Here is an 83,930-nt window from a genome sequence, read left to right on the forward strand (position 1 = left end):
GTCCAGCACCTGGCCGAACAGGTCGGTGGCTTGCTCGCGGTTCAGCGCGCGCGCGCCCTGCTTGCCGCGGCCGATGACCTTGATGTACTGACTGATGCCCATGGCGCCATTTTCCGCGAAGCTTGATGACTTCAGCTTATAAGCCGAATGAAGTCGTCAGGCCATCTGCTTGAGTGGCATGACGATACGCACCATGCGCTTGAGTTCGGGCACGCACGAGCCGCAGTTGGTGCCGCACTTCAACGCCGTTTGCAGCGTGGCCAGGCGTTGCTCCTCGTTTCCGCGCGAGGTGGCCAGTTGCTCCTGGATCGCCGCATCGGTCACATTGAAGCAAGTGCACACCTGCTTGCCGCGCGACTGGATCGCCACCGGTGCCTTGGCACTGGGCACCAGCAGCAGGCGGCCATAGGCCTGGGCCGGCAACTCGTCTTGCAGCAAGGTCTTGATCCAGGCTTCGGCGCTGGTGTCTCCGGCCAGCACAAAGCCATCGAGGTGCGCGGCGTCGCCGACCCGAATCAGGCGCATCGCCCGGTGCTGGCCTTTTTTCTTGTCGGCATAGCGCAGCGCGTCGCTGCCGGCCACGCCCAGCAGGGTTTCGATGCGCTGCACCAACGCGTCGGGCGGCGGCTCATACGCCGCGGCCCGCAGCAGCACGCCGGTGCGCGCGCTGCCTTTTGCGCCGGCAAGCGGCGTATTGCTGGAAAACGGTACACAGCTGGCGAACGGAAACAGCGCCATGATCTCGCGCAGTTCCTCGCGCACTGCCAGGGCTTCATCTTCGGCCAGCCAGGCCACGCCCAGCAGCGACCAGGGTAGCTCGGCCTTGAGAATCTTCACCGCCGCATGCTTGAGTTCCGGTTGCTTGGAGCTGGGGCAATAGGCCGAGGTGGTGATCGCGTTCACACCGGCCAGGCGTTCGCCGGTGCTGGAGCAACCGCTTAGATATTCGCTGCCCCAGTGCATGGCCATGAACGCCTGGCTCACGCCGACTTCGTTGCTGGCTTCCACCGGCACCACGATGGAGCCGCGCTTGCTCGTGACATGCACCAGGTCGCCCTGCTTGAGCAGGCGCCGCGCCATGTCCTGCGGGTTCATCTGGATCGAAGGTTCCGCCGCATGGCCAAACAGGCGCCCCACGGTGCCGGTGCGGCTCATGCCGTGCCATTGGTCGCGCAGGCGGCCGGTGGTCAGCGAGAACGGATAGCGCGATTCGCGCGGCTCGGACACGGGCTTGTACACGGTGTTGGCAAAGCGCGCCTTGCCGTCTGGCGTGGGGAACACGCCGTCTTCATACAGGCGTGCCTTGCCTACGGTCTGGCCCGAGGGCAGGGGCCATTGCAGGGGGCTGGCTTCCAGCAGGGCATAGCTCATGCCAGTGATGTCGAGGTCGCGGCCGCGGGTCGATTCGCGATGCTCGTTCCAAACCGTCTCCACCGCTGCGGCTTCGTCGCTCAGCGAATAGGGGAACAGCGTCGGCAGGCCCGGCCGCAGCACGGCTTCAAGCCGCTGCGCGAATTCCGTTGCGATCGCCCAGTCGTGGCGTGTGCCGGCGGGCTTGGGCACAGCCGGGCGCACGCGGCTGATGCGGCGTTCGCTGTTGGTGACGGTGCCGGTCTTCTCGCCCCAGGTGGTGGCGGGCAATAGCAAGTCGGCATAGGCGCAACTTGAGGTAGTGGCAAACGCCTCCTGCACCACCACGAATTCCGCACGCTCCAGCGCCCGGCGCACCGTGGTCTGATCGGGCATGGACTGGGCCGGGTTGGTGCAGGCTATCCACAGCGCCTTGATCTCGCCGTCGGCCGCTGCCTGGAACATTTCCACGGCCGTCTTGCCGGGCTTCTCCGGCACCGAGGGCACACCCCAGAGGGCAGCCACTTCGGCACGGTGCTGCGGGTTGGCCATGTCGCGGTGCGCGGACAGCAGGTTGGCCAGGCCGCCCACTTCGCGCCCGCCCATGGCATTGGGCTGGCCGGTGAGGGAGAACGGGCCGGCGCCCGGCTTGCCGATCTGGCCGCTGGCCAGGTGCAGGTTGATCAATGCCGCGTTCTTCGCGGTGCCGCTGGTGGACTGGTTCAGGCCCTGGCAGTACAGGCTCAGCGTGGCTTGCGAGGTGGCGAACATCTTCGCCGCCGCGAACAGGTCTTCTTTCCTGATGCCGCAGATCTGGGCCACGAGGTCCGGCGTGCAGTCGCGCACCGTCGCCTTGAGCTCGTCAAAACCCGTCGTATGGGCGTTGATGTAGTCGTGGCGCACCCAGCCTTCCCAGAGCATGATGTGCAGCATGCCGTTGAACAGCATCACGTCGGTGCCGGGCTGGACGGCCAAGTACAGGTCGGCGATCTCGGCCGTGTCAGTGCGGCGCGGATCGCAAAAGATGATCTTGAGCTGCGGGTTCGAAGCCTTCGCATCCTCGATCCGCCGGAACAGGATGGGGTGCGCATAGGCCGTGTTGCTGCCCACGATGAAGATGCACTGCGCATGCTTCACGTCGTCATAGCAGGCCGGCGGCGCGTCGGCGCCCAGCGTGAGCTTGTAGCCGGCCACCGCGCTGCTCATGCACAGGCGCGAGTTGGTGTCGACGTTGTTGGTGCCGATCAGGCCCTTGGCCAGCTTGTTGAAGACGTAGTAGTCCTCGGTGAGCAGCTGGCCGGAAATGTAGAAGCCCACGGCGTCCGGGCCGTGGCGCTGGATGATGCCGGCGAACTTGTCCGAAGCACTGCCCAGCGCATCGTCCCACGAGATGCGCGTAGGTTTTTCGGTGCGCTGCGCACGCCGCATCGGATGCAGCAGCCGCGTTTGCAGCGTCACCGGCGCCGAGGCCGTGAGATGCAGGGTCGAGCCCTTGGTGCACAGCCGGCCGAAATTGGCCGGATGGTCCGGGTCGCCGCGCACGCCGGTGATCTGGTCGCCTTCGGACGCGATGACCACGCCACAGCCAACGCCGCAGTAGGGGCAGGTGGATTTGGTTTCAGCCATGGTGTGCGCGGATTTCCCTTGCGGTCATGCGCTGGCCAGCTCCTTGCCGGCCGGACCCGCGACAGGCCGCGGCGCGTCGAGCGCCAGCGTGTCGAGTTCGCCCTGGTCCAGATGCACCTGGCCATCCGCCACCTGCACGCTGAACTTCTGCGTGCAGCCCTCGTCGGGCGACTTGGCGCAACCGTCGGCCAGGCCGATGGTCCAGTTGTGCAGCGGGCAGGCCACGCTGGTGCCGAACACGATGCCCTGGCTCAGCGGCCCGCCCTTGTGCGGGCAGCGGTCGAGCAGGGCGAACACCTGGTTCTCGTCGTTGCGGAACACGGCCACGTCCATGCCATTGGGGCGCGCCACGCGGCGCGAACCGAGCACCGGGATGTCGTCCACGCGGCAGATCACTTTCCATTCACTCATTTGTCGTCTCCTCGGGTCAGGCCGTTTCCAGCTTTGCGAACTGCCGCGTATCCACCGATGCCTTGTCGAATTCGAACCACGGATCGGGCTCGCCGTCCAGGCTGAACTGCAGGCGCTCCCACAATGCCTTGCGGCCTTCGTGGTCGTCCAGAATTTTCTTCTTCACATAGTCCAGGCCCACGCGATTCACGTAGTGGCAGGTGCGCTCCAGGTACCAGCCTTCCTCGCGGTAGATCTGCAGGAAGGCGCCGCTGTACTCCAGCACCTCGGCGGCGGTCTTGAGCTTGCAGAAGAAGTGCGCGACCTCGGTCTTGATGCCGCCGTTGCCGGCCACATAGATTTCCCAGCCCGAGTCCACACCGATCACGCCCACGTCCTTGATGCCGGCCTCGGCGCAGTTGCGCGGGCAGCCCGAGACGGCGAGCTTGACCTTGTGCGGCGCGTACATGCGCCACAGCGCGCGTTCCAGGTCCTTGCCCATCTGCGTGCTGTCTTGCGTGCCGAAGCGGCACCACTCGCTGCCGACACAGGTCTTCACCGTGCGCAGCGCCTTGGCGTAGGCGTGGCCCGATGGCATGCCGATGTCCTTCCAGACGTCCTGCAGGTCTTCCTTCTTCACGCCCAGCAGGTCGATGCGCTGGCCGCCGGTGACCTTGACCGTCGGGATCTTGTACTTGTCCACCGCGTCGGCAATGCGGCGCAACTCGTCGGCCGTGGTCTCGCCGCCCCACATGCGCGGGATGACGCTGTAGGTCCCGTCCTTCTGGATATTGGCGTGGCTGCGCTCGTTGATATAGCGGCTTTGCGGATCGTCCTTGGCCTCCTTGGGCCAGGTGCTGATCAGGTAGTAGTTGATCGCCGGGCGGCAGCTGGAGCAGCCGTTGGGCGTGCGCCAGCCCATCGTTCTGTAGACGCCATCGATGGTCAGCAGCTTCGAGCCATCGGGCAGCGGCTTGCGGATGGCCTCCCGTACCTCACTGTGGCTGGCATCGGTGCAGCCGCACATGGCCTTCTTCTTCGGCGCGGCGGAGTAGTCGCCGCCGGCGGTGAACATCAGCAGCTGCTCGACCAGGCCGGTGCAGGAGCCGCAGGACGCGCTGGCCTTGGTCTGCTTGCGGACCTCGTCCAGGGTGAACAGGCCCTTGTCCTTGATGGCCTTGCAGATGGTGCCCTTGTTGACGCCGTTGCAGCCGCAGACCTCGTCGGAATCGGCCATCGCCGCGGCCCGGTTGTGGCCTTCGTGGCCGACATCGCCGATGTTCGATTCGCCGAACATCAGCTTGTCGCGGATGTCGCTGACCGTGCGGCCTTCACGCAGCAGCTTGAAGTACCAGCTGCCGTCCACCGTGTCGCCATAGAGGCAGGCGCCGATCAGCTGGTCGTTCTTGATCACCAGCTTCTTGTAGACGCCGCCGAAGGGGTCGCTCATCACGATCTCTTCGCAATCGGCGCCGCCCATGAAGTCGCCGGCGGAGAACAGGTCGATGCCGGTGACCTTGAGCTTGGTCGAGGTCTGGCTGCCGGTGTAGCGGCCGATGCCGAACTGCGCCAGGTGCGTGGCGCAGACCTTGCCCTGCTCGAACAGCGGCGCCACCAGGCCGTAGGCGATGCCCCGGTGTGCGGCGCATTCGCCAACGGCGTAAATACGCGGGTCGGTGGTGGTCTGCAGCGTGTCGTTGACGACGATACCGCGGTTGCAGTGCAAGCCCATGGTCTCGGCCAGCGTGGTGTTCGGGCGGATGCCGGCGGCCATCACCACCAGGTCGGCCGGGATCTCGGTGCCGTCCTTGAATTGCACGGCCATCACGCGGCCGGCCTTGCCCTCTTCCTTGTCGCCGATCAGCGCCTGGGTCTGCGCGCCGATCATGAACTTCAGGCCGCGGTCTTCCAGCGATCTCTGCAGCAGCCTGGCCGCCACATCATCGAGCTGGCGCTCCATCAGCCAGGGCATGATGTGCACCACGGTGACCTGCATGCCGCGCAGCATCAGCCCGTTGGCGGCTTCCAGGCCCAGCAGGCCGCCGCCGATGACCACCGCATGCTTGAAGCTCTTGGCGGTCTCGATCATCGTGTTGGTGTCGGCGATGTCGCGGTAGGCGATCACGCCGCCCAGGTCCTTGCCCGGCACCGGCAGGATGAAGGGGTTGGAGCCGGTGGCCATCAGCAGGCGGTCGTACTCGGCGCTGGTGCCGTCTTCGGCGATCACCAGGCGCTTGGTGCGATCGACCTTGACCACCTTCTTGCCCAGGTGCAAGGTGATGTTGTTTTCGGCGTACCAGGACACCGGGTTCAGGATGATCTCGTCGATCGTCTGCTCGCCGGCGAGTACCGGGCTCAACAGGATGCGGTTGTAGTTCGGGTGCGGTTCGGCACCGAAGACGGTGATGTCGTACAGCTCGGGCGCGATCTTCAGCAGCTCTTCGATCGTGCGCACGCCGGCCATGCCGTTGCCCACCATCACGAGTTTCATTTTCTTCATCGTCAGATCTCCGTCGAACCTGGGTCAGGACTAGCAATCGCGGTGCCAACGCGCGCACAGGTGCGCCCAGGGCCCAGAATCGCGGCCCTATGAGCTTTCATGTCGATATCGGCCGCTGCAGCGAGCGCGGCCAACGGGAATTCAACGAAGACTTCACGGCGGCCCTGCAGGCGCCGGCGCACGAAGCCGGGCGCGGGCTGATCGCCGCGGTGGCCGACGGTGTGTCTGCCGGCGGCCACGGCCGCGCCGCGGCGCAGACCGCGGTGATCTCGTTGGTGAATGACTTCCATGCCGTGCCGGCGACCTGGGAGACCACCGTGGCGCTGGATCGCCTCATCGGCGCGCACAACGCCTGGCTGGCTGATCACAACAAGAGGCGAAGCGACGATGCCTCGGGCCTGACCACACTGACCGCGCTGGCGCTGCAGGGCCAGACCTGGACCGTGGCGCATGTCGGCGACACGCGGGCCTGGCTGTTGCGCGATGGTGAACTGCTGTGCCTGACGCAGGACCATGCGCTGGACCATCCGGACCTGCGCAGCCAGTTGACGCGTGCACTGGGTCTGGAAGACACCGTGCGGGTGGATTTCCACCAGGGCGCGCTGCAGATCGGCGACGTGCTGCTGCTCAGCAGCGATGGCGTGCACGGCGCGCTGAAGCCCGCCGCATTGAGCAAGCTGCTCGGCGCCACCGGCCCGGCGCAGGGCGTGAGCGAGGCCATCGTGCAGGCCGCGCTGGCCGCCGGCAGCCGTGACAACGTCACCGCCCTGGTGATCCAGGTGCAGGGCCTGGCCAGCCAGCGGCTGGACGACGCACTGCTGCAGGGCCGGCAGCTGCCGGCCGCGCCGCGCTGGAAGGTGGGCGACGGCATCGATGGCTACACCATCACCGCGCTGGTGGCCGACACCGGCGTGCACCGGCTGTACCAGGCGCGCGAGAACGCGACGCGCGAACTGGTGGCCATCAAGACCCTGCATGAAAGCCGTGCCGGCGACGCCGAAGAGCGCGGCATGCTGGCGCACGAGGCCTGGTTGGGCCAGACCGTCACCGAACGCCAGGCCCAAGGCTTCGTGCGCGTGCGGCCGCAGCGGGCGCCGACGGCCTTTTACGTGGTGTTCGACTGGCACAGTGGCGCCACCCTCGAGCAGCAGCTGGCCGACGACAAGCGCTTCGTCGTGGACGAGGTGGTGCAGGGCGCCATCGCGATGGCGCGGGCCCTCGGCCGGCTGCATCGCCAGCGAGTGATCCACCGCGACGTCAAGCCTGCCAACCTGCACCTCGCCGACGACGGCCAGTGGCGCCTGCTGGACCTGGGGGTGGCCGTTTCGGGCAATGAGCCCGGCTCGGTGCGCAGCCTGCATGCCGGCACGCCCAGCTTCATGAACCCGGAACAATGGGAAGAGGGCGGCCAGGCCGATGCGATGAGCGACCTCTACGCGCTGGGCGTCACGCTGTACCGCTGGCTGACCGGTCGGCTGCCGTACGGCGAGATCGAGCCCTACCAGACCGCGCGCTACCGCCGAGATCCGGTGCCGCCCTCGCGCATCCGGCCCGAGGTGCCGATCTGGCTCGATCATGTCGTGCTGAAGGCCGTGGCGCGCGACCGCCGCCAGCGCTTCGAGACGGCCGAGGAACTGCTGCTGGCGCTGGAACGCGGCGCCTCGCGCCCGCTGGCTGCGCCGCCCGCCACGCCGCTGGTCAACCGTGACCCGGCTGCGATGTGGAAGATCGCACTGGCCCTGTCGGTGGGGCTGAATGTGCTGCTCATCGTGTGGCTGTTGTTCTTGCCACGCTGACAGCGCTGAGCAGGCACGCAGTCTCACGCCACTCGCCCTTTTCGCAGCGACGATGGCGCAGGGGCGGCGGGTGCCGGTGTCGTGCGGGCGCGCCCGCCACGCTCGGCCCAGGTCCGCGTCCAGCGGATCTGCATGAACATCATCACGCCCAGCATCACCAACGACAGCACGGCGAACAGAACGAAGCCCCACGCGTAAGTGCCGAGGTATTGCTTGGACAGGCCCATGGCGTTCGGCACCAGGCCACCGCCCAGCGCACCGATCTCACCGATCATCGAGCCGGCCACCGCGGTGGTCGTCGGCCAGCGCAGCGGCACCAGTTGGAACAGCGCGCCGTTGCCGGCGCCCAGCGCGCCAAAGCACAGCATCAGCAGCAGCGTGGTGCCGACCAGCGAGCCGCTGGAAAACGCCACCGCCACCAGGCACACGGCCACCATCACCAGCACCAGGGTCAGCGTGTTCACGCCGCCCCAGCGGTCGGAGATCCAGCCACCGGCCACGCGCAGCGCCGCGCCCATGAAGGCGGCCAGCATCGTCAACTGCCCGGCCTGCACCTTGCTCACGCCGAACTGGTCGTAGTAGTACGAGGGCAGGAAGGTCGTCAGCCCGATGAAGCCGCCGAAGGTGATGCCGTAGATCAGGCTGAAGGCCCAGCCGTCCTTCTCGAACAGGCAGGCGATGTGCGAGCGGAAGCTGGCGTGGCTGTCGACATCGGGCGGCTCCTGCGCGAAGACGATCATTACCACCATCGGGATCAGGATCGCCACCGCGGCCACCGCATACACCGCCTGCCAGCCCAGCCACATCGCCAGCGGCGGCGCCACCAGCACCGACACGGCGGTGCCGACATTGCCGGCGCCCACCAGGCCCATGGCCAGCCCCTTGTGCTGCGGCGGGAATGAGCCCGAACCCAGGCTCAGCGCCACGCCGAAACTGGCGCCCGCGATGCCGAGCAGCACGCCCATCTTCAGCAGGTCATTGAAGCTGTTGACGAAGAAGAAGCCGAACAGCATGGCCACCGCGATCATCGCCATCTCGACCAGCGTGGCGTTCTTGCGGCCGATGTACTGCGCCAGCACGCCCAGCGGAAAGCGCATCAGCGCGCCGGCGATGATCGGCACCGACAGCATCAGGCCCTTCTGCGCCGGACTGAGCTGGTAGGTCTCGCCGATGAACGGCGCCATCGCGCCGTTGAGCACCCAGATGCAGCACGAAAAGCCGAAGTACAGGAATGCCGCAAACAGCGTGGGGGCATGACCGGCGCGCAGGAAGCTCTTGAATGACGACATGGTGGGTGTCTAGGGGAGGCCAGGGGCCGAACGTCGAAGGGAATGCCAGCAGCGCTGGGGGCGAAGAGCCAGTGGGCGCAAGGGCCCGGGCAGGGGATCGCGGCACAGCCGGCGGGAAGGCTGCGGTCGGTGAGGAACCGACCCGAGCGCGTCGTTACGCCCGGCGATTGCTGCTACGCAACAAGCGTGCCGACCAAGCGACCCGGCGCCGGTGATCCTGGCCTATGCTTGCCGATCGACGCCTGCCGTGACCGTGTCTGCCCTCTGATGCCGCTGTTGATTGCCGCCCCTGAAGAAGCCCTCGCCGAGGCCCTGGCACAGCGCCTGCGCGACGATGGGTGGCGCGTGGCGGGTGCCGTTGCGTGTCGCAACTTGGTGCGCGAAGCCGTGCGGCTTGCACCTGAACTGGTCGTCGTACAAGCTGATGTGATCGATGTCACGCTCGTCGACGGCCTGATGCTGATGCAGGCCGGGTTTGCCGCGCCGGTGATGTTGTTCTGCGAGTCGATGGCCATCGAGCTGACCGAAGCGGCCCTGGCCGCCGGCGTGTTGCACTGTGCGCCGGCGCCTTGCACGGCTGCGCAGCTGGCGCTGGCCAGCCCGCTGGTGCGGGCGCAGTTCAAGGTCCGGCAGACCCAGCAGCGGGAACTGGCGGGCGCTCTGGCGCGACTGGAAGAACGCAAGTGGGTCGACCGCGCCAAGGGCATGCTGATGAGCGCGCAGCAGCTCAGCGAGCCCGATGCCTTTGCGCTGCTGCGAACGGCGTCGATGCAGGCCAATCTGCGTGTCGGCGAAGTCTCGCGGGCGCTGATCGAGGCCGCCGAAGCAGCCGATGCGGTGAACCGTGCCGGACAGCTGCGCATGCTCTCGCAGCGCATCGTCAAGGCCCTGGCGCTGACGCAAGCCGGGGTCGACCGGGCCTTGGCCGACACCCTGCTGCGTGATTCGGCCAGCCGCGCGCAGGCCAACATCGACCAGCTCGCGGCGCTGGCGCTTCACGACAGCCTGCAACCGCTGCGCGCCGCGACGCTGGTTTCGTGGCAAGCCCTGCGAGCGCAGCTGCCCGACGCCGCCGCGAGCATCGACCTGGCCGGCATTGATGCCGCTGCACAGCAGTTGCTAGACGACGCGCAGCGCCTGACCGACGGCCTGCAGGCCGCCAGCGGCCGCCGCAACCTGCAGGTGGTGAACCTCAGCGGCCGCCAGCGCATGCTGTGCCAGCGCCTGGCCAAGCAGGCGCTGCTGGCCGGCTTGCTGCCCGAGGCCGCAGCGCAGGCGCAGGCCTTGTCGGCAGGGGCCTCGGTGGCGGAGTTCGATGCCGCGCTGCTGCAACTGGAGCAGGCGCCGCTGACCAGCGACGAGATCCGCGCCACGCTGGCAGTGGCCCGTGGCCAGTGGCAACGCATGCTGGGCGGGATGCGCGACGCCAAGCAGCGCGACAGCCGCCTGGTGCTGGCCCGGGAGAGCGAGGCCCTGTTGCAAAGCTTCGAACGGCTGACCTCGCTGTACGAACACAGTGTGCAGCTGCTGCTGAGCTGACCCGGAAGCGGCGACCCGGCTAGGTATGATCGAACCTAGGGAGAACTGGCAATCGTTGGCTTGATCTGCAGAGCAAGCGCTGCCCAGAATGCGACGGACCTCCTGGCCTGCTGTTCCGGCCTTCAGGCCCACCAGCCCCACCACTCCACTTGCTTGTGCATGCCCAGCCGATGAATCTGTTGTCTCAGCCCGCCGAGGGCGCTGGTGGTGTGCTGGCCGATGCTGTGGCCGGGTCGGTGGTGTCCCATGCGCTGGGGCAAGCCCTGCTGGCCCTGGCGGCGCAGCAGGGCTGGATGGTCAGCGCCAAGGACGCCGCCGATGGTCGCTACCTGTATGTGAATGCGTCGATGGCCGACTTCCTGGGTCGCCCGGCCGAACAGGTGCTGGGCCACCACGATGCGGAGTTGATCGATGCCGCATTGGCCAGCTTGCTGCGCACGGCGGACCAGACGGCCCTGGCGCAAGGCAGTGCGCTGGCCAGCGATCACAAATTCGATTGGCAGGGCGAACGCCGCGAGTGGTCGGTGCTGCGCTCGGTCAGCCAGGCCGCGGGTCGTCGTGTGCTCTGCAGCGTGTGGCAGGACTTGTCCACGCAGCGCCAGCGTGAGGTACAGCTGAAGGCCGCGATCGAGCAGCTGGAGCAGCAGCAGAAGGCGAACGTGGCGCTGCGCCGCGAGTTCGGCGACCAGGGCTTGCGCGATCAGGCCACGGGGCTGTCGACCCGTGCGCATTTTGATGACCAGATGCGCCGCGAGGTCGACCTGTCCACCCGTGAACACCGCGAATTCGCGCTGGTCTACATGGAACTCGACCCGCTGACCGACAAGGCCCGCGCCTTCGGCGAGCGGGCGATGGAGCGCATCCATGAATCGATGGGCCGGCTGCTGCGCGGCAATACGCGGGCGATGGATGCGTCCTGCCGCATCGATGATCGGCGCTTCGCGGTGCTGCTGTCCGGCGTGGGCCTGGCCACCGCGCATTCACGCATGGAAGGCCTGCGTCGCCAGTGCGCAACGCAGATCATCGCGCTCGACGGCCAGGAAGTGGGCTTCACCGTGTCGATGGGTGTCGCCAGCTATCCGCACACCGCCCATTCGCAGGAAGACGTGATCGCCGCATGTGAAGCCGCGCTGACCGCAGCGCGGCGCCGGGGTGGCAACTCGGTGGCGCTGGCCAGCATCCGGTTCGGCTGAGGCTGGACAGCCGACTGTGCCTGCCGCCCGGCAGCAGGAGCCGCCGACGAGTTGCGCATCGGTGAACCGGCTCATCCGGCGCGATTCACGCGCCGAGCAGTTCGCACACGGCACGCCATTCGTCAGGCGTCACCGGCGTGATCGACAGCCGGTTGCCCGCCTGCAGCACACGCATGCCGGCCAGTGGCGGCAGCGTGCGCATCTCGCGCAACGACAGCAGCCGCGTCTTGCGGCGCAGCTTCACGTCCACGTGCAGCCAGCGCGGCGCATCGGGTTTGGACTTGGCATCGAAGTAGGGGCTGGTCGGGTCGAACTGCGTTGCGTCGGTGTAGGCGGCGCTGGCCACTTCGGCGAGTCCGGCAACGCCCGGCTCGGCACAGGACGAGTGGTAGAACAGCACGCCATCGCCCACGCGCATGCCATCGCGCATGAAGTTGCGCGCCTGGTAGTTGCGCACGCCGATCCAGGGCACCGTCTTCTTCGGCGCGGCGGCCAGATCGTCGATCGAGCACTCTTCAGGCTCGCTCTTCATCAGCCAGTAGCTGGTCATCGAGAGGGGGCAGCAGTTGCGGGATGAAAAGCCGAGGAGCAGGGCAGGAAGAAGGGTGTCCGGAGCGCACCGTGGGCCGCATTCCTGAACCTAAAGGTCAGATTCAGGTGGGCGAGGTCAGCGAGGCTTTGGGTTCATCTGACGCGAGACGATCACGCCAGCCTGGCGATGTTCCAAGCCCTGGCTCATTGAGCATCGGTTCAAGGAAATATAAAACCCACGCGAACACTCCGGACGGGGCCATTTTAAGCACGGCTTGCCGGCCTTGCGGCGATCATTTCTTCACAGCAGCAGACCGTCGTCGCCGAGTGCGGCATCGATGCGGCGGATCAGTGCATCGACATCCGCCGCCGGCGCGTCGAACGCGCCGCGCGTGCTGCCATTCGGTGCCGGGACCGGCGCCGGCAACTGCATCAACTCGGCCCGTTGGTAGGCCAGGTTCAAGGCCGCGAGAACGGCCATGCGTTCGCGGGCCTTGACCTTGCCGGCGTCGCGGATGGCGCTCATCTCGCGGTCGACGATGTTCACCGCTTCGAGCAGCAAGGCTTCGCCGCCGGGTGGGCAGGCCAGCACATAGCTCTGGCCGAGGATGGTGGCTTCGATCTGCTTCATGCCTTGCGCTCACCCGGTTCGCCGGCAATCACCTGCTCGGCCGGGATGCGTTCGATCAGCGCGTCGATGCGCGTGCGCGCAGCCAGCAGGCGCGAGCGCAGGCTGTCGCGCTCGTGGCTCACGGTGGCCAGCTGTTGCTCGAGCAATGCATTGGTGCGCTTCAACTCCTCGTGCCGCAGCACGAGGCGTTCGACGCGCTCGGCAAGTTCATCGAATCTGGACATGGGCCGCCCGCCGCCTTCTGAGGAGGCTGCGATTGTAGGCTTCGGACCCCTGCGCAGCGCCGTGGCCGCAGGGGGCAGTGTTGCGTGCTGTGCTCGCCGGCACTGGTAGCATCGGGCCCGTTGGTGCTCTGGCTGCGACTCGCTGCAGCCAGGTTAAACGGGAAGCAGGAGAGCCGTCATCCCCCGGATGCGGACCAACCTGCGCTGCCCCCGCAACGGTAAGCGGACGAGACGCCCTTGTCTCCGCCCCCTGTGTCTTTGAGCCACTGGCTGCCACGGCAACCGGGAAGGCCACGGGGGTAGTTTCCGCCAGCCCGGATACCGGCCAACAGGGGGCTTTGCCCGCGGCCATGCCGCGAGCGAAGCCGCAGTGCCGATGCCCGCGCGGGGAAGCGTGGGCAGGCGTTCCTCGTTGTTTGCCTCACCTCCATGCCTCATCACTCCCTGGCGCACCGCGCCGCCCCACTCGTGGCCGCACTCGGCGCAATCTTTGCCGGCCCTTCGCTGGCCGACGAAGCGCAGACGGTGGTCGTCACCGCCGGCCGCACGTCGCAAGCGCTCACCAATACCTTGCCGCACACCACGGTACTGAACCGTACCGACATCGAACTTTCGCAGGCCGTCGACCTGGCCGCACTGCTGGCCACCGAGGCCGGCGTGCAGTTGTCGAGCAACGGGCCGCGTGGCACCGCCACCTCGCTGTTCCTGCGCGGCGCGCAAGCGCGGCAGGTGCTGGTACTGGTAGACGGCGTGCCCTTGTCGCGCCAGGACGCCACCGGCCAGATCGGCATCGAACACCTGATGCTGGACCAGGTCGACCGCATCGAGATCGTGCGTGGCAATGCCTCGGCGCTGTATGGCGCGGGTGCGATCGGTGGCGTGATCCAGGTCTTCACGCGCAGCGCGTCGGCGACGCCGCAGGCCAGCGTGCGTATCGAGGGCGGCTCGCGCGGCCTGGTGCACGGCTCGGCGCAGGCCACGCAGCGCTGGGGTGCGACGCACGCCAGCTTCGGCGTTTCCGGCGAGCGGGACCGCGGTTATTCGGCGCTCGATGCGCAGCAGCTGCCCGCCGTGAACGCCGACCGCGACGGCTACCGCAACACCAGTGCTGCGCTGAACCTGGGGCATGCGCTGAGCGCCGAGCACAGCCTGGCCGCCGGCTGGGTGCACAGCGACGGCAAGCTCGATTACGACAGCCGGTTCTCCGCGCCCACCGACACGCAGCGCAGCCGCACGCGCAAGGATCTGGCGCACCTGAGCAGCGAGAACAGCCTCACCGCCGCTTGGTCCAGCCGCGTGCGCCTGTCGAGCCAGCGGGAGGACACCTTCGACGACACCAGCGGTGACTTCGGCTACCACGCGGCTTACCGCACGACGGTCGATTCGCTGAACTGGGACAACAGCGTCAAGGTTTCGCCGACGCTGCTGGTCAACGGCGGTCTGGACTACCAGCGCCAGCGCATCACGGCGGATGACGGCTTCGGCGGCGGCTACCAGCATGCGCGCTCGCTGCGGGCGGTGTTTGGCGGTGCACGCGCCAGCATTGGCGCGCACGATCTGGCGCTGAACCTGCGCCACGACGATGTCGACCAGATCGGTTCGCGCAGCAGCGGCAGCCTGGCCTGGGGCTGGCAGTTCGCCCCGGCCTGGAAGGCCACGGCCCAGGTCGCCAATGCCTTCGGCGTGGCGCCGCTGGGCTACCTGTACGCGCCGTACTTCGGCAACCCTGAACTGAAGCCCGAACTCAGCCGCACGGCGGAGCTGGGCCTGCAATGGGCGACGGCGAACCAGCGCCTGCGCGCCACGCTGTTCCGCACCCGCGTCATCGACGAGATCGAATACGACAACGCGACCTTCGCGTTCGCGAACGTCGCCCGCACGCGCAACCAGGGGCTGGAGCTGTCGTACAACGGCCGCATTGGCAACACAGACCTGCGCGGCAGCCTGACCTCGCAACGTGCGATCGACGACGTGACGGGCGCGCGCCGCCTGCGCCGCAGCGATGTGCTGGGTTCGCTGGCCGTCTCGCATGACCTGGGGCAGGGCTGGCGTGTCGGCCTGGCGCTGCGCCATGCCGGTGATCGGCCGGACAGCGGCGGCGTCACGCTGCCGGCCTACACGGTGGGCGATGTCACCGCGCAATGGGACATGTCGCGCGACCTGCAATGGTTCGCGCGCATCGAGAATGTTGCCGATGTGCACTACCAGACGGCGCAGTACTACAACCAGCCGGCGCGTGGCGTCTTCGCCGGCCTGCGTTGGCGCCTGCCGCTCTGACTGAACGCGTGGTGACATGGGCCTGACCGGCGCGCGACTGGCTGCCTTGTCGGCGGGCCTGCTGGGCCTGCTGGCGGCGGCGCTGCTGGCCGGGCTGGCGCTGGGCAGCGCGGGCTTCGATCGTGAGCTGATCGTGCAGCTGCGTGCGCCGCGTGTCGGCGCCGCGGCCGGCGTGGGCGCGCTGCTGGCGCTGTCGGGCCTGGCCATGCAGGTGCTGCTGCGCAATCCGCTGGCCGACCCCTATGTGCTGGGCACTTCGGGCGGTGCGTCGGTGGGGGCCTTGCTAACCCTGATGATGGGCGGCAGCCTGTGGCTGGGGGCCGGCCTGGGCGCGCTGGCTGCCGGCGTGGCCCTGCTGGCGCTGACACGCAGTGCGCTGGCCGCCGGCGAGGACGCCTCGCCGCGTCTGGTGCTCACCGGCGCGATGCTGGCGTCGCTGTGCGGCGCCATCGCGACGCTGCTGCTGGCGATCACGCCGGACCAGCGGCTGCGCGGTGCGATCTTCTGGCTGATCGGCGACTTGTCGGGCGCGCAGGGCGGCGCGGCCTGTGGTGCCGCGGCGCTGCTGTTCGTGATCGGCCTGAGCTGGCGCGACACGGCGATCGATCGCCTGCTGCTCGGCAGCGAGGTGGCGGCGCTGCTCGGCGAGCCGGTGCGCCGGCTGCGGCTGGCGCTGCTGGTCAGCGCGTCGCTGGCCGCCGGCATGGCGGTGGCCAGCGCCGGCGCGATCGGCTTTGTCGGTCTGGTCGTGCCGCAGGCGCTGCGCCTGCTGGGCGTGCAGCGCACTCGCGACCTGGCCTGGATGAGTGCAGTCGGCGGCGCGGCACTGTTGACGCTGGCCGATCTGGTGGCCCGCACGGTGGTGGCGCCGCTGGAATTGCCGGTGGGCGCGGTGATGTCGCTGGTGGGCGCGCCGCTGTTCATTGCGGTGCTGATGCGGGGGCCGCGATGAGTGCCGCCGCCCCCTTGCTCGAGGCAAGGGCGCTGAGCCTGCATGCCGCCGGGCGTTGCCTCGTCAGAGCACTCGATTGGCAGGTGCAGCCCGGTGAGCGTTGGTGCGTGATCGGGCGCAACGCTGCTGGCAAGAGCACGCTGCTGCGTGCGCTGGCCGGCTTGGGCGTGCCGGAACGGCAGGGCGAGGTGCACTGGCTGGGCCGCCCGCAGACCGCGTGGGCGGCGGCCGATGCGGCCTGGGCCCGGGCTTATGCGCCGCAGCACCTGGTGGATCGGTTTCCGCTCAGCGTGCAGCGCCTGCTGGCGCTGTCCACCGTGCGGCCGGGCCGCCTGACGATGGAGCAGGCACTGGTGCAGCTGGATGTGGCCCACCTGGCGCAGCGCGGCGTGATGCAGCTCTCGGGCGGCGAACGCCAGCGCATCGCGTTGGCGCAATGTGCATTGCAGGGCGCGCCGCTGATGCTGATGGACGAGCCCGTCTCGTTCCAGGACCCCGCGCACCAGGCGCGCATTGCGCAGTGGTTCTCAGGCCTCGTCAGCGCCGACGGCAGCGCCGCACTGGTGGCCAGCGCGCATGACGTGAACTGGATCCTGCGCGCCGCCACCCATGTGCTGGCGCTGCACGGCGACGGCGGCTGGTCGGCCGGCGGCTGCGCGCAGATGATCAGCGCGCCGGTGCTCGAGCGGGTCTACGGCTGTGCCTGGCGCGAAGCCGGCGGGGTGTGGGTGGCCGTGTAGGTGGCCGTGTCATTCGAATACTAGGGGCGGGCCCGGTCGATCGCTTCGCACAGCGCCTGCGCACCGTCGACGAAGCGCGGCGTCATGCGTGCCAGCAGATGGCCGTCGAGGGCGATCACCTGCCGGCGGCGCACCGCCTCGACGCGGCTGAAGCGCATCCAGGTTTCCAGGCGCGCCGGTTCGTCGCGCGCGACACCGGTGATCACCACCTGCGGGTTCGCGGCCACGGCGGCTTCCCAGCTGATCGTCGGCGTCAGCGTCGGCTGCTGCGCGAAGACGTTGACGCCGCCGCAGGCGCTGATCGCCTGGTCGATCAGGTGCGCCCGGTTCACCGTCATCAGCGGCTCGTGCCACAACTGGTAGAACACCCGCACCGGCGGGCGTTGGGCGTAGCGGGCGCGCAAGGCCTGCCAGCGTGCCTCGGTGTCCTTGGCGGCGGCTTCGGCGACCGCCTCGGTGCCGAACAGCCGGCCCAGCCGGCGCAGCGTTTCAGTCAGGCCCTCCAGCGTGCCGATCTCGCTGTCGTAGGTCGGCAGGCCCAGGGCCTGCAGGCGCTGCTGCTGGCGCGGGTTGACGCCGCTGGACCACATCAGGATCAGCTCGGGCTTCAGCGTCGCGATGACCTCCAGGTTCACCGCAAACGCATCGCCGACGATCGGCAGTTGCGTGACCGGCGGCGGATGGTCGCTGTAGCGCATCACGCCGACCAGGCGCTCGCCGGCGCCCACCGCAAACACCAGTTCGGCCAGGTGCGGTGCCAGCGTGACCACGCGGCGCGCCGGGGCCGGCAGTGTCAACACCTGGCCCAGGTCGTCACGCACGCTGACCGGCGCGGCCGGTGTGGTGCCTGCCGAGCAGGCGGCGAGCAGCAGCGACAGCCAACGCACGAGCTTCATGGCTTGAGCTGCTTTCCGGTGTCGCACCACGGCCGCACGGCGCAGATGCCGCACTTGGGCGAGCGCGCGACACAAACATAGCGCCCATGCAGGATCAACCAATGGTGGGCTTCGATGCGGTAGCGCTCCGGCACCCGTTTCTCCAGTTGCAGCTCGACATGCAGCGGTGTCTTGCCCGGCGCCAGGCCGCTGCGGTTGCTGACGCGGAAGATGTGCGTGTCAACCGCCATCGTCGGTTCACCGAAGGCCACGTTCAGGACCACGTTCGCGGTCTTGCGGCCGACGCCGGGCAGGGCTTCCAGCGCGGCACGGCTGCGCGGCACCTGGCCACCATGCCGGTCGATCAGCATCTGGCAGGTCTGCAGCAGGTGCTTGGCCTTGTTGCGGTACAGCCCGATCGTGCGGATGTGCTCGCACAAGCGCTCATGGCCCAGCGCCAGCAGCGCCTGCGGCGTGTTGGCCACCGGGAACAGCCGGCGCGTGGCCTTGTTGACGCCCACATCGGTGGCCTGCGCCGACAGCAGCACAGCCGCCAGCAGCTCGAACACGCTGGTGTATTCCAGCTCGCTGGCCGGTTGCGGGTTCGCCGCGGCCAGCGTGGCGAAGAAGGATTCGATGTCTGCAGCGTTCATGAGTCTTCACCTGCCGGCTTGCGTGCCCGGGCCAGCGCGGCCTCGATCACCGCGCGCTTGGCGCTGATGGCATCGGGATCGCTCAGCCGGGTCTGGTTCTCCAGATCGGCCAATTTGGCCCTGGCCTTGGCGGCCAGGCGTTCGTCGTTCTCGCGCTTGTCGCGCTCCAGGCGCAGCTGGTGAAAGGCATAACGTTCACGCGACGCGTCCGCCTGTGCGGGCGACCAGGCTGCCCAGCCGCTGCGTTCGGTGTTGACAGGCTGCATCGCGATGCAGTCGACCGGACACACTGGTACGCACAGCTCGCAACCGGTGCACAGCGCGTCGATCACGGTGTGCATCAGCTTCGGCGCGCCGATGATGCAATCCACCGGGCAGGCCTTGATGCACAGCGTGCAGCCGATGCACCAGGCTTCGTCGATCACCGCGAGTGTCAGTGGGCCCTCGAGGCCATGGCTTTCATCCAGCGGCAGCACCGGCCGGCCGGTGATCTCCGCGAGCCGCACGATGCCTTCGGTGCCGCCGGGCGGGCATTGGTTGATGCCGGCTTCACCGGCCGCGATGGCTTCGGCGTAGTGTCGGCAATCCGGGTAGCCGCAGCGTGTGCACTGGGTCTGCGGCAGCGCCGCGTCGATGCGCGCGGCGAGCAGGATAACGGGAGATTCGGCGGTGGCAGTCACCGCCGGGATTATCCGCGCCGGATCAGGCCCTGCGGGCCGTGCGCTTGCGCGCCGCGGGTTGGGGCGCGCCGAGGTCGATGCGTTCTTCTTCGGCGTTGAAGCGCTGGATGAAGGCCTTGATCTCCGGGTACACCTTTTCGCGCCAGCGGCGGCCCGAGAAGATGCCGTAGTGGCCCGCGCCGACCACGTCGTAGTGGAACTGGCGGTCCTTGGGAATGCCGGTGCACAGCTCATGCGCGGCCTTGGTCTGGCCGGCGCCGGAAATGTCGTCCAGTTCACCTTCCACCGTCATCATCGCGCTGGTGGTGATGTCCTGCGGCTGCACGATGGTGCCGTCGACATCCCAGGTGCCGTTGACCAGCGCGAAGTCCTGGAACACCGTCTTGATGGTGTCCAGGTAGTACTCGGCCGGCATGTCCAGCACGGCGTTGTACTCGTCGTAGAACTGGCGGTGCGATTCGGCGCTGTCGTCATCGCCGCGCACCAGATCGAGGAAGTAGTCGTAGTGCGAGCTGACGTGGCGGTCCGGGTTCATCGCGACGAAGCCGGTGTGCTGCAGGAAGCCCGGGTACACGCGACGGCCGGCGCCGGGGAAGTTCGGCGGCACGCGGTAGATCACGTTGTTCTCGAACCACTCGAAGCTCTTGTTCATCGCCAGGTTGTTCACCGCGGTGGGCGAACGGCGGGCGTCGATCGGGCCACCCATCATCGTCAGCGTGCGCGGCGTGAATTCGCCATGCGTGGCCATCAGCGACACGGCGGCCAGCACCGGCACGGTCGGCTGGCACACCGAGATCACGTTGACCTCGGGGCCGATGTAGCGGATGAATTCCTGGATGTAGGCGATGTAGTCGTGCAGGTGGAAGCTGCCTTCTTCGATCGGCACGGTGCGGGCGTCGGTCCAGTCGGTGATCAGCACCTTGTGGTCGGCCAGCAGCATCTTCACCGTGTCGCGCAGCAGCGTGCTGTGGTGGCCTGACAGCGGTGCCACGACCAGCACGGTCGGCTGGTTCTTCATCGTCTCCAGCACCGGCGCGTTGTCGGTGAAGCGCTTGAAGCGCAGCAGCCGGCAGAAGGGCTTGTTGATCGGCACCTGCTCCTGCACCGCCACCTCGACACCGTCGACCAGCGCGCCGCGGATGTCGAACTCGGGCTTTTCGTAGTCCTTGGCCAGCCGGTGCATCAGGTCCAGGCCTGCCGACACGCGCTGCGCCATCGGCGTGTGCGTGAACGGCGACAAGGGGTGGTTGTACAGCTTGGACGTCGCGCTGGCGAACTCGGAAAACGGCGCCATCAGCGCACGTTGGGTTTCATAAAGCTGGTACAGCATTTCAGGACCACTCCGTTGAGACTGCCATGACGACGACGCAATTATGCTGCAGTGCAGCAATCGTGTATGGTAACGCTTGCATCGTCGCCGTGCACGGGTTCCGATGATCGAGTAATAACACGTACTTTTGAACTGATTTCACCGACACGTCGTCGTTTCGACGTCAAGCGCGTGGGTGAGTTCACGAAAAAAAGCCCGGCGAACCGGGCTTGCATCAACTTGTCAGTGGCTTCAAATCACCGTGGCGATCGAGGCCACCACATGGTCGATGTTGCGGGTGTTCAGCGCTGCCACGCAGATGCGGCCGGAATCGACGCCGTAAACGCCGAACTCGCTGCGCAGCCGTTGCATCTGGGCCTGCGTCAGGCCCGAGTAGCTGAACATGCCGCACTGGCGCGTGATGAAGCTGAAATCCTGCTGGACGCCGGCAGCCACCAGCTTGTCGGCCAGCAGCGTGCGCATCTGCTTGATGCGCAGGCGCATGCCGGCCAGTTCCTCTTCCCACATCTTGCGCAGCGTCGGCGTGTCCAGCACCGTCGCGACGACCTGCGCGCCATGCGTCGGCGGGTTGGAGTAGTTGGTGCGGATCACGATCTTCAGCTGCGACAGCACGCGCTGCGCCTCGTCCTTGCTGGCGCAGACAAGGCTCAACGCGCCGACGCGCTCGCCGTACAGCGAGAAGCTTTTCGAGAACGAGGTCGAGATGAAGAAGTCCAGGCCTGAAGCGAGGAACTGCTGCACCACCGCGCCGTCTTCGGCGATGCCGTCGCCGAAGCCCTGGTAGGCCATGTCGAGGAAGGGCACCAGGCCGCGGGCCTTCAGCACGGCGATCACCTGCTCCCACTGTGCCGGCGAGATGTCGTAGCCGGTCGGGTTGTGGCAGCAGGCGTGCAGCACGACGATGCTGCCGGCCGCGGCGGCGTTCAGGTCGGACAGCATCGCATCGAAGCGCACGCCACGCGCTTCGGCGTCGTAGTACGAGTAGCTCTGGACCGGGAAGCCGGCACTGGTGAACAGCGCGCGGTGGTTTTCCCAGCTCGGATCGCTGATCAGGACGGTGGCATCGGGTTGCAGCTTCTTCAGGAAATCCGCGCCGAGCTTCAGGCCGCCGGTGCCGCCGAGCGCCTGCACCGTGGCCACACGGCCTTCGCGCAGCACGGCGCTGTCGGCGCCGAAAACCAGGCCTTGCACGGCCTTGTCATACGCGGCGATGCCGTCGATGGGCAGGTAGCCGCGGGGCTTGGTCGCTTCGACCAGCTGCTTTTCGGCCGCCTGCACGCACTGCAGCAGCGGCAGCTTGCCGTTGTCGTCGAAGTACACCCCGACACCCAGGTTGACCTTGCCCGGGTTGGGGTCGGCGTTGAATTGCTCGTTCAGGCCCAGGATCGGGTCGCGCGGGGCCATGTCGACGGCGGCAAACAGCGTCATGTCGGAAACATCCTGTCAGAAGGGTGGCAGCAGCCTGGCGGGAAGGTGACGAGGTGGGGCTGCAGGCCCGATGCCGCTGCGCTACGCTGTCGGAATGAGCACGCAGCCGCTGGCAACACCAGGCGGACCGAATTTTAGACGTTCAGGGATTACCCGATGACTCAGCTTGCCGAAGTGGACACTCCCGCGCCGACCGAAGGAGAGTTCGTCAGCTTCCCGGATTCGCCGTTCCAGCTGTTCCAACCCTACCCGCCGGCGGGTGATCAGCCCACCGCGATCGATCAACTGGTCGAGGGCATCAACGACGGCCTGACCTACCAGACGCTGCTGGGCGTGACCGGCTCCGGCAAGACCTTCACGATGGCCAATGTGATCGCCCGGCTGGGCCGGCCGGCGATCGTGTTTGCGCCGAACAAGACGCTGGCGGCGCAGCTGTACAGCGAGTTCCGCGAGTTCTTCCCGAAGAACGCTGTCGAGTACTTCGTCAGCTATTACGATTACTACCAGCCCGAGGCCTACGTGCCGCAGCGCGACCTGTTCATCGAGAAGGATTCGTCGATCAACGAGCACATCGAGCAGATGCGGCTGTCGGCGACCAAGAGCGTGCTGGAGCGGCGCGACACCATCATCGTGGCCTCAGTCAGCGCGATCTACGGCATCGGCAAGCCCGAGGACTACACGCAGATGCGCTTCATCGTGCGCGTGGGCGACACGATCGGCCAGCGCGACGTGATCGCGCAGCTGATCCGCATGCAGTACACCCGCAACGAAACCGACTTTTCGCGCGGCAGCTTTCGCGTGCGCGGCGACACGATCGACGTGTTCCCGGCCGAGCACAGCGAGCTGGCCGTGCGGCTGGAGCTGTTCGACGACGAGGTTGAGAGCCTGTCGCTGCTGGATCCCTTGACGGGGCACGTGCGGCAGAAGGTGCCACGCTTCACGATCTACCCGTCCAGCCACTATGTGACGCCGCGTGAGCGCGTGCTGGCGGCCATCGAAACCATCAAGATCGAGTTGCGCGAGCGTGTGGCCGAATTCGTCGCCGCCGGCAAGCTGGTGGAAGCGCAGCGGCTGGAGCAGCGCACGCGCTTCGACCTGGAGATGATGCAGGAGGTCGGCCACTGCAAGGGCATCGAGAACTACACGCGGCATTTGTCCGGTGCCAAGCCGGGTGAGCCGCCGCCGACCCTGGTGGACTACCTGCCGCGCGACGCGCTGATGTTCCTGGACGAGAGCCATGTGCTGATCGGCCAGTTCGGCGGCATGTACAACGGCGACCGCGCCCGAAAGACGGTTCTTTCCGAGTACGGCTTCCGCTTGCCCAGCGCGCTGGACAACCGGCCGCTGAAGTTCGAGGAATTCGAGACCAAGATGCGCCAGGCGGTGTTCGTCTCGGCCACGCCGGCGGCCTACGAGCAGCAGCACGCCGGCCAGGTGGTGGAGCAACTGGTGCGGCCCACCGGGCTGGTCGACCCGCTGGTCGAGGTGCGGCCCGCCACGCACCAGGTCGACGACGTGCTGCAGGAGATCCGCGACCGTGTCGAGATCCGCGAGCGGGTGCTGATCACCACGCTGACCAAGCGCATGGCCGAGCAGCTGACCGACTACCTCACCGACAACGGCGTCAAGGTGCGCTACCTGCACTCGGACATCGATACCGTCGAACGGGTCGAGATCATCCGCGACCTGCGGCTGGGCGTGTTCGATGTGCTGGTCGGCATCAACTTGCTGCGCGAAGGGCTGGACATCCCGGAGGTTTCGCTGGTGGCCATCCTCGATGCCGACAAGGAAGGCTTCCTGCGGTCCGAGCGCAGCCTGATCCAGACCATCGGCCGCGCGGCCCGCCACATCAACGGCCGCGCCATCCTCTATGCCGACAAGATGACCGATTCGATGCGCAGCGCGCTGGGCGAAACCGAGCGCCGGCGCCTGAAGCAGATTGCGCACAACGAGCTGATGGGCATCGTGCCGCGCAGCGTGATGAAGCAGGTCAAGGAGATGATCGACGGCATCGTCAACGCCCAGGACGACAAGAGCAAGGTGCGCGGCATGGTCGAGGCGGCGGCGGGCGAACTGCTGTCGGAGAAGGACCTGGCCAAGCGCATCAAGTTGCTGGAGCGGCAGATGCTGGACCATGCCAAGAACCTGGAGTTCGAAAAGGCTGCGCGGGTGCGCGACCAGTTGGCGCTGCTGCGTGAGCAGGCCTTTGGTGCCGGCGGCGGGCACGATGCCAACGTGATCCCGCTCACGCGCTGAACGACCGGCGCATGCCGGCACATCGGCTATGCTGCCGCTCCCGTGTGGTCCTTCCTGCGTCGCCGTCCCTTGCCCGAGTTGAACGTCCTGATGGTCTGCCTCGGCAACATTTGCCGGTCGCCAACGGCCGAAGCGGTGCTGCGGGCCAAGCTGGCGCGAGCCGGGCTGGACCATCGCGTCGGTGTCGCGTCGGCCGGTACCCACGGCGAGCGAGGCACGCCGCCGGACGCACGCGCGGTGGCGGCAGGGGCCAAGCGCGGATACGACTTGGCGGCCATTCGCTCGCGCCGCATCGCCGCGGCGGACTTTGAACGCTTCCATGTCGTACTGGCCATGGACCGCGAGAACCTGGACCATTTGTCGGCCAGTTGCCCGGCACCACTCGCCCAGCGCCTGGGCTTGTTGCTGCAGTACGCACCGGCCGCAGGCCTGCAGGAAGTGCCTGATCCCTACTACGGCGGGCCGGCCGGTTTCGAGCGCGTGCTGGACCTGATCGAACCGGCCTGCGATGGTCTGGTGGTGACGCTGCAACGCCAATTGGCCGAGCGCTGACCGGGGAACTTCCCGGGCCAATGCCGACCAAAACAGTCGGCTTCAGGTATACTTGACTAACGCAGTCGGATAACGATTGCCACGTCTCGTAGACACGTCGGCTGCTCGCCGATCTGACCGCCGAAACCGCTGTCCGATCGTCTTGCTGCGGCGCTGCCGCGAGCACTCAGGAGAACCCAATGCGTCTGACCACCAAAGGCCGATTTGCTGTTACCGCGATGATCGATCTGGCCCTGCGCTCGAACAACGGGCCGGTTGCGCTGGCGGCCATCAGCCAACGTCAGCAGATCTCGCTTTCCTACCTTGAGCAACTCTTCGGCAAGCTGCGCCGGCATGAGTTGGTGGAAAGCACCCGCGGCCCCGGCGGCGGTTACTCGCTGGGCCGCCGTGCCGATGAAATCACCGTCGCCGACATCATTGTCGCGGTCGATGAGCCAATCGATGCCACCGGCTGCGCCGGCAAGGAAAACTGCATGGGCGACGACGCCGGCCGCTGCATGACGCACGACCTGTGGGCCAGCCTGAACCAGAAAATGATCGAATACCTCGATTCGATTTCGCTCAAGAAGCTGGTCGATGACCAACTCGCCAAGGGCGTGTCGATCGAAGAAGCGCCGATCAAGCGTGCAATCTCCACCGTGCCAGTGGTCAAGCCGATCAAGGTCACCGCGCCGAATTCCGTGTTTGCCCTTGGCAACGCCATGTCCAAGTGACGCAAGGCCGTGTCCAAGTAAGTCTGCAGACCCGTTGTTGAAGTCCTTTCGTCCCCTACATCCATGACCCCGCACTTCCCGATCTACCTCGACTACGGCGCCACGACGCCGGTGGACTCGCGTGTTGTCGACGCGATGATTCCCTGGCTTCGCGAGCATTTCGGCAATCCGGCCTCGCGCAGTCACGCCTGGGGTTGGGAGGCGGAAGAGATCGTCGAGAAATCTCGGGAGAAGGTGGCTGCGCTGGTTGGCGCTGATCCACGCGAAATTGTCTGGACCTCCGGCGCTACTGAATCCATCAACCTGGCGATCAAGGGTGCGGCGCAGTTCTACAAGACCCGCGGCAAGCACCTGATCACGCTGAAGACCGAGCACAAGGCCGTGCTCGACACGATGCGCGAACTGGAGCGCCAGGGCTTCGAGGTCACATACCTCGACGTGCAGCAGAACGGCCTGCTGGACCTGGACCGCTTCAAGGACGCATTGCGTCCGGACACGATCCTGGTGTCGGTGCTGCTGGTCAACAACGAGATCGGCGTGATCCAGGACATTCCGGCCATCGGCGCGATGTGCCGCGAGCGCGGCATCATCTTCCACGTCGATGCGGCGCAGGCCACCGGCAAGGTGTCGATCGACTTGAGCAAGCTGCCGGTCGACCTGATGAGCCTGGCCTCGCACAAGACCTACGGCCCCAAGGGCATCGGCGCGCTGTACGTGCGCCGCAAGCCGCGGGTGCGCATCGAGGCCCAGATGCACGGTGGTGGGCACGAGCGTGGCATGCGCTCAGGCACGCTGGCCACGCACCAGATCGTCGGCATGGGCGAGGCTTATCGCCTGGCCGGCGAAGAGATGGGCACCGAGAGCGAACGCATCCGCATGCTGCACCACAAGCTGCTGTCGGGACTGAGCGACATCGAGCAGGTTTTCATCAACGGCGACCTCGAGCGCCGCGTGCCGCACAACCTGAACATCTCGTTCAATTTCGTCGAGGGCGAATCGCTGATCATGGGCGTCAAGGGCCTGGCAGTGTCGTCCGGCTCGGCCTGCACCTCGGCCAGCCTGGAGCCCAGTTATGTGCTGCGCGCGCTGGGCCGGAGCGACGAACTGGCGCATTCGAGCCTGCGCATGACGATCGGCCGCTTCACCACCGAAGCGGAGATCGATTACGCCGTCAGCACGCTGAAGGATCGCGTGGCCAAGCTGCGCGAACTCTCGCCGTTGTGGGAGATGTACCGCGACGGCATCGACATCAGCTCAATCCAGTGGACGGCCCACTGATCACCGTACAAGCATCGTTGGAGAACCCTCATGGCATACAGCGACAAGGTCATTGACCACTACGAAAATCCGCGCAACGTCGGCTCCTTTGAAAAGGGTGACGACACGGTCGGCACCGGCATGGTCGGCGCGCCGGCCTGCGGCGACGTGATGAAGCTGCAGATCAAGGTCAACCCGGCCACCGGGCTGATCGAGGACGCTCGCTTCAAGACTTATGGCTGCGGCTCGGCCATCGCTTCCAGCTCGCTGGTGACCGAATGGGTCAAGGGCAAGACGCTGGACCAGGCGCTGACGATCAAGAACACCAACATCGCCGAAGAACTGGCGCTGCCGCCGGTGAAGATCCACTGCTCGATCCTGGCCGAAGACGCGATCAAGGCCGCGGTGAAGGACTACCAGGCCAAGCATGGCGAAGCCGCGGCTGAGCCTGCTGAGGCCGGCCGTGCCCACTGAGTCGGCCATGGCTGTCACCCTGTCGGAGGCCGCAGCGCGGCATGTGTCGCGCTACATCAGCAAACGCGGCAAGGGCGTCGGTGTGCGCCTGGGCATCAAGACCACCGGCTGTTCGGGCCTGGCCTACAAGCTGGAGTACGCTGATGAGATTGCGCCCGAGGACCATGTGTTTGAAGGCCACGGCGTGAAGATCCTGGTCGACCCGAAGAGCCTGCCCTACATCGAGGGCACCGAACTGGACTTCGTGCGCGAAGGCTTGAACGAAGGCTTCAAGTTCCACAACCCGCGCGAGAAAGATCGCTGCGGCTGCGGAGAGTCCTTCCGCGTGTAAGCCGAATTCGGCTTGTATAGCGAGGCGCGGTGTGGTTTGCCGCGCCTTTGTTTTGTGTCACCCATGAAGATCGACGACGACGATTTCACGCTGTTCGGCCTGGAGCCCCGCTTTGCGCTCGACCCCGCGCTGTTGGACGACCGCTGGCGCGCGCTGCAGGCCGAGGTGCACCCGGACCGCTTCGTCAGCGAAGGTGCAGCCGCTCAACGCCTGGCGATGCAATGGGCCGTGCGTGTCAACGAGGCCTATCGCCGGCTGAAAAATCCCTTGAAGCGCGGCGCCTACCTGTGCGAATTGCGCGGTGCACCCATCGAGGCCGAGAACAACACGGCGATGCCGCCGGCCTTCCTGATGCAACAGATGGCCTGGCGCGAAGCGCTGGATGACGCCGAGGGCGCTGCCGCGGTGGAAGCGCTGGACCGCAGCGTCGCGCAGCACGAAGCCACGCTGATTGAGCAACTGCGCCTGACGCTGGACGAGCAGCAAGACGCCCCTGCCGCCGCGGCGCAGGTGAGGGCGCTGATGTTCGTGCATCGTTTCCGTGACGACATTCACCGGCGCCTCGAAGCGCTGGATGCCTGACCTTCGAAGAACAAGATCCCATGGCCTTGCTGCAGATCTCCGAACCCGGGCAGACGCCCGACCCGCATGCACGGCGTGTCGCCGTCGGCATCGACCTGGGCACCACGCATTCGCTGGTCGCTGCGGTGCGCCACGGCGTGACCGAATGCCTGCCCGACGGCCAGGGCCGCGTGATCCTGCCATCGGTCGTGCGCTACCTGGACCAGGGCGGCCGCCAGATCGGCTTCGACGCGCGGGCAGCGCAGGGCGAGGATCCGGAGAACACCATTGCGTCGGTCAAGCGTTTCATGGGGCGCGGGCTGGCCGACATCCATGGCCACGATCGGCTGCCCTATCGCTTCGTCGATCAGCCGGGCATGGTGGCGTTGGACACGCGTGCCGGCCGCAAGACGCCGGTGGAAGTGTCGGCCGAAATCCTGGCCACGCTGCGCTACCGCGCCGAGGACACCTTCAACGACGATTTGTTCGGCGCCGTGATCACTGTGCCGGCCTACTTCGACGAAGCCCAGCGCCAAGCCACCAAGGACGCCGCGCAGCTGGCGGGGCTGAACGTGCTGCGCCTGATCAATGAACCGACGGCCGCCGCGGTGGCCTATGGCCTGGACAACGGCAGCGAAGGCCTGTACGCGGTGTACGACCTGGGTGGCGGCACCTTCGACATCTCGCTGCTGCGCCTGTCGCGCGGCGTGTTCGAGGTGGTGGCTGCCGGTGGCGACGCCGCTCTGGGCGGCGATGATTTCGACCATGCGCTGGCCGACTGGGCCTTGCAGCAAGCCCATGCCGCGGCCGTGACGCCGCAAGACAAGCGCCAGGTGCTGGTGGCCGCGCGGGCGGCCAAAGAAGCGCTGACCGATGCGGCCGAGGCGACGCTGAACTGCAGCATCGGCGATCGGCCGATCAGCGTGCCGGTGACGCGCGAGCAGTTCGATGCGCTGACGCGCCCGCTGGTCGACCGCACCCTGGCCGGCGTGCGCAAGGTGTTGCGCGACGCGCGCGTGCAGAAGGACGATGTGCAAGGTGTCGTGATGGTCGGCGGCTCCACCCGCATGCCGGCGGTGCGCGCGGCAGTGGGCGACCTGTTCGGCCGGCCGCCGCTGATCAACCTGAACCCCGACGAAGTGGTGGCCATTGGCGCGGCCATCCAGGCCAATGCGCTGGCCGGCAATGCCAAGGATGGCGAACTGCTGCTGCTGGACGTGATTCCGCTGTCGCTGGGACTGGAGACCATGGGTGGCTTGGTCGAGCGCGTGATCGAGCGCAACACCACGATTCCGGTGGCCAAGGCGCAGGACTTCACGACCTTCAAGGACGGCCAGACGGCCATGGCCATCCATGTGCTGCAAGGCGAGCGTGAGCTGGTCAGCGATTGCCGCTCGCTGGCGCGCTTCGAGCTGCGCGGCATCCCGCCGATGGTCGCCGGTGCCGCGCGCATCCGCGTCAGCTTCCAGGTCGATGCGGATGGTTTGCTCAGCGTCTCGGCCCGTGAGCTGGGCTCGGGCGTCGAGGCTGCGGTGGTCGTGAAGCCCAGTTACGGCCTGGCCGACGACGAGATCGCGCGCATGCTGCGTGAAGGCTTCGCCAGCGCCGAGACGGACATGGTGGCGCGACGCTTGAGCGAATCGCGCGTCGAGGCCCAGCGCATGAGCCTGGCCACGCAGGCGGCGCTGGCGGCCGACGGCGAGTTGCTGACCGAAGCCGAACACACGGCCATCCATGCCTTGCTGGCCGAGTTGACCCAAATGGCCGCCGGCGAGGACGCTGCGAAGATCGACGCTGCCATCGAAGCGCTTGCCCAGGGCACCGAAGCCTTTGCCGCCGCGCGCATGAACCGCGGCATCCGCGCTGCGTTGACCGGCCGCAAGGTCGAAGACATCTGATCCTCCAGGCCACACCGATGCCCGTCATCAAGATCCTCCCGCACCCCGACTACTGCCCGCAGGGCGATTCGATCGAAGCGCCACGCGGCACCTCGATCTGCGAGGCCTTGCTTGAGAACGGCATCGCGATTGAGCACGCCTGCGAGATGAGTTGCGCCTGCACCACCTGCCACGTGGTCGTGCGCCAGGGCTTTGCGTCGCTGAACGAGCAGGACGAGAGCGAAGAAGACCTGCTCGACCGTGCCTGGGGGCTGGAGCCGCAATCGCGCCTGAGTTGCCAGGCCATCGTGGCCGGCGAAGACCTGACGATCGAGATTCCCAAATACTCGATCAACCACGCACGAGAGAACCACTGAGCGTGGCCTGAGCCACCGCTGGCTCAGGCGTGTGTGATCCAGTCGGCGTACTCCGCACTGTCCAGGTGCGGCAGCGTGTTGTAAGTCACCAGCGAGTGGCGCTTCGGCGTGAACGTGAACTCGGTGACCGAGCTGTTGCGGATGCGCAGGTTCAGCTCGATCGATGCTTCCGGCGTCGCGCCCATCAGCAGCCCGACCGCGGTGGCAATCGGCCCGCCGCTGGAGACGATCAGCACGTCGCCATCATGGTGCGTGCGCACGTGGTCCAGCGCGCCGCGGACGCCGGCGACGAAGTCGGCGTAGCGGGGCATGCCCAGCGGCTGGGACTTGCCGGCCATCCATTGCTGCAGGCCGTCGCGCAGTAGGCGGAAGTGGTGGCGGACCATCTCCGGCGAAGTCGGCTTCTCGAGCGTTTGCGGGTGCACGGTGGCAATCACCGCGTGGCTGTCGTATTCATTGAGGCCGGGCCACCGCAGCGGATCCTGGCGAGCTTGCAGGCCCTCGGCAATGCCTTCGTAGCTTTGGATCTGGCGCTGCAGCGTGCCGGTCAGCACGCCGTCAAAGCTCAGGCCCTTGGTGCGGAAGTAGTCGCCCAGCCGCACGCATTGGCGGGTGCCCAGGGGGCTGAGTTGATCGTAGTTGTCGGCGCCAAACGAGGCCTGGCCGTGGCGCACCAGAAAGAGTCGTCCCATGTGCGTGATTGTGGCGTTTGCCGCTGCTTCGTCTTGTCACCGCTGCGACCTGCGAAAAAAAACCCCCCGGCGTCGGAGCCGAGGGGTTGGACGAAAGGGCCCAGGCCCTGCTGAGGAGATAGACAGACGCCGTTTCCGGACGCCAGTCCAATCTGAGCAAGGGCTATGCCAGAGCCTGACTCAAGCAGCCACCTTTTCAACGTGGCCGTGCCGCGTGTACAGAAAGTCCAGCACCTCCTTGCGGCAGTGCACGTACTTGGTGTCCTCGGCCAGTTCCACGCGGTTGCGCGGGCGCGGCAGGTCGACCGTCAGGATCTCGCCGATCGTCGCGGCCGGCCCATTGGTCATCATCACGATGCGGTCGGACAGCAGCACGGCCTCGTCGACATCGTGCGTCACCATCACCACGGTGCTGTGCGTGCGCGCGACGATCTTCAGCAGTTCGTCCTGGAGGTGCGCACGGGTCAGCGCGTCCAGTGCGCCGAAGGGCTCGTCCATCAGCAGCACCTTGGGCTCCATCGCAAGCGCGCGGGCAATGCCCACGCGCTGCTTCATGCCGCCGGAGACTTCATGCGGCCGCTTGTTCAGCGCATGCCCCATGCCGACCAGATCGAGCGCCGCCTTGGTGCGCGCCTTCAGCTGCGGCTTGCCTTCGGCAGTGCCGAACACACGCTCGACCGCCAGATAGACGTTCTCGAAGCAGGTCAGCCAGGGCAGCAGCGAATGGTTCTGGAACACCACCGCGCGCTCCGGCCCCGGCGCATTGATCTCCTTGTTGTCGCACAGCAGCACGCCGGAGGAGGGCAAGAGCAGCCCGGCGATCAGGTTCAGCAGCGTCGACTTGCCGCAGCCGGAGTGGCCGATCAAGGTGACGAATTCGCCCTTGTCGACCGTCAGGTCGATCTCGCGCAGTGCGTGGAAACGGCCCTTGCGGGTGGTGAACACCATCTCGGCGTTCTGCACTTGGATGAAGTGGTTCATGCGTGATCCTTTCTTCAGTCGTCGAACGAGAAACGCTTGGCGATGGTCATCAGCATCTGCTCGAGCAGCAGGCCGACGATGCCGATCACGAAGATCGCGATGATGATGTGCTGGACGTTGAGGTTGTTCCATTCGTCCCACACCCAGAAGCCGATGCCCACGCCGCCGGTCAGCATCTCGGCTGCGACGATCACCAGCCACGCGGTGCCCACCGACAGGCGCACGCCGGTCAGCATGTAGGGCAGCACGGCCGGGAACAGGATGCGCGTGATGATCTTCCATTCACTGAGGTTCAGCACCCGGGCGACGTTCAGGTAGTCGGCCGGCACGCGCTGCACACCCACTGCGGTGTTGATGATCATCGGCCAGATCGAGCAGATGAAGATGGTCCAGATGGCGGCCGGGTTGGCCGACTTGAAGACCAGCAGGCCGATCGGCAGCCAGGCCAGCGGTGACACCGGCCGCAGCAGGCTGACCAGCGGCGAGACCATGCGGTTCAGGAACTCGAAGCGCCCGAGCATGAAGCCCATCGGGATGCCGACCGCGGCGGCCATGCCGAAACCGACCGCCACGCGCTTCAGCGAGAACAGGATGTTCCAGCCGATGCCCTGGTCGTTCGGCCCCTTGGAATAGAACGGGTCGGCGAACAGCTTGACCGCGGCGTCGAAGGTCATCGCCGGAGTCGGGAAGCTGGTGCTTTTGATCGTTAGCAGTGCCCAGATGCCGATCAGCAGCGCGATCCCCGCCAGCGGCGGCAGCACCTTCAGCGCGATGCTGCGCCAGTCGATCGGTGTGCGAGCCGCGGCAGGGGCCGCCGGTGCCACGGCCGGCGCCGGCGTGGCCGCAGCGCCGGCCGTGTTCGGCCGCGTGGTCGCGCCGCGCTGCTTGTCGGCGGCGGCGGCCTCGAGAGGGGAATGAAACACAGCAGAGACCATCGTGTTCTCCTTGGCGGCCGATCAGGCCTTGACCTTGAACGAATCCGCGTACTTGGCCGGGTCCTTGCCGTCCCAGACCACGCCGTCGATGAACTTCGACGAGCGCATCACGTCCTTCGGCACGCTGACCTTGAGGCCCGCCGCCGCTTCCTTGTAGAGCTCGACCTGGTTGATCTGCTTGGCCACGCCCAGGTAGTCCGGGTGATCCTTCAGCAGACCCCAGCGCTTGTGCTGCGTCAGGAACCACATGCCGTCGCTCAGGTACGGGAAAGTCACCGCGCCGTCGTTGAAGAACTTCATGTGGTTCGGGTCGTCCCAGGTCTTGCCCAGGCCGTTCTGGTAGCGGCCCAGGATGCGCTGGTTGATCGCATCGACACCAGTGTTGACATAGGACTTGTCGGCCACCGTCTCGGCCATCTTCATTTTGTTCTGCAGGCCGGCGTCGATCCAGCGGCCGGCCTCGATGATGGCCATCGTCACGGCGCGCGCCGTGTTGGGGTACTTCTTGACGAAGTCTCCGGTGGTGCCCAGCACCTTCTCGGGGTGGTCCTTCCAGATATCCTGGGTCGTGACACCGGTGATGCCGATGCCATCCACGATCGCGCGGTGGCCCCAGGGCTCGCCGACGCAGTAGCCGTCCATGTTGCCCACGCGCATGTTGGCCACCATCTGCGGCGGCGGCACGGTGATGACCTTGGCGTCCTTCATCGGGTTGATGCCCACGCTGGCCAGCCAGTAGTACAGCCACATCGCGTGCGTGCCGGTCGGGAAGGTCTGCGCAAAGGTGTATTCGCGCTTGTCGCTGTTCATCACCTTGGCCAGGCTGGCGCCGTCCACAGCGCCCTTGTCGGCCAGCTTCTTCGACAGCGTGATCGCCTGGCCGTTGTGGTTGAGCGTCATCAGCACGGCCATGTCCTTCTTCGGTCCGCCCACCCCCAGGTGAACGCCGTAGATCAAGCCGTACAGCACGTGCGCCATGTCCAGTTCGCCGTTGACCAACTTGTCGCGCACACCGGCCCAGGAGGCTTCCTTGGTCGGGATGATCTTCACGCCGTACTTCTTGTCGAAGCCCAGCACCGAAGCCATCACCACGCTGGCGCAGTCGGTCAGCGGGATGAAGCCGATGCGCACTTCTTCCTTTTCGGGCTTGTCGGAGCCGGCGGCGTAAACGGCGGCCTGCAGGCCGGGAATCATGCCGGTGGCGCCGGCGGTGGCAGCGGTCGCGGCGGCGGCCTTGATGACAGTGCGGCGTCCCATGTCGATGGTGTCCTTCTGGCTGGTCGGCGAGCGCGTGGGCAAGCTGATGGGCATCGTGATCTCTCGTCTCGAAACAACAAAAAGAAAAGGCGTCCGCACCGTTCAGCCCGTTGGGGCCGTGGGTGGGGACGCCGTCGTCCTGCCGCATGCGCATCAGCATTGATGTGCACCGGCTGTGTTCGAAAGATCGCCGTTGATCTTCCTCGATCAGACCTGAGCAATAGCCATGCCAGCAGTATTGGCGGGGCGTCGGCCGGTCGGCCGTGTTGCGTCGCACCAAAAGAGGGTGACCACGCCTGTTTCGTGTGCTGCCGGGTCGCGCCGGCGCACCGTGTTCATCCGAGCAGGTCGACGGCGTCGATCATGCGCTGGGCCAGATCGGCCAGCTTCAGGCCCTTGTCCATGGCCGTCTTGCGCAGCCGCGCATAGGCCTCTTCTTCGCTCAGGCCCTGGCGTTTCATTAACAGGCCCTTGGCCCGTTCGACGACCTTGCGGTCGCTGAGCTGGCCGCGTGCATCGGCCAGCTCCCGACGCATCGACTCTTCAACCTGGAAGCGGGCCATCGCCACATCCAGCACCGGTTTCACCCGCACTGGTGACAGGCCGGCCACGACGTAGGCCGTGACACCGGCGGCGATGGCATCCTTCACATGCGTGGTGTCGTCATCGTCCGTGAACAGAACGATGGGCCGGCGCGCGTCGCGCGTGGCCATCACCACATGCTCCAGCGTGTCGCGGGCCTGGCTTTCGGCGTCGACGATGATCAGGTCGGGCTGGATCTGGGCCAGGCGATCGGGCAGGAACATGTCCGACGGCAGCACCGCGACGATGTTGTAGCCGCTCTCCAGCAGCCCGATCCGCAGCTGGCGCGAGCGCTCGGCCGCGCCCCAGGCCTCGGCGTCCTCATCGGCGTCGGGGACCAGGGATTCGGGGGCGACGATGACAATGCGCAGCGCTGACGCGGGTTCGACCATGGCAGATTGCCTGCAACATCCGAGCCAAGCCTACGCCTGTTCGGCCCCGCAGGCGAGATCCCGCGGACCCGGGCACTACACTCGCGCCGCATGAACGTGCTGGGCATCGAATCCTCCTGCGACGAAACCGGCGTGGCGCTGGTCAGCAGCACTGGCTCCGGCGTGCCCCGCTTGCGTGCGCATGCACTGCACAGCCAGGTGCAGATGCACGAAGCATTTGGCGGTGTGGTGCCCGAACTGGCCTCGCGCGACCACATCCGCCGCGTGCTGCCGCTGGCGCGCGAGGTGCTGGCGCAGGCCGGCTGCAGCCTGCAGCAAGTGGACGTGGTGGCCTTCACCCGAGGCCCCGGCCTGGCGGGCGCGCTGCTGGTGGGCGCCGGCGTGGCCTGCGGGTTAGCGGCCGCGCTGGATGTGCCGACCTTGGGCGTGCACCACCTCGAAGGGCATCTGCTGTCGCCGTTCCTGTCGGTAGACCCGCCCGAGTTTCCGTTCGTCGCGCTGCTGGTGTCGGGGGGGCACACGCAGTTGATGCGGGTCGAAGCGGTCGGGCGGTATGAGTTGCTCGGCGAATCGATCGACGATGCCGCCGGCGAGGCCTTCGACAAATCGGCCAAGCTGCTGGGCTTGGGCTACCCCGGTGGGCCCGCGTTGTCGCGTCTGGCCGAGCAGGGCCGAGCCGATGCGTTTGCGCTGCCGCGGCCGCTGCTGCACAGCGGCAACCTCGACTTCTCGTTTGCCGGACTGAAGACTGCTGTGCTGACCCAGCATCGCCGGCTCGGGCCCCAGCCCACGCCGCAGCAGGTGGCCGACCTTGCCGCATCGACCCAGGCCGCCATCGTCGAGGTGCTGGTGAAGAAGTCGCTGAACGCGCTGAAGACCACCGGGCTCAAGCGCCTGGTGGTCTCCGGTGGTGTGGGTGCTAACGCGGAATTGAGGCGGCAGCTGGATGCGGCTGCCAAGAAGCGCGGCCTGCGCGTGCACTACCCTGAACTCGAACTGTGCACCGACAACGGCGCGATGATCGCGCTGGCTGCGGCAATGCGGCTGCAGGCCGGCGCGGCGCAGGCATCGAAGGACTACGCCTTCGACGTGCGGCCGCGCTGGCCGCTGGCCGAGATCACTTGACCTCGATCTGCCTGCTGCCGGCCGCTTGCTTCTTCGCCAGCGTCAGCGTCAGCACGCCGTTTTCCAGCCGGGCTTCCGAGGCCTCCTGATGGATGTCGACAGGCAGCGTCAGGCTGCGCGCGAAGCTGGCCACCGAGCGCTCGCTGTAGACGATGCGGTCGCTGTCCTTCTTGTCGTCGAGCTTCAGGGCCTGGGCCTCGATGTCGACGCGGCGGCCTTCGATGGTGATCTTCACCTGGTCCTTGGCGATGCCGGGCAGATCCACCGTGACGGTGTAGGCCTGCTCGGTTTCGATGACCTCGAGCGCGGGGCTGCGCGCCGGGGTGGCATTGCTGCGCTGTGTCGAGGCGAAGAAGCGGTCGAACAAGGCGTCGTCGAAAAAGCCGTTGAACGAGCGTGACAGGGCAGGGCTGCGGCGGGAGACGGGAACGAGGAACATGGTCAACTCCTAGAATGACGGTGTAGGTGCTGCTGCGCTGTTTCAGCGCGCTCATCTGCATCACCCATGCCGCTGAACTTGGCAGCGGCGCTCCCGTTTTCAAGCCTTCTGCTCCTGCCAATGACCCCTGCATTTTTCAAGCGGCTCAGCCTTGTGCTGGCCGGTGTCGTCGCCATATGCGCGAGCCTGCTGACCGACGCCCGGGCCCAGGCCACCCCTGCCGAGCCGGTGCGGGTGGCGATGATCGAAGGTCTGTCCGGTGCCTTCGCGAATGCCGGCGAGGCCGTGTACCGCAACCTGCTGTGGGCTGTCGAGCGCGTGAACCAGCGCGGCGGCGTCAAGCTGCCCGGCGGTGCGCGGCCGCTGGAACTGCTGCGCATGGACAGCAAGGGCAACGCCGATGAAGCGCTGTCGCTGCTGCGCAGCGCCACAGACCAGCGCATCGGCTTCGTGATGCAGGGCAACAGCTCGGCGGTGGCCGCGGCGCTGGTCGATGCGCTGAACAAGCACAACGAACGCGAACCCACGCGGCGTGCCTTGCTGCTGAATTACTCGGCCGTCGAGCCCGCCTTGACCAACGAGCGCTGCAGCTTCTGGCACTTCCGCTTCGACGCGCATGCCGACATGCGCCTGGCCGCGCTGACCGAGGTGCTGAAGGACGACCGCAGCATCCAGCGCGCCTACCTGATCGGCCAGGATTACAGCTTCGGCCAGTACGTCGTGAAGCTGGCGCGCGTGGCGATCGAGGCGAAACGGCCGGACATCCAGATCGTCGGCGAAGAACTGCACCCGATGGGCCGCGTGAAGGACTTCCTGCCCTATGCCAGCAAGATCCGCGCAAGCGGGGCGCAGGCGGTGGTCACCGGCAACTGGGGCAACGACCTGACGCTGCTGGTCAAGGCCGTGCGCGAGCTGGGTGTGCCGGTCAAGTTCTACACGTTCTACGGCAACGCGCTGGGCGTGCCGGCCACGCTGGGCGAAGCCGGTGTCGGTTCGGTGCTGGCGGTGGCCGAATGGCATGCCAATGCCGGCGGCGCGGCCTCCGATGCGCTGGTGCAGCGCTTCCACCAGCGCTTCCCCGATCCCAGGGACGACTACCTGCATGCGCGCATGCAGGCGATGGTCGAGCTGCTGGTGCAGGCCATTGAGCGCGCCAAGACCACCGATGCCACGGCCGTGGCCCGCGCCCTCGAAGGCCTGAAGCTCGACGCCACCGCGCTGGGCGGCGTGCACGAAGGCGTGATGCGCGCCGAGGATCACCAGTTCCAGCAGCCTCTGTTCGTCAGCCAGATGGACAAGCAGGGTGCTGCCGGCGTGCGCCACGATGTCGAAGGCTCGGGCTACGGTTTCCGCACCGTGCGCCGCCTGGATGCCCGCCAGGCGGAACTGCCGCACACCTGCCGCATGACGCGGCCGAACTAGGAGCAGACGCAGCATGCGCAATGTCATCACCCACCTGCCGGGCTCGAAGATCCGCGAGGTGGCCAATGCCGGGCTGGGCCGCAGCGATGTGCTGGCGTTCTGGTTCGGCGAAAGCGACGAAGTGACGCCTGAGGCAGTGCGCCAGGCCGCGGCTGAATCGCTGGCGCGCGGCGAGACCTTCTACTCGCACAACCTGGGGCTGGCCGAGCTGCGCGACGCGCTGCGAAGCTACACCGCGTCACTGCATGGCGATCCGGGCGAAGACCGCATCGCAGTGACGTCATCCGGCGTCACCGCGCTGATGCTGGCAATGCAGATGCTGGTGGATGCGGGCGACGAGGTGGTCGTCGTCACACCGGTCTGGCCCAACTTGCCGTCGCAACCGGCCATCCTGGGAGCGCGGGTGCGGCGCGTGCCGCTGGCGCCGGATGCCCAGGGCGCCTGGCGCCTGGACCTGCAACAGCTCATCGATGCGGTGACACCGGACACGCGTGTGCTGCTGGTGAACGCGCCGAACAACCCCACCGGCTGGACCTTGTCGCGCGGCGAGCAGCAGGCCTTGCTGGACCACTGCCGCCGCACCGGCACCTGGATCGTCGCCGACGAGGTGTACGAGCGGGTCTGGTTCGGCGATGGCATCGCGGCGCCGAGTTTTCTCGACCTGGCCACGCTTGACGATCGCGTCGTCATCGTGCACAGCTTTTCGAAGAGCTTCCTGATGACCGGCTGGCGCCTGGGCTGGCTGGTGCTGCCGCGGGGCCACCTCGATGCGATGGGCAAGCTGATCGAGTTCAACAGCTCCTGCGCACCGGTCTTCGTGCAGCGCGGCGGTCTGGCGGCGCTGGCTGAAGCGGAACGCAGCGTGCCGGCCCTGGTGCAGCGCCTGCGCGAATGCCGCGATGTGCTGTGCACGGCATTGGCGGGTGTGCCCGGCGTGCGCGTGGCGGTGCCGCAGGGCGGGCTCTACGCTTTCCTGCAAGCCCCGGGTGCCGGCGACTCACTGGCCTTTGCCAAGCACCTGGTGGCCGCGCACGGCCTGGGCCTGGCCCCGGGTGCGGCCTTCGGCGACGAAGGCGAAGGCTGGCTGCGCTGGTGCTTCGCATCGCGCGACCCAAAACGGCTGCTGCAGGGGGTTGAGCGGCTGAGCTCCGCGCTGGGCCTATAATCCGCAGGTTTTGCGCTCGACAGAGTTCGAAATACGAGCACGGCGCGGGTCGGTTTCACCCGCTGCCGCAAGTGGCGCCATCAGTGGCAAATCGGAAACCGCAGCGGATTGATCTCAAGGTGAGATCGAGCCCGGACCGCGGTTTCCAAATCACAGGAAACATTCACATGTCCGTGGCTGAAATCAACCGGGCTGACATCGTCAAGTCCAACGCGCGCAGCGCCAACGACACCGGTTCGCCGGAAGTCCAGGTGGCCCTGCTGACCTCCCGCATCAACGAGCTCACCCCCCACTTCAAGACCCACCTGAAGGACCATCATGGCCGCCGTGGGCTGCTGAGGATGGTGAGCCGCCGCCGCAAGCTGCTCGACTACCTGAAGGGCAAGGACGCCGACCGCTACACCGCGCTGATCCAGAAGCTCGGTCTGCGCAAGTAAGCCACTGATGCAAAAAAGAGCCTGTCTGGCCTGCCCAGCACAGGCTCTTTCGTCTTTGGAGCGTGCCGATTCAGTCGCTGCTGTGTCATTCCACCGACGCCAGATGGCCTGGCCTCGCTGGAATGGCATGCCGCTGACGCGGGCCTTCACGCTCCCGGTGAATCTCTAGGCGCCACCGCAAACGCGCCAGTCCACAACCGGAGACACCACCATGAGTCTGTTCAACAAAGTCACCAAGAGCTTCCAATGGGGCTCGCACCAGGTCGTGATGGAAACCGGCGAGATCGCTCGCCAATCCACCGGCGCCGTCGTCGTCGACATCGAAGGCACCGTCGTGCTGGCCACCGTGGTCGCGCGCACCGAAGCCAAGCCGGGCCAGGACTTCTTCCCGCTGACCGTCGACTACATCGAGAAGACCTACGCCGCCGGCAAGATCCCGGGCAGCTTCTTCAAGCGTGAAGGCCGTCCGAGCGAGCTGGAAACGCTGACCTGTCGCCTGATCGACCGCCCGATCCGGCCGCTGTTCCCCGAAGGCTTCTTCAACGAAGTGCAGATCGTCGTTCACGTGCTGAGCCTGAACCCCGAGGTGCAGGCCGACATCGCCGCATTGATCGCCTCGAGCGCCGCGCTGTCGGTGTCCGGCATCCCGTTCAGCGGCCCGATCGGCGCCGCGCGCGTGGGCTACATCAACGGCGAGTACGTGCTGAACCCGGGCAAGACCCAGCTCCTCGAATCGAAGCTGGACCTGGTCGTCGCCGGAACCGAAGCGGCCGTGCTGATGGTTGAATCCGAAGCCGACCAGTTGTCCGAAGAGATCATGCTTGGCGCCGTGGTCTTCGGCCACGAGCAGGGCAACATTGCGATCAACGCGATCCATGAACTGGTGCGCGACGCCGGCAAGCCGGAATGGACCTGGGCTGCCCCGGCCAAGAACGAACCCTTCATCGCCAAGGTCACCGAACTGGCCGAAGGCCCGCTGCGCGCGGCCTACCAGATCCGCAGCAAGCAGGCCCGCACGCAAGCCTGCCGCGACGTGACCAGCAACGCGCTGGCCGCACTGAAGGCCGAAGGCGTTGAATTCGACAAGGTCGAGGTCGAAGGCCTGCTGTTCGAGATCGAATCGCGCATCGTACGCAGCCAGATCCTCGCCGGCGAGCCGCGCATCGACGGCCGCGACACGCGTACGGTGCGCCCGATTGAAATTCGCACAGGCGTCCTTCCGAGGACCCACGGCTCGGCGCTTTTCACGCGCGGCGAGACGCAAGCGCTGGTCATCGCCACGCTGGGCACCGACCGCGACGCGCAGCGCATCGACGCGCTGGCCGGCGAGTTCGAAGAGCGCTTCATGCTCCACTACAACATGCCCCCGTTCGCCACTGGCGAAACCGGTCGCGTCGGCAGTCCGAAGCGCCGCGAGATCGGCCACGGGCGGCTGGCCAAGCGCGCGCTGGTCGCTGCGCTGCCGAGCAAGGAAGACTTCCCGTACTCGATCCGCGTGGTCTCGGAAATCACCGAGTCCAACGGCTCCTCGTCGATGGCCTCGGTCTGCGGCGGCTGCCTGTCGCTGATGGACGCCGGCGTGCCGATGAAGGCCCACGTGGCCGGCATCGCGATGGGCCTGATCAAGGACGGCAACCGCTTCGCCGTGCTGACCGACATCCTGGGCGATGAGGATCACCTCGGCGACATGGACTTCAAGGTCGCCGGCACCACCGCCGGTGTCACCGCGCTGCAGATGGACATCAAGATCCAGGGCATCACCAAGGAAATCATGCAGGTCGCGCTGGCCCAGGCCAAGGAAGCCCGCATGCACATCCTCGGCAAGATGCAGGAAGCGGTGGGCGAATCCAAGGCCGAGGTCTCGCAGTTCGCGCCGCGCCTGTACACGATGAAGATCAACCCGGAAAAGATCCGTGATGTCATCGGCAAGGGCGGCTCGACCATCCGTGCGCTGACCGAAGAAACCGGCTGCACCATCGACATCGGCGAAGACGGCACGATCACCATCGCGTCGACCGATGCCGACAAGGCCGAGTTCGCGAAGAAGCGCATCACCGAGATCACCGCCGAAGCCGAGATCGGCAAGGTCTACGAAGGCGCGATCACCAAGATCCTGGACTTCGGCGCGCTGGTCAACATCCTGCCCGGCAAGGACGGCCTGCTGCACATCAGCCAGATCGCCCACCAGCGCGTCGAGAAGGTCACCGATTTCCTGAGCGAAGGCCAGGTCGTCAAGGTCAAGGTGCTGGAGACCGACGAGAAGGGCCGCATCAAGCTGTCGATGAAGGCGCTGCTGGAGCGGCCGGAAGGCATGGAAGAAGAGCGCAGCGAGCGTCCGCCGCGCCGCGAGTATGGCGATCGCCCGGACCGTGGCCCGCGTGGTGATCGTGGCGACCGTCCGCCGCGCCGTGAACGCAGCGAGCGCAGCGATGCGCCGCGCGAAGGCGGCGCCGAGGCTCCGCAGGAGACGGCCGCCGATGTGGCCACGGCCGCACCCGCGCCGGCCCCGAGCGGCCAGGAACCGCAGACCTGACGCAGCGGTAGCAGCATCATGCGAGCGATCACGATCACGAGCTTCGGCAAGCCCGAGGTGCTGGTCGAGGCCACCCGGCCCGACCCGCAACCGGCCGCCGGCGAACTGCTGGTGCGCGTCACTGCGTCCGGCGTCAACCGGCCTGATGTGCTGCAGCGCAAGGGCGCCTATGCGCCGCCGCCCGGCGCGTCGGACCTGCCGGGGCTGGAGATCGCCGGCACGATCGCTGGCGGCGACACCGCCGAGTTGGCGGCGGCCGGCTTCAAGCTCGGCGACCGGGTCTGCGCGCTGGTGTCCGGCGGGGGTTATGCCGAACTCTGCGTCGTGCCGATCCCGCAAGTGCTGCCGGTGCCGGCGGGTTTGACCGATGTTGAAGCGGCCAGCCTGCCCGAGACCTTCTTCACCGTCTGGTCCAACGTGTTCGACCGGGCGCGACTGCAGCCCGGTGAAACGCTGCTGGTGCAGGGCGGGTCCAGCGGCATCGGCGTCACCGCGATCCAGCTCGGCAAGGCCTTCGGCGCGCAAGTGATCGTGACGGCCGGCAGTGACGACAAGCTCGCCGCCTGCCAGGCGCTGGGCGCCGATGTCGGCATCAACTACCGTACGCAGGACTTCGTCGCCGAGGTCAAGGCCGCCACCGGCGGCAAGGGCGCGGACGTGGTGCTGGACATGGTGGCCGGCGACTACGTTGCCCGCGAACTTCAATGCGTTGCCGACGATGGCCGCATCGTGATCATCGCAGTGCAGGGCGGCGTGAAGAGCGAGATCAATGCCGGCGATGTGTTGCGCCGCCGCCTGACGATCACGGGTTCGACGCTGCGGCCGCGGCCAGTGGCCTTCAAGGGCGCGATTGCCGCCGCCTTGCGTGAGCGGGTGTGGCCGCAGATCGAAGCCGGCCGTATCAAGCCGGTGATCAACAAAGTGTTCCCCGCGGCGCAAGCCGCGGCGGCCCATGCCTTGATGGAATCCAGCGAGCACGTCGGCAAGATCATGCTCGACTGGACCCTCTGAAGGAGACCTGACATGCGACGCAAGCTCGTGGCCGGCAACTGGAAGATGCACGGCAATCACCCGGCCAACGCGGAATTGCTCGCCGGCATCACGGCGGCCAGGCCCTTTGGTTGTGATGTGGCGGTGTGCGTGCCGTTTCCGTATCTGTCGGAGACGGCCGTGGCGCTGGCCGCGAGCGACATTCGCTGGGGCGCGCAGGACTGCTCGGCGCACGAACAGGGCGCCTACACCGGCGAGGTGTCGGTGGCCATGCTGGCCGAGTTCGGTTGCCGTTATGTCATCGTCGGCCACAGCGAGCGCCGGCAGTATCACCACGAGAGCGATCAACTTGTGGCCGACAAGGCCAAGGCCGCGCTGGCCCGTGGTGTCACACCGATCGTCTGCGTCGGCGAAACGCTGGCGCAGCGCGAAGCCGGCGAGACCGATGCGGTGGTCAAACGCCAGCTCTCGGCGGTGATCCACACGCTGGGCCATTGCGCTGGCGAGATGGTCGTGGCCTACGAGCCGGTCTGGGCCATCGGCACCGGCCGCACCGCGTCGCCCGAGCAGGCCCAAGCGGTGCATGCGCTGCTGCGTGCACAGTTGCACGCGGCCACCGCGCACTCCGCGGACATGAAGATTCTTTACGGCGGCAGCGTCAAGCCCGACAACGCGGTGACGCTGTTTGCACAACCCGATATCGATGGTGGGCTGATCGGTGGCGCCAGCTTGAAGGCGGCCGATTTTGTCGCCATCTGCCGCGCGGCCAACTGATCAGGCCGTGTCGGCAACCTTGACTCCTGGAGAACGAACAACATGCAGATCTGGATGAACCTTGTGCTGGTGCTGCAGCTAATTTCCGCGCTGGCGATGATCGGCCTGGTGCTGGTGCAGCATGGCAAGGGCGCCGACATGGGCGCCTCCTTCGGCAGCGGTGCTTCGGGCAGCCTGTTCGGCGCCACCGGCAGTGCCAATTTCCTGTCGCGCTCGACGGCGGTCTGCGCTGCGGTGTTCTTCACCTGCACGCTGGCGATGGCCTTCCTGACCAACAGTGCGACGATGCGTGCACCCACGGAAAGCGGCAGCGTGCTCGACCGTGCCGGCGTGCCGGCCAGCGCGCCGTCAGTACCGCAAGGCTCGGTGATTCCGGGCGCCGTACCGGCGCCTGCTGCCAAGCCCGAACCCGGCGCTTCGCCGGCACCCGCGCCGGCAGCACCCGCCGCTTCGGCTGGAGCCATTCCGACCAAGTGATGCGGCAACGCAAGTCACACGCGGCTGGCGTGGCGCGAGGCCATCAGTCGGCCGCGTTAACCCGAAGAAGTGTGATCAATTCGGTTTAGAATCTTCGGCTGTTCAGGGCGCCATTCCTCATGCCACCTGAACAGCTTGCGGGCCCGGCGTTTGGGGCCCTTCATCGTGCCGTCGTGGTGAAATTGGTAGACACGCTATCTTGAGGGGGTAGTGGCGAAAGCTGTGCGAGTTCGAGTCTCGCCGACGGCACCAAGGTTCGTACAACCCAGGTCCTCATCCGGTGCCTGGGCTCAAGCGCCCTGCTGGCAGGGAGCAACAAGGGCGCTCCGTAGGCAACAGAAGCTGTTGCAGGCGGCGCGCCATTTTCATGGCCGGATCCGTACCGACACTCCACTGACGCCGACCATGGACCTGCAGCAGTACCTCCCCGTCATCCTGTTCATCCTGGTCGGCACGGCAGTCGGCGTGGCGCCGCAATTGCTGGGCTTCCTGTTCGGGCCGAACCGGCCCGACGCGCAGAAGAACAGCCCCTACGAGTGCGGCTTCGAAGCCTTCGAAGACGCTCGCATGAAGTTCGACGTGCGCTACTACCTGGTGGCGATCCTGTTCATCCTGTTCGACCTGGAAATCGCCTTCCTGTTTCCGTGGGCGGTGGCGCTGCGCGACATCGGCGCGCCGGGCTTCTGGGCGATGATGATCTTCCTGGCGATCCTCGTCGTGGGCTTCATCTACGAGTGGAAAAAGGGTGCGCTGGACTGGGAGTGACCCGCAGCGTCGACAGTACAGAGGATTCTTGCCATGGGCATCGAAGGCGTTCTGAAGGAAGGCTTTGTCACCACCTCGGTGGACAAGCTGGTGAACTGGTCCAAGACCGGATCGTTGTGGCCGATGACCTTCGGGCTGGCCTGTTGCGCGGTGGAGATGATGCACGCGGGCGCGGCGCGTTACGACATCGATCGATTCGGCATGCTGTTCCGCCCCAGCCCGCGGCAGAGCGATCTGATGATCGTCGCCGGCACGCTGTGCAACAAGATGGGGCCGGCGCTGCGCAAGGTCTACGACCAGATGGCGGAGCCGCGCTGGGTGCTGAGCATGGGCTCCTGCGCCAATGGGGGCGGCTACTACCACTACAGCTACTCGGTGGTGCGCGGCTGCGACCGCATCGTGCCGGTGGACGTCTACGTGCCCGGCTGTCCGCCGACTGCCGAGGCGCTGCTGTACGGCATCCTGCAGCTGCAGACCAAGATCCGCCGCGAAAACACCATCGCGCGAGCATGAAATGACCCAGCGACTCGACAAGTTGGAAGCCGCTCTGCAGTCGACGCTCGGCGACAGGATCAAGACCTTCAAGCGCGACCGTGGCGAGATCACGCTCACCGTGACGGCGGGCAACTACCTGGCGGTTGCGCAGCAGTTGCGCGACGACCCGTCGCTGAAGTTTGAGCAACTGATCGACCTCTGCGCGCTCGACTACAGTTCGTACAAGGATCAGGCCTGGGACGGCCTGCGTTACTGTGTCGTCTCGCACCTGTTGTCGGTGAGCCTGAACTGGCGGGTGCGGCTGAAGGTGTTTGCGCCTGACGACGAGGTGCCGGTGGTGGCTTCCCTGACCGACGTGTGGTCCGGCGCCAACTGGTTCGAACGCGAAGCCTTCGACATGATGGGTGTGATCTTCGAAGGCCACATCGACCTGCGCCGCATCCTCACCGACTACGGCTTCATCGGCCACCCGATGCGCAAGGACTTCCCGGTGTCCGGCCATGTCGAGATGCGCTACGACGCCGAGCAGAAGCGTGTGATCTACCAGCCGGTGACGATCGAGCCGCGCGAGATCACGCCGCGGATCATCCGCGAAGACAACTACGGTGGCCTGCACTGACCGGAACGTGATTCATGGCTGAAATCAAGAACTACACGCTGAACTTCGGACCCCAGCATCCGGCCGCGCACGGTGTGCTGCGCCTGGTGCTGGAACTGGATGGCGAAGTCATCCAACGCGCCGATCCGCACATCGGCCTGCTGCACCGCGCCACCGAAAAGCTGGCCGAGAGCAAGACCTACATCCAGTCGCTGCCGTACATGGACCGTCTCGACTACGTGTCGATGATGAGCAACGAGCAAGCCTACTGCCTGGCGATCGAAAAGCTGATGGGCATCGAGGTGCCCGAGCGTGCGCTGTACATCCGCGTGATGTTCGCCGAGCTGACGCGCTTGCTGAACCACCTGCTGTGGCTGGGTGCGCACGCGCTGGATTGCGGCGCGATGAACGTGCTGATCTACTGCTTCCGCGAGCGCGAAGACATCTTCGACATGTACGAAGCGGTGTCCGGCGCGCGCATGCATGCCGCCTACTTCCGCCCCGGTGGCGTCTACCGCGACCTGCCGGACGTGATGCCGCAGTACCGCGTCAACAAGATCAAGAACGAGCGCGCGATCAAGGCGCTGAACGCCAACCGCTGTGGCTCGCTGCTCGACTTCATCGACGATTTCACGCAGCGCTTCCCCGGCATGGTCGACGAGTACGAAACCCTGCTCACCGACAACCGCATCTGGAAGCAGCGTACGGTGGGCATCGGCGTCGTCACGCCGGAACGGGCGCTGAACCTCGGCTTCACCGGACCGATGCTGCGTGGCTCGGGCATTGCCTGGGACCTGCGCAAGAACCAGCCCTACGATGTCTACGACAAGATGGACTTCGACATCCCGCTGGGGGTGAACGGCGACACCTACGACCGCTACCTGGTGCGTGTCGAGGAGATGCGCCAGTCCAACCGCATCATCCAGCAATGCGTGAAGTGGCTGCGTGCGAACCCGGGCCCGGTGATCATCGACAACCACAAGGTGGCGCCGCCGCCGCGTGTGGACATGAAGTCGAACATGGAGGAGCTGATCCACCATTTCAAGCTCTTCACCGAAGGCTTCCACGTGCCCGAAGGCGAGGCCTATGCGGCGGTGGAACATCCGAAGGGCGAGTTCGGCATCTACATCGTCAGCGATGGCGCGAACAAGCCCTACCGCCTGAAGATCCGCGCGCCGGGCTTTCCGCACCTGGCCGCACTCGATGAAATGGCGCGCGGCCACATGATTGCCGACGCGGTGGCCATCATCGGCACCATGGACATCGTGTTTGGTGAGATTGACCGATGACACTTTCTGACAGCACCCAGGCGCCCGCAGCGGCGCTCTCCGCAGCGACGCTTGCCCGTTTCTCGCGCGAAGTCGCCAAGTACCCGCCCGAACAGAAGCAATCGGCCGTGATGGCCTGCCTGTCCATCCTGCAGCAGGAGCAGGGCTGGGTTTCGGCCGATGCCGAAGCGGCGGTGGCCGCCTACCTCGGCATGGCACCGATCGCCGTGCGCGAGGTGACCACCTTCTACAACATGTACAACCAGCAGCGTGTCGGGCAGTTCAAGCTCAACGTCTGCACCAACCTGCCGTGCCAATTGCGTGATGGCGAGCGGGCGCTCGCGCATCTGTGCCACAAGCTCGGCATCGACGAAGGCGGCACGACGGCCGATGGCCTGTTCACGGTGCAGAAGAGCGAGTGCCTGGGCGCCTGCGCCGACTCACCGGTGCTGCTGGTCAACGACCGCCAGATGGTCAGCTTCATGAGCAACGATCGCCTCGACGATTTGGTCGAGACACTCAAGGCCCAGGCCAAATGAGCAACCCGATGCTGGACCTTTCCAAGTTTCAGGCCAAAGGTGTGGAGACCTGTTTCCACGACCGGCACATCAGCCCGCAGATCTACACAGGGCTCGACGGCAGCAACTGGCGACTGAAGGACTACGAGGCACGTGGCGGTTATCAGGCGCTGCGCAAGATCTTGGCCGCTGCGGGGGGCATGACCCCCGACCAGGTGGTCGCCGAGGTCAAGGGTTCCGGCCTGCGTGGCCGCGGCGGCGCGGGTTTCCCGACCGGGCTGAAGTGGAGCTTCATGCCTCGCGCCTTGCCGGTCCAGAAGTACCTGGTGTGCAACAGCGACGAAGGCGAGCCGGGCACCTGCAAGGACCGCGACATCCTGGCCTACAACCCGCACATCGTCATCGAGGGCATGATCATCGCGGCCTATGCGATGGGTATCTCGGTGGGCTACAACTACATCCACGGCGAGATCTTCGAGGTCTACGACCGTTTCGAAGAAGCGCTGGCAGAAGCCCGCGCCGCTGGCTATCTGGGCGACAAGATCCTCGGCAGCGGCCACAGCTTTCAGCTGCACGCCTTCCACGGCTTCGGTGCCTACATCTGCGGCGAAGAAACCGCGCTGCTCGAATCGCTGGAAGGCAAGAAGGGCCAGCCGCGTTTCAAGCCGCCGTTTCCGGCCAGCTTCGGCCTGTATGGCAAGCCGACGACAATCAACAACACCGAGACCTTTGCCGCGGTGCCCTGGATCATCCGCAACGGCGGCCAGGCCTACCTGGACTGCGGCAAGCCGAACAACGGCGGCACCAAGATCTTCTCGATGGTCGGTGACGTCGAGCGGCCCGGGAACTACGAGATCCCGATGGGCACGCCCTTCGCGAAGATTCTCGAACTCGCCGGCGGCGTGAAGGGCGGCCGCAAGCTGAAGGCCGTGATCCCGGGCGGATCGTCGGCGCCGGTGCTGCCGGCCTCGGTCATGATGGACTGCACGATGGACTATGACTCCATCGCCAAGGCCGGCTCGATGCTCGGCTCCGGCGCGGTGATCGTGATGGACGAGACGCGCTGCATGGTCAAGAGCCTGCTGCGCCTGTCCTACTTCTACACGCACGAGTCCTGCGGCCAGTGCACGCCCTGCCGCGAAGGCACCGGCTGGCTGTGGCGGCTGGTCAACCGCATCGAGCACGGGCACGGCAAGGCCGACGACCTGGCACTGCTGGATTCGGTGGCCGAAAGCATCATGGGCCGCACCATTTGCGCGTTGGGCGATGCGGCGGCGATGCCGGTGCGCGGCATGCTCAAGCATTTCCGCGACGAATTCGTGCACCACATCGAGCACAAGACCTGCGTGGTCCCCGCATACGTCTAAGGCGGCACCGAAACATGATCGAAATCGAACTCGACGGCAAGAAGGTCTCGGTGGCCGAAGGCAGCATGGTGATGCATGCGGCCGACGCGGCCGGCACCACGATTCCGCACTTCTGCTATCACAAGAAACTCAGCATCGCGGCCAATTGCCGCATGTGCCTGGTCGACATCGAGAAAGCGCCCAAGCCGATGCCGGCCTGCGCCACGCCGGTGACGCAGGGCATGATCGTGCGCACCCGCAGCGACAAGGCCCTGAAGGCGCAGAAGTCGGTGATGGAGTTCCTGCTCATCAATCACCCGCTGGATTGCCCCATCTGCGACCAGGGCGGTGAGTGCCAGTTGCAGGACCTGGCCGTCGGCTATGGTGGCAGTGTCTCGCGCTACGAAGAAGAAAAGCGCGTGGTGTTCCACAAGAACGTCGGCCCGCTGATCTCGATGGAAGAGATGAGCCGCTGCATCCACTGCACCCGCTGCGTGCGCTTTGGCCAGGAAATGGCCGGCGTGATGGAGCTGGGCATGCAGCACCGCGGCGAGCACAGCGAGATCACCACCTTCGTCGGCAAGTCGATCGACTCCGAGCTGTCGGGCAACATGATCGACATCTGCCCGGTGGGTGCGCTGACCAGCAAGCCCTTCCGCTATTCGGCGCGCACCTGGGAGCTGTCACGCCGCAAGAGCGTCAGCCCGCATGACTCGACCGGTGCGAACCTGATCATCCAGGTCAAGAACAACCAGGTGATGCGTGTCGTTCCGCTGGAGAACGAAGACGTCAACGAGTGCTGGATCGCCGACCGCGACCGCTTCAGCTACGAAGCGCTGAACAGCCCGCAGCGCCTGAAGACGCCGATGATCAAGCAGGGCGGCGAGTGGAAGCCGGTCGACTGGAACACCGCGCTCGGCTATGTCGCCGACGGCTTGAAGCGCGTGAAAGCCGAGCATGGCACCGCCGAGGTCGGCGCGCTGGGCTCGGCCCACCGCACGGTCGAAGAGCTGCACCTGCTGGCCAAGCTGGTGCGCGGCCTGGGCAGCCAGAGCATCGATGTGCGCATGCGCCATGCCGATGCCACGAATGCTGCACCGGCCGGCCAGGCGCGCTGGCTGGGTCTGCCGATTGCATCGCTGTCCAGCCTGTCGCGGGTGTTCGTGATCGGCTCGTTCCTGCGCAAGGACCATCCGCTGTTCGCGCAGCGCATCCGCCAGGCCGCGCGCAAGGGCGCGCAGGTGCTGAGCCTGAACGGGGCGCACGACGACTGGGCGCTGCCGGTGGCCGCGCGCATCACCGCGGCACCCAGCGGCTGGGCTCAGGCGCTCGCTGATGTGGCAGGCTATGTGGCCACGGCCAAGGGCGTTGTGGCTCCCGCGACGGCGCTGGTCAACGAAGCTGCTGAAGCGGTCGCGAAGGCGTTGCTGTCGGGCGAACGCAAGGCCGTGCTGCTTGGCAACGCCGCCGCGCAACATCCGCAAGCCAGCCAATTGCTGGCCCTGGCGCAATGGATCGCCGAGCACACCGGTGCCAGCGTCGGCTACTTCGGCGAGGCGGCCAACAGCGTGGGCGCGCAACTGGTCAACGCCGTGCCGGGCCCGGGTGGCCTGAACGCCGCGCAGATGCTGTCGCAGCCGATGAAGGCGCTGTTGCTGCTGGACGTCGAACCGGCACTCGATGCCGCCGACGGCGCGGCCGCACGGGCCGCGATGGCCGGCGCCGGCCTGGTCGTGGCGCTGACTTCGTTCCAGGACGCGGCCGTCGACAACGCTGATGTGCTGCTGCCCATCGCGCCGTTCACCGAAACCGCCGGCACCTTCGTCAATGCCGAAGGCCGTGTGCAAGGCTTCCATGGCGTCGTGAAGCCGCTGGGCGACACGCGCCCGGCGTGGAAGGTGCTGCGCGTGCTGGGCAATCTGCTCGGCCTGCCGGGCTTCGACTTCGAAACTGCGGAAGACGTGCGCCAGGAAGCGCTGGGCGACGTGGCCACCTTGGCATCGCGCCTGAACAACCGGGGCGGCGCGGCGGTCACGCTGCAAGCCGCACCGGCCGGTCTGGAACGCATCGCCGATGTGCCGATCTATGCCACCGATCCTTTGGTGCGCCGCGCGCCGGCGCTGCAGCTGACGGCGGATGGCAAGCCGCCGCTCGTCAGCCTGTCCAGCGCGCAATGGCAGTCGCTGGGCCTGCAGCCGGGGCAGCAGGTCCGGGTGTCGCAGGGCAGGGCCAGTGTTGTGCTCGCCGCGCGTGAGGATGCCAGCCTCGCCGCCACGGCCGTGCGTGTGCCGGCCGGCCACTCGACCACCTGCGGCCTGGGTTCGATGTTCGGCGCCATCACCGTCGAGAAGGCCTGAACATCATGATCGACCAATTCAACCAATTCGGCGTGTCGATCTTCGGCGGCATGTTGTGGCCGGTGATCTGGAGCCTGATCACGATCGTCGCGCTGGTGCTGCCGCTGCTGGGCTGCGTGGCCTACCTGACGCTGTGGGAACGCAAGGCCATCGGCTGGACGCAGGTGCGGCCGGGCCCGAACCGCGTCGGCCCCTGGGGCCTGCTGACGCCGATCGCCGATGCGGTGAAGCTGATCTTCAAGGAGATCATCCGTCCCAGCGCCGCCAACACGCGGCTGTTCTTCCTGGCGCCGGTGATGACCATCATGCCGTCCCTCGTGGCCTGGGCGGTGATCCCCTTCGGCCCCGATGTGGCGGTGGCCAACATCAACGCCGGCCTGCTGTTCCTGATGGCCATCATGTCGCTCGAGGTCTACGGCGTGATCATCGCCGGCTGGGCCTCGAACTCGAAGTACGCCTTCCTCGGCGCGCTGCGCGCTTCCGCGCAGATGGTGAGTTATGAAATCGCGATGGGCTTCGCGCTGGTCGTGGTGCTGATGGTCAGCGGCTCGCTGAACATGACCGAGATCGTGATGGGCCAGGGCAAGGGCACCTTCGCCGACAAGGGCGTCGGCTTCCTGTCGTGGAACTGGCTGCCGCTGCTGCCGATCTTCGTCGTCTACTTCATCTCGGGCCTGGCGGAGACCAACCGCCATCCGTTCGACGTCGTCGAAGGCGAATCGGAAATCGTCGCCGGCCACATGATCGAGTACTCGGGCATGGCCTTCGCGATGTTCTTCCTGGCCGAGTACGCCAACATGTGGCTGGTCTCGATCCTGGCCGTCACGATGTTCCTCGGCGGCTGGCTGCCGCCGATCGCCGCGCTGGATTTCATCCCCGGCTGGATCTGGCTCGGCCTCAAGACCTTCGCGGTGGTGACTATGTTCCTGTGGGTGCGTGCCACGTTCCCGCGCTATCGCTACGACCAGATCATGCGTCTGGGCTGGAAGATCTTCATTCCGGTCACCTTGGTGTGGCTGGTGGTGGTGGGCCTGTGGATTCAGACCCCGTTCAACATCTGGAAGTGACATGGCTGCAACTGCATCACTGAAAGACTACGTCTCCAGCTTTATGCTGCTGGAGTTGCTCAAGGGCATGAAGCTCACCGGGCGCCATTTCTTCCAGAAAAAGATCACTGTCCAGTTTCCGGAAGAGAAGACGCCGCAATCGCCGCGCTTCCGCGGCCTGCATGCGCTGCGCCGCTACGAGAATGGCGAAGAGCGCTGCATCGCCTGCAAGCTCTGCGAAGCGGTGTGTCCGGCGCTGGCCATCACCATCGAGTCGGAAGTGCGTGACGACGGCAGCCGCCGCACCACGCGCTACGACATCGACTTGACCAAGTGCATCTTCTGCGGCTTCTGCGAAGAAAGCTGTCCGGTCGATTCGATCGTCGAGACCCACATCTTCGAATACCACGGCGAAAAGCGCGGCGACCTGTACTTCACGAAGGACATGTTGCTGGCCGTCGGCGACCGCTACGAGCGCGAGATCGCCGCCAACAAGGAGGCCGACGCGAAGTACCGCTGACGCCCCCACGCCCGCACCCGGTGGTGTCACAACCGGGGCAGGGCAGGAGGAGCGCGGTCACCCCGCGGCAAAACCATGAACACCATCGGCGCACTGTTTTATCTGTTCTCCGCCGTGCTGCTGTTTGCTTCGTTCCGTGTCATCACGGCGAAGAGCACAGTGCACGCGGCCCTGTACCTGGTGCTGGCCTTCGCCAATGCCGCCGTCATCTGGATGCTGCTGAAGGCCGAGTTCCTGGCTATCGCGCTGGTGCTGGTCTATGTCGGCGCGGTGATGGTGCTGTTCCTCTTCGTCGTGATGATGCTCGACCTGAAGGGCGACGAGTTCCGCGAAGGCTTCTGGAAGCACATGCCGCTGGCCGGCATGATCGGCACGGTGATTGCGCTGGAAATGGCGCTGGTGCTGATGCGCGGTTTCCAGCTCACCGACGTGCCGGTGCTGGATCCGGCGTTGGCCAAGCTGGGCAATACCCGATTGCTGGGCATCGAGGTCTACACCAAGTACCTCTATCCGTTGCAGGTGGCCGCGGTGCTGCTGCTGGTGGCCATCGTCGCCGCGATTGCGCTGACGCTGCGCAAGCGCAAGGACAGCCGCGCTCAGGATCCTTCGCAACAGGTGCTCGCCAAGAAGGCCGACCGGCTGCGCATCGTGAAGATGGCGCCGGTGATCGAAGTGCCGTCGGCACCGCCGCCGCCGCCCGCAGCCGCTGCGGCAGGAGACAAGAAATGAGCCTAGGCCCCATCACGCTCGGCCACTACCTGTCGCTGGGCGGCATGCTGTTCGCGCTGTCGGTGATCGGCATCTACCTGAACCGCCGCAACCTGATCGTGCTGCTGATGGCGATCGAGTTGATGCTGCTGGCGGTGAATCTGAACTTCGTCGCCTTCTCGCATTACCTGGGCGACATGGGCGGCCAGGTCTTCGTGTTCTTCATCCTCACGGTGGCGGCGGCTGAATCGGCGATCGGCCTGGCCATCCTGGTGGTGCTGTTCCGCAACCGCGCCACGATCAACGTCGAAGAACTCGACGAGCTCAAGGGCTGAGCGGCCGCGGGAAGAAAACAATGTCCACACAACTCTCGCAAAACCTGCTGCTGGTGGTGCCACTGGCGCCGCTGGTCGGTGCCGTGGTCGCCGGCTTCTTCGGCAAGACCGTGGGCCGCCGCGGCTCGCACATCGTCACGATCCTTGGTGTGCTGATCTCGTTCATCGTCTCGGCGATGGTCTTGAAGGCCGTGGCCACCGAAGGCGCGCGCTACAACGCCACCGTCTATGAGTGGATGGTGCTAGGCGATTTGAAGATGGAAGTCGGCTTCCTGGTCGACGGCCTCACGGCGATGATGATGTGCGTCGTGACCTTCGTGTCGCTGATGGTGCACATCTACACCATCGGCTACATGGAAGAGGACGACGGCTACCAGCGCTTCTTCTCGTACATCTCGCTGTTCACCTTCTCGATGCTGATGCTGGTGATGAGCAACAACTTCCTGCAGCTGTTCTTCGGCTGGGAAGCGGTGGGCCTGGTGTCCTACCTGCTAATCGGCTTCTGGTACAAGAAACCGACGGCGATCTTCGCGAACCTGAAGGCCTTCCTGGTCAACCGCGTCGGCGACTTCGGCTTCATCCTCGGCATCGGCCTGATCGTTGCGTTCGCCGGCACGCTGAGCTACAGCGAAGCCTTCGCGAAAGCGCCTGAACTGGCCAAGCTGACCTTCCCGAACAGCGACTGGATGCTGCTGACGGTGACCTGCATCTGCCTGTTCATCGGCGCGATGGGCAAGAGCGCGCAGTTCCCGCTGCATGTCTGGCTGCCCGATTCGATGGAAGGCCCGACACCGATCTCCGCGCTGATCCACGCGGCGACGATGGTGACGGCCGGCATCTTCATGGTCGCGCGCATGTCGCCGCTGTTCGAGCTGAGCGACACCGCACTGAACTTCGTGCTGGTGATCGGTGCGATCACCGCGCTGTTCATGGGCTTCCTGGGCATCATCCAGAACGACATCAAGCGCGTCGTCGCCTACTCCACGCTGTCGCAACTGGGCTACATGACGGTGGCGCTCGGCGCCTCGGCCTACTCGGTCGCGGTGTTCCACCTGATGACGCACGCCTTCTTCAAGGCGCTGCTCTTCCTGGGCGCCGGCTCGGTGATCATCGGCATGCACCATGACCAGGACATCCGCAACATGGGTGGCTTGCGCAAGTACATGCCGATCACCTGGATCACCTCATTGCTGGGATCCCTGGCGTTGATCGGCACGCCGTTCTTCGCCGGCTTCTATTCGAAGGATTCGATCATCGAGGCGGTGCACGCCAGCCACCTGCCGGGCGCGCAGTTCGCGTATTTCGCGGTGGTGCTCGGTGTCTTCGTCACGGCCTTCTATTCGTTCCGCATGTACTTCCTGGTCTTCCACGGCAAGGAGCACTTCCACCACAAGCCCTTCCCGCCGGAAGACCATGGTGACCATGAAGAGCCAGGCGACCACAGCGAAGTGCATGTGCCGCATGAAAGCCCCTGGGTCGTCACCGCACCGCTGGTGCTGCTGGCCATCCCGTCGGTGGTGATCGGTTTCCTGACGATCGGACCGATGCTGTTCGGCGACTTCTTCAAGGATGCGATCTTCGTCAACCTGGCCCAGCATCACGCGATGAAAGAGCTGGCCGAAGGCTTCCACGGCGCCACCGCGATGGCGCTGCATGGCCTGATGACGCTGCCCTTCTTCCTGGCGCTGGCGGGTGTCGTGACCGCCTATGTGTTCTACATGGTCGCGCCGGCCATTCCGGCCGCCATCGCGAAGGCGCTGTCGCCGATCGTGCGCGTGCTCGAGAACAAGTACTACATGGACTGGTTCAACGAGCATGTCTTCGCCGCCGGCGCCCGCCTGCTGGGCATGGGCCTGTGGAAGGGCGGCGACCAGGGCCTGATCGATGGGGCGCTGATCAACGGTTCGGCGCGTGCGGTGGGCGGCATTGCCAACCTGACGCGATTGATCCAGTCGGGCTACCTGTACTGGTATGCCCTGGTGATGCTGTTGGGCGTGTTCGGCCTGCTGACCTGGCAGCTGTGGCCCACCTTGTCCGGCCTGGTCGGCCGTTGACAAACCGGGCGGAGAACAACAAATGGGTCTTTTGAGTGTTTCGATCTGGCTGCCGATTGCCTTCGGCTGCCTGCTGCTCGCGATCGGGAGTGACGACAAGGCCGGCATCGTGCGCAAGGTCGCACTGGTCGGCGCCATCGTCAGTTTCCTGGTCACGATTCCGCTGATCACCGGCTTCGACAATGCCAGCGCCGCGCTGCAGTTCAGCGAGAACCTACCGTGGATCGAGCGTTTCAACGTGCGCTACCACCTGGGCGTCGACGGCATCTCGGTGTGGTTCGTGCTGCTGACGGCCTTCATCACGGTGATCGTCGTGGTCGCCGGCTGGGAAGTGATCACCGAACGCGTGGCGCAGTACATGGGCGCCTTCCTGATCCTGTCGGGCCTGATGGTCGGTGTGTTCAGCGCCGCCGACGGCCTGCTGTTCTATGTGTTCTTCGAGGCCACGCTGATTCCGATGTACATCATCATCGGCGTCTGGGGCGGCCCGCGGCGCGTGTACGCGGCGTTCAAGTTCTTCCTCTACACCTTGCTTGGCTCGCTGCTGATGCTGGTGGCGCTGGTCTACCTGTACTTCAAGAGCGGCGGCAGTTTCGACATCGCCACCTGGCAGAAGATGCCGCTGCCGATGAACGCGCAGGTGCTGCTGTTCTTCGCGTTCTTTGCGGCGTTCTCGGTCAAGGTGCCGATGTGGCCGGTGCACACCTGGCTGCCCGATGCCCACGTCGAGGCGCCCACCGGCGGCTCGGTGGTGCTGGCGGCCATCATGCTGAAGCTCGGGGCCTACGGCTTCCTGCGCTTCTCGATGCCGATCGCGCCCGATGCCAGCCGCGAGTACGCCTGGTTCATCATCGCGCTGAGTCTGATCGCGGTGGTCTACATCGGCCTGGTTGCGCTGGTGCAGCAGGACATGAAGAAGCTGGTGGCCTATTCATCGATCGCCCACATGGGCTTCGTGACGCTGGGCTTCTTCATCTTCAGCGAACTGGGCATCTCCGGCGGGCTGGTGCAGATGATCTCGCACGGCTTCGTCTCCGGCGCGATGTTCCTGGCCATCGGCGTGCTCTACGACCGCGTGCATTCGCGCGAAATCTCGTCCTACGGTGGTGTGGTCAACACGATGCCGAAGTTCGCGGCCTTTGCGCTGTTCTTCGCGATGGCCAACTGCGGCCTGCCGGGCACGGGGGGGTTCGTCGGCGAATGGATGGTGATCCTGGGCGCCGTGAAGTTCAACTTCTGGCTGGCCGCGCTGGCCGCCACCGCGCTGATCTTCGGTGCCGCGTACACGCTGTGGATGTACAAGCGCGTGTACTTCGGCGACGTGACCAACGAGCACGTGAAGACCTTGACCGACCTCAACGCCCGCGAGTTCGGCGTGATGGCGGCGCTGGCAATCGCCACGCTCTGGATGGGCGTGTACCCCAAGCCCTTCACCGACGTGATGCACCACTCGGTCACCCAGTTGATCCAGCAGGTGCAGGCCTCGAAGCTGAAGTGATGACTAGCGGAAGAACAGCATGTCCCAAATGAACTGGCTGGTCGTCTACCCCGAGGCGCTGCTGCTGATCGCCGCCTGCGCGGTGGCCTTGTTGGACCTCTACGTCACCGATGCGAAGCGTCGCCCGACCTTCTGGCTGGCGCAGCTGAGCCTGGCCGCGGTGGCCGCGCTGCACCTGGCCTACTACGACGGCGGCTTCACCGTCTACGGCATGCAGCGCATGGTCGTCACCGACCCGATGGGCCACTTGCTGGCCTTCTTCGCCACGGTGGCGGTGATGATCACCATCGCCTACGCGCAGCCCTACATCGCCTCGCGCGAGATGCTGAAGGGCGAGTTCTTCACGCTGGCGATGTTCGTGCTGCTGGGCATCTCGGTGATGGTGTCGGCGAACAACTTCCTCGTCATCTACCTCGGGCTGGAATTGATGAGCCTGTCGCTGTACGCGCTGGTGGCGCTGCGCCGCGACCACGGCCTGTCCACCGAAGCGGCGATGAAGTATTTCGTGCTCGGCGCGCTGGCCTCGGGCTTCCTGCTCTATGGCCTGTCGATGATGTACGGCGCGACCAAGTCGCTGGACATCCCCGAAGTCTTCAACGCCATCGGCCGCGGCAACATCAACACCACGGTGCTGACCTTCGGCGTGGTGTTCATCGTCTCGGGCCTGGCCTTCAAGCTCGGCGTCGTGCCGTTCCACATGTGGGTGCCCGATGTCTACCAGGGCGCTCCGACGGCGGTGACGCTGCTGATCGGCGGCGCGCCGAAGCTGGCCGCCTTTGCGATCACGATCCGCCTGCTGGTTGAAGGCATGCTGGGCATCGCGGTGGACTGGCAGCAGATGCTGATGGTGCTGGCGGTGGCCTCGCTGGTCATCGGCAACCTCGCGGCGATTGCGCAGAGCAACCTCAAGCGCATGCTGGCCTACTCCACCATTTCGCAGATGGGCTTCATGCTGCTGGGCATGACGGCGGGCGTCATCAGCGGCAACACCTTGTCGGCAGGCAATGCCTACAGCTCGGCGATGTTCTACACCGTCAGCTATGTGATCACGACGCTGGGGACCTTCGGGCTGATCATGTTCCTGGCGCGCCAGGGTTTCGAGAGCGAAGAGATCACCGACCTCGCCGGCCTGGGCAAGCGTGCGCCCTGGGTGGCCGGCGTGATGACCATCTTCATGTTCTCGCTGGCCGGCGTGCCGCCGCTGATCGGCTTCTACGCCAAGTTCTCGATCCTGCAGGCACTGGTCACCACCAACCTGGCCGGCTACATCTGGCTGGCGGTGGTGGCGGTGCTGCTGTCGCTGATCGGCGCGTTCTACTACCTGCGGGTCGTCAAGGTGATGTACTTCGACGAGCCCAAGGACAGCACCGTGCCGCTGCAGAGCAATGGCATCAGCGCGCTGCTGGCGGTCAACGGCCTGGCGGTGCTGGGCCTCGGCCTGCTGCCGGGTGGCCTGATGGCAATGTGCCGCGATGCGATCCTGAAGACGCTGGCCACCTGAGCCTGTGCCGGCCGGGGTCGCCGAAGGCGCGCCGATAATCGCCACAGCATGAAGGTATTCAACCTGCGCTGCGCGCATGGCCATGGTTTCGAGGGCTGGTTTGCCTCGGAAGACGCCTTCGTCGACCAGAACGCGCGGGGCCTGGTCGCCTGCCCGCTGTGCAGCGACAGCAGCATCACGCGGTTGCCGTCAGCGCCGCGCCTGAACCTGTCCGGCGCGCGAGAGCCGAGCCCCGCGACCCCGCAGGCCGGGCCCGCGCCCGACAAGCCCGGGCCGGTGGTGCAGCCGCCGCCCGAAGCCTCGCTGGAAGCGATGTGGCTGCAGGCCGTGCAGCATGTGATGCGCAACACCGAGGACGTCGGCGCGCGATTCACCGAAGAAGCGCGACGCATCCACTATGGCGAAACTGAACAGCGCGGCATCCGCGGCCAGGCCACGGCCGAGCAGCGCGCGGAACTGGCGGATGAAGGCATCGACGTGATGCAGCTGCCGCTGCCCACCGGCCTGGACGGTCCGGCACATTAAGCCGCCGCGGCCCCGTACGAGGCCGCTCCGGTTGCATACTAGAGCACCCGCCCCGGGTTCAGCCGGTTGTGCGGATCCAGCGCCTGCTTGATGGCCCGCATCATGCCCAGCGCGACGCCGGACTTTCGCTGCGCCAGTTCGTCGCGTTTCAGCGCGCCGATGCCATGTTCGGCCGAGAACGAGCCGCCGCAAGCCTGTACCGCGTCGAACACCAGTTGGTTGATGTCGTGTTCGTGCTGCGCCAGGAACTCGTTGGCGGTACTGCCCGCCGGGCCTTGCACGTTGTAGTGCAGATTGCCGTCGCCGAGGTGGCCGAAGTTGACCAGGCGCACACCGGGGAAGGTGGCACGCAGCGCCGCGTCGGTGCTGTCGCAGAACTCGGGAATCGCCGACACCGGCAACGCGATGTCGTGCTTGACGTTCAGCCCTTCTTCGCTCTGCGCCAGCGGGATCGACTCACGCAGATGCCACAGCGCGGCGGATTGGGCCAGGCTTTCGGCCACCGCGGCGTCGCTGATCAATTCGTCCTCCAGCGCCGATTCCAGCAGCGCCTCGAAGCGCTGCCGGGCCTGGCTTTCGCCTTCGGTGTCGGCGTATTCCAGCAGCACCGTCCAGGGGGAGGGCGGCAGCGGCTGCGGCAGCTGCGGGAAATGCTGGCGCACGAGGTCCAGCGCGAACTGGCCCATCACTTCGAAACCGGTGAGGCCGGCACCCAGCCGGGCCTGCGCCCGGCCCAGCAGCGCCACGCAGTTCGCCAGGCTGTCGCAGCTGGCCAGCGCGGTCAGGCTGGCGGCGGGTTGCGGGAAAAGTTTCAGCGTTGCCGCGGTGATGACGCCCAGGGTGCCTTCGCTGCCGATGAACAAGTCGCGCAGGTCGTAGCCGGTGTTGTCCTTGCGCAGGCCGGTCAGGCCGTCCCATACCTCGCCGGCAGCGTTGACCACTTCCAGCCCCAGGCACAGCTCGCGCGCATTGCCATAGCGCAGCACCTGGGTGCCGCCGGCGTTGGTGGCCAGGTTGCCGCCGATCGTGCAGCTGCCCTCGGCGGCCAGGCTCAGCGGAAACAGCAGGCCGGCGTCCGCAGCCGTTTGTTGCAGGGCTTGCAGCACCATGCCGGCCTCGACGGTGATGGTCAGATTCGCCGCATCGAGGGTGCGCACGCGGTTCAAACGCCCCAGGCTCAGCAGCACTTGTTCGCCGCTGGCGTCCGGCACGCCGCCACCCACCAAGCCGGTGTTGCCGCCCTGCGGCACGATGCAAGCCCCGTGCTCGGCGCACAGCCGCAGCACCTTTGCCACCTCCGCCGTGCTGCCGGGCCGCACGACGGCCAGCGCCTTGCCACGCCAACGCTTGCGCCAGTCCAGCTCCCAGGCAGAGAGGTCGCCGTCGTGCAGCACATGTGCCGACCCGAGCGCGCTGCGCAGCGCATCAAGCAATGCCATGGTCATGATGCGGACTCCTTCGCGAGGGTCTTGGCCTTCACCTGGGCCAGCCGCCAGCGCACATGCGCGGCGCAGGCGCCGAACAGCAGCACGCACAACAGCACCTGGCCCCAGGCTAGCCAGACCACCGGGCCTTGGCTGCTGGTGGCGCGCACGATGCCCTCGGCAAAGTAAAGCCAGACCAGCAGGCTGACCCAGCGGTAGGTGTAGAGCCGGTGCTTCAGCAGCCCGGCCAGCGGCAGCGCCAGCGGCAGCACCTTCAGGGCCCAGGTGCGCTGCCCGGTGGGCGCCAGCCACAGCTCCCAGGCCAGGCCCAGCACGATCATCGCCAGCAGGCTGGCCACCGCCACGATGCGGGTGCCGCGCACGAAGGCATCCGGTGGGGTGGAGGGGGCGGGGAGGGTGGGCGCGCCGGGCACGGCAGCAGGCAGGGAAGTCACGGCTGGCATGATAGCCACATGGCCACGATGGAACTGGTACCGCTGCGCTTCAAGCGCCACCTGGCGCAGCTGCTCGGCACGCTGCGCACCTGGCCGTGGTACGACACGGCGCGCACGCTGCGCCTGCGCTTCCGCGATGACCGCCTGGGCCTCACGGCCAGCAGCCTGACCTTCACCACGCTGATCGCGCTGGTGCCGCTGGTGACGGTCACCTTGGCGCTGTTCTCGGCCTTTCCAATGTTCGCGCGCTTCCAGGGCGCGCTGCAGCAGTACCTGCTGCAGAGCCTGGTGCCGGACACCATCGCGCGGCCGGTGATGTCGGCGCTGACGCAGTTCGCCGGCAAGGCCAGCCGGCTCGGCACCGTCGGCCTGGTGGTGCTGGGACTGACCGCGCTGGCGCTGGTGTTCACGATCGACCGCACGTTGAACGGCATCTGGCGTGTCTCCAAGCCGCGGCCGCTGGCCCAACGGGTGATGATGTACTGGGCCGCGCTGACGCTGGGGCCGCTGCTGCTTGGCGTCAGTTTAACGCTCACTTCATATGCTATTTCCGCAGGCCGCGGCCTGGTCAACGAGCTGCCGGGCGGTTTGACGCTGTTGTTCGGCTTGATCGAGTTCACGCTGCTGGCGGCCGGCATGACGGCGCTGTTCCGCTACGTGCCGAACACCCATGTGCACGCGGCCCATGCGTGGGCGGGCGGGCTTTTTGTCGCGATCGGTTTCGAGGTCGCCAAACGTGTGCTGGGCTGGTACGTGGCCGTGGTGCCGACCTACTCGGTGGTGTATGGCGCCTTCGCCACCGTGCCGATCTTCCTGCTGTGGATCTACCTCGGCTGGGTCATCGTGCTGCTGGGTGCGGTGATCGCCGCCTATGCACCCAGCCTGGCGATGCGCGTGGTGCGCCTGCCTGACCGGCCGGGCGAGCGCTTTGCGCTGGCGCTGTCGGTGCTGCGCCTGCTGGAGGCGGCGCGCAGCGAATCCCAGCGCGGGCTGAGCCTTGATCAGCTGGCCGGCAGCCTGCGCGTCGACCCGCTGCAGGTGGAGCCGGTGGCGGACACGCTGATGGCGATGGACTGGTGCGGCCGCCTCGACGAAGGCGGCGCCAAGCGCCTGGTGCTGCTGATCGACCCGCAACAAGTGCGCGCCGAACCGCTGGTGGACCGCTTGTTGCTCACCGAGCGCCAGAACTCGGCGGCGTTCCGCCAACGCGCCGGCGTGGCGAGCATGACGGTGGCCGAACTTATCAGCGGACCCGCACCGCAGGCCGTTGGCGCTGCCGCACCCGAGGTCCGCACTGAACGCGGATAATCCGCGCCTCGTGAATTCGCCTGTCCGCCCCCCGCGGCCGCTGCGGCCGCCACGCGCCGCTGGTCCTTCGCGACCGCCGCGCCCGGCCAATCCGGTGCCGCCCATCACCTACCCCGAATCGCTGCCGGTCTCAGGCCGGCGCGAGGAGATCGCGCGTGCCATTCGCGACAACCCGGTGGTCATCGTCTGCGGCGAAACCGGTTCGGGCAAGACCACGCAGTTGCCGAAGATCGCACTGGAACTGGGTCGCGGCTTCGGTGCCGGCGGCCGCGGGCTGATCGGCCACACCCAGCCGCGGCGCATTGCCGCGTCCAGCGTGGCCAAGCGCATCGCCGAGGAGCTGAACTCACCGCTTGGCGAGGTGGTGGGCTACAAGGTGCGCTTCCAGGACCGGCTGCAGCCCGGCGCCTCGGTGAAGCTGATGACCGACGGCATCCTGCTTGCCGAGACCCAGGGCGACCCGGATCTGCGCGCCTACGACACGCTGATCATCGACGAGGCGCACGAGCGCAGCCTGAACATCGATTTCCTGCTCGGCTACCTGCGCCAGCTGCTGCCGCGCCGGCCGGACCTGAAGATCATCGTGACCTCGGCGACGATCGATGCCGATCGCTTCGCCAACCACTTCGCGTCGATCCGCGGGCCCGCGCCGGTCATTCAAGTCTCGGGCCGGCTGTTTCCGGTGGAACAGCGCTGGCGGCCCTTCGAGGACAGCCGTGACTACGGCCTCGACGAAGCCATCGCCGATGCGGTGGACGAACTCTGGCGCGAAGGCTCGGGCGACATCCTGGTCTTCCTGCCCGGTGAACGCGAGATCCGCGACGCCACCGACCACCTGCGCAAGCACCTGGCGCAACAGCACCGCAGCGGCCCGCAGCCCGACATCCTGCCGCTGTTCGCGCGGCTGTCGCAGGCCGAGCAGGACCGCGTGTTCGAGACCGGCAACGGCCGGCGCATCGTGCTGGCCACCAACGTCGCCGAGACCTCGTTGACGGTGCCCGGCATCCGCTACGTCGTCGATTCGGGCTTGGCGCGCATCAAGCGCTACAGCTACCGCAGCAAGGTCGAGCAGTTGCAGGTCGAGCCGATCGCGCAGGCCGCCGCCAACCAGCGTGCCGGCCGCTGCGGCCGCGTGGCCAACGGCATCTGCATCCGGCTCTATGACGAGAAGGATTTTCTCGGCCGGCCGAAATTCACCGACCCCGAGATCCTGCGCTCGTCATTGGCCGGCGTGATCCTGCGCATGAAGAGCCTGCACCTGGGCACGGTCGAGCAGTTCCCCTTCCTCGAGCCGCCGCGCGCGAAGGCGATTGCCGATGGCTACGCGCTGCTCGGCGAGCTGAACGCCGTCGATGACGACAACGAATTGACCCCCATCGGCCAGGAACTGGCCAAGCTGCCGCTGGACCCGCGCGTGGGCCGCATGATCCTCGAGGCGCGCGACCGCCAGGCGCTGAACGAGGTGCTGATCATTGCGTCGGCGCTGAGCGTGCAGGACGTGCGTGACCGGCCGATGGAGCTGGCGCAGGCGGCGGATGAGAAGCACAAGAAGTTCGATGACGAGAAGTCGGAATTCATCGGCTACCTGAAGCTGTGGAAGTGGCTCGAAGATGTACGTGGTGGCCACGGCCACGGCCACGGCGCCGAAGGCGCCTCGGCAGTTCACAAGTTATCGCATCGCAAGCAGGAACAGCTGTTGCGCGAGAACTTCGTCAGCCCGCGCCGCGTGCGCGAATGGCGCGACATCCACACGCAGCTGCACACCGTCGTCGCCGAGCACGGCTGGCGCCTGAACGGCAGCCCGGCCACCTACGAGCAACTGCACCTGGCGATGCTGGCCGGCCTGCTCGGCAACGTCGGCCAGAAGAGCGACGACGAGGAGTGGTACCTCGGTGCGCGCGGCATCAAGTTCTGGCGGCACCCGGGCGCGCACCTGTCGAAGAAGCCGGGCCGCTGGCTGATCGCCGCGGAACTGGTCGAGACCACTAGGCTGTACGGCCGCGGCCTGGCGCAGATCGAGCCGACCTGGATTCCGGCCATCGCCGGCCACCTGCTGAAGCTGCAACTGCTGGACCCGCACTGGGAGAAGAAGGCGGCCGAGGTGGTGGCGCTGGAACGCGCGACGCTGTACGGCATCGTCGTCTACAGCAACCGCCGCGTGAACTTCGGCAAGCTCGACCCGAAGGCCGCGCGCGAGATGTTCATCCGCGCCGCACTGGTGGAAGGCGATTGGGAATCGAAGCTGCCGTTCCTGGCGCACAACCAGAAGCTGGTGACGCAGGTGCAGGAGCTGGAACACAAGTCGCGGCGGCAGGACGTGCTGGTCGACGACGAGTTGATCTTCGCGTTCTACGACCAGCAGTTGCCGGCCGATGTCTGCTCGGGCCACGGCCTGGAGCGCTGGTACCGCGAGGAGTGCAAGCGCCAGCCCAAGCTCTTGTTCCTGACGCGCGACGAGCTGATGCGGCATGAGGCCGCCGGCATCACCACGGCCGCGTTCCCGAAGACGATCCGCCTCGGCGGTGTGGACTGTGCGGCGAGCTATCTGCACGAGCCGGGCGATGCCAAGGATGGCGTGACGGTGTCGGTGCCGATCTACGCGCTGAACCAGGTCAGCGACGAGCGCTGCGAATGGCTGGTGCCGGGCATGCTGGCGGGCAAAGTGACCGCATTGCTCAAGAGCCTGCACCAGAAGCCGCGTTCGCGGCTGGTGCCGCTGCCGGAGTTCGTCGCCGAGTTCATCGAGCTGCACCCCTTTGCGCATGGCGCGCTGATGGAGGTGCTGCTGAAGGCCGTGCGAGAGCGTACGCAGATCGCCGTGCTGCGCAATGACTTCAAGCTCGACATGCTGCAGCCCCACCTGTTCATGAACTTCCGCGTCGTCGATGAACATGGCCGGCAGCTGGGGCTGGGGCGCCATCTTCCGACGCTGAAGGCTGAACTCGGTGGTCAGGCACGATCGGCCTTCCAGGCGCTGGCAGCGCTGAAGCTGGTACCGGCGCCAGCGCCCGAGCCGTCCGATGGCGCGGCGTCATCGGCGAAGAAGGCAGAGCGTGCGGCGCCGGCTGCCGAGGCGCCTGCTGTGCCGCCCGCCACCTACACCGCCTGGACCTTCGGCGAACTGCCCGAGCTGATGGAAATCCGCAAGGGCGCGCAGACCCTGGTCGGCTTCCCGGCGCTGATCGATCGTGAGACTCACGTCGAGATCGAAGTCTTCGACGAGCCCGATGTCGCGGCCGCCAGGCACCGCGCCGGCCTGCGCCGGCTGGTGGCCTTGGCGATCAAGGAGCCGCTGAAGTATCTGGAAAAGAACATCCCCGATCTGCAGAAGATGGCGGTGGCCTACATGCAGGTCGGGCGCTCGCCCGACGGGTCGGGCGGTGGCACCGCCGAGGAATTGCGCGCGCAAGTCATCGACGTGGCACTGGACCGCGCATTCCTCGGTGACCCCTTGCCGACCAACGAGGCCTTGTTCAAGCTGCGGCTCGAAGAGGGCCGCAGCCGCCTGAACCTGATCGCGCAGGAAGTGGCACGCCAGGCCGGCGTGGTGCTGACCGAGTTCGCCACGGCCCAGCGCAAGCTGAAGGACAGCCGGCCAGGCAAGGACGTGGCCGACGACATCAGTGCGCAGCTGCAGCGCCTGGTGCCGAAACGCTTCGTGCTGCAGACGCCCTGGGCCCAGCTGCAGCACCTGCCGCGCTACCTGAAAGCCATCACGCTGCGGCTGGACAAGCTGCGCACCGACCCGGCGCGCGATGCCCAGCGCCTGGGCGAGTTGCGCCCGTTGGAGCAGCGCTACCTGCGCCGCATGGCCGAACTGAAGGGCAGCAGCGATGCGCGGCTCGACGAATACCGCTGGTTGCTGGAAGAACTGCGCGTCAGCCTGTTTGCACAGGAATTGCGTACGCCCCAACCCGTCAGTGCCAAGCGGTTGGAAAAAGCCTGGCAGCAACTGACAAGTTGAGGCCACAAACCACGCGACCCAAGCATGGGGCGCGTGACCCCACAATGGGGTTTCACCGCTGCGTCGCGGCGCGGCGAATTCTCACAATCGCGCGACTTGAGGAGGTTCTATGCACTATGTGTGGATGGCGATCATTGGCTTCGTGGTCGGGCTGATCGCCCGCGCCGTGCTGCCGGGCACGCAGAGCCTGGGCATCATCCTGACGGCGGTGCTGGGCATCGCGGGATCGTTTGTTGCCGGCTTCATCGGCCAGGCGCTGGGCTGGTACAGCGCCGGCCAGGGGGCGGGATTCATCGGCTCGGTGCTCGGCGCCGTGGTGCTGCTGCTCGTGGTCGGCTTGCTGAGGCGGTCCGGCGGAAGCGGCAACAGCTGAGGCATATGCCCGCCAGATCGCGCCGGTCGCTGCGGCGGGTGCGTCTCTGTGTCCTCGGTGGGTCCATAAAATGCGACCCACAACAAAGCTGGGGCCTTGCGGCCCCGCTTCGGCGTCACAAGCGTCGTTCGGGAGGCCTTCTTGAAGAGAGTTGTATCGGTAGCAGCAGGATGCTGCTTCATCGGTGTGGCCATGGCGCAATCCGCCGACAGCGCCGCGAATGCCGAACGCATGGAACGCGCGAGGCGCGATGCCGCGAATCCACTGCGCATGATCATCGAGGCCAGCCAGGTCAAGAAGGGCGGCAAGCCCGCTGACGCCGCGGCCGCACCCGCGGCGCCGGCCGTCAGTGCACCGGTGGCCACGGCCCGCAGTGCCGTCAACCGGGCAGCGACCGTCACGCCACCGTCCGGCGGCGTTACCGAGCGCGTGCAGCCCTTGCCGCAACTGGCTTCGCCATCGCAGGCGCAGGCCAGTCCGCCCACCGCACAGGCCGGCCCGCCAGCACAAGCCACGCCAGCCACGGCCCAGACGTCGAGTGCGTCGCCGTCGCCGCCGGTCAATTCAGGGGTGACGGCGTCGGTGGCCGCCCCCAGCGTTGTGACCGCAGCGCCAGCGCCTACCACGGCGGCGGCAAGCCCGGCCCCAGCGCCGGCAACGACGGCCGACGAGCAAGCCGTGGCCAGCGCATCGCCACTCGCCGCAGCGCCCGCCGCACGTGCCGTGGAGGCGCCGCTGAAACTCGTGCGCTACATCGAGCCCGAGCTTCCGCAACGCGTGCGCACGCGGCTGAAGCCGAACAGCGAGGTCACAGTGGTGTTCAAGGTCAACGTCGACGGTTCGGTCAGCGACCTCGACATCCGCGCCACCAGCAACAAGATGCTGGACCCGATCGTGCTGGAGGCCGTGCGTCAGTGGCGTTATGACCCGGTGCCGGAATCCCGCGTGCACGCGGTGCAACTGGTGTTCAACCTCGACAATTGAACAACTCCAGCGCGCGGTCCATGCCGCCTTGTTCGATCGAGATCATCGCCTGCTCGCGCACGGCGGGCTTGCCGTGGTAGCCGATCGACAGGCCGGCCACTGACATCATCGGCAGGTCGTTCGCGCCGTCGCCCACCGCGATGGCCCGTTCGGTGCCGATGCCCATCAGCTCGCAGACCTCCATCAGCACGCGGCGCTTCTCGTTGCCGTCGCAGATATCGCCCCAGGGCCGCTCGACCAGCCGGCCGGTGAGCGCGCCGTCGGCGATCTCCAGCACGTTGGCCCGGGCGAAGTCCAGACCCAGGCGGTGGCGGATGCGCTCGCTGAAGAAGGTGAAGCCGCCCGAGACCAGCAAGGTCTTCAGGCCCGCCGCTTGCAGCGCGCGCACGAACTGCTCGACGCCGGGGTTCAGTTGCAAGCGCTGCGAATACACCTGCGCCAGCGCCGCTTCCGGCACGCCCTTGAGCAGGGCCACGCGCTGTCGCAGGCTTTCCTTGTAGTCGGTGATCTCGCCGCGCATCGCCGCTTCGGTGATTGCCGCCACCTCGGCCTTGCGGCCGGCCATCGCGGCGATCTCGTCCACGCATTCGATGTTGATCAGCGTCGAGTCCATGTCGAAAGCCACCAGCCGGTAGTCCGACAAGGGCAGCGGCGGCGCGACGCCGCGCGCAAACAGCCCAGGGGCGAATTCAACTGCAGTCATGGGGGCGTGCAAAGGCAGTGGATCACGGCGGAAAACGGCTGGTGTTGACTGCTCAGCTCAGCGAGCCAGGCCATCTCGGCCTGCATCTGGCGCAGCGGTTCGGGCACCAACGCGGCGGGGCCGGCCAGCTGCTGCGTCCATTGTGCGATAGCACCGTCCACCGCGCCGGCGGCGCTGGTGTTGAACAGGCTGATCAGCCGCGACAGCCGGCCTTGATCACGTTCGATGTAGACCGTGCGGTAGCCCTTGGCCAGCTTGGCGCGCGTCGCGGCGGACTCCAGCGCATCGCTGAAACTGCCGACGCGGTCGACCAGGCCGCGCTCCTTGGCCTGCTGGCCGGTCCAGACCCGGCCCTGCGCCACCTCGTCGATCTTCTCCGGCGTGCTCTTGCGCGCCTGGGCCACGCGGCGGGTGAAGTCGCTGTAGATGTGGCTGACACCGGCCTGCACCAGGCCGGCGAAGCGTGGGTCCATGGGCTTGCGCGGGTCGTAGGCATTGGCCAGCCAGGTGGTGCCGTAGCCACCGGTGTGCACCGACAGCTTGGCCACCAGGCCATCGGCGGTGGGCAGCATCGCAAACACCCCGATCGAGCCGGTGACGGTGGCCACGTCGGCGATGACTTCGTCGGAGGCCATCGAGATCCAGTAGCCGCCCGAGGCCGCCACATCGCCCATCGACACGACGATGGGCTTGCCCGCCGCGCGGGTGAGTTCCAGTTCGCGGCGCACCAGCTCCGAGCCGAACACGCTGCCACCGGGCGAGCGCACACGCAACACGATGGCCTTGACCTTGTCGTCCTCGCGCGCCTGGCGCACCAGATCTGCGGTCGAGCGGCCGCCGATGGCGCCGGGGGGCGCTTCGCCATCGCTGATCGAGCCTTCGGCGACGATCACGCCCACAGCATCGCCGCCGATCGGCGATACCGGCAGGCGCGACAGGTAGTCGCCGTAGTGGATTTGACGGAAGGTCGACTTGTTGGCGCTGTCCCGCGCGCCGCGCTGGATCATGATCTCGCGCATCTCATCCTGCGTCTTCAGGCCATCGACCAGCTTGGTCTGCAGCGCGAGTTTGGCGGTGTCGCCACCGGCGGCCTGCAACTGATCACTGACCGTCTCGATGCCGCGCGCGATGCTGCCGGCCGGCAGCTTGCGCGCGGTTTCCACGGCGTCGGTGTAGACGGCCCACAGTGCGTCGTACAGCGAGGCATCGGCTTCCAGCGTTTCCTTCGACGGGGCCGACGCAAAATACGGCTCGCCGAAGTTCTTGTACTTGCCGGCACGGATGACGTTGGCGCTGACGCCCAGGCGATCGAAGGCTTCGCGGTAGTAGTTGCGCAGGCTGCCGAAGCCTTGCAGGTAGACCGCGCCCATCGGGTGCATCAGCACTTCGTCGGCGTGCGCGGCGACGAAGTACTGGCGCTGGTCGTAGCCGGCGCCCCAGGCCACCACCTTCTTGCCGCTGGCCTGCTTGAAGCGCTGCAGCGCGGCCACGAACTCGCGCTGGTTCGGCAGGCCGCCGCCGGCATAGTCGTCCAGCACCAGCAGCACGCTGCTGATCTTGGGGTCGGTGGCCGCAGCGTCCAGCACGCGCAGCACATCGCGCAACTGCACTTGTGCATCAGGTTCGCCGCGCACCTGCTTCATCGCGCGGTCGCGGGCACTGCCGGAACGCTGCTCGACCAGCGGGCCACCCAGGCGCATCACCAGCACGGTCTTGTCCTGCAGCGGCGGCGGGCCGCTGCGCAGCCAGCCGAACAGCAGCACGCCGACGATCAGCAGGAAGAGCAGGTTCAGCACCAGCTTGCGGCTGCCATCCACCATCCACCACAGGCCGCCGAAGAAGCGGCGGACCAGGCCGCGCCGCGGTTTGTCTGGCACAGCGCCGGGGGATTCTGAATCGGTCATGCGGTCTCCAGGCGCAGGGCGCCTCAGGCTTTGGCAGGGCTGGGCTGGCCCAGCGCGCGCAGCACATCGCGGATGAACTGGGCGCGGTCCTTCGGGTCGGCGATCTCGCGCTCGATGCGCAGCTTGTCGTTGCCGGCCAGCTTGATATGGCGGTGCTTCTGCACCAATTCAATGATGCGCATCGCGTCCACTGGCGGATTCGGCTTGAAGGTGATGCTCATCAGCTTCGGGTTGGCGTCGATCTTCTGCACGCCGTAGGGCTTGGCCATCACGCGCAGCCGGTGGGTGTCGAACAGGGTCTGGCCCTGGGCCGGCAGCTTGCCGAAGCGGTCGGTGATCTCTTCGAGCATCAGCTCCAGCTGCTCGGGCCGTTCGGCGGTGGCCAGGCGCTTGTAGAGGTTCAGGCGGGTGTGCACATCGCCGCAGTAGGCGTCGGGCAGCAGCGCCGGCGCGTGCAGGTTGATCTCGGTGGCGCCACCGAACACGCCGGTGGGCGACAGCAGGTCCGGCTCGCGGCCGGCCTTCAGCGCGCTGACGGCTTCGCCCAGCATGTCGTTGTAGAGCTGGAAGCCGACCTCCTGCATGTTGCCGCTCTGGTGCTCGCCCAGCACCTCGCCGGCGCCGCGGATCTCCAGGTCGTGCATCGCCAGGTAGAAGCCCGAGCCGAGTTCCTCCATGCTCTGGATCGCGTCCAGCCGCAGCTGGGCCTGCTTGGTCAGCGTCTCGGTGTCGGGCACCAGCAGGTAGGCGTAGGCCTGGTGGTGGCTGCGGCCGACGCGGCCCCGCAGTTGGTGCAGCTGCGCCAGGCCGAACTTGTCGGCGCGCGACATCACGATGGTGTTGGCACTGGGCACATCGATGCCGGTCTCGATGATCGTCGAGCACAGCAGCACGTTGTGGCGTTGCGCAACGAAATCGCGCATCACCGCTTCCAGCTCGCGCTCGGGCATCTGGCCGTGGGCGATGGCGATGCGCGCTTCGGGCAGCAGCTCGACCAGCCGGTAGCGCCGCGCGGCGATGGTCTCGACCTCGTTGTGCAGGAAGTAGACCTGGCCGCCGCGCTTGAGCTCGCGCAGCACCGCTTCGCGGATCACGCTGTTGCCCTCGTTGCGCACGAAGGTCTTGATCGCCAGCCGGCGCTGCGGCGCGGTAGCGATGACCGACAGATCGCGCAGGCCTTCGAGCGCCATGCCCAAGGTGCGCGGGATCGGCGTGGCGGTGAGCGTCAGCACATCGACCTCGGCGCGCATGGCCTTGATGGCTTCCTTGTGGCGCACGCCGAAGCGGTGTTCCTCGTCGATGATCAGCAGGCCCAGGCGCTTGTACTTGATGTCCTGGCTCAGCAGCTTGTGCGTGCCGACGACGATGTCCACCGTGCCGTTGGCCATGCCTTCGAGCGCCAGCTTGACTTCTTTCGGCGAGCGGAAGCGCGACAGCTCGGCCACCTTGATCGGCCACTTGCCGAAGCGGTCGACCAGCGTCTGGTAGTGCTGCTCGGCCAGCAGCGTGGTGGGTGCCAGCAGCGCCACCTGCTTGCCGCCGTGCACCGCAACGAAGGCGGCGCGCAAGGCCACTTCGGTCTTGCCGAAGCCGACATCGCCGCAGACCAGGCGGTCCATGGGCTGCGGGCTGATCATGTCCTGGATCACAGCGTGGATCGCGGCACGCTGGTCCGGGGTCTCTTCGAAGCCGAAGCTGGCGGCGAAGGCTTCGTAGTCGTGCGCGGAGAAGCGGTGTGCGTAGCCTTCGCGCGCGGCGCGGCGGGCGTACAGGTTCAGCAGTTCGGCAGCCGTGTCACGCACCTGTTCGGCGGCCTTGCGCTTGGCCTTCTCCCAGGCACCCGAGCCGAGCCTGTGCAGCGGCGCTTCGTCGGCGCTGACGCCGGTGTAGCGGCTGATCATGTGCAGCTGCGACACCGGCACCTTGAGTTCCGCCTTGTCGGCGTACTCGAGGTGCAGGAACTCACTGGCGCCTTCGCCCAGGTCGATATTGACCAGACCAAGATAGCGTCCGATGCCATGGTTGGCATGCACCACCGGGTCGCCGATCTTCAGCTCCGACAGGTCCTTGATCAGCGCATCGACGCTGCTGGTCTGCTCCTGCTTGCGCCGACGCCGCGCTTGCGGCGTGCTGGCGAAGAGTTCGGTCTCGGTGAAGAACTGGATCGCCTTGCCGTCGGCAGGCTCGTGCCAGAAGAAGCCGGCGGCCAGCGGCGCCGCGGTGATCGCCACCTTCTCGTCACTGGCCTCGAACTCGGCCAGTGTGGCGACACTGGGCGGGTCGATCTTGTGGTCGCGCAGCAGCTCCAGCAGGCTTTCGCGCCGGCCTTCGCTTTCGGCGACGACCAGCACGCGGTAGGGCGTCGAGTCCAGGTGCTTGCCCAGAAGCGACAAGGGCTCGGTGGCACCGCGGTCGACCGCGACATCGGGCAGCGGCCGCGCCCAGTCGACCGGATCGCTACCGCGCAAAGCGAGCGTCGCCAGGGCACCGGTGTTGGCGAAGAACTCGTCGGCGCGCTGGAAGATGTCCTCCGGCGCCAGGATCGGCCGGTCCGGATCGGCGCTCAGGAAGCGGTGGCGTTCGCGCGTGTCGACCCAGAAGTGTTCCAGCGCGGCGTCGACTTCGCCATGCAGGACCAGCATGGCCTGGCTGCCCAGGTAGTCGAAGATCGTCGCGGTCTGCGCGAAGAACAGCGGCAGGTAGTACTCGATGCCGGCGGTGGCGATGCCCTGCGCGATGTCCTTGTAGATGCGGCTCTTGGTCGGATCGCCGTCGAGCTTCTCGCGCCAGCGGGCGCGGAAGGTCGTGCGTGCCGCGTCGTCCATCGGGAACTCGCGGCCCGGCAGCAGGCGCACTTCGGGCACGGGGTACAGGCTGCGCTGGCTGTCGGGGTCGAAGGTGCGGATCGAATCGACCTCGTTGTCGAACAGGTCGACCCGGTAAGGCACCGGCGAGCCCATCGGGAACAGGTCGATCAGCCCGCCGCGCACGGCGTATTCCCCGGGCGAGACGACCTGGCTGACGTGGTTGTAGCCGGCCAGCGTCAATTGGGCGCGCAGGCCCGCTTCGTCGAGCTGGGTCTTCTGTTTGAACTCGAAGGTGGTGCCGGCCAGGAAGCTGGGCGGGGCCAGCCGCGTCAAGGCGGTCGTGGCCGGCAGCAGCACAACGTCCGCCTCACGCTGGTGGATGCGCCACAGTGTGGCCAGGCGCTCGGAGATCAGGTCCTGGTGCGGCGAGAAGGTGTCGTAGGGCAGCGTTTCCCAGTCCGGGAAGATGGTGGTGCGCAGGCCCGGCGCGAAGAAGGGCAGTTCGTCGGCCAGGCGCTGCGCGTCGGCCGGCTCGGCGGTGACGATGGCCAGCAGCTTGCCTTCTGCCTTGCGGTCCTGCGCCAGCCGCGCCAACAGCAGCGCATCGCCCGAGCCGATGGGGCGGGGCAGGGTGTAGCGCTTACCGGGCGCAATCGAAGGTCGCTGCATGGACTGGGGAAAAACATGCGCCCCGCTGCACGGGCAACGGGGCGTCTCCTGGGGTGGATTCTAGAATCCCGCGCATGACTTCTTTCGCCATCGGCACCGCGCCGCAGTTGTATGCGCTGGTGCCTTGCGCCGGGATCGGGGCCCGCGCCGGGGCAGCGGGGCCCAAGCAGTATGCATGGCTGGCAGGCCGGCCGCTCGTGGCGCACACGCTGGCGGCGCTGGCCCAGGTCAGCCGGCTGGCCGCCACGCTGGTGGTGCTGGCGCCCGACGATGGCCAATTCGAGGCCGCCGTGCCCGGCTTCGGTGGCGAACGGCAATGGCTGGCGCGCTGCGGCGGCGAGACCCGCGCACAAACCGTGGCCCAGGGCCTGGACGAGCTGCTGGCCCGCGGCGCGCAGCCGCATGACTGGGTGCTGGTGCACGACGCCGCGCGCTGCCTGCTGCGCGCCGAGTGGGTCGACCGGCTGATCGACGCCTGCGCCGACGACGAAGTGGGCGGCCTGCTGGCCCTGCCGCTGGCGGACACCTTGAAGCAGGCGCAAGATGGGCGCGTGGCCAACACCCTTGATCGCAGCGACAAATGGGCTGCGCAGACCCCGCAGATGTTCCGCCTGGGACTGCTGCGCCCGGCGCTGGCGGCGGCCGACAGCGCGGTGACCGACGAATCCAGCGCCGTCGAGGCCCTGGGCTGGTCACCCAAGTTGGTGGCCGGCGAGATGGAGAACTTCAAGCTCACCTGGCCGGCGGATTTTTCACTGGCGGCGCGCCTGCTGGCCGCGCGCGGCCGAGATTTTTCATGAACGGGAGCACTCGATGAACGGAACTGCGATGCGCATCGGCGAAGGCTGGGACAGCCACGCGCTGGTGACCGGAAGGCCGCTCATTTTGGGTGGCATCACCATCCCGCACAGCCACGGCCTGCAAGGTCATTCGGATGCCGACGCCTTGCTGCATGCCATCACCGATGCATTGCTCGGCGCCGCCGGCCTGGGCGACATCGGCCAGCATTTCCCCGACACCGACCCGGCGTTCCAGGGCGCGGATTCGCTGCAACTGCTGGCTGAAGCCGATCGTCGCGTCAGCATGGCCGGCTGGAGCGTCGCGAATGTCGATTCGACCATCGTGGCCCAGGCACCGAAGATGGCACCGCACATCCCGGCGATGCGTGAGGCCATCGCCAAGGCGCTGGGCCTGCCGGTGGCCTGCGTCAACGTCAAGGCCAAGACGGCAGAGAAAATGGGCCCGGTCGGTGAAGGCCGGGCCATCGAGGCACGCGCGGTCTGCCTGCTGATGCAGGCGCCGACACCGCCTATGCCAGCTTGATGTTCACGGCGCGCGGCTTGGCCGCTTCCGCCTTCGGCAGCACGATCTTCAGCACGCCGTCCTTGTAGCTGGCCTCGGCCTCCTCGCTGCGCACCGCCACCGGCAGCGGCACGCTGCGATGGAAGTGCCCGTAGGCGCACTGCAGCACGCGCCAGCGGCCTTCGGTGCTTTCGCGTTCGAAGCGTTTTTCGCCGCGCACGATCAAGCTGTCACCCAGCACTTCCACCTGGAAGTCCTTCTTGTCCATGCCGGGCACTTCGAGCCGCACGACCAGGCGCTTGTCGTCCTCGTAGACGTCGCCGCCGAGCATGGCCCAGGCGTGCGTGGGCATGTAGGCGCCGTCGTCGATTTCGCTGCCGGCTGGCAGGTTGGCGGACTCTGCCGGCTTGAAGCGGGTCAGCGCACCGGTGGCGGTTTCGCGCAGCCGGTTCCAGCCCTCGGCCATGGTGTCCAGCAGGCTGCCGACACCTTGGCGGAGGTCGTTGCGAATGTCGTCAATCTTCATCTCATGACTCCGTGAGTCCCCCGTGGGTGATGCATCGGCGTGGCATCGGGCCACCCCGATGAGGCCGATCTAGGGCCGGCTGTTTGCGTTTTCAAGGGGTCGAACATCAGCCATAGGGACTGCCGAAGAACGGCAAGCCGCGTGCCGCGACTTCAGGTCGGCGAGCGCTTCAGGCGGATGTGCAGCATCAGCCCGCCATCGGGCGCATTGGCCACTTCCACCTGGCCGCCCATGCGCTGCATCGCCTTCTCGACGATGGCCAGGCCCAGCCCGGCGCCGGTGGCAGCGGTACGTGCCGCGTCGCCGCGGAAGAACGGCGTGGTCAGCTGCGACAGTTTCTCGGCGGCCACGCCCGGGCCACGGTCGCGCACCGAGACGATGACCCAAGGCCCCGAGCGCACATAGCTGACGGTGACGATGGCGATGCCCGTGTCCACCGTGCGGCCGTAGCGGCGCGCGTTCTCGAACAGGTTCTGGAACACCCGGCCGAGTTCGATGTCGTCGGCCATCACCGCCAGGTCGATCGCCACCTTGGAGGTGATCTGGATCTCCGACGGGTCGCGGAAGGCCGAGGCCTCCTTGTCGATCAGCTGCGACAGGTGCACCGGACGCAGATGGGTTTCGCCGGGCCGCGCGTAGTCCATGAACTTGTCGATGATGGCGTCGAGCTGGTCGATATCGGAGGCCATGTTGCGGCGGGCCTCTTCGTCGCTGACGCTCATCTCGGCTTCCAGGCGCAACCGGGCCAGCGGCGTGCGCAGGTCATGGCTGATGCCGGCCAGCATCACCGCGCGGTCTTCCTCGACCTTGGCCAGTTCACGCGCCATGCGGTTGAAGCCCATGTTGACCTCGCGGATCTCGCTGGTCAGCGTGTTCTCGTCGAGCCGCGAGTCGTATTCGCCGCCGCGGATGCGGCTGGCGGCGAACGACAGGTCGCGCAGCGGCCGGTTGATGGCGCGGGCGATGGCCACCGAGCCGATCACCGTGGCCAGGATCGCGATGCCGACCCACACCACCCAGGTGTCGCGTGTCAGTGGGTGGATGCGCGCGGCCTCGGCCTGCAGCCACCAGGGGTCGTTCTCGATCGTGAAGCCGACCCACAGCCCGGCCACGCCGTTGACGCTGCGCGCGACGATGGTGTCCGGCCCCAGTCGCGAGCGGATTTCGCCGCCCACCTTGCGTGTGAAACGGTCTTCTTCAAAGGGTTCCCATTTGTCGCCGGGCTCGCGTGGCGACACGCGGATCGCCTCGCTGGCCTTCATCGCCTTGACCAGCGCCACGCGGTTGATGCGGTCGGCGTAGCGCAGCCCCTCGCGCGAGAGGTTCACCAGGCTGGCGATCTGCTGCGCCGCCAGCACCACGCGCGGCTCGGACTCCAGCGCGCGCAAGGTCTGCACCCAGGCGAAGATGCCCCCGCCCAGCAGCAGGGCGAGCAGGAAGAAGGTGCGCCAGAACAAGCTCAGAGCAGCTCGCTTTTCGGTCATCTCGGCGCTCGCCCGGCCGCTCCGAAGAGCGCCGAGCGCCCACTCGGGGGGCAGCGAACGCAGTGAGCCTGGGGGCCCATCAGGCGGCCCCGTCCGGGACGAACACATAACCGACGCCCCAGACGGTCTGGATGTAGCGCGGCTGCGAGGGATCGGGCTCGATCATCTTGCGCAGGCGCGAAACCTGCACATCCAGGCTGCGGTCGAAGGGCTCGAACTCGCGGCCGCGGGCCAGCTGGGCCAGCTTGTCGCGCGACAGCGGCTGCCGCGGGTGGCGCACCAGGGCCTTCAGCATCGAGAACTCGCCGGTGGTCAGCGCGATCTGCTCACCGCTCTTGGTCAGCCGGCGCAGCGAGAGGTCGAACTCGAACGGCCCGAAGGTCACGATCTGCGCTTCCTTGGACGGCGCGCCCGGCGCTTCCGGCGCCGGCCGGCGCCGCAGCACGGCGTGGATGCGGGCCAGCAGTTCGCGTGGGTTGAAGGGTTTGGGCAGGTAGTCGTCGGCGCCGACCTCCAGGCCGACGATGCGGTCCACATCCTCGACCTTGGCGGTGAGCATGATGATCGGCGTGCTGTCGTTGGCCGCGCGCAGGCGGCGGCAGATCGACAGGCCGTCTTCGCCGGGCAGCATCAGGTCGAGCACGATCAGGTCGATGGTCTCGCGGGTCATCAGCCGGTTCAGTGCCTTGGCGTCTTCGGCCAACAGCACTTCGAATCCCTCTTGCGTCAGGTAGCGGCGCAGCAGGTCGCGGATACGGGCATCGTCATCGACGACGACGATGCGGTCGGCGCGGTTGTTGGCGGGCGCATTCATGCAGGACTCCGAATTTGTAACAGAGGCATTGTGCGGGGGTTTTTGCGGGGGTTCGGTGGGCACCTGACCCACTGTTACAACTCTTGCGGCTCGGCGTCAAGCGGATTCGACTCTGACGGAAGGCCCCGTTGGGCCGCGCACGGAGCCCGGAGAGGCCGCCGCGTACCATCCACCCGCACGCTTACCAGGACGACCACGATGCATTCACCCATCCGCCTTCACCGCACGATGCTGACGGCTGCCACGCTGACCGCGGCGCTGCTGGGCGCAAGCCGCCCGGCGTTCGCTCAGGTGCTGCCGCCGCCGCAGAACGTGCTGACGCTGTCGGCCCAGGCGACGATCGAGGTGCCGCAAGATCTGCTGATGATCACGCTGTCGGTCACGCGCGAAGGCGCCGATGCCGGTGTCGTCCAGTCGCAGCTGCGCCAGGTGCTCGACGGCGCGTTGACCGAAGCCCGCAAGGCCGCGCGGCCCGGCCAGGTCGATGTGCGCACCGGCCAGTTCTCGCTGTCGCCGCGGTATGCGCCCAAGGGTGGCATCAGCGGCTGGCAGGGCACGGCCGAACTGGTGCTGGAGGGCCGCGACATGACGGCGATCAGCCAGCTCACCGGACGGCTGCCGGGCATGACGGTGGCTCGCGTCGGCTACGGCCTGTCGCGCGAATCACGCGAGAAGGTCGAGGCCGACGTCGCTGCGCAGGCCATCCAGCGCTTCAAGGCGCGGGCGGACGACTATGCCCGCCAATTCGGCTTCGGCGGCTACAGCATTCGCGAAGTGGCGGTCGGCCAGGCCGATGCCGTGCCGCCGCCCCAGCAACCGCAATTCCGCCGCACGCTGGCCCAGGCCGCGGTGGCCGACGAGAGCCTGCCGGTCGAAGCCGGCAAGGCCAGCGTCACCGTCAGCGTCAATGGCAGCATCCAGATGTCGCCAAGATAAGCCTATTGCGCGACCCAGCCGCCGTCGACGTTCCAGGCCACGCCGCGGATGTTGTCGGCGGCGGGTGAGCACAGGAACAAGGCCAGCTCGGCCAGTTGTTCTGGTGTGGTGAACTGCAGCGAAGGCTGCTTCTCGGCCAGCAGTTCGCGCTTGGCAGCGTCGTTGCTGATGCCGCCCTGCGCGGCGCGCGCGTCGATCTGCTTTTGCACCAGCGGCGTCAGCACCCAGCCCGGGCAGATGGCGTTGTGCGTGATGCCGGTGGTGGCGCATTCCAGCGCGGCGGTCTTGGTGAAGCCGACGATGCCATGCTTGGCCGCGACATAGGCCGACTTCTGCGCCGAGGCCACCAGCCCGTGCACCGAGGCGATGTTCAGCACCCGGCCCCAGTTGCGCCGCTTCATGCCCGGCAACGCTGCGCGGGTGCTGTGGAAGGCCGAGCTGAGGTTGATGGCGATGATCGCGTCCCAGCGCTCGACCGGAAAGTCTTCGATGTTGGCCACATGCTGGATGCCGGCGTTGTTGACCAGGATGTCCACCGCGCCGAACTCGGCCTCGCAGGCCTGCACCATGGCCTCGATCTCGGCGGGCTTGCTCATGTCGGCGCCGTGGTAGGCCACGCGGCCACCGAGCGCAGCCACTTCGGCCTTCGCGGCTTCAATATCACCAAAGCCGTTGAGCATGACATTGGCGCCACTCTTGGCGAAGGCCAGTGCCATGCCGAGGCCGATACCGCTGGTCGAGCCAGTGACGAGGGCGGTTTTTCCATTGAGCATCAGAATCTCCATCAAGGAACCGGGTGCCCCGGGACCCGGCAGGCCGGGCCCGCCCCCGAGGGGATCAAGAAAAGTGGCAGAGCCACATTTCCTTGAGAGATGATTATCAGCAAGGAGCCTGAACCGTGACTGAACCTCGCTTGAAGCAAGTGCAGTGCCTGGACAACCGCGGCCTGCATCGCATGGCGTACTGGCAGTGGGGTGACCCGTCGAATCGACGCGTGCTGATCTGCGTGCATGGCCTGTCGCGCCAGGGCCGCGATTTCGACACCTTGGCACAAGCCTTGAGTGAAACCTACCGCGTGGTCTGCCCGGATGTGGTGGGCCGCGGCCAATCGGACTGGCTGGCCGAGCCTGCCGGCTACACGATACCCGGCTACGTGGCCGACATGGTCACGCTGCTGGCCCGGCTGGATGCAGAGCAGCTCGACTGGGTCGGCACGTCGATGGGCGGCCTGATCGGCCTGGGCCTGGCCGCGTTGCCGGGCTCGCCGCTGCGCCGGCTGGTGCTCAACGATGTCGGGCCGGCGATCGAGTACAGCTCGTTGCAACGCATCGGCACCTACCTCGGCGCGCCGGCGCACTGGGCCACGGTGGACGAGGCGGCCGATGCGCTGTGGGCCATCTCGCAGAGTTTCGGTCCGCACAGCCGTGAACAATGGCTGGCGATGACACGGCCGCAGCTCAAGCCCGATGGGGCCGGCTTCAAGCCGCACTACGACCCGGCGATTGCCGTGCCGTTCCGCATGATCACGCCGGAGTTGGCCCGCGGCGGTGAAGCCATGCTGTGGCATGCCTACGACCAGCTGCGCTTGCCGACGCTGCTGCTGCGCGGCGCGGACTCCGATCTGCTGTCGCATGCCACCGCGCTGGCGATGACGCAGCGCGGCCCGCGCGCGCAGCTGGTGGAGTTTGCCGGCGTCGGCCATGCGCCCACGCTGATCCAGCCCGAGCAGGTGCGCGCCGTCAGCGAGTTCCTGCTAGCGGCATGAAGACCGGATCCCTCGCGGTGCCGCAGAGCGCCGCGTCGATCGGCCCGCATGCCGCGGCCGCGGCGATCGTGCAGCTGTCGGATGCCGAATCAGCCGGCGCCGATGCCGCCGAAGACCATGGCCAGGCAGCGCTGCTGCGCGCCCGGGCCTTTGCCGAGCCGCTGCTGGCCGGCCAGATGCTCGACACCGGCGAAGAAGCGCTGCCGCATGCCGACGGCGTGTCCGCCATCCTGCAAGGCATCGGCGCCGCGCCTGCGATGCGCGCCGCGGCCTACCTGGTCTACGCCGGCGACTACCTGCAGCGCCCGGAAGAGATGGTCGCCAAGGCCTTCGGCGAGAGCTACGCCAGCCTGGTCGTGCACACGCGCAAGCTGGTGCAGATCCAGCGCGCCGCGCGCGAAGCCCAGGCCGACCACGAGCAGCATGCGCATCAGACCGAGCGGGTGCGCAAGATGCTGCTGGCCTTTTCGCGCGACTTGCGCGTGGTGCTGCTGCGTCTGGCCTCGCGGCTGCAGACCCTGCGCTGGTACGCCAGCAGCAAGCAGCCCTGTCCGGCCGCGCTGGCGCTGGAGACGCAACAGGTGTTTGCGCCGCTGGCCAACCGCCTGGGCATCTGGCAAGTCAAGTGGGAACTGGAAGACCTGGCCTTTCGCTTCCTGCAGCCGGCGCTCTACAAACAGGTGGCGCAGCAGCTGGCGCAGACCCGCGTCGAGCGCGAACGCAGCGTGCAGCAGGTGCGCCAGCACCTGGCCGACGCCCTGGCGGCGGTCGGCATAACGGCTGAAGTGCAGGGTCGGCCGAAGCACCTGTACAGCATCTGGAAGAAGATGCAGGGCAAGAGCCTGAGCATCGAAAAGGTCTTCGACGCACGGGCCTTGCGCGTCATCGTGGCCGATGTGCCGGCGTGTTATGCCGCGCTGTCGCGCGTGCATGAATGCTTTCGCGCCGTGCCTGGCGAATACGACGACTACATCGCCAAGCCAAAGGCCAACGGCTACCAGTCGCTGCACACCGTGGTGTTGTGCGACGACGGCCGGCCGGTGGAGGTGCAGATCCGCACCGCGGCCATGCACGAACACGCCGAACATGGCGTGGCGGCGCACTGGGCCTACAAGGAAGCCGGCGCCAAGGGCTACGCCGGTGTCAGCGCGGCGGGCGATTTCGAGGAACGCGTGGCCGAGGCGCGCAAGGCCGTGCTGCGCCAGTTGCTGGCCTGGGAGCGCGACTATGCCGGCCAGTCGCCCGAGTCCTCTACCAGCCCGGCCTTCGATGACCGCATCTATGTCTTCACGCCGCAGGCCACGGTGATCGAGTTGCCGGCCGGTGCCACGCCGATCGACTTTGCCTACAGCCTGCACACCGACCTGGGCCACCGCTGCCGCGGCGCGCGCGTCGACGGCGCGATGGTGCCGCTGAACACGCCGCTGGCCAACGGCCAGACGGTGGAGGTGATCGCGGCGAAGGAGGGCGGTCCGTCGCTCGATTGGCTGAACAGCGAACTCGGCTACCTGAAGGCGCACCGCTCGCGGTCCAAGGTGCGGGCCTGGTTCAACGCGCAGGCGATGTCGGTCACCATCGCGCGAGGCCGCGAGCTGGTGGAAAAGGCGCTGCAGCGCGAGGGCCGCACCGCGCTGAAGCTCGACGACCTGGCCGCTCAGCTGGGCTTCAAGGGTGCCGAGGCCTTGTTCGAGGTGGTCGGCAAGGACGAGTATTCGCTGCGCCACATCGAGAACCTGCTGCGCCCGGTCGAACCGCCCACGCCGGAGGCCGACAACATCCCGCTGAAGCGCGCGCGCGGTGCCGAAGGCGGCGTGCTGGTGGTCGGCGTGGAATCGCTGCTGACTCAATTGGCGCGCTGCTGCCGGCCTGCACCACCCGATGCGATTGGCGGTTATGTCACGCGCGGCAAGGGCGTGGCCATCCACCGCGCCAACTGCACCAACTTTCGCCACATGGCTGCGCAACAGCCCGACCGCGTGATCGCTGTGGCCTGGGGCGAGACGCCGAAGAATCGCGAAGCCGCCTACCCGGTGGACGTGCTGGTCGAAGCCGCTGACCGGCCCGGCCTGTTGCGCGACATCTCCGAAGTGTTCAGCAAGGACAAGCTCAACGTCATCGGCGTGCACACGCAGACGGTGCGCGATGTCACCGGCGGCACTGCTTTCATGACCTTCACGATCGAGGTCAGCGATGCCAACCGCCTGGCCGCCATGCTGCGCCTGGTGGCCCAGGTGCCGGGCGTGCGACGCACCCGGCGCAGATAGCGCCAAGGATCATGCTATAGTTCAAGGCTTCGCAGGCGCGTAGCTCAGCTGGTTAGAGCACCACCTTGACATGGTGGGGGTCGTTGGTTCGAGTCCAATCGCGCCTACCAA

At 66.8% G+C, this 83,930-nt stretch carries 74 protein-coding genes, 2 tRNA genes, 1 other RNA gene, 1 pseudogene and 1 riboswitch; of the genes and pseudogenes, 49 read left to right on the top strand and 29 right to left on the bottom strand.

Annotated features, from left to right (window positions below; genetic code table 11):
* The 4 genes and pseudogenes from VLK61_RS01560 to nirB all read right to left on the bottom strand — a co-directional run.
* Positions 1–102, bottom strand: a pseudogene (locus VLK61_RS01560) (DNA-binding protein YbiB); the annotation flags it as partial.
* 54 nt (positions 103–156) lie between these two features.
* The gene (locus VLK61_RS01565) at positions 157–2,976 is read right to left on the bottom strand and encodes a molybdopterin-dependent oxidoreductase (RefSeq protein WP_325417583.1); all 2,820 of its coding nucleotides are present in this window, start codon (positions 2,974–2,976) and stop codon (positions 157–159) included.
* Positions 2,977–3,000: 24 nt separating this feature from the next.
* Positions 3,001–3,387: a nitrite reductase small subunit NirD gene (gene nirD, locus VLK61_RS01570; protein ID WP_325417585.1), complete on the bottom strand. Its 387-nt coding sequence runs from the start codon at positions 3,385–3,387 to the stop codon at positions 3,001–3,003.
* 16 nt (positions 3,388–3,403) lie between these two features.
* Positions 3,404–5,866, bottom strand: a complete 2,463-nt coding sequence (gene nirB, locus VLK61_RS01575; protein WP_325417587.1) for a nitrite reductase large subunit NirB — start codon at positions 5,864–5,866, stop codon at positions 3,404–3,406.
* Positions 5,867–5,955: 89 nt separating this feature from the next.
* Between nirB and VLK61_RS01580 the strand changes: the two genes are divergently transcribed.
* On the top strand, positions 5,956–7,662 hold the full coding sequence (locus tag VLK61_RS01580) for a bifunctional protein-serine/threonine kinase/phosphatase (protein ID WP_325417589.1): 1,707 nt from the start codon (positions 5,956–5,958) through the stop codon (positions 7,660–7,662).
* 23 nt (positions 7,663–7,685) lie between these two features.
* Here VLK61_RS01580 and VLK61_RS01585 read toward each other — a convergent pair whose 3' ends face one another.
* A complete protein-coding gene (locus VLK61_RS01585; RefSeq protein ID WP_325417591.1) occupies positions 7,686–8,951 on the bottom strand; it encodes an MFS transporter in 1,266 nt (421 codons plus the stop codon).
* Positions 8,952–9,218: 267 nt separating this feature from the next.
* On the opposite strand from VLK61_RS01585, the gene VLK61_RS01590 reads away from it, so the two are divergent.
* The gene (locus tag VLK61_RS01590) at positions 9,219–10,490 is read left to right on the top strand and encodes an ANTAR domain-containing protein (RefSeq protein WP_325417593.1); all 1,272 of its coding nucleotides are present in this window, start codon (positions 9,219–9,221) and stop codon (positions 10,488–10,490) included.
* A gap of 170 nt (positions 10,491–10,660) precedes the next feature.
* On the top strand, positions 10,661–11,683 hold the full coding sequence (locus tag VLK61_RS01595; RefSeq protein WP_325417595.1) for a GGDEF domain-containing protein: 1,023 nt from the start codon (positions 10,661–10,663) through the stop codon (positions 11,681–11,683).
* An 85-nt stretch (positions 11,684–11,768) separates the two neighbouring features.
* Here VLK61_RS01595 and VLK61_RS01600 read toward each other — a convergent pair whose 3' ends face one another.
* The 4 genes from VLK61_RS01600 to VLK61_RS01610 all read right to left on the bottom strand — a co-directional run bounded on the left by VLK61_RS01600 (position 11,769) and on the right by VLK61_RS01610 (position 13,069).
* A complete protein-coding gene (locus tag VLK61_RS01600) occupies positions 11,769–12,233 on the bottom strand; it encodes an EVE domain-containing protein (RefSeq protein WP_325417597.1) in 465 nt (154 codons plus the stop codon).
* A gap of 54 nt (positions 12,234–12,287) precedes the next feature.
* Positions 12,288–12,471, bottom strand: a non-coding RNA gene (gene ssrS, locus VLK61_RS32305) — 6S RNA.
* A gap of 44 nt (positions 12,472–12,515) precedes the next feature.
* Positions 12,516–12,845 carry a cell division protein ZapA gene (locus VLK61_RS01605; protein ID WP_325417599.1) on the bottom strand — a complete coding sequence of 110 codons (330 nt, stop codon included), beginning with the start codon at positions 12,843–12,845 and terminating at the stop codon, positions 12,516–12,518.
* Positions 12,842–13,069, bottom strand: coding sequence for a DUF904 domain-containing protein (locus tag VLK61_RS01610; RefSeq protein WP_325417601.1), 228 nt, complete (start codon positions 13,067–13,069; stop codon positions 12,842–12,844). Before VLK61_RS01610 ends, VLK61_RS01605 begins: the two co-directional genes overlap by 4 nt.
* Positions 13,070–13,175: 106 nt before the next feature.
* A riboswitch (cobalamin riboswitch) is annotated at positions 13,176–13,413 on the top strand.
* An 85-nt stretch (positions 13,414–13,498) separates the two neighbouring features.
* On the opposite strand from VLK61_RS01610, the gene VLK61_RS01615 reads away from it, so the two are divergent.
* Genes VLK61_RS01615 through VLK61_RS01625 form a run of 3 tightly spaced genes read left to right on the top strand, consistent with a single transcriptional unit; the run spans position 13,499 to position 17,038 of the window.
* Complete coding sequence (locus VLK61_RS01615; RefSeq protein WP_325417603.1) at positions 13,499–15,346, top strand: TonB-dependent receptor domain-containing protein; 1,848 nt, start codon at positions 13,499–13,501, stop codon at positions 15,344–15,346.
* A gap of 16 nt (positions 15,347–15,362) precedes the next feature.
* Positions 15,363–16,298 (top strand): FecCD family ABC transporter permease, encoded by a 936-nt coding sequence (locus VLK61_RS01620; protein ID WP_414636741.1) that lies wholly within the window; start codon positions 15,363–15,365, stop codon positions 16,296–16,298.
* Positions 16,295–17,038: an ABC transporter ATP-binding protein gene (locus tag VLK61_RS01625; protein WP_325417605.1), complete on the top strand. Its 744-nt coding sequence runs from the start codon at positions 16,295–16,297 to the stop codon at positions 17,036–17,038. Before VLK61_RS01620 ends, VLK61_RS01625 begins: the two co-directional genes overlap by 4 nt.
* 20 nt (positions 17,039–17,058) lie before the next feature.
* Here the strand turns inward: VLK61_RS01625 and VLK61_RS01630 are convergent, their stop codons facing one another.
* The 5 genes from VLK61_RS01630 to VLK61_RS01650 all read right to left on the bottom strand — a co-directional run bounded on the left by VLK61_RS01630 (position 17,059) and on the right by VLK61_RS01650 (position 22,004).
* Positions 17,059–17,934, bottom strand: a complete 876-nt coding sequence (locus tag VLK61_RS01630) for a cobalamin-binding protein (RefSeq protein WP_325417607.1) — start codon at positions 17,932–17,934, stop codon at positions 17,059–17,061.
* Entirely contained in the window at positions 17,931–18,566 is a 636-nt protein-coding gene (gene nth, locus VLK61_RS01635; protein ID WP_325417609.1) for an endonuclease III, read from the bottom strand. Before nth ends, VLK61_RS01630 begins: the two co-directional genes overlap by 4 nt.
* Complete coding sequence (rsxB, locus tag VLK61_RS01640; RefSeq protein WP_414636749.1) at positions 18,563–19,255, bottom strand: electron transport complex subunit RsxB; 693 nt, start codon at positions 19,253–19,255, stop codon at positions 18,563–18,565. The genes nth and rsxB overlap by 4 nt, the downstream gene beginning before the upstream one ends.
* Before the next feature lie 13 nt (positions 19,256–19,268).
* Entirely contained in the window at positions 19,269–20,576 is a 1,308-nt protein-coding gene (locus VLK61_RS01645) for a polyhydroxyalkanoate depolymerase (RefSeq protein WP_325417613.1), read from the bottom strand.
* A gap of 231 nt (positions 20,577–20,807) precedes the next feature.
* Positions 20,808–22,004, bottom strand: a complete 1,197-nt coding sequence (locus VLK61_RS01650; protein WP_325417615.1) for an amino acid aminotransferase — start codon at positions 22,002–22,004, stop codon at positions 20,808–20,810.
* Between the two features lie 156 nt (positions 22,005–22,160).
* Here VLK61_RS01650 and uvrB point away from each other — a divergent pair, with 156 nt between their 5' ends.
* The 9 genes from uvrB (at position 22,161) to fdx (ending at position 30,402) form a co-directional block, all read left to right on the top strand.
* The gene (uvrB, locus tag VLK61_RS01655) at positions 22,161–24,260 is read left to right on the top strand and encodes an excinuclease ABC subunit UvrB (RefSeq protein WP_325417617.1); all 2,100 of its coding nucleotides are present in this window, start codon (positions 22,161–22,163) and stop codon (positions 24,258–24,260) included.
* A gap of 78 nt (positions 24,261–24,338) precedes the next feature.
* Entirely contained in the window at positions 24,339–24,812 is a 474-nt protein-coding gene (locus VLK61_RS01660) for a low molecular weight protein-tyrosine-phosphatase (protein ID WP_325417619.1), read from the top strand.
* A 179-nt stretch (positions 24,813–24,991) separates the two neighbouring features.
* Positions 24,992–25,525, top strand: a complete 534-nt coding sequence (iscR, locus tag VLK61_RS01665; protein WP_325417621.1) for a Fe-S cluster assembly transcriptional regulator IscR — start codon at positions 24,992–24,994, stop codon at positions 25,523–25,525.
* A 63-nt stretch (positions 25,526–25,588) separates the two neighbouring features.
* Positions 25,589–26,803, top strand: a complete 1,215-nt coding sequence (locus VLK61_RS01670; protein ID WP_325417623.1) for an IscS subfamily cysteine desulfurase — start codon at positions 25,589–25,591, stop codon at positions 26,801–26,803.
* A 30-nt stretch (positions 26,804–26,833) separates the two neighbouring features.
* On the top strand, positions 26,834–27,256 hold the full coding sequence (gene iscU, locus VLK61_RS01675; RefSeq protein ID WP_325417625.1) for a Fe-S cluster assembly scaffold IscU: 423 nt from the start codon (positions 26,834–26,836) through the stop codon (positions 27,254–27,256).
* Between the two features lie 7 nt (positions 27,257–27,263).
* The gene (gene iscA, locus VLK61_RS01680; protein WP_325417627.1) at positions 27,264–27,587 is read left to right on the top strand and encodes an iron-sulfur cluster assembly protein IscA; all 324 of its coding nucleotides are present in this window, start codon (positions 27,264–27,266) and stop codon (positions 27,585–27,587) included.
* A gap of 63 nt (positions 27,588–27,650) precedes the next feature.
* Entirely contained in the window at positions 27,651–28,169 is a 519-nt protein-coding gene (hscB, locus tag VLK61_RS01685) for a Fe-S protein assembly co-chaperone HscB (RefSeq protein ID WP_325417629.1), read from the top strand.
* A gap of 20 nt (positions 28,170–28,189) precedes the next feature.
* Entirely contained in the window at positions 28,190–30,046 is a 1,857-nt protein-coding gene (gene hscA / locus VLK61_RS01690; protein ID WP_325417631.1) for a Fe-S protein assembly chaperone HscA, read from the top strand.
* Positions 30,047–30,063: 17 nt separating this feature from the next.
* Entirely contained in the window at positions 30,064–30,402 is a 339-nt protein-coding gene (gene fdx / locus VLK61_RS01695; RefSeq protein WP_325417633.1) for an ISC system 2Fe-2S type ferredoxin, read from the top strand.
* Positions 30,403–30,425: 23 nt separating this feature from the next.
* Here fdx and VLK61_RS01700 read toward each other — a convergent pair whose 3' ends face one another.
* The 5 genes from VLK61_RS01700 to VLK61_RS01720 all read right to left on the bottom strand — a co-directional run bounded on the left by VLK61_RS01700 (position 30,426) and on the right by VLK61_RS01720 (position 35,241).
* Positions 30,426–31,094, bottom strand: coding sequence for a histidine phosphatase family protein (locus VLK61_RS01700; RefSeq protein WP_325417635.1), 669 nt, complete (start codon positions 31,092–31,094; stop codon positions 30,426–30,428).
* A 180-nt stretch (positions 31,095–31,274) separates the two neighbouring features.
* Positions 31,275–32,075, bottom strand: coding sequence for an ABC transporter ATP-binding protein (locus VLK61_RS01705; RefSeq protein ID WP_325417637.1), 801 nt, complete (start codon positions 32,073–32,075; stop codon positions 31,275–31,277).
* Between the two features lie 14 nt (positions 32,076–32,089).
* Complete coding sequence (gene ntrB, locus VLK61_RS01710) at positions 32,090–33,010, bottom strand: nitrate ABC transporter permease (RefSeq protein ID WP_325417638.1); 921 nt, start codon at positions 33,008–33,010, stop codon at positions 32,090–32,092.
* 21 nt (positions 33,011–33,031) lie between these two features.
* Entirely contained in the window at positions 33,032–34,321 is a 1,290-nt protein-coding gene (locus VLK61_RS01715; RefSeq protein WP_414636744.1) for a CmpA/NrtA family ABC transporter substrate-binding protein, read from the bottom strand.
* Between the two features lie 281 nt (positions 34,322–34,602).
* Positions 34,603–35,241, bottom strand: coding sequence for an ANTAR domain-containing response regulator (locus VLK61_RS01720; RefSeq protein WP_325417640.1), 639 nt, complete (start codon positions 35,239–35,241; stop codon positions 34,603–34,605).
* A 90-nt stretch (positions 35,242–35,331) separates the two neighbouring features.
* Between VLK61_RS01720 and tsaD the strand changes: the two genes are divergently transcribed.
* Positions 35,332–36,366, top strand: a complete 1,035-nt coding sequence (tsaD, locus tag VLK61_RS01725; RefSeq protein ID WP_325417642.1) for a tRNA (adenosine(37)-N6)-threonylcarbamoyltransferase complex transferase subunit TsaD — start codon at positions 35,332–35,334, stop codon at positions 36,364–36,366.
* Here the strand turns inward: tsaD and VLK61_RS01730 are convergent.
* On the bottom strand, positions 36,359–36,805 hold the full coding sequence (locus tag VLK61_RS01730; protein ID WP_325417644.1) for an Hsp20/alpha crystallin family protein: 447 nt from the start codon (positions 36,803–36,805) through the stop codon (positions 36,359–36,361). The genes tsaD and VLK61_RS01730 overlap by 8 nt on opposite strands.
* 120 nt (positions 36,806–36,925) lie before the next feature.
* On the opposite strand from VLK61_RS01730, the gene VLK61_RS01735 reads away from it, so the two are divergent.
* The 23 genes from VLK61_RS01735 to VLK61_RS01845 all read left to right on the top strand — a co-directional run bounded on the left by VLK61_RS01735 (position 36,926) and on the right by VLK61_RS01845 (position 60,137).
* A complete protein-coding gene (locus tag VLK61_RS01735) occupies positions 36,926–38,227 on the top strand; it encodes a branched-chain amino acid ABC transporter substrate-binding protein (protein ID WP_325417646.1) in 1,302 nt (433 codons plus the stop codon).
* A 13-nt stretch (positions 38,228–38,240) separates the two neighbouring features.
* Entirely contained in the window at positions 38,241–39,392 is a 1,152-nt protein-coding gene (locus VLK61_RS01740) for a pyridoxal phosphate-dependent aminotransferase (protein WP_325417648.1), read from the top strand.
* Between the two features lie 167 nt (positions 39,393–39,559).
* The gene (rpsO, locus tag VLK61_RS01745; RefSeq protein WP_325417650.1) at positions 39,560–39,829 is read left to right on the top strand and encodes a 30S ribosomal protein S15; all 270 of its coding nucleotides are present in this window, start codon (positions 39,560–39,562) and stop codon (positions 39,827–39,829) included.
* A gap of 211 nt (positions 39,830–40,040) precedes the next feature.
* A complete protein-coding gene (pnp, locus tag VLK61_RS01750) occupies positions 40,041–42,362 on the top strand; it encodes a polyribonucleotide nucleotidyltransferase (RefSeq protein ID WP_325417652.1) in 2,322 nt (773 codons plus the stop codon).
* 18 nt (positions 42,363–42,380) lie between these two features.
* Positions 42,381–43,373, top strand: a complete 993-nt coding sequence (locus tag VLK61_RS01755; RefSeq protein ID WP_325417654.1) for an NAD(P)H-quinone oxidoreductase — start codon at positions 42,381–42,383, stop codon at positions 43,371–43,373.
* Between the two features lie 12 nt (positions 43,374–43,385).
* Entirely contained in the window at positions 43,386–44,126 is a 741-nt protein-coding gene (gene tpiA / locus VLK61_RS01760; protein ID WP_325417656.1) for a triose-phosphate isomerase, read from the top strand.
* A gap of 42 nt (positions 44,127–44,168) precedes the next feature.
* Positions 44,169–44,603 carry a preprotein translocase subunit SecG gene (gene secG / locus VLK61_RS01765; protein ID WP_325417658.1) on the top strand — a complete coding sequence of 145 codons (435 nt, stop codon included), beginning with the start codon at positions 44,169–44,171 and terminating at the stop codon, positions 44,601–44,603.
* Between the two features lie 167 nt (positions 44,604–44,770).
* Positions 44,771–44,855: transfer RNA gene (locus VLK61_RS01770), tRNA-Leu, on the top strand.
* A 153-nt stretch (positions 44,856–45,008) separates the two neighbouring features.
* Entirely contained in the window at positions 45,009–45,368 is a 360-nt protein-coding gene (locus VLK61_RS01775; RefSeq protein ID WP_325417660.1) for an NADH-quinone oxidoreductase subunit A, read from the top strand.
* 33 nt (positions 45,369–45,401) lie between these two features.
* Positions 45,402–45,881, top strand: a complete 480-nt coding sequence (locus tag VLK61_RS01780) for a NuoB/complex I 20 kDa subunit family protein (protein WP_325417662.1) — start codon at positions 45,402–45,404, stop codon at positions 45,879–45,881.
* Between the two features lies 1 nt (position 45,882).
* Positions 45,883–46,482: an NADH-quinone oxidoreductase subunit C gene (locus VLK61_RS01785; protein ID WP_325417664.1), complete on the top strand. Its 600-nt coding sequence runs from the start codon at positions 45,883–45,885 to the stop codon at positions 46,480–46,482.
* 14 nt (positions 46,483–46,496) lie between these two features.
* Positions 46,497–47,750, top strand: a complete 1,254-nt coding sequence (locus VLK61_RS01790; protein ID WP_325417666.1) for an NADH-quinone oxidoreductase subunit D — start codon at positions 46,497–46,499, stop codon at positions 47,748–47,750.
* The gene (gene nuoE, locus VLK61_RS01795; protein ID WP_325417667.1) at positions 47,747–48,268 is read left to right on the top strand and encodes an NADH-quinone oxidoreductase subunit NuoE; all 522 of its coding nucleotides are present in this window, start codon (positions 47,747–47,749) and stop codon (positions 48,266–48,268) included. The genes VLK61_RS01790 and nuoE overlap by 4 nt, the downstream gene beginning before the upstream one ends.
* 8 nt (positions 48,269–48,276) lie before the next feature.
* Positions 48,277–49,614 carry an NADH-quinone oxidoreductase subunit NuoF gene (nuoF, locus tag VLK61_RS01800; RefSeq protein WP_325417669.1) on the top strand — a complete coding sequence of 446 codons (1,338 nt, stop codon included), beginning with the start codon at positions 48,277–48,279 and terminating at the stop codon, positions 49,612–49,614.
* A gap of 14 nt (positions 49,615–49,628) precedes the next feature.
* A complete protein-coding gene (nuoG, locus tag VLK61_RS01805) occupies positions 49,629–51,950 on the top strand; it encodes an NADH-quinone oxidoreductase subunit NuoG (RefSeq protein ID WP_325417671.1) in 2,322 nt (773 codons plus the stop codon).
* Positions 51,951–51,955: 5 nt separating this feature from the next.
* Positions 51,956–53,017, top strand: a complete 1,062-nt coding sequence (nuoH, locus tag VLK61_RS01810; RefSeq protein WP_325417673.1) for an NADH-quinone oxidoreductase subunit NuoH — start codon at positions 51,956–51,958, stop codon at positions 53,015–53,017.
* A 1-nt stretch (position 53,018) separates the two neighbouring features.
* Positions 53,019–53,516 (top strand): NADH-quinone oxidoreductase subunit NuoI, encoded by a 498-nt coding sequence (gene nuoI / locus VLK61_RS01815; RefSeq protein ID WP_325417675.1) that lies wholly within the window; start codon positions 53,019–53,021, stop codon positions 53,514–53,516.
* 75 nt (positions 53,517–53,591) lie between these two features.
* Entirely contained in the window at positions 53,592–54,245 is a 654-nt protein-coding gene (locus tag VLK61_RS01820) for an NADH-quinone oxidoreductase subunit J (protein WP_325417677.1), read from the top strand.
* A complete protein-coding gene (gene nuoK / locus VLK61_RS01825) occupies positions 54,242–54,559 on the top strand; it encodes an NADH-quinone oxidoreductase subunit NuoK (protein ID WP_325417679.1) in 318 nt (105 codons plus the stop codon). Before VLK61_RS01820 ends, nuoK begins: the two co-directional genes overlap by 4 nt.
* Before the next feature lie 20 nt (positions 54,560–54,579).
* Positions 54,580–56,613, top strand: a complete 2,034-nt coding sequence (nuoL, locus tag VLK61_RS01830; RefSeq protein WP_325417681.1) for an NADH-quinone oxidoreductase subunit L — start codon at positions 54,580–54,582, stop codon at positions 56,611–56,613.
* 22 nt (positions 56,614–56,635) lie between these two features.
* Positions 56,636–58,111 (top strand): NADH-quinone oxidoreductase subunit M, encoded by a 1,476-nt coding sequence (locus VLK61_RS01835; RefSeq protein ID WP_325417683.1) that lies wholly within the window; start codon positions 56,636–56,638, stop codon positions 58,109–58,111.
* 19 nt (positions 58,112–58,130) lie between these two features.
* Positions 58,131–59,612, top strand: a complete 1,482-nt coding sequence (nuoN, locus tag VLK61_RS01840; RefSeq protein WP_325417685.1) for an NADH-quinone oxidoreductase subunit NuoN — start codon at positions 58,131–58,133, stop codon at positions 59,610–59,612.
* Positions 59,613–59,660: 48 nt separating this feature from the next.
* On the top strand, positions 59,661–60,137 hold the full coding sequence (locus tag VLK61_RS01845) for a DUF1178 family protein (RefSeq protein WP_325417686.1): 477 nt from the start codon (positions 59,661–59,663) through the stop codon (positions 60,135–60,137).
* Positions 60,138–60,175: 38 nt separating this feature from the next.
* On the opposite strand, the gene VLK61_RS01850 is transcribed toward VLK61_RS01845, so the two are convergent.
* Both VLK61_RS01850 and VLK61_RS01855 read right to left on the bottom strand, forming a co-directional pair.
* Entirely contained in the window at positions 60,176–61,582 is a 1,407-nt protein-coding gene (locus VLK61_RS01850; protein ID WP_325417688.1) for an FAD-binding oxidoreductase, read from the bottom strand.
* Positions 61,579–62,025, bottom strand: coding sequence for a DUF2069 domain-containing protein (locus VLK61_RS01855; RefSeq protein WP_414636745.1), 447 nt, complete (start codon positions 62,023–62,025; stop codon positions 61,579–61,581). The genes VLK61_RS01850 and VLK61_RS01855 overlap by 4 nt, the downstream gene beginning before the upstream one ends.
* A gap of 18 nt (positions 62,026–62,043) precedes the next feature.
* Here VLK61_RS01855 and VLK61_RS01860 point away from each other — a divergent pair, with 18 nt between their 5' ends.
* The 4 genes from VLK61_RS01860 (at position 62,044) to VLK61_RS01875 (ending at position 68,645) form a co-directional block, all read left to right on the top strand.
* Complete coding sequence (locus tag VLK61_RS01860) at positions 62,044–63,324, top strand: YihY family inner membrane protein (protein WP_325417724.1); 1,281 nt, start codon at positions 62,044–62,046, stop codon at positions 63,322–63,324.
* The gene (gene hrpA, locus VLK61_RS01865) at positions 63,290–67,288 is read left to right on the top strand and encodes an ATP-dependent RNA helicase HrpA (RefSeq protein WP_414636750.1); all 3,999 of its coding nucleotides are present in this window, start codon (positions 63,290–63,292) and stop codon (positions 67,286–67,288) included. The genes VLK61_RS01860 and hrpA overlap by 35 nt, the downstream gene beginning before the upstream one ends.
* A 109-nt stretch (positions 67,289–67,397) precedes the next feature.
* Positions 67,398–67,661, top strand: a complete 264-nt coding sequence (locus tag VLK61_RS01870) for a GlsB/YeaQ/YmgE family stress response membrane protein (protein ID WP_325417692.1) — start codon at positions 67,398–67,400, stop codon at positions 67,659–67,661.
* Positions 67,662–67,853: 192 nt separating this feature from the next.
* Positions 67,854–68,645 (top strand): TonB family protein, encoded by a 792-nt coding sequence (locus VLK61_RS01875; RefSeq protein ID WP_325417694.1) that lies wholly within the window; start codon positions 67,854–67,856, stop codon positions 68,643–68,645.
* Here the strand turns inward: VLK61_RS01875 and serB are convergent.
* Genes serB through mfd form a run of 3 tightly spaced genes read right to left on the bottom strand, consistent with a single transcriptional unit; the run spans position 68,629 to position 74,728 of the window.
* Positions 68,629–69,348: a phosphoserine phosphatase SerB gene (serB, locus tag VLK61_RS01880; RefSeq protein WP_325417696.1), complete on the bottom strand. Its 720-nt coding sequence runs from the start codon at positions 69,346–69,348 to the stop codon at positions 68,629–68,631. The genes VLK61_RS01875 and serB overlap by 17 nt on opposite strands.
* The gene (sppA, locus tag VLK61_RS01885) at positions 69,345–71,252 is read right to left on the bottom strand and encodes a signal peptide peptidase SppA (protein WP_325417698.1); all 1,908 of its coding nucleotides are present in this window, start codon (positions 71,250–71,252) and stop codon (positions 69,345–69,347) included. Before sppA ends, serB begins: the two co-directional genes overlap by 4 nt.
* Before the next feature lie 23 nt (positions 71,253–71,275).
* The gene (gene mfd, locus VLK61_RS01890; RefSeq protein WP_325417700.1) at positions 71,276–74,728 is read right to left on the bottom strand and encodes a transcription-repair coupling factor; all 3,453 of its coding nucleotides are present in this window, start codon (positions 74,726–74,728) and stop codon (positions 71,276–71,278) included.
* A 74-nt stretch (positions 74,729–74,802) separates the two neighbouring features.
* Between mfd and ispD the strand changes: the two genes are divergently transcribed.
* Both ispD and ispF read left to right on the top strand, forming a co-directional pair.
* Positions 74,803–75,528, top strand: coding sequence for a 2-C-methyl-D-erythritol 4-phosphate cytidylyltransferase (gene ispD, locus VLK61_RS01895; protein ID WP_325417702.1), 726 nt, complete (start codon positions 74,803–74,805; stop codon positions 75,526–75,528).
* A gap of 13 nt (positions 75,529–75,541) precedes the next feature.
* Entirely contained in the window at positions 75,542–76,051 is a 510-nt protein-coding gene (ispF, locus tag VLK61_RS01900) for a 2-C-methyl-D-erythritol 2,4-cyclodiphosphate synthase (protein ID WP_325417704.1), read from the top strand.
* Here the strand turns inward: ispF and VLK61_RS01905 are convergent.
* From VLK61_RS01905 to ompR, 3 genes are all read right to left on the bottom strand, one after another.
* Positions 76,038–76,556, bottom strand: coding sequence for an Hsp20/alpha crystallin family protein (locus VLK61_RS01905; RefSeq protein WP_325417705.1), 519 nt, complete (start codon positions 76,554–76,556; stop codon positions 76,038–76,040). The genes ispF and VLK61_RS01905 overlap by 14 nt on opposite strands.
* A gap of 152 nt (positions 76,557–76,708) precedes the next feature.
* Complete coding sequence (locus VLK61_RS01910) at positions 76,709–78,040, bottom strand: sensor histidine kinase (protein WP_325417707.1); 1,332 nt, start codon at positions 78,038–78,040, stop codon at positions 76,709–76,711.
* 79 nt (positions 78,041–78,119) lie between these two features.
* Positions 78,120–78,854 (bottom strand): two-component system response regulator OmpR, encoded by a 735-nt coding sequence (ompR, locus tag VLK61_RS01915; RefSeq protein ID WP_325417709.1) that lies wholly within the window; start codon positions 78,852–78,854, stop codon positions 78,120–78,122.
* Between the two features lie 198 nt (positions 78,855–79,052).
* Here ompR and VLK61_RS01920 point away from each other — a divergent pair, with 198 nt between their 5' ends.
* Complete coding sequence (locus tag VLK61_RS01920) at positions 79,053–79,790, top strand: SIMPL domain-containing protein (protein ID WP_414636748.1); 738 nt, start codon at positions 79,053–79,055, stop codon at positions 79,788–79,790.
* Between the two features lie 2 nt (positions 79,791–79,792).
* On the opposite strand, the gene VLK61_RS01925 is transcribed toward VLK61_RS01920, so the two are convergent.
* Positions 79,793–80,563: a 3-hydroxybutyrate dehydrogenase gene (locus VLK61_RS01925; RefSeq protein ID WP_325417711.1), complete on the bottom strand. Its 771-nt coding sequence runs from the start codon at positions 80,561–80,563 to the stop codon at positions 79,793–79,795.
* Between the two features lie 125 nt (positions 80,564–80,688).
* Between VLK61_RS01925 and VLK61_RS01930 the strand changes: the two genes are divergently transcribed.
* The 3 genes from VLK61_RS01930 to VLK61_RS01940 all read left to right on the top strand — a co-directional run bounded on the left by VLK61_RS01930 (position 80,689) and on the right by VLK61_RS01940 (position 83,929).
* Complete coding sequence (locus VLK61_RS01930) at positions 80,689–81,555, top strand: alpha/beta fold hydrolase (protein ID WP_325417713.1); 867 nt, start codon at positions 80,689–80,691, stop codon at positions 81,553–81,555.
* A complete protein-coding gene (locus VLK61_RS01935; protein ID WP_325417715.1) occupies positions 81,552–83,819 on the top strand; it encodes a RelA/SpoT family protein in 2,268 nt (755 codons plus the stop codon). The genes VLK61_RS01930 and VLK61_RS01935 overlap by 4 nt, the downstream gene beginning before the upstream one ends.
* A 33-nt stretch (positions 83,820–83,852) precedes the next feature.
* Positions 83,853–83,929, top strand: a tRNA-Val gene (locus VLK61_RS01940).
* The last annotated feature ends 1 nt before the right edge of the window (position 83,930 follow it).

Origin of the sequence: Aquabacterium sp. (genome assembly GCF_035476535.1) — a bacterium.
GTDB lineage: Bacteria > Pseudomonadota > Gammaproteobacteria > Burkholderiales > Burkholderiaceae_C > Pseudaquabacterium.

What these genes read in the sequence shown, in the direction of transcription:
- VLK61_RS01565 (WP_325417583.1), bottom strand. Translation starts at nt 2,976, where the DNA reads ATGGCTGAAACCAAATCCACCTGCCCCTACTGCGGCGTTGGCTGTGGC.
- nirD (WP_325417585.1), bottom strand. Translation starts at nt 3,387, where the DNA reads ATGAGTGAATGGAAAGTGATCTGCCGCGTGGACGACATCCCGGTGCTC.
- nirB (WP_325417587.1), bottom strand. Translation starts at nt 5,866, where the DNA reads ATGAAGAAAATGAAACTCGTGATGGTGGGCAACGGCATGGCCGGCGTG.
- VLK61_RS01580 (WP_325417589.1), top strand. Translation starts at nt 5,956, where the DNA reads ATGAGCTTTCATGTCGATATCGGCCGCTGCAGCGAGCGCGGCCAACGG.
- VLK61_RS01585 (WP_325417591.1), bottom strand. Translation starts at nt 8,951, where the DNA reads ATGTCGTCATTCAAGAGCTTCCTGCGCGCCGGTCATGCCCCCACGCTG.
- VLK61_RS01590 (WP_325417593.1), top strand. Translation starts at nt 9,219, where the DNA reads ATGCCGCTGTTGATTGCCGCCCCTGAAGAAGCCCTCGCCGAGGCCCTG.
- VLK61_RS01595 (WP_325417595.1), top strand. Translation starts at nt 10,661, where the DNA reads ATGAATCTGTTGTCTCAGCCCGCCGAGGGCGCTGGTGGTGTGCTGGCC.
- VLK61_RS01600 (WP_325417597.1), bottom strand. Translation starts at nt 12,233, where the DNA reads ATGACCAGCTACTGGCTGATGAAGAGCGAGCCTGAAGAGTGCTCGATC.
- VLK61_RS01605 (WP_325417599.1), bottom strand. Translation starts at nt 12,845, where the DNA reads ATGAAGCAGATCGAAGCCACCATCCTCGGCCAGAGCTATGTGCTGGCC.
- VLK61_RS01610 (WP_325417601.1), bottom strand. Translation starts at nt 13,069, where the DNA reads ATGTCCAGATTCGATGAACTTGCCGAGCGCGTCGAACGCCTCGTGCTG.
- VLK61_RS01615 (WP_325417603.1), top strand. Translation starts at nt 13,499, where the DNA reads ATGCCTCATCACTCCCTGGCGCACCGCGCCGCCCCACTCGTGGCCGCA.
- VLK61_RS01620 (WP_414636741.1), top strand. Translation starts at nt 15,363, where the DNA reads ATGGGCCTGACCGGCGCGCGACTGGCTGCCTTGTCGGCGGGCCTGCTG.
- VLK61_RS01625 (WP_325417605.1), top strand. Translation starts at nt 16,295, where the DNA reads ATGAGTGCCGCCGCCCCCTTGCTCGAGGCAAGGGCGCTGAGCCTGCAT.
- VLK61_RS01630 (WP_325417607.1), bottom strand. Translation starts at nt 17,934, where the DNA reads ATGAAGCTCGTGCGTTGGCTGTCGCTGCTGCTCGCCGCCTGCTCGGCA.
- nth (WP_325417609.1), bottom strand. Translation starts at nt 18,566, where the DNA reads ATGAACGCTGCAGACATCGAATCCTTCTTCGCCACGCTGGCCGCGGCG.
- VLK61_RS01645 (WP_325417613.1), bottom strand. Translation starts at nt 20,576, where the DNA reads ATGCTGTACCAGCTTTATGAAACCCAACGTGCGCTGATGGCGCCGTTT.
- VLK61_RS01650 (WP_325417615.1), bottom strand. Translation starts at nt 22,004, where the DNA reads ATGACGCTGTTTGCCGCCGTCGACATGGCCCCGCGCGACCCGATCCTG.
- uvrB (WP_325417617.1), top strand. Translation starts at nt 22,161, where the DNA reads ATGACTCAGCTTGCCGAAGTGGACACTCCCGCGCCGACCGAAGGAGAG.
- iscR (WP_325417621.1), top strand. Translation starts at nt 24,992, where the DNA reads ATGCGTCTGACCACCAAAGGCCGATTTGCTGTTACCGCGATGATCGAT.
- VLK61_RS01670 (WP_325417623.1), top strand. Translation starts at nt 25,589, where the DNA reads ATGACCCCGCACTTCCCGATCTACCTCGACTACGGCGCCACGACGCCG.
- iscU (WP_325417625.1), top strand. Translation starts at nt 26,834, where the DNA reads ATGGCATACAGCGACAAGGTCATTGACCACTACGAAAATCCGCGCAAC.
- iscA (WP_325417627.1), top strand. Translation starts at nt 27,264, where the DNA reads ATGGCTGTCACCCTGTCGGAGGCCGCAGCGCGGCATGTGTCGCGCTAC.
- hscB (WP_325417629.1), top strand. Translation starts at nt 27,651, where the DNA reads ATGAAGATCGACGACGACGATTTCACGCTGTTCGGCCTGGAGCCCCGC.
- hscA (WP_325417631.1), top strand. Translation starts at nt 28,190, where the DNA reads ATGGCCTTGCTGCAGATCTCCGAACCCGGGCAGACGCCCGACCCGCAT.
- fdx (WP_325417633.1), top strand. Translation starts at nt 30,064, where the DNA reads ATGCCCGTCATCAAGATCCTCCCGCACCCCGACTACTGCCCGCAGGGC.
- VLK61_RS01700 (WP_325417635.1), bottom strand. Translation starts at nt 31,094, where the DNA reads ATGGGACGACTCTTTCTGGTGCGCCACGGCCAGGCCTCGTTTGGCGCC.
- VLK61_RS01705 (WP_325417637.1), bottom strand. Translation starts at nt 32,075, where the DNA reads ATGAACCACTTCATCCAAGTGCAGAACGCCGAGATGGTGTTCACCACC.
- ntrB (WP_325417638.1), bottom strand. Translation starts at nt 33,010, where the DNA reads ATGGTCTCTGCTGTGTTTCATTCCCCTCTCGAGGCCGCCGCCGCCGAC.
- VLK61_RS01715 (WP_414636744.1), bottom strand. Translation starts at nt 34,321, where the DNA reads ATGCCCATCAGCTTGCCCACGCGCTCGCCGACCAGCCAGAAGGACACC.
- VLK61_RS01720 (WP_325417640.1), bottom strand. Translation starts at nt 35,241, where the DNA reads ATGGTCGAACCCGCGTCAGCGCTGCGCATTGTCATCGTCGCCCCCGAA.
- tsaD (WP_325417642.1), top strand. Translation starts at nt 35,332, where the DNA reads ATGAACGTGCTGGGCATCGAATCCTCCTGCGACGAAACCGGCGTGGCG.
- VLK61_RS01730 (WP_325417644.1), bottom strand. Translation starts at nt 36,805, where the DNA reads ATGTTCCTCGTTCCCGTCTCCCGCCGCAGCCCTGCCCTGTCACGCTCG.
- VLK61_RS01735 (WP_325417646.1), top strand. Translation starts at nt 36,926, where the DNA reads ATGACCCCTGCATTTTTCAAGCGGCTCAGCCTTGTGCTGGCCGGTGTC.
- VLK61_RS01740 (WP_325417648.1), top strand. Translation starts at nt 38,241, where the DNA reads ATGCGCAATGTCATCACCCACCTGCCGGGCTCGAAGATCCGCGAGGTG.
- rpsO (WP_325417650.1), top strand. Translation starts at nt 39,560, where the DNA reads ATGTCCGTGGCTGAAATCAACCGGGCTGACATCGTCAAGTCCAACGCG.
- pnp (WP_325417652.1), top strand. Translation starts at nt 40,041, where the DNA reads ATGAGTCTGTTCAACAAAGTCACCAAGAGCTTCCAATGGGGCTCGCAC.
- VLK61_RS01755 (WP_325417654.1), top strand. Translation starts at nt 42,381, where the DNA reads ATGCGAGCGATCACGATCACGAGCTTCGGCAAGCCCGAGGTGCTGGTC.
- tpiA (WP_325417656.1), top strand. Translation starts at nt 43,386, where the DNA reads ATGCGACGCAAGCTCGTGGCCGGCAACTGGAAGATGCACGGCAATCAC.
- secG (WP_325417658.1), top strand. Translation starts at nt 44,169, where the DNA reads ATGCAGATCTGGATGAACCTTGTGCTGGTGCTGCAGCTAATTTCCGCG.
- VLK61_RS01775 (WP_325417660.1), top strand. Translation starts at nt 45,009, where the DNA reads ATGGACCTGCAGCAGTACCTCCCCGTCATCCTGTTCATCCTGGTCGGC.
- VLK61_RS01780 (WP_325417662.1), top strand. Translation starts at nt 45,402, where the DNA reads ATGGGCATCGAAGGCGTTCTGAAGGAAGGCTTTGTCACCACCTCGGTG.
- VLK61_RS01785 (WP_325417664.1), top strand. Translation starts at nt 45,883, where the DNA reads ATGACCCAGCGACTCGACAAGTTGGAAGCCGCTCTGCAGTCGACGCTC.
- VLK61_RS01790 (WP_325417666.1), top strand. Translation starts at nt 46,497, where the DNA reads ATGGCTGAAATCAAGAACTACACGCTGAACTTCGGACCCCAGCATCCG.
- nuoE (WP_325417667.1), top strand. Translation starts at nt 47,747, where the DNA reads ATGACACTTTCTGACAGCACCCAGGCGCCCGCAGCGGCGCTCTCCGCA.
- nuoF (WP_325417669.1), top strand. Translation starts at nt 48,277, where the DNA reads ATGCTGGACCTTTCCAAGTTTCAGGCCAAAGGTGTGGAGACCTGTTTC.
- nuoG (WP_325417671.1), top strand. Translation starts at nt 49,629, where the DNA reads ATGATCGAAATCGAACTCGACGGCAAGAAGGTCTCGGTGGCCGAAGGC.
- nuoH (WP_325417673.1), top strand. Translation starts at nt 51,956, where the DNA reads ATGATCGACCAATTCAACCAATTCGGCGTGTCGATCTTCGGCGGCATG.
- nuoI (WP_325417675.1), top strand. Translation starts at nt 53,019, where the DNA reads ATGGCTGCAACTGCATCACTGAAAGACTACGTCTCCAGCTTTATGCTG.
- VLK61_RS01820 (WP_325417677.1), top strand. Translation starts at nt 53,592, where the DNA reads ATGAACACCATCGGCGCACTGTTTTATCTGTTCTCCGCCGTGCTGCTG.
- nuoK (WP_325417679.1), top strand. Translation starts at nt 54,242, where the DNA reads ATGAGCCTAGGCCCCATCACGCTCGGCCACTACCTGTCGCTGGGCGGC.
- nuoL (WP_325417681.1), top strand. Translation starts at nt 54,580, where the DNA reads ATGTCCACACAACTCTCGCAAAACCTGCTGCTGGTGGTGCCACTGGCG.
- VLK61_RS01835 (WP_325417683.1), top strand. Translation starts at nt 56,636, where the DNA reads ATGGGTCTTTTGAGTGTTTCGATCTGGCTGCCGATTGCCTTCGGCTGC.
- nuoN (WP_325417685.1), top strand. Translation starts at nt 58,131, where the DNA reads ATGTCCCAAATGAACTGGCTGGTCGTCTACCCCGAGGCGCTGCTGCTG.
- VLK61_RS01845 (WP_325417686.1), top strand. Translation starts at nt 59,661, where the DNA reads ATGAAGGTATTCAACCTGCGCTGCGCGCATGGCCATGGTTTCGAGGGC.
- VLK61_RS01850 (WP_325417688.1), bottom strand. Translation starts at nt 61,582, where the DNA reads ATGACCATGGCATTGCTTGATGCGCTGCGCAGCGCGCTCGGGTCGGCA.
- VLK61_RS01855 (WP_414636745.1), bottom strand. Translation starts at nt 62,025, where the DNA reads ATGCCAGCCGTGACTTCCCTGCCTGCTGCCGTGCCCGGCGCGCCCACC.
- VLK61_RS01860 (WP_325417724.1), top strand. Translation starts at nt 62,044, where the DNA reads ATGGAACTGGTACCGCTGCGCTTCAAGCGCCACCTGGCGCAGCTGCTC.
- VLK61_RS01870 (WP_325417692.1), top strand. Translation starts at nt 67,398, where the DNA reads ATGCACTATGTGTGGATGGCGATCATTGGCTTCGTGGTCGGGCTGATC.
- VLK61_RS01875 (WP_325417694.1), top strand. Translation starts at nt 67,854, where the DNA reads ATGGCGCAATCCGCCGACAGCGCCGCGAATGCCGAACGCATGGAACGC.
- serB (WP_325417696.1), bottom strand. Translation starts at nt 69,348, where the DNA reads ATGACTGCAGTTGAATTCGCCCCTGGGCTGTTTGCGCGCGGCGTCGCG.
- sppA (WP_325417698.1), bottom strand. Translation starts at nt 71,252, where the DNA reads ATGACCGATTCAGAATCCCCCGGCGCTGTGCCAGACAAACCGCGGCGC.
- mfd (WP_325417700.1), bottom strand. Translation starts at nt 74,728, where the DNA reads ATGCAGCGACCTTCGATTGCGCCCGGTAAGCGCTACACCCTGCCCCGC.
- ispD (WP_325417702.1), top strand. Translation starts at nt 74,803, where the DNA reads ATGACTTCTTTCGCCATCGGCACCGCGCCGCAGTTGTATGCGCTGGTG.
- ispF (WP_325417704.1), top strand. Translation starts at nt 75,542, where the DNA reads ATGAACGGAACTGCGATGCGCATCGGCGAAGGCTGGGACAGCCACGCG.
- VLK61_RS01905 (WP_325417705.1), bottom strand. Translation starts at nt 76,556, where the DNA reads ATGAAGATTGACGACATTCGCAACGACCTCCGCCAAGGTGTCGGCAGC.
- VLK61_RS01910 (WP_325417707.1), bottom strand. Translation starts at nt 78,040, where the DNA reads ATGACCGAAAAGCGAGCTGCTCTGAGCTTGTTCTGGCGCACCTTCTTC.
- ompR (WP_325417709.1), bottom strand. Translation starts at nt 78,854, where the DNA reads ATGAATGCGCCCGCCAACAACCGCGCCGACCGCATCGTCGTCGTCGAT.
- VLK61_RS01920 (WP_414636748.1), top strand. Translation starts at nt 79,053, where the DNA reads ATGCATTCACCCATCCGCCTTCACCGCACGATGCTGACGGCTGCCACG.
- VLK61_RS01925 (WP_325417711.1), bottom strand. Translation starts at nt 80,563, where the DNA reads ATGCTCAATGGAAAAACCGCCCTCGTCACTGGCTCGACCAGCGGTATC.
- VLK61_RS01935 (WP_325417715.1), top strand. Translation starts at nt 81,552, where the DNA reads ATGAAGACCGGATCCCTCGCGGTGCCGCAGAGCGCCGCGTCGATCGGC.